Raw genomic sequence first — 115343 nt, forward strand, 5'->3', positions numbered from 1 at the left:
TTTTCCTAAGAAAATGAACCCGCCACCCCAGGCCGAACATGCGTTGTGCTAGTTTCCTTTTAGTTCCAGCATTGGTTTCAGATAGCGACCGGTATGGGACGCTGGGTTTTCTGCAACCTCCTCAGGCGTGCCTTCTGCAATGATTTGACCGCCCCCTGAGCCGCCTTCCGGGCCCAGGTCGATGACCCAGTCTGCCGTTTTTATTACGTCCAGATTGTGTTCGATGACGACAATCGTGTTGCCTTGGTCCCTCAGTCGTTGCAACACGTTCAGCAATTGCTGGATGTCGTAAAAATGCAGGCCTGTAGTGGGTTCATCGAGGATGTACAGTGTTTTGCCTGTATCGCGTTTTGAGAGCTCTTTGGCGAGCTTTACGCGCTGGGCCTCGCCGCCAGATAAGGTGACAGCGCTCTGCCCAAGGCGGATGTAGGAGAGGCCTACATCGATAAGCGTTTGGAGTTTTCTGGCGAGGAAGGGCACTGCATCGAAAAACTCGCGACCTTCTTCTACCGTCATGCTCAATACTTCGTTGATGTTTTTCCCTTTGTAACGGACTTCAAGCGTTTCCCGGTTATAGCGTTTGGCTTTGCATACATCGCAGGGAACATACACGTCCGGCAGAAAATGCATTTCCACCTTGATCATGCCATCTCCTTGGCAGGCTTCGCAGCGGCCGCCTTTGACGTTGAAGGAGAATCGTCCCGGTTTGTATCCCCTTGAGCGGGCTTCCTGAGTTCCGGCGAAGAGTTCGCGAATTGGAGTGAACAGGCCCGTGTACGTTGCAGGGTTAGAGCGGGGGGTGCGTCCAATGGGGCTTTGATCTATGTCGATTACCTTATCCAGCTTATCTAGGCCTATGAGCCCCTTGTAAGGTGCTGCGTTTAGAGTGGTCGCTTTGTTGAGTTTGGCCGCTGCGACTGGATAGAGTGTGCTGTTTATTAGGGTGGATTTACCAGAGCCGGACACGCCCGTTATGCAGGTCATTATGCCCAAAGGCAAGGATAGCGTTACATTGTGCAAGTTATTGCCAGTGGCGCCGGTCAGCGTCAGAATTTCCCCATTTCCTTTATGCCGGGTTGTCGGGATGGCGATTTCTTTCACGCCACTGAGATATTGGCCGGTGAGGGAGTTAGGGTTTGCAAGAATGTCAGCAGGTGTTCCTTGAGCGATTATATGGCCGCCGTGTACGCCAGCGCCGGGTCCGATATCAATCACATGGTCAGCCGCTCGGATGGCGTCTTCATCATGCTCGACCACTATGACAGTATTTCCTAAGTCCCTAAGGTGGGTAAGGGTACTGAGGAGGCGGTCGTTATCTCTTTGATGAAGTCCTATAGAAGGTTCATCCAGAATGTACATCACACCCACTAGGCCAGCGCCAATCTGGCTGGCTAGTCTTATACGTTGTGCTTCTCCCCCAGACAAAGTGTCGGCACTGCGTTCGAGTGTTAAATAATCTAGCCCAACGTTCACAAGGAATTGTAGGCGTTGACGGACTTCCTTGGTTATCTTCTCGGCAATTTCTCCTTTACGTCCGGGCAAGTCTAGTGCGTCAAAGTAGGAGTAAGCCTCACCGATTGGAAGGGATGTAATGTCAGAAATGTTGCGTTCTTCAATAAAAACGTGACGAGCGCTGCGCCGAAGTCTGGAGCCCTTACAGTCTTTGCAAGGCTGTGTGCTGAGATTTCGAGCCAACTCTTCGCGCATGCTTTGGGAGTCGGTTTCGCGGTAACGGCGTTCTAGGTTGGGAATGATACCTTCAAAGGAGTGCGCCCGCTCCATGATTTGGCCGCGAGAGTTCACGTACCGAAACGGAATTTCTTCAGAGCCAGATCCGTAGAGGAGCATTGTTCGGAAGTCTTCCGGTAGGTCTTCCCAGGGGGTTTCGAGATCGATGCCGTAGTGCTCGCCAATGCTACCCAGCATCTGGAAATAATAGACAGCTCGTCTATCCCAGCCTTTGATGGCTCCAGCGGCAATCGTTGACTCTGGATGCTGCACGATTTTCTCAGAATCAAAAAACTGCTTAACACCTAGCCCGTCGCAAGTAGGACAGGCGCCTGCGGGGTTGTTGAAGGAAAATAGCTTGGGTTCAAGTTCACTCAGAGCGTATCCACATTGAGTGCATGCGTATTTCGCGGAAAAGGTTTGGTCTTCGTCCCCGTTTCCTGTCTCTGAATCCATTGGCGCAACAAGCGCTATACCCTCGGCAAGCCCAAGAGCAGTCTCGAAACTTTCAGCCAGTCGTTGCTCCAGGCCGGGCTTTACCTTAAACCGGTCCACGACTACATCAATCTGGTGTTTGCGCTTTTTGTCGAGGGCTGGGGCGTCATCGATGTCATAGACGGTTCCGTCTATACGCAGCCGAATAAAACCTTGGCTGCGCATGGTCTCTACGACCTGAAGGTGTTCTCCTTTGCGGTCGCGAATCACCGGGGCAAGGATCATCAGTTTGCTGTCTTCCGGCAGCGCAAGCACCTGATCAACCATCTGGCTAACGGTTTGAGCCTCCAGTGGCTGGCCGTGTTCCGGACACCGCGGCTCTCCTGCGCGGGCAAACATTAGCCTTAAGTAATCGTATATTTCGGTGATAGTTCCGACTGTAGAGCGAGGGTTGTGAGACGTTGATTTTTGTTCAATAGAGATTGCCGGTGAAAGGCCTTCGATGTGATCGACATCCGGCTTTTCCATCATTGAGAGGAACTGGCGGGCATAGGTGGATAGCGACTCCACATAGCGTCTCTGACCTTCGGCATAAAGCGTATCAAATGCGAGAGACGACTTGCCAGAGCCGGACAACCCCGTGATCACGATCAGTTTGTCCCTAGGGATATCCAGGTCTATGTTCTTCAGGTTGTGGGTACGTGCCCCTTTGATCTGGATATGATCCATAACACCTCGCTTGGAGAAAAAACGGAAATTATACCGCGTTACGTCGGCTGCGGCGAAAATGCCGGTTATCTTGTGCCTGTCCCCCGTTGAAGAACCTTCTGTTACAATGCGCCGCCTGCGGAACATATGTTCTTTAGCAAGGTCACGTTTTCAACCCCGGGAGAGGAGCCAACTGCCATGAATGCGCTGGAAAAACGCTCCGTATTTGCGTTGGCATCGGTTTACGCTATTCGTATGCTCGGGTTGTTCATGATCATGCCTGTATTTATGCTCTTAGGTGATGACCTTCAAGACGCAACTCCGGCCCTGCTCGGCTTCGCTATTGGCGCCTATGGCTTAAGCCAGGCCTTGCTGCAGATCCCATTTGGCCTGCTTTCTGATCGAGTTGGCCGCAAGCGGATGATTTATATCGGCCTGATTCTGTTTGCTGCAGGTAGCATACTCGCAGGCTCTACGGACTCAATATACGTTGTTATAGCTGGCCGGATCCTTCAGGGCGCTGGTGCTATTGCCAGCGTGCTTATGGCGTTACTCAGCGATCTCACCCGCGAAGAAGAACGGACCAAGGCCATGGCCACAGTGGGCATATCGATTGGGCTATCCTTCTCTGTGTCACTTGTGTTGGGGCCGATACTGGGGGCGGCATGGGGGCTTTCGGGGATTTTCTACGTTACTGCGGCTTTGGCGATAGTTGCGCTGCTCATAGTTAACCGCGTGGTGCCTACACCACACCAGCACAAGGTAAGTGCCGATACTCATCCAGCGAAAGCGATGCTGGGGCGGGTATTGTCAGACAAACGCTTGTTGCGGCTGGATTTTGGTATATTCGCGCTGCACTTGGTGCTGACGTCGCTGTTTCTGGTGTTCCCATCGGTTTTACAGGATCAGCTTGGGCTTGCGAGTCAATCACACTGGTGGTTCTATCTCAGTGTGATGATTACTTCATTTTTCGCCATGGTGCCGTTTATCATCATTGGCGAGAAGAAGCGCATGATGAAGCCAGTGCTCTGTGGTGCAATTGCGCTGCTCACGCTCGCAACGGTTGGGCTTGCGGGGATATCCGCTAGTCTTATTTTTGCCTGGGCGGTGATGTTCTTCTTTTTTATGGCCTTCAACCTTCTGGAAGCTAGTTTGCCGTCTTTGATCAGTAAAGAGGCGCCTGCAGCCAGTAAGGGGACCGCTATGGGCGTGTATTCTACCTCCCAATTTATGGGGGCTTTCCTAGGCGGAGCCTTTGGTGGTTATCTGCTGCAACAAGTCGGAATTGAGGGTGTTGTTTGGTTTATGGTAGCTGTACTCGGTCTATGGTTGCTGGTCGCATTAACAATGCCGGCGCCGGGTCACACCTCCGGTTTCGTGGTACAGTTGCGAGATGTGGTCGGCGGCCAATATAACGACGTTGATGGCAGCCTGCGACGCTTGCCGGGTGTGCAAGATGTGGTCATTATTGAAAACGCTGCCACTGCCTATTTGAAGGTAGATCGACAGCACTTTGACGAAGCGTTGCTTGCGGACTTTCCATTTGTTCGACACGGCAGCAATTCTTGAAATCCGAAGGCCCGCAAGGAATGCGGGTATCGTTGAAAACAGAATCGGGAGCAGAACATGGCAAGAGGCGTAAACAAAGTTATTCTTATTGGGAACCTCGGGCAGGATCCGGATACCCGTTACACCCCGAACGGCAATGCCGTGGTGAACCTGACTCTTGCGACCGATGAGAGCTACAAGGATCGCCAAACCGGCCAAATGGTTCCGAAAACGGAATGGCACCGCATTGTTATGTTTGGGAAAATCGCCGAGATCGCTGGCCAGTACCTGCGCAAAGGCTCGAAAGTTTACATTGAAGGTAAGCTCCAGACTCGCAAGTGGACGAACAAAGAAGGCCAAGACGTGTACACCACTGAAGTGGTTGTCGATATCAACGGCCAGATGCAGATGTTAGATAGCCGTGGTGCTGATGGTGGCATGAATCAGGGCGCACCCGCTGGGCGCCCGCAGCAGCAATCGGCACCAGCACAGTCACAGAACAGTCCTCCGCCACAGTCCGGTGGTTACAACAATCAGAGCCAAAACCAAGGTCAGCCACAGCAGGGGAGCAGCATGCCCGAGCCAGTGGATGATTTTGATGACGATATTCCGTTTTAATGTTTGCGTAATCCAGATAAGTTATTGAAAACCAGTCGCCCCAAAACTAGGGTCGACTGGTTTTAGTTCTTGGCAAAAAATTAATGAGTTTAGTCGTCTCCATCCGGCTCACTGACTACAACCCTGTTTCTTCCTGCACGTTTGGCAGCATAAAGCGCCGTATCTGCAGCTGCGAACCAGTTCTCTTGCCGGTAACCTTTTTTGTAGCCAGCCACCCCCACACTAATAGTGATGGTGCTATCCGGACTGCCCGGGATTTTGATTCCCTCAGCCACGCGAATGCGTAACTTCTCCGCGATTTGATAACCCATTTTTTCATTTGCGCCGGGAATCAAAATGGCGAATTCCTCTCCGCCGTAGCGGCCAACTACATCATAGTTTCTGGCATGTTCCATCATTATGCTTCCTAACTTTGCAAGCACGCTGTCGCCAGTCTGATGACCCCAGTTATCATTGATCTGTTTAAAGTGGTCTGCATCCAGCATTAAAATAACAGCTGGATGTTCTCCTCTGGATGCTCGGTTTAGTTCTTGTTGCACGCGCTCCATCAAATAGCGGCGGCTATAAACTCCGGTAAGTGCATCTTTGTTGACCAAGTCTTCCAACTTGGAGTTCAGTGTTCTGATATCTCTGGTTCGAGATGTGATGGTGGCCTCCAACTTGCCCGTTGCCAGATGCATACCAAAATAGAGTGCAAGTTCGATCAGTATGAAGACAAAAATGGCATAAACAACATTGACCCATGTGTCGCGATAGAGCCCCTGTAGTGCGTAGTCAGCGGGTTGCCAAATCATGACTCGCCCTAGCGGCGGCTCATGTTTGTCGCGGATGCCGATATAATCACGAAGAGCAAATTCGGTTAATGAAATTGGGCCGCTTCGTGTTTTTAGTATGATGGTGCGGCCTCCGGATGTCGGGTAGTATTCCGGCTTGTTTTTCAGGGCTGCAAGCACATCTTCCAGATTGTCGGATGAGCTGGCTTCAACGAAACAGCCGCACTCTGAAGTGAGCGGTTCAGTTGGTGGTTTCCAGACCGCCGCATCCACGCGTTCCTTGCGGATCACGATCGCTATTTCGTAACCGATTGCAGAGCTCAACGACTCAATCAGAGGGCTGAACGACGTGCCTACCTCCAGTGCCCCAACTTGTTTTTGGGGGTCGCTGAAACTGAAAACGGGTACGACACCACGCAGGCCAGCGTATACCCGGCCCAATTCAAACCCCTGACGAGGCTGGCCGTCACGATTTACATCTACGACCAAGTGCCTCAAGTTATCCATGTTGTCGCCGAACTTTTCAGGCTTGTGAACGCGTAAAAAGCTGTTAGAGCCCGGCCCGAGATGAAAATGCAGCTGGCGCACCTGGTATTCCTTCGTCATTTTTTGCCAGCCCGGAGAAACTGTTTCGTACAGCAGTGCGCGAATGTCGTCAGGCTTGATGACATTGCCAGCGCTATTTTCTGTAGTGGCGCGCTCGGCTTCGTTCATCAACCTCTGGACATCGGGAGAGTTGGCAACAAAAGTCGCCAACTGAGACATGCTGTCTAGAGTTGTCGACAAAGCAACTTCAAAGGTTTTTTGTGACTGTTGTCCTTTCTGAGCGAGCGCGCTTTGCAGGGCTTCTTTGTCACTTATATAGTTGATCATGACGAAGATCGCTTCGCTCACGAGTATAGTGAGTGAAACGGCCAGAAAAATCTTGTGGTGCATTTTCGCCATGTTAATGAATTCGATAGCTCAAGTCTGAATGTGGTGTACCTTTTAACACAAATATGGTCAATTGCCAGTTGATCAGAATTGATTCGAACCGAGAGTGTGAGAGCGGAAGCTATTCCTCCTCTGCGCGATCCATGCCCAACTCATTGATTTTACGTGTTAGAGTATTTCTTCCCCAGCCTAGTAGAACCGAGGCATCGCGACGCTTGCCACCGGTGTATTCGAGGGCCGTTTCGATCATGATTTTTTCGAACTCGGGCATCGCGGATTCGAGAATGGCGGTTTCTCCTCGCCTTAACTCCTGGTTCGCCCAGTTTTTCAGGCCCTCCTGCCAAGTGATTCCGGTACCGAGGGGCTCGCTTTGATTGCGTAATTCGGGTGGTAGATCGTTTATGTGAACCTCTCTGCCACTGGCCATTACCGTGAGCCAGCGGCAGATGTTTTCAAGTTGCCTCACGTTGCCGGGCCAAGGCAGGGTGGTAAGAAAGCTCTGGGTTTCCGGGCGTAGGATCTTTGGCTCTACCGTGAGCTCGCTAGCTGCTCTTTGCAGGAAGTGCTGCATCAACCGGGGAATGTCTTCCCGGCGCTCGGCCAACTTCGGCAGGTGCACGCGAATGACGTTCAGGCGGTGGAAAAGGTCTTCTCTGAAGTCGCCAGCTTGAACGAGCTGTTCCAGATTCTGGTGCGTGGCGGCTATGATGCGCACATCAACCTTAACGGGCGTGGTGCCGCCAACACGATAAAACTCACCATCGGCCAGAACTCTTAGCAGGCGAGTTTGGGTATCGCCCGGCATGTCGCCGATTTCGTCAAGAAATAGGGTGCCACCATTAGCTTGCTCGAATCTTCCCTGACGTATTGCCGAGGCCCCTGTGAAAGCGCCTTTTTCATGGCCGAAGAGCTCGGATTCGATAAGGTCTCTGGGAATGGCTGCCATATTTAGGGCGATGAACGGATGGCTGCTGCGGGGACTATGATTATGCAGAGCTTGAGCGACCAGTTCTTTACCCGTTCCGCTTTCCCCGTTGATCAGTACTGTGATGTTTGAGTGGGATAGCCGGCCAATAGCGCGAAAAACTTCCTGCATGGCGGGGGCTTCGCCGATGATTTCGGTGCTGTGCTGGTGGGCTTCTTCCTTTGGCTGGGAACCCGCCCGCTTTTCATGGCTGTGGGCTACGGCCCGTTCAGCCAGAGCAACGGCATCGTCTACATCAAAGGGCTTCGGGAGATACTCGAAAGCCCCGGTTTGATAGCTGGTGACCGCACTTTCCAGATCGGAATGGGCTGTCATTATAATCACAGGAATGTCTGGGTGAGATGCCGAAATCCGTGATAACAGGGTGATGCCGTCAATACCGGGCATACGGATGTCGCTGATAATAGCGTCGGGCTGTTCTTGTTCCAGCCGCTTCATAATGCCCTCGCCACTCTCGAACGCGGTGGGCTGCAGGCCGGCCTGATCAAGGGCGCGCTCCAGTACCCAGCGTATACTGCGATCATCATCGATAATCCATACTTTGGCGGATGTTTGGCTCATGATGTGCCCTCCAGAGGCAGGAAGATAATGAAGTCCGTTTGGCCGGGTTCGCTCTCGCACTCAACCAGCCCATGGTGCTGGCCGATAATGCTCTGGGTGATGGATAGCCCTAGCCCTGTGCCGTTAGCGCGACCGCTGATCATCGGGTAGAAAATATTCTGACGCAGCTCTGGTGTAATGCCCGGGCCGTTATCGATGATATCTATTCGACACACAAGTCGGTGGCGGTTAGGGCCAATGGAGACTTGCCGCAGGGCGCGGGTGCGGAATGTAATACTTGGGGCTTGTTCAACACCAGAATGATTGGTTGGGCTTTCAAAGGCCGCTTCCATTGCGTTGCGGGCGATATTGAGGAAAGCCTGAATCAACAGTTCTTTGTCCCCCAGCAGTTCGGGCAGGCTGGGGTCGTAGTCCCTTTGGAGCAGCACTCTGCCTTTGCTTTCTGCGTCAAGAAGGGTGCGTACACGCTCGAGTACTTCATGGATATTGGTTCGTGCGAGTTTCAGTGCCTTATTGGGGCCAAGCATTCGGTCAACAAGACTGCGCAAGCGGTCTGCCTCTTCAATAATAACTCGCGTATATTCCCGTTGGTCTGCGCTAGCCAGTTCCCGGTCAAGCAACTGTGCGGCGCCGCGAATGCCTCCTAGCGGGTTCTTGATTTCATGAGCCATGCCTCTTACGAGAATGCGGGTGGTTTCCTGTTGGGCAATCAAGTCTTCTTCACGGCTTATCCTAAGTAGACGATCTCTGGGCTGTATCTCTACCAAAAGTACAGCCGGATCTTGGTCAAGGAGAGATACGGAGTAATCTACGGTGCGCTGTGAGCCACTGGCCAGCAGAAATTCAGTCTCCCGGCGTGTGTAAGAGTGGCCGGTCTCGGATGCTTTGCGCAAAGTTCTGAAAGCGTCATCCGAATCCAGCAGGATGTCGCTGAGCGCAAGCCCGGCGCTGCGTGTCATGCTGGTTTCAAATAGATTTTCCGCCGCAGGGTTTAGGTAGTGGATGACCAAATTGCGCTCTAGTACAACAACCGATGTGGTGAGATTGTCCAGCATGTTCTTGAAGTGGTTTTCGCTAGTTGATGACTGTGCCATGCGTGGATCCTGTTGGTTATGGCAAAAGGGGCGGGATGGTGCCTAAACGGAATCCCCCCAATCTGCCTTTGTCGCTGTAACAGGATTCAGCAAGAACCGAACCACTTTCGATATGCTAGTAAATGGATGTTTGGGACAGGCAGCAGAGGCGCCGAGAGGGGGCAGCGCAAGGCAGTCTGTGAACGCAAGGCGCAGGTAGGTTTGGTGCTCTATCTATCGGCGCTAGACTATTATTGCACCAAAATAGATCTGCCGCACCAGAATGGTGCGGCCTGAGGTTCAGTTTTGCACAGACGGGCGGTGAACGGTAAAACGTATGGGGTTGCCGGTTTTAATCTGAACGCCGTTTCGGTCAACAATGTGAATGCCCGCATCGTGGGTTCCACGGAAAACATTGTTAACGGTAACCGACCCTGATGCGCTTTGCCCGACAGGCTGGCCGTCTAGTGTTACTTCGTATTTATGCCCCGGCTTGAGTTCAGGGGTGCTATGCATTTCAAAGTGCACATCGCCACTACCGCTGTGGAATGCCTGTTCGTCCTCGGGGTATACGAACGATACCTGCTCATAAATCGATCCTTCCCGTTTCACTTCTTCTAGCAACTTTTCGGTTTCACTCACATTTTTTGGTTTGGGGAGTGTTATGGTTGTTACAGGTTTTACTTTCACTGTCTCCGCACCTTTGGATGGCTCGTCGGAGTAGGTTACGTTGCCTTGTGCGTCCACATTGCGGTAAACCTCTGCGGTTGCCGGTGTTGCGATCAGAAGCGCTAGCCCTGCAGTGATTCCAAGCTTAAGTCTCATAATTACAGCTCGCTGTATTGTTTGGTTTGATTATCAATGGCCGAGCGGACGTTTTCAATGCGGCAGGGAGAGATGATGGTTACATATCGTTAAGGGCGAAGGTGTCATGTCTAGAATTACGAAAAAGCCCCACTGTTTTAGAGTGAGGCTCTTGAGGCTGCTACTCAGTGCCAGTGCGACCTTTGCGGTCGCAGCTGGAAGGCGTTAGCAGGAATAGTACAGTTCAAACTCGACTGGGTGAGTGGTCATGTTGATGCGCTCAACTTCTCCACGCTTCAGGTCGATGTAGCCCTGAATCATATCCTCTGTAAATACGCCGCCACGGGTTAGAAACTCGTGGTCATCTTTCAAAGCGTCCAGTGCTTCCTGAAGCGTTTCCGCAACTTTTGGAATGCTAAGAGCCTCTTCTTTCGGCAGGTCGTACAGGTCTTTGTCCATGGCGTCGCCTGGGTGAATCTTGTTCTGGATGCCATCAAGGCCAGCCATCATCAGCGCAGAAAATGCGAGGTACGGATTGGCGGCCGGATCAGGGAAGCGCACTTCCACGCGGCGGGCTTTCGGGCTAGTGACATACGGAATGCGGATGGATGCAGAGCGGTTACGCGCAGAATACGCCAGCATAACCGGCGCTTCGTAGTGCGGCACCAGACGCTTATAGCTGTTTGTAGCTGGGTTGGTGAACGCGTTCAAGGCTTTGGCATGCTTGATGATGCCGCCCACGTAGAACAGTGCCATTTCACTCAGGCCAGCGTAGCTGTCACCAGCAAATAGGTTTTTGCCGTCTTTGTTCAGGCTCATGTGTACATGCATGCCAGAGCCGTTATCGCCGACGACTGGCTTGGGCATAAAGGTAGCGGTTTTGCCGTAGGCGTGGGCTACGTTGTGCACGCAGTATTTAAGAATCTGAACTTCATCGGCTTTTTTTGTCAGGGTGTTCGGGCCTACACCAATTTCACACTGGCCTGCCGTGCCTACCTCATGGTGATGCACTTCAATAACCAGTCCCATGGATTCCATAGCCGCGCACATGGCACCACGCAGGTCGTGCAGGCTGTCTACCGGTGGCACGGGGAAGTAGCCGCCTTTGACGCCGGGGCGGTGACCAATGTTATTGCTGTCGAAATCGTCGCCGGAAACCCATGCGGCTTCTTCGGAGTACAACGAATACATAGAGCCCTGCATGTCAGTTTTCCACTTCGCAGAATCGAAAACGAAAAACTCTGGTTCAGGGCCAAACAAGGCGCCGTCTGCGATGCCTGTGGATTTTAGGTACTCTTCGGCTCTACGGGCAACAGAGCGTGGGTCGCGCTCGTAGCCTTGCATGGTTGAAGGCTCAACAATGTCGCAAGTAATGTTGATGGTGCTTTCTTCGGTGAACGGGTCAAGAACGGAGCCACTGTCGTCCGGCATTAGGATCATGTCGGATTCGTTGATGCCTTTCCAGCCGGCGATAGATGAGCCGTCAAACATTTTGCCTTCGGTGAAGAAGTCCTCGTCGACCTCGGCCGCAGGTATAGTCACGTGCTGCTCTTTGCCGCGGCTGTCAGTGAACCGCATATCAACCCATTTCACTTCGTGCTCTTTGATCAAATCAGCTGTCTTGGACATGTATATGCTCCGTTAGTAATCCCGCACCGCGGGTGAATTCGTGATCAGTGTTCCGGATCGTTCTGCAGAGCTGAATTCCGGTCTGGTATACAGGTCTGCGCAGCTTAGCAAAAGCTATCAATACTTACCTTCACATTTCAGGTGCGCAGAAGGTTTTAAAACCTGTTAACAAGGTTAAAGCAAGGTGCTTGCCAGTTTTGGTTTGAATCTTATGGATTAGCGTGTTTTCAGTCAGCGGGCCGGATTAGCTGCCTCAATTATATAATGGGGTTGGTTGAGCTAGGCTAACCTCGGGCTGTCGAGGCGCACTAAGCTGGTGCGCCATGGTGCGGCCAACTGGTGCGCTGCGCCAAGTTGGTGCATCGAGCTTGGTTTGGCAAAGCTGATTAAGAAATAGGCGTTCTTCTGCATATAAACGATGCAGAGTTTTAGATATACTGCGCGCCGCTTCATTTTCTCCGTGTGTACCCGGGCCATCGATCTGGATGTCACATGTGAGGCGCCGGGCCTTCAGGTTCCGGTGGATGAGTTCATTTTACAGATTTGAGATGGCATGTGCGGGCCTTGCCCGTGAACGACCTTCTCAGGTCATTGAGTGCATGCCGCAGGATTAATTTTGTGATTGAAAAACTTCGTAATATCGCCATTATCGCCCACGTTGACCATGGTAAGACCACGCTAGTAGACAAGTTGCTACGCTTGTCCGGAACGCTGGACCGCAAAGAGCTCGAAAACGAGCGCGTTATGGATTCCAACGATCAGGAAAAAGAGCGGGGCATTACTATTCTTGCCAAAAACACCGCGCTGAAATGGAACGGCTACGACATCAACATCGTAGACACACCTGGCCACGCGGACTTTGGTGGCGAAGTGGAGCGAGTAATGAGCATGGTGGATTGTGTGCTGCTGGTGGTGGATTCCATCGATGGCCCCATGCCTCAGACGCGCTTTGTGACCCAAAAGGCCTTCGCAGCGGGTTTGCGCCCGATTGTAGTCGTGAATAAGGTTGACCGCCCAGGCGCCCGTCCTGACTGGGTTGTGGATCAAGTTTTCGATCTGTTTGATAGTCTTGGTGCTACAGATGAGCAGTTAGACTTTCCAATCGTTTATGCCAGCGCGCTCAACGGTGTTGCCGGTCTGGACCATGAAGATCTGGCAGATAACATGGATGCTGTATTCCAGTCCATTGTTGACCATGTACCTGCGCCCTCTGTTGATCCGGAAGGCCCCTTCCAGATGCAGATATCCCAGCTGGATTACAGCAGCTTTCTGGGTGTAATTGGCATAGGCCGAATTGCTCGCGGCAAGATCAAAACCAACTCGCCGGTCGTCGCTATTGGTGCTGATGGTAAAAAACGCCAAGGTCGTATCCTTAAAATTATGGGGCACTCCGGCTTGCAGCGCGTAGAAGTCGAAGAAGCTCAGGCGGGCGATATCGTGTGCATCAGTGGGTTGGACGCTTTATATATCTCCGACACTCTGTGCGACATGAACAATGTGGAGGCTCTGCCGCCGCTAACGGTTGATGAACCTACGGTTTCGATGACCTTTCAGGTTAACGATTCGCCTTTCTGTGGCAAGGAAGGCAAGTTTGTGACCAGCCGGAATATCAAAGATCGCCTTGAGAAAGAGCTGCTGCACAACGTTGCTTTGCGCGTTGAAGAGGGTGATTCGGCAGACAAGTTCAAGGTATCTGGCCGTGGTGAGTTACACCTGTCGGTTCTGATCGAGAACATGCGTCGTGAAAACTTCGAGCTGGCGGTAGGTCGCCCTGAAGTTGTTATCAAAGAAGTGGACGGCGAGAAGCAAGAGCCATACGAGAACGTGATTGTTGATATTGAAGAGCAGCATCAGGGCCCTTTGATGGAGCAAATGGGGCTGCGTAAAGGTGAACTCACCAATATGGTGCCGGATGGTAAGGGTCGTATGCGCCTTGAATACACCATTCCTGCGCGGGGCTTGATTGGTTTCCGTAACAGCTTCCTGACTATGACGTCCGGCACGGGTATTCTGACCTCAACGTTCAGCCACTACGGGCCCATCAAGATCGGTGATGTCACAAGCCGTCAAAATGGTGTTCTGGTGTCTATGGCTACAGGTACAGCTCTGACCTACTCGCTGGAAACCCTTCAGAGCCGAGGCAAGCTCTTCCTTGATCCCGGCCAGGAAGTATACGAAGGACAGCTTTGCGGTATCCATAGTCGTGAAAATGACTTGGTTATCAACCCAACCAAGGGTAAGAAGCTGGACAACATGCGAGCCTCTGGCAAGGATGAGGTTATTGGTTTGGTCCCACCGATCAAGTTCACCCTTGAGCAGGCGCTGGAGTTTATTGATGACGACGAACTGGTTGAAGTAACGCCTAAGTCCATTCGTCTGCGTAAAAAGCACCTTACCGAGAACGAGCGCAAGCGCGCGAACAAAAAGTAAGGTTTACGTTCTAAAAAAGGCCGGCGCTGGTAATACAGCCCCGGCCTTTTTTTTGGTCTTCGTTCTTTGCAAAGGCAGTTCTGTGTGAGCTTAACTCCGCTACACTATCAACGAAACCAATCCTCAATAACGGAGTGCCTCATGCTTACCCTTTACCCCGATATCAAGCCTTACGCAAAACACCGGCTGGCGGTGGAGGCGCCCCATGAGTTGTATGTTGAGGAAAGCGGCAACCCAGAGGGGATTCCCGTGCTTTTTGTGCATGGCGGCCCGGGTGGAGGCTGTGAAGATTATCACCGCCGCTTTTTTGATGCAGAGCGCTTCCGTATCATTTTATGGGATCAGCGCGGAGCAGGCCGCTCAACCCCCCTTGCGGAATTAAAGGGAAACAGTACTGAAAAGCTTGTTCAGGATATGGAAGCAATACGCACGTTTTTGGGTATTGAGCGCTGGTTGCTGTTCGGTGGCAGTTGGGGGTCGACTCTCAGTTTGGTATACGCCCAAACCCATACTGAGCGGGTTATGGGGTTGGTTCTTCGGGGTATTTTTCTTTGCCGCCCCAGAGATATCTCCTGGTTCTATCAGGACGGTGCAAGCCGCGTATTTCCCGATTACTGGCAGGACTTTGAGGCGCCGATACCTGTGGGTGAGCGTGATGATATGGTGAGCGCATTCTACCGCAGGCTCACCAGCAGCAACGAGTTGGAGCAGATTCAGGCTGCGAAAGCCTGGTCTATATGGGAAGGCCGCTGCGCAACTCTTAATCCGAGCCCGAGAGTTGTTGAGCATTTTGGCCACCCCCATGTTGCCATTGCTCTGGCGCGAATCGAATGCCACTACTTTATGAACGCGTCCTTTCTAGGAGAAAATCAGATTATAAGGGATGCTCACAAGCTCCGAGATATACCCGGCATTATTGTGCATGGTCGCTACGACATGGTTTGTCCTCTGGACAATGCCCTCACGCTCAGCAAGGCCTGGCCGGAAGCGGATTTGAGAATTATTCGCGAAGCTGGCCACTCTGCGTCTGAACCCGCGATTGTGGATGCGCTGATGAGAGGTGTGGACGAGGTGATCGCAAAAGCGGAGCAAATTGCAGGCTGAGGTTATCCGTTAATCGGGGTTGCGGGAAACTATGTGCATGGATACACTCTTTCTTGTTTGTAATATTCTTACATCTCAGGAGTTGGCAAAAGCTGCATGAAAGGGCTTGTTCAGCGAGTAGTGGAAGCAGGCGTCGAAGTGGGTGGGCATAAGGTTTCATCCATAGGTACAGGCGTTCTTTTGCTATTAGGTGTAGAGCGGGGAGATGGGCAAAATGAAGCTCAAGATTTGTGTCGGAAAGTTCTTGCATATCGAATTTTTCCGGATGAGTCAGGACGCATGAATCGTAGTCTGCTCGATATCGGTGGCGCTTTACTTGTGGTGCCTCAGTTTACACTCGCCGCTGATACTTCATCCGGTACCCGACCGGGTTTTTCGCACGCAGCTAGCCCGGATTTAGCTGAAAGTCTCTATGGCAGCTTTCTTGATTTTGCCCGAACGAGTCTAGGTTCAGAACGCGTCAAAGAGGGCTGTTTCGGCGCGGACATGAAGGTGAGCTTGGTAAATGATGGGCCGGTAACTTTCATGCTTTCAACCCGCTAAGATATGTCGCAGGCATGTGAGCGGCGGGCGAGGGAAGTCATTAAATATTTGCAAAATTGGCTTATTTGTATTATTGATGAGTCATCATGCAGTGCTTTAAGAGAGCGCTGTAAGTGACTGAACTATAAAGAGCCGCTTAGTCGCGAATCTTTTTTGTAGGAAAAGTTGCTGTGATGTCATGTATTTGACATGTAGCGATCATAAAGTAGGAGCTATCCAGTTTACTGGGGCACCTTACAAAAATCGGGATTAACCCGTTGTTAAAACCTGAAATAACTCGCAAAAGGACATATCAAGATGAAAAAAACGCTTATCGCATCTGCCATCGCTGCCGCCACGATTTCTGGCACTGCACTGGCGCAGGAAAGTAACTTGCCGTCCGTATACGGCAATATTCAGTATGCTTTGGTTCACAGCAACGTTGAGGGCGCTGGCTCTTCAATCGACCATTATGACAACGGAAGCACCTTGGGTGTAACTCACGACCACGAGATTGCCCCAGGCGTTACTGGTTTCTTCAAGTTGGAGCTTGACGGTTTCAATGCTGATGACAAGTCTTACGGTCGCGGCCAAGGTCGTGTGGATGAAGCTTACATCGGTGTTCAAGGCGATAGCTTTGGTAAAATTTGGGTTGGTTCCGACGATTCAACATACGAGCGTTCAATCGATAAGATCGCAAACACCTACGAAGCAGCAAACCTAAGCATCGGTGGTAGCTATAGCACCGGCGAAGGCGACCTGATTCAATATGAAACCCCGTCTTTCGGTGGTTTGAAGCTAGGTGCGGCAGTTCAGGTGAACGGCGACACCACTGCAGGTGGCAAGTCCTACCCTTACCAGTTGGCCGCTATTTACGCTGTTGATAGCCTAGAGCTGGCGTTTGCGATGGACTCTAACGATGGCACTACTGGTTACTCAGGAACCACAGCAACCGATCCTAACAACGAAAATACCTACGGCCTACGTGCTACCTACAAGCTAGATAGCTTGAGCCTTACAGGTCAGTACCAGACACGTAAAGAAGTGGCTGACGTGTTTGGCCTAATGGGTGTTTATACCCTTGGCGCAAACCAGTTCGCCCTTTCTTATGAAATGGCAGTTGCGGATGACGCGAACGATACTGAGCGCAACACAGTCACTCTTCAGGCTCTGCACAACTTGTCTGACCACATGTACGTTTACTTCGAAGGCTACCTAGGTGGTGGCGATGATGGAGTATATGGTGTGGCAAACGAGAGTGAAGCATCTGTTGCCGCAGTTGGTGCAGTTTACTACTTCTGATTAGCCAGCCAGCTAATCAGTTAGTTTAGTATTGAAAACCGGTGACCTTTGGGTCGCCGGTTTTTGCGTTTTTGGTTCGCAGAACTTAAAGGGGTATTAAGCATGGCTGAAGAGCTAGAGATAAAACTGAGTCTTGCGCCCGCTAATTTGATAAAAGCCCTTGGTTGGTTGCAGGCGCAGCCAGAGGCCGAAAATGGGAGCAGGAAATCTCTGGTGAACTGCTACTACGACACGCCGGATTCGGAGCTTAATCATCAGAAAGCCGCGCTGCGTGTGCGTCAGGCTGGCAGCCAGTATATCCAAACCCTTAAAACCCGTGGTGAGTTCGTCAATGGTGCTCACCGCCGTGAAGAGTGGGAGTGGCCAGTCTCGGGACCGAATTTATCGTTGGGGCTGCTGGCGGATACCTCATTGGGAGACAGGGTGAACTTAGCTCGGTTGGCGCCTGTTTTTGAAACTAACTTTACCCGTCAAGTGGTCATGCTAGACGATGGCGATGCGGTGATTGAATGCGCTTTGGATGAGGGGGTTATTGCAGGCGGTGGCCGGGAAAAGCCGCTACACGAAGTCGAGTTTGAGTTGGTATCCGGTGACCCGAGGCGCCTGCTTATCTGGGCCGAACGACTTGCCCAGCAATGCCCGGTGTTTTTAAACCTGATCAGTAAGGCTGAGCAAGGTTACTATCTTGCGGGCATACACATGGCCGGTTCCGCGGTTGGTGAACACACCGACGAGCAGGATGATCTTGATCGTTTTTTACAACGGCTCAGCAATGCTTGGCTGGAGCAGGAAAGGGTTCCGCTTGCAGGCTTGGACATTCAATCGCTGAGAGCTCAGGCTAAGGCTTGTGGGCTGGGGCAGACCTTTGCGTCCGTTATTGAGGCTCTGGAAGCGGGTAAGCCCTTGCAGGACCTACTGGCTAAGTCAGACATTGGTCGGTGTCAGTTGGCGCTATTGGCAAATCGCCTTGGGTCAGGTGCCTAAAATCGCTGTGGCGATGGTGAAATAAATCAGCACTCCGCTAACATCAGCAATGGTTGTGATTAGCGGGATGCTCGCCGCAGCCGGGTCAACGCCTAGTCGGTTAAGTAGCAGCGGCAGAAGGATGCCGATAAGCCCGCCCGCCAGTACGACGGCTATCATGGTTATGGCAACGATGGTAGCAATGACCATTTCCGTGCGGAACAAGCCGACCGCCCAAACTGTCAGGGCCATGGTCAGGCCCAGCGCAGTTGCTACACACAGTTCCTTGTTGAACAGGCGAAGCCAATCACGGTTTACTACGTCTCCCGTCGCAATCCCCCGCACCACCAGCGTCGCGGATTGTGCGCCTGCGTTTCCTGCACTGGCGACCAGCAGGGGCATAAAGAACAGTAGGGCAAGGTGGGCACCGATGATGTCTTCGAAATGGGCTATGCCAGCACCGGTAAAGATGTTGGCAAACACTAGAATAACTAGCCACTGAATCCGGGAACGATACAGGGAGAAAGGGGAGGCTGTCGTAATGCCGGTATCCAGATTACTGACCGACCCACCTTTATGGATATCTTCTGTGGCCTCGGCTTCGATAACATCCATGGCATCATCATAGGTGATAATACCTGCCAAGCGGTTGTGTTCATCCAACACGGGCAAAGCCAGTAAGTCGTACTTTGCGATCAATCTGGCAACATCATCCTGAGACGTGTCGGTTTGGGTTGTTACCAAACCGGTTGCGAGCAGGGAATCGATGACCGCGTCTGGCTTGGCAACAATCAAGCGGCGCAAAGAAACCACGCCGATTAGTACCTGTTGCTCATCAATCACATACGATTGGTAAATGGTCTCTTTATCTTCTGCTGTTTTACGCAAAATATCTATGGCTTCACTAGCCGTGATGCCAGACTCAAACACCGCGTAGTCTGTGCTCATCAGGGCGCCAGCCGTGCCTTCGGCGTGGGCTAAAAGGGCGGTGAGGTCATCCCTGTCTTCCTCATCGAGCTTTCGGATAAGCTGCTTCTGGCGAGGCTCTTCAAGCAGGTTAAAGAAATCAACCCGATCGTCTGATGGCATTTCAGCGGTCAGCAGCGCAAGCTCTGCTAGGGGTGTTGCTTGTGTCAGTACCAGTTGGATCTCGGGGTTTGTGTAGCCCAAAACCTTTGCTCGCTGGGCCAGCGGGAGCCTCTGAAATAGGGAGATACCTAGATCGCCCTCGCAGTTTTGTTCAATAAACTCGGCAAGGTCGGCCGCGTTAAATAGCTTGGCTGCGTCAATAACGGCCCGAGGTTGCCCGGATGCAAGCGCATCTATCAGCGGCTGGAAAAGTATGGATTCCATAGATAGCGCCTAGGGAAGTTGCTCAGTGGGTAGTAGAAGCGGGTTGATCAGTAATGGTCGCATCTTCCTGCATGTTTCTCCATTTCTCCATAAACTTACGGTAGCGCTCCAGTGCTTCCTTAATCACTTCAAGGTCCGGTGTATCATTGGATTTCACCAGCACAATAAGCCCTTTCCCCTCAATCTCTTCGCTAATCGGGGGATGGCAGATAACTTCGTCGTTGTGATCGATGTAGGCCAGAGCAGTCCCAATGCCATGACGGATCAACGCGCTGACAATGTCCGCCCAGTTTAGATCGTCCAGTTCCAAGTCGTAGCGGTGGGGGTGATCCTGCTCGTAATTGAACATGTCTTCCAGCACCTTTTCGGATCCGGGTGCTACCACCGAACGCACCATGATTTCAGGGTAGGTTCGCACGGGGCGTATAACCGCTCGCACTCCGAGCTCTTTGTAGCGGCTACGGTTTGCGTCCGTAACACACTCCACCGTTGTTTTCTGGCCAAGGTTGAGCTCTGCGAGGCGGTGGGAGATGTCGAAAGTCAGGCTGTCCGAATGGGGGTCAGATTCGTCCGCTGCTAACACAACAATGTGCTTTGCGCTTCCTGCGTGCACGGCCTTCAAGGCTTCTGGGTCGAAGCCGGAACCGTGGAAATGCACTATACCCAAGTCAGAGAGTTCTGCTGGCAGTCCACTGGGGAATTCTCGGGTAAGCAGCATGATAGGGATGGTTTCATAGCCCTGAACAGAGCGGATTTGCGTTGCAAAGCGCATGAAATAGGTTACGCCGCCGTGTTTTGGTGTGTTGATGATGACGATGTGGTTGTTCATTTTATAGATCCAGCGTCCGGTTAAAATGCGTTCCCGGCGGTAGAACCGGTACTCAATAAAATCACTGACAATTAGGGTTAGCAGGGTGATAGCACCCACGAACATGAGCAATATGGTGCTAATTCGCCCTATATAGGTCACAGGTGCGAAATCGCCATAGCCGACTGTGGCAATGGTGGTCATCGACATCCACAAAGACTCGAACAGGGTTAGATCTTCAACCGTCCAAATAATCATTATCTGGGTGGTCAGTAGTGCTACCAAAATCATGAATAGGCGTTTTACTCGCTTCCTGATGAGCCCGCCCATGGGTACATGACTCTTCTCATGCTCGGCGTTAAGGGGAAAGCGGTTTCTCAGCATCCGGTATCGGCCTGTTCAGTCTCGGGTAAGTTCGTTATACAGTAGCGGAAATATAACAGAGAGACAGGGGTTTGCATTATGTCCGAGCCATGGAATTGCCTTCCGTTACCTTTGGCAGACGATGTTGCTGCCAGTTGGGCTTCGGTTTTTCCTGAAGGTTTGCCCGATTGGCTGCTGGACGATGCCAGCGTATCGGAAGAGGTAATTGCTCAGGCTGTTGCCCGCAGCCTCTTTTTACGCCAAACCCTTGAGCGGCATCCGGAACAGGTCTGCGCGCTGTTGCAATCGCGGGTGCTGAGTGAGCCGACTACTCCCGACTACTTGCAGGCACGTTGGGGTGAGAGTCTTGCCGATGTCACCGATGAACCCAGCTTACACGCAGCTTTACGCCGCTTTCGTCGGGAAACGCAGTTCCGAATTATCTGGCGGGATTTGCTGCGCTGGGCCGACCTAGAGGAGACCATGGCCGCGACGAGTGCGTTTGCAGAGGTTTGCATTCAGGGAGCGCTGGACTGGCTGCATGAAGCCGCTTGTGAGCAATATGGCACGCCTTGGGGTAAAGACCCGGTATCGGGTGAGGAGGTGCCGCAATCCTTGGTCGTTATAGGTATGGGAAAGCTGGGTGGGCGCGAGCTAAACGTGTCTTCGGATATAGATCTGATTTTTGCGTTTCCCGGTAAGGGCGAAACCCGGGGCAGCGGTCGTTCGCTGGATAATCAGCAATTTTTTATCCGCCTTGGTCAGCGTCTGATTCAAGCTCTGGATCAGATTACTGCCGATGGTTTTGTATTCCGTGTGGATATGCGCTTACGTCCTTATGGACAAAGCGGGGCGCTTGCGTTGAGCTTTGCGGCACTGGAAACCTATTACCAAGATCAAGGGCGTGATTGGGAACGCTACGCCATGGTCAAGTCCCGGGTGGTGGCTGGGGATATGAAAGCCGGTCAGGTTCTTATGGAGAGCCTGCGACCATTTGTGTATCGAAGATATATTGATTTCAGTGCGTTCGAGTCTTTGCGCAGCATGAAAGCCATGATTGGTCGTGAAGTGCGTCGGCAGGGGTTGGAGAACAATATTAAGCTCGGCAGCGGTGGCATCCGGGAAATCGAGTTTGTGGTTCAGGCGTTCCAGCTCATCCGTGGTGGCCGGGATAGAGAGCTGCAGCAGCGGGAGTTGCTGATCATCCTAAAAGAGCTTGAAGTCTTGGAGTTGCTGCCGCCTCAGGTAATCAACGAGCTCCGCGAGGCCTATGTTTTTCTCCGTAATCTGGAGCATGTGCTGCAAGGCATGGAAGATAAGCAAACCCAGTTGTTGCCTGAAAATGATCTGGCAAGAGCACGAATTGCGCTGATCATGGGGTTTGATGACTGGCATAGCTGCCAGCAAGAGCTGGCCCGGCACCGGGAAAATGTTGCCACGCATTTTGCCAACATTATTGCCAGCGAAGAGGATGATAGCAGCGCTCAGTCATCACTAGACGAAGGCTGGTGCGAGCTATGGCTGGCGGAAGTTGATGAGGCTTCAGACACCCAGTGGCTGGAAAAACACGGTTATGAAGATCCGGCAGCCAGTCTCAGACTTCTCAGAAGTTTGCGTGATAGCCGCACTGTCCAAACTATGCAGACACAAGGGCGCAAGCGCTTGAATCAGTTTATGCCAGTGCTTTTGGAGGCGCTGACGGAAGTAGATAAGCCCTCCGAAACCCTTTCTCGGGTTTTGCAGCTAGTTGAAGCGATATTGCGTCGAACGGCTTACATGGTGTTGCTGCTGGAAAACCCGGGTGCCCGTGCACAACTGGTAAGTCTATGCAGTGAAAGCCCATGGATTGCAAGGCAACTGGCAGAAACGCCGCTGCTGCTGGATGAGCTGCTTAACGCCGAAAGCCTATACAGCCCGCCTGCCCGCGACGAGTTGCAGGATGACTTGCGACAGCAAATGCTGCGAATTTCTTACGATGATCTGGAGAACCAGATGGAATCGCTGCGTCACTTCAAGAAAGCCCACACTCTGCGGGTTGCTGCCTCTGAGCTCAAAGGCACCTTGCCTCTTATGAAGGTGAGTGACTACCTGACTTGGATTGCAGAGGTGGTGCTAGATCATGTTGTGGATGTCGCCTTTGCCAATTTGGTCGCTCGCCACGGCTATCCCGGGCAGGCTGAGGGTGTAAGCAGGGGCACGGATTTCGCGATTATCGGTTATGGCAAGCTTGGAGGTATCGAACTTGGTTATACGTCGGACCTTGATCTTGTGTTTATTCACACAGCCGATCCGGCGCTGGCAACAGACGGTGATAAGCCCATTGATAATGCGGTTTTCTATACGCGCCTTGGGCAGCGGATTGTTCACATACTTAATGCCCAAACACCGTCGGGCCAGCTGTATGAAGTCGACATGCGACTGCGACCCTCAGGCAATTCCGGGTTGCTCGTTAGTACGTTGCAAGCGTTTGAAAAGTATCAGCGCAATGACGCATGGACTTGGGAGCACCAAGCTTTGGCCCGAGCCCGGGGCGTTGCCGGAAGTACCGAAGCCATTTCAGCGTTTGAAACAGTTCGGCATAACATACTTTGCCAGAGTCGGGATAAAGACAAGCTGCGTCATGAAGTGGTGGAAATGCGAGAGAAGATGCGCAGCACCTTGGGCACGCCGGAGAGCAAACAAGAAGAGACTTTCCACATCAAGCACGATGCTGGCGGTATTGTGGATATGGAGTTTATGGTGCAGTACTTGATGCTCGCCTGGTGTGAGTTGCATCCTGAGTTGACCCAGTGGTCTGATAATATCCGGCAGATGGAGGAGTTGGGCAGGGCAGGTGTATTGCCTGTAAGCGATGCAGAGAAACTGCGGGAAGCCTACATTGCGCTGCGCTCCAGCATTCACAGACGGGCGCTGCAGAATCTCAACAGTCAGGTTGCAGGCGGTGCGTTTGTAGACGAGCGGGTTTACATTCGATCTGTCTGGCAGAAAGTCATGGCGGTATAGCTTGCCTGCTGTCGTTCCGTCAAAATTTCCTGCTAGAATGCAAGTTCCCCAAAACCGCTTTTTTAGGAGCAACGAAGCATGTCGATGGCTGATCGCGATGGCGTTATCTGGCTTGATGGAGAAATGGTCCCCTGGCGTGATGCCAAAACCCATGTCCTGACCCACACCTTGCATTACGGCATGGGCTGTTTTGAAGGCGTGCGCGCATACAACACTGCGAATGGCCCGGCTATTTTTCGCCTGAAAGAGCACACCGACCGCTTGTTCCGATCCGCTCATATTCTGAATATGAAAATGCCGTTCACCAAGGAAGAGTTGAACGATGCCCAGTGTGCTGCAGTTCGTGAGAACAATCTGGATGAAGCCTACCTGCGCCCAATGGCGTTTTTGGGCTCTGAAGGCATGGGGCTGCGAGCAGACAACCTGAAAGTGCACGTGATGATTGCAGCTTGGAGTTGGCCGTCTTACATGTCGCCGGAAGCCAAGGAAATCGGTATCAAGGTGCGGACCTCCTCCTATACCCGCCACCACGTTAATATCACTATGTGTAAAGCCAAAGCCAATGGTAACTATATCAATTCCATGTTGGCGTTGAACGAAGCTATCGCCAGTGGTTGCGAAGAAGCCCTGTTGTTGGATAACGAAGGCTATGTGGCTGAGGGCTCCGGCGAGAACATTTTCATTATGCGAAATGGGGTATTGCATACTCCAGAACTAACCTCGTGTTTGGAAGGTATTACTCGCCAAACTATTCTGGATTTCGCAGCGGAATTGAACATTCCGGTAAAAGAGCGCCGTATTACACGTGATGAGGTTTATATCGCAGACGAGGCATTCTTTACCGGTACAGCCGCTGAAGTGCTGCCTATTCGTGAGCTGGACGGCCGCGCCATTGGCGCAGGCAAGCGCGGGCCGGTAACCGAGAAATTGCAGGCTATGTATTTTGACGCAGTGAAAGGAAAGCTGCCGCAGCATAGTGACTGGCTGACACACGTGCGGTAATTGCCCAGTGGGGGCGGATTACATCGAGCATAAAGGGGACACCGGAGGTTATTTGGTGTCCCTCGCCGCCAAAGAGCATTTCCGGGAAGAATGGTTTGATCCGGAGTTTTGGGGTGAGCAAGCGGTTTTAATTACTCAGGGTGGCCGAGGCGCCGCGTGGTTTATTCACGCGCCTTGTGGCGAGCTTGTCTTGCGCCACTTTTGCCGTGGAGGGTTACCCGGGCGCTTTATACGGCGAGGTTATGTGTTTACTCGTGAGGAAGCCGTTCGGTCAGTTGCTGAATTCCGGTTATTAAATCATCTCTTCAAACGAGGCTTGCCTGTTCCTGAGCCTCTGGCAGCAGGCTATCGTTTGCGTGGGCGCCTGCTCTACACTGCTTCTATAATTGTCCGCCGGATTCCCGATGCAAAGCCTATTGCAGAATGTGTCAGCACTTCGAGCGGAGAAATCTGGCGCGCAGCCGGTAAATGTGTGCGCAACTTTCACAACGCAGGTGTGTTCCACGCCGACCTCAATTGCATGAATATTCTGGTTGCTGATCAGGTCTACCTGATTGATTTTGACCGTGGCCGCATAATGCCTGAACAAGCCGGAGAGCGCTGGAAGAAAGGCAATATTCGCCGTCTCGAACGTTCAGTGAAGAAGTGCTTAGGGCAACTGGACAGCAATATGCGTAATCAATTCTGGCAGGACTTTATGGCAGGTTACCGCGGGGCCTGATCAGTATACGGGTGTTTCGCCGGGGGCTGTTCTACGAAAACGCTTGTACTCCCACTGATATTGGGCCGGAGCCAATTCAATGCAGCGCTCTACAGAATGATTCAGTGCGAGAAGCGATTCAGACATGTCTTTAGAGGTCATGCCGTCATCCGCTCGCTTTATAACTATTTTGAATCCCTCGCCGTTGGGCAGCCGTTGGGCAAAAGTGATCAGAGGGTGCGCGTCCGTTTTGTGGATCAGCTTTGAGGCGAGAGTCATAGTGACCGCAGGAATGCCAAAAAATGGCGCAAACTCACCGCCTTCTTGTCTTGGGGTTTGGTCGGGCAGCACGCCTACCACGCCTCCGTCGCGTAAGATGGCAAGGAGGCGCATAATTCCCCGCCGATCCGTCGCAACAAGCTCGGAACCACTGCGGCTACGTACGTTTTTAATGTAGGCTTCAAATTCCGGACGATTTGGTGGGCTATAAAGTGCTGCCATTTTGTAGCGGGAAGCGAAGAATAACCCTGCCAGTTCCCAGTTACCCAAATGCGGTGCTAGAAGGAGCAAGCCTTTGCCGTCGGCCTTGTAGTCATCAAGCAGCTCTTCACCTTCAATTTCCTTGATCAAACCTAGACAACGTTCGACGGGCCACTCCCACATCAACGGAATTTCCATTGCTGTCGCTCCGGTTTCACGAAGGCTCTGTTTGCCCAGCTCTTCGCGCTCTGAGTCTGTAAAATGCGGATAGCAGGCACGAAGGTTCTTTCGCGTGGTTTCCACAGACCGCCCGCCAAGTTTCCACACTACGCCCCCGAGAAAACGGCCGATGTGTTGTGCCCAACGTAGGCTGAGAAGGGATAGTAAGCGGAAAGCCAGAGCAATGAGTTTGGCGGACACAGGAGAAATCCAATCAGCAGAGTGCGAAGCGGAAAAGTACCATTGTCATCTGGCCCGCACAAGACGATGGCCACTCAGTTAATCTAGGGTTTTCTGTTTTTGATGTGGCTCCATGATAGAATTTCTCGCTTTTCGAACTGTCGCCCAGTGAGAGGTCATCCCTGCTGCCGGGCGCAAGAACCAGACGTGGCCCGGGCAACAACTATGTGGAATCTAATCCAATTGGCTTTTTTCCGATTTGCGGCAGGTGGTTGGATACCTGCCAGATGGTTTGAGCCAAATCTGCCTCCAGAGAATGATCGAGCGGCCCGCAATGGCCATCTAACGCTGGAAGTCGTCAGTCATTGCTGGAACTACTCGCATTTTCTGGTGTACCAACTGAGTTCCGTTGTGCTTTTTCCGCCCCAAAAGCTTGATGTAACAATGACCGTTTTTTACAGCCCAGACGATGTAAAAACCAAGGCATTATTGGATTTTTTTGGCCAGCAGAGCGTCCCAGGCGTTACTTGGAACTGGCAGCCAGTGCCAAAACAACAGCTTTTCCGTCGCTCTATTGGCCGCAATCGGGCTGCACTCGCTACAAAGGCTGACTGGGTTTGGTTTACAGACTGTGATCTGATGTTTCGCGACGATTGCCTCGATGTTTTGGCTGAGGTGCTACAAGGCAGGAAAGAAGCACTATTATTCCCTGCAGTTGAGCGCACAACGGACCTGTTGGCTGAAAACAACCCTATGCTTCAGGTCGGCTCGACGGAGCCGCAGGTACTGGATATCGACACCACCTCCTTTACCTCGCGACAAATATCCAAAGCTACCGGGCCGCTTCAGATTGCCCATGGCGATGTGTGTAGGGCTGTGGGCTATTGCCAAAATATAGGCCTCTATCAGCAACCTGTAGAGAGTTTTGCAAAATGCCATGAAGACCGCGCATTTCGTTGGCTGCTTCGCAGCCAGGGCGAGCCCATTTCAATTCCCGGTGTTTTTCGAATTCGGCATGTTGCGAAAGGGCGTTACAGTGGTAACGACACACGAAGCAAGTTTAGAACATGGTTGCGAGTTTGGCAGTCGCAAAGACGAGATAGAAAGCAGGGAAGCGGCTCGGCGAATGACTAGCTTTGAAGGAGTGCCAGGGTGAACGCTTCGGGATCAACAGGCAAGGGAGGGGTAGTGTCAGCTTCTTTCTCTGCCCGAGTGGCCTCTAAATTCCCTGTTTTGATGGCTGTTTGGCTCTTTCTTGCTGTGTTGGGGCCGCATCAAGAACTCTACAAGGTCTTTTTCCACGGCATAATCGCGCCAGCTGTATTGGTGTTGCTGTTTTCGAAAAGACTTAGTTTTGCGAGAGTTGACTCCCTTTTAAAAGTGGCGCTGTGCTTTTTCGTGTACGCAGGGGTTACGACTTTTTTTGTTGGGCTCGGCCCGATTGATGGACACTTCCGAGCCCTGCGATGGTCTATCGAAGCAGCATTTGGTCTTCTTGCTCTTTGGGCATGGCTGCCAGATGTAATGCGCCGCCCCGTGTGGTGGGCCAAATATCTTTTGGTTATTACATGTTGCGCTGCATTAGCCGGAATTTTGAAGTTTGTGCTTTTGGATGGCATGCAAGGGCGACTGACCGGCTTTGGCGGCCTGCATAACCCTATCCATGCCGGCGCCGTGTTTATCGTGTTTTTGGCGATTGCGCATTTTGTTCTAGCTAAGCAAGTCGCTCCAACAGCAGTAAGAGACCGCCTTTTGCTGCTGTTTACCTTGGCTCTCGTCGCAGTGGCCGTTTTGCTCTCCGAGAGCCGTGGCCCCATCGTTGCGATGCTAGCTTATTTGCCATTTATCGCCATCGTTGAGCTGCACTCGGGCGTCAGGCTCAGGAGCTTCCTTATTTCGGTTGTCGCTATAGCCATGGTGGTTGGTGCGGTAGTAATCACCTATGGCCCCGAGTCGTTAATGGACCAGTTGATGGCTAGAGGAACCTCTTATCGGCTAGAAATTTGGAAGGGATATATAGACTATCCGCCGGACTCTTGGTTATTTGGCTTCGGGCTGGGAACAGAAAGTCGGTACGTCCCTGCAGTAGAGGCGTTTTGGAAACCCAATGGCATTCCCGTTTTTCATCCTCACAGTGTTTATGTGGGCACACTAGTAGAAACAGGGATCATTGGTGTGCTATTCCTCATTCTAATGGCCGGGCTGCTATTTAAGAGTGTATACAGTTCAGCGTTGGCGAGTCAGGAAAAGGTGCGCTTAGTAGGCATACTTGGGTTGGTGTTTATTCTCACGCTGACTGTTTCACAGGGCGTTATCTCGTCAATAAAAATGCTGTGGTTGTTTTTTTGGTTTCCAGTGGCCTTCGTTTGGTTCTGGAGCAAAGTTTCTCCCGAACGCACTGATTGATAGGTTATCTATGAATACTAGGCTTCTATTCTGTGTTTTTTCATTCAATCGCGGTCGGTTTTTGGAGCACTGCATAAGTACAATCGAGCAGTGCGTACCGGACGCGGATATTGCGATTTTTGATGACGAAAGCTACGACGACTATACCTGCGAGGTGCTAGCCCGATTCGCAGATAAGCATGAAGTGCTGCAGCCTGGAAACCAGTCCACGCACAAGCTGGGGGGGTTGTACGGCAATATGCAGTCGGCGCTGGAGTATGCTGCCGACCGCAGTCTTGTTTGTTTTTTGCAAGATGACATGCAAGTTGTCCGCCCTCTTGCTAGCGACGAAATAGCGGGATTCGATCGCACGTTTGATGAGAATCCAAACCTTGCATTTCTTCATCCATGTTTTTTAAAAGGGATAAATCGAGAGCGGGATGTCTCAACGTTGGATTTCAATCCCGATTTAGCGGCCTATCGTCGAAGCGATACAGGGCAGAGTGCAGGCCAGTACTTCTCAGCTATCCTGATTGTTCGCCCTTCTAGGTTGTTGGATAAAGGCTGGTTGTTTCGCAGAAATGAACCCGAGAACGACCAGCAGGCCAGACAGCATTTCGAGCGGATAGGCCACCTATTTTCGCCGTTCGCAATGTGGCTACCTGAAGTGCCCGCATACCGCGGAAAGCGTAAGACCCTAGCATTGAAGTTGGCAGAAAGGGCAAGGGGGTGCGACCTGTACCCCTATAAGATAATGAGCGATCAGGAGGTCCGCAGCTTAAATACCCGGTCGTCTGATGTGCTGCCTATTGCAGAAGATTTTCTGGAGTGTACGAATAGCAACCTGCCAACGCCTTGGGGATACTATCCCATGCAAGGGAGTCGCTGGCTCAAAAAACTGAATAGCTTAGAGTTGGCCCTTAGGCGTTTATTCAAGTTATAAGATGCTGGCGGCCCTCGGCCGAATTGGACGGGTTAGAACCTTATGAATCAAGTTGCGTTGGATGACAAAGTGAAGCCGGTCATTCATCTTGTTGTGGTCGAGCTGCACCACCACAGTGAGCTGATTCGGAATATTGTTGAGGTTCTGGGAAACGGCCTTTTCAAGATTTCGATTGTGACACTGCCGAAAATTTTTGAAGATGCAGGGTTGGACGCCAACAGCGGTTCCGTTTTCACTGCACACCTGAAAAAGCCTGATGAGTCAGTTGATGTATTTATCCGCCGAATGAAAGCCGTTTTTGAGTCTGCGGATATTCTATACTTCAACACGATTCGCCACTACTGGGATGAGCTGGCTCAAATCGAGTCCGCAGCGCCCTCAATGGTTAGAGTGCATAATGCGCATTGCGATTTTGCCCCCTGGGGACACTTCCATAAACCATTTGTGAATATCTTTGGCATCCTCTCTCACCTGATTCGAAAAGTGTTGGTTGGCGGGGAGTGGCGCGCAAAAGATAGGCTATTCCAAAAAATTGATTACTTCATGTTTCCCAATCAAGCCATTACCGATTATGTACTGAAAAACAAATGGCTACCCGCCTCCCGGGTTCTACCTCCGGTGTTGCCATTTGGGTTTCTTGGAACAAAACATCAGACCCTAGTGAAAAGTGATGAAGAGGTCCGAATCGCAATCACAGGAAAAGTGACGAATGCGAAGAAGGATTTTGAGTTGGTGTTCAGCGCTCTTAAAGCGTGTTTGGCGCAGCTCAATAAGCCGGTTCGGCTTGTTTTGCTTGGAAAGGCTGCCGATAAACAAGCGCAGTCAATTCTTGCGAAGTTCAAATCTCTGGAGGGCCAGATGTTCTCCTTGGACTATAGCGAAAGCTACGTGCCGGCCGAGGTGTTTGAAGAGAAAGTTAAGAGCATCGACTTTTTGCTTGCGCCTATACAAGTTCACACTCACTTTCGGAAGTATCACGAGGTATACGGAAAAAGTAAGGCGTCTGGGATTGATGTTGATGTGCTGCTCTACAGAAAACCGTCGTTGGTTGTTTCTGGCTATCAAATGAAGGGCGCTCTCAACGGGGTTGTCGAGTATTTTGAGCCAACTCAGGCGTCTTTATCTCAAATGCTGGTCCGCTGGGTGAATGATGGGACCTACGAGCAACTCGCAGGTAATTTTGAAGCGCTTCAAGGCTATCAGCGTGACGAGATTGCCGATAACTTTCACCAACTCTGCCAAAACTTGATGTCGTCCCGCCCGCGCTCTTAATTATGGGCGGGGCGAGAAAGCTGCTCTATTCCGTGAGTGGTGCGTGTGATTCCTTGTTTTTCTGAATCCACACGCAAGGCCTTGTTAGCTGCGACAAGCTCAGGGTCTTTGTACCCACGCTTATGGTCCAAATGGATAACAATAGCGTTGTAGCGGACGTGCTTGGGCTTGATGCCTATATTAGTAAGCCTCACGCCAAACTCACGATCAAGTCCGCCCCAGGGCATTCGTTCGTCAAAGCCGTTCACTGCCAAGATGTCCTTGAGCCAAGCTGAGCCATTCGACCCTTTGAAGTTGCAGGCTGTTGGCGTGAGGGCGTTAAAAATTTTCGCCTTGAGCGGGGTCGCGGTGAGCTTGCTGTTTTTATGGCTGGATTTAAGACCGTTAGCTTTTAACCATTTTAGATCAAAGCAGCGCCCACTGATGATGTCGTCTTTAGTAATGGCCTTGCTGGTGCTCATAGGGAGCTTGTGATAACCGCCAGAAAGGTATTTATTAGGCTCTGCTTCCCGGGCATGAACTTCTAGGAAGTCTTTGCGAGGTATGCAGTCGCCGTCAGTAAAAACGACATACTCTGACTCTACCTCTAAGATAGATTTATTCAGGATTCGACACTTCCGAAAGCCCTTGTCTTCCTGCCATACGTGTTTAATCTTCATGCCGGTTTCGTCACGAATGCGGTCGATAACCTCTTGGGTCTCTTTTGTAGATCCGTCGTCTCCAATGATCATCTCGAAGTCTTCATGGGACTGGACGCTGTATCCCCACAGAACTTTTTCAAGCCACTCTGGCGAATTGTAAGTGGTCATAATGACAGAAAGCTTCATGGTGTCAGTCCTGTAAGTAATCTTTGACTCCGAGGCCAGAGGCGGCCCTTGAATCAGGGGTAATACAACTTCGGGATTGCTCGTGGGATGCCTGAGTTACTTTAATAAACGACGAACGCTCACCTCAAGCTGATTTAAGGGTTTCAACCAGCCAGTATTCGCCAGCGGATTATAGGCCCATGGTTTTGGTGGTTCAAAACCTTCACAACGCAAAAAGTCTTCTGCAACAGGTAGCTTGTGACTGTCTCTATGTTTAAGAGACGTGCTTTCCTGTTCTGACATCAGTGCAAACGGATAGTAACCGCAGTTTCTCTTTTTTTCAGCAAGCTTTAAACCGATCGTCTTTTTCTTGCCGCGATATGCTGGGACCTCAGGCAGCCACATAGCAAATGGGGCATGAAGGTAGCCCATTAGTGTAAAAGCTTTGGCCGCTACTTTATTATTTTCCGGCTCTGAGTGAGAAAATGTCCATTTGGCGGATACCAAACGTTGGGGCTTCATTATGAGCAGTGCGGAAAAATAGGCGCCTGAACTGCGCGGTGTGGATTCCTTGAAATAGAGCCCAAGCCCAGAGTTATAGGAGTATTGGGCGTTCTTAGTAAAATTAATTCCGCGAATAAAGCATGGGCTTATAAAGGCGAGCGAAGGCTCTGCGGTAAAAGCGTGTTCAATTTTAGCAAAGTCGTCGTCACCCAATTGTCGCACCATTTGAGTGTCATCTTGCAGGTAACAGACTAAGTCAGCATGGCGAAATTTTTCGAAGGCCAGCTGCATGTTGCCATAGAGCCCACCAAGGTGATGGCGCGACTTTACATTTTGATCGGGTCGAATGATGTCGTGCGTCTTACTATAGTTTTCGAGTACTCGTATTGTTTCAGGGTCGTTGCTGTTGTCATCAAAAATCGTGATAGGGTGCCCTGGGGCGCAACTTTCAATGGAGCGGATGCAGTTTTCTAGGAACTGGCCCCTGTTGAAAGAAAAGATGCAGAAGATCATTGCGACCCCTTAGGTTGTTTGGTCTCTTTGTTAGGCAGACTCAAAGCCTCACTTTCTGCCGTATCGATCTTCATACCGGACAATATCATCCTCACCGAGATAGGAGCCGGACTGGACTTCAATTAGCTCTAAATCGATAACGCCCGGGTTTTCCAAAGAATGCACCTGTCCTATCGGGATATAAGTGGACTGATTTTCAGTGACCAGATAGGTTTTTTCGCCGTTCGTTACCTTTGCGGTGCCGCTGACGACGATCCAGTGTTCGGCGCGATGATGATGCATCTGCACGGAAAGCTTGGCGCCAGGCTTCACAGTGATTCGCTTGACTTGATAGCGATGGCCACTGTCTATGGAGTCATAAACGCCCCAGGGGCGATACACCTCACGGTGGTTCATATGTTCGTGCCGGCCATCATTGCGGATTTGCTCGACCACTGCTTTTACTTCCTGAACCTTGTCTTTGCGAGCAACGAGAACCGCGTCTTTGGTTTCAATGATTACAAGATCATCGACACCAATCGTGGCGACGAGCCTACTGTCTGCACGCACAAGGGTGTTGCTGGCTTGGAGAGCTATCACGTCTCCACTCAGGCTATTTCCCTCAGCGTCTTTATCGTTAACTTCCCAAAGAGCGGACCAGGAACCTATATCGCTCCACCCAGCGTCAAGAGAAACAACCGCAGCGTGATCGGTTTTTTCCATAACGGCGTAGTCAACGGATTCGGAGGGGCAACTGGCGAACAGCTCGGAGTTAACCCGGATAAAGTGAAGGTCTTCATGGGTGTCTGCCATAGCCGCACGGCAGGCTTTGAGAATATCCGGGCGGTGTAACTCAAGTTCGTTTAGGTACTGCTGGGCACCGAACATAAACATGCCGCTGTTCCAGAGGTACTCTCCTGATTCAAGATAGGCCTTAGCCGTTTGACTGTCGGGCTTTTCAACAAAGCCATCAACCGAGTAACAATCAGCAGAAAGTTCAGCTCCACGGTGTATATATCCGTAACCGGTTTCCGGTTGATGGGGAACAATTCCGAAGGTCACAAGCTTGCCTTCTTGGGCTAAAGGTACGGCTTTTGCTACGCCTTGTTGGAAAGCACTTACATCTTTGATGAGGTGGTCCGCGGCAAGAACTAGCATTAAAGGGTCTTCACTATCGCTGCTCTCACACAGGCGAAGCGCTGCCAGCGCGATGGCAGGCGCGGTGTTACGACCGCAAGGCTCCAGAATAATGCTGCTGTCCTCAAGTCCGGATTGTCGCATCTGCTCTGCCGCCAAAAAGCGGTGCTCCTCATTGCAAATTAGCAGCGGTTTGCGAATGTCCATTCCATCGAGCCTGGCCACTGTAGATTGCAGCATAGAGAGCGGACCGTCGGTCAGCTTAAGAAACTGTTTCGGGTTCAGCTGCCGAGACAGTGGCCAAAGGCGTGAGCCGGTGCCACCAGCCATAATGACGGGATAAATCATGCAATTGCTCCAAACGTTGCTTTAAGTCAGCATTGGCATCTTCGAAGGGCGGAATATTAACACAGGCTGCTCTGTCTGGCAGTTAAGGGGGGCGCCAAATCCCCTGACTAATACAAAGAGGTTGTGGATGAAAGTATGTCAGGTCATGGCCGGAGACGGAGACGGTGGGCTTGAGAGCCATTTCGTTGAGCTTAGTAACGGCTTGGCGAGTGCTGGCTGCAATCTGGTCGCCATAGGTCATAAAAAATACCGCAGTCGCTTTGAGCCATCTGTGAAGCATATCGCACTCGATTTAAGTGGAGGGCGCCGTAATCCGCTACTGTTAGGGCACCTTGCTTGGATTTTACGACAGGAAGCCCCTGATATCGTTCATGCCCAAGCTAACAAAGCGGTTGAAATGCTGGCACATATTAGGGTCGTAGTTCCCGGGTATCGCGTGGGGACTATTCATAATAGTAAGCGTTCGACTGGGATGTTTGCCCGAATGCAAACAGTTATAGGTGTCAGTAAGGGTGTAACTTCCAACCTTACACACCCTGATGTGCGTGTTGTTTACAACGGTATCAAACCTTGTTCCGAGCAAGCGGTTGATCGGTACGCATTTGCGCAAACCTTTGATTTGAGAGCACATCTTCCAATAACCCTGTCCGTCGGTCGGTTGGTACCCACTAAAGCCTTTGATAACCTGATTTCAGCGTGGCAGCCCCGCCATGGGCAATTAATTATTGTTGGAGAGGGGGCAGAGCGACCCACGCTGGAAAGCATGATTCGCAAAAGAGGCTTGGAGCAGTGCGTGAAGCTGGCGGGCTTTCGCTCTGATGTTCGGGCAATGATGCAGGTGGCGGACTTGCTCGTGTTCGCCTCTCATCGTGAGGGGTTTAGTTATGCGTTGGCCGAAGCGTTGCTGTGCGGTCTACCCGTACTATCTACAAGGGTGCCTGGTGCTGAGGAGGTGCTGCCACCTGAGTATCTAGTTGAGTGCGATAATGTTGAGGCGCTCAGCGATAGATTGAGCGGGCTGATGCAAAACCTTGAGATGGCTAAGCAGGATCAGGCATCACTGTTTGATTGGGCTCAGCAGGCGTTAACGGTCGATAATATGGTTGCCGAAACGCTCAATGTTTATCAGGAGGTAATGGGCCGTAAGTGACCAGATTGAAGGTGCTGATTTTATCGGATGGCGTTCCCGGTCATGTCCATCAGGCGCGGGGTTTGGTGCATTGGCTGTCGAAGCGATACGAGTTAGTTTGCTCGGAGCAAACGGTCAGTTTACGTGCGAGACCAGCGGCACGTGTTTTGTTGCCTTATGCGCTCAAAGTGCGTGGCATAGGCACCAATGTTGGCAAGGCTTTTTATCGTACAAGGGGTCTTGGTGACACACCGCCGGATCTGATCATCTCTGCGGGCGGGAATACCTCGTTTTTGAACATTGCCTTGGCACGAAAGTGGTCTGTGCCGAATGTATTTTTGGGTTCAAGTCGCAGGTTGAATTCGGATGACTTTGCGGCACACTTGACCCTTGAGCCGACCGGAGAGCCGCACAATATCGTTATGGATCTGGTTCCAACGGGAACTGATCTGAGCGAGCAAGGCCGTAAGGGCCGTATGCTGCGAGCCAGTTTGCAGTTGCAGGCACAGCAACCGCTCTACAGCCTTATTGTTGGTGGTGACGGTTCAGGCTTTATTTATGAAGAGGCTACGTGGCGGCACCTAGGGGAGCTTGTCGAGGGTTTATCTAATCGAGACGATTGCCGGTGGCTTGTTACGACCTCGCGGCGCACGGGTGATGCAGGTGAGCAGTTGTTAAGAAACGAGTTGCCGCAGGCAGTGTTGGCAGACTCCGTTTGGTGGAGCAATGAACCCAAAAAAGTCATGAGCAGCTATCTGGGCGCGGCGGATGTCGTTTTTGTCACGGGGGACAGCATGACGATGGTTAATGAAGCAATTGCGAGCCAAAAGCCAACCGTTGTTTTGGCGCCAGACAATGCACAGCCAAGTGAGCGTCACCGTAAAGCGCTTCTGCGCTTTCAGGAGGCGGGATACTGTAATCTGCACCCGTTAGGATCAGGTGTGCCTAGTCTGCCAAGTAACGCCAATAAAGACGATCGCGCTGGTGACCTGGTGCTCTCCCAGTTAGAAAAACTGATTCCCTCGCTGCAACGCTTTCGGTAACTGCAGGCTCGTTCTCTACCAGACTATTGTTGTACCAATTTCTGGTATATATCGAGCGTAGACTCAGTTTGCGCTTGAAGCCGAAAACGGTACGGAATTTCAATGGCTGGAGTTCTGCCCTGTAACAGTTTGAGGGCTACCTGTGCGAACTCATGGGTATCATCTGGTGTTACCAGCCCATCGCGAAAACAGGCTTGTAATGTTTCTGCCGCGCCGCCTCGGTTAAAGGCAACCACAGGTGTGCCTGAGGATAGCGCTTCAGTCACTGTGCGACCAAAAGGTTCTGGCTTGGTGGACATGTGGCACACCAGATCGGCAAAGAGGTATAGCTCTGCCATGTCGTCTCTCTGCCCCAGAAACGTCACCTTGTTGGCAAGCCCAAGCTTCTTCCTATATCGCTCAAGCTCGTGCATAAAGCGCTCTTTGCCCGATTCCGCTCCGCCCACAATAATACCGTGGCAATCTGGGTTTTTGCGGGTGATCTCCTGCATGACGTCAAGAAACTGTAATTGGCCTTTCCACCGCGAAATGCGCCCGGGCATCATCAGAATGCGTTTGTTTTGGAGCTCGGGAAACTTCGCTACTAGAGCATGACGCCATGCCTCGTTCAATTCTCTGCGCTGGAAATAATCCACATCCACGCCACGCTGAATGACCGTCAGTTTTTGCTCCGGAACTTGATAGTTTTGGATGATGTAGTTCCGCACGCAATTGGATACTGCAATCACCTGATCGGACTTTGCCATGATGGCGCTATACGGATTAACGGAGTACATGCCGTGAAAGGTTGAAACAATGGCTGGCCGCTGATGTATGGGTAACCCCTTCCATGCAAGGCGCACAATCCAAGCGGGCATGCGTGAGCGCACGTGAATAATGTCTGGTTGCAACTCCTGAATCAGGGATCGCATGGGGCGGATTTGCCCCAACGACGCCGGCGACTTACGATGAATGGGCATTTCAATGTGAGTCGAGCCTTGCTCCTCAAGGCGCTTCGCCAGAGGGCCACCATTAGAAACGACAAAGGACTCGTGGCCGCGCCGTACAAGGTCCGCAGCAAACTCGACGGTGCCTCTCTCTACTCCGCCACTGTGGAGCGCCGGCAGTGCCTGAAGGATTTTCAAGAGCTCCCCCTCTTTGGTTTTGATCGCTTTTGGGTATCTGGTGCAAGCCAGCGTTGTATCACCCAATCGGCAGCCCGGTCCGCTTCCCAGAGAGCCTTTTTCTGGCCGGTTTTGCCTACCATGACCGCTGCATGATCACTCCAACGTGCCACATAACCCGCTTTTACGAGTTCTAATATGCCGTTTGCAACACGGCTTCCGGAGTGTTCTGGTAGTTGGAATAGTCCGGTTGGTACCCCGGATGTTGCTGCCTCGCACACCATGGACATGCTGTCCGGTGTTACCCAAATGGCGCGGGATGCAGCGATTTGATGGTTGAGCCAATTTTCATGTGTCTGTTCAGGGGTAACCACGCTAATTTTGGCGCTTGAAAACTCATCAATTTTTGTTACGAGCGCTTCTGGTGTTCGCCTTGAACTCGTAATCGTCCAGCGCCATTCAGGATATTCGCCGATCAGGTGAGCCACCTGCCCGAGTATCACGTCGTCGTCCCAGTCAAAATGTGCCGATGGCCCCCCAAGTAATAACAGAGCCTCCGGTTTGTCAGTAACTCTGGCAAGGGGTGTGACGGTGTTTATGGCGCCTTCGGTGATTAGCGTTTTCTGGTCTTGTGCTACGCCATCATGGGCAGGAATTATGGCGCCATCGACCCATTGGCGTGGGAAGCTGGGCTTCATAATCACCAGCGTTTTGGCGTTTCTGCGCCTTCTTAGTGAGAGTAAAAGCCTGTGTGTGCCGGAGCCTGCAGCAATAACCAGATCGGGTTGGGGGAGCGACGGGTCCAGTGAAGGGGGGATTGCCAGTAACGCCCGCCAAAGCGGAACCTTGGTGTCTTGAGTTGAAATCCAGAACAGACTGGCGCCGGCTTTAACCCGCAATCGGTTACCCAGACCTTTTAGCTGATTCCGGTGCCCGGGCTTGTTGTCTGTAAGCAACCATATTACAGGCGTAACAGAAGGGTTATTTGTCGCCATAAAAGCCCGGGTCGTTTATGTCCGGCCGTGTTTTAAAACGACGGTGCATCCAGAGGTATTGGTCTGGAGCGCGGCGGATTTCTCGCTCAAGAATCTGGTTGATTTCGGTTGCGTCCTGCATGTCGTCGCCGCTGGGAAATGGGTCCAGAGGAGGGTGGAAGTAAATGTCATAGCCCGGTTTATCCTGCCTCCGGAAGTGGCTGAACGGGACTACTTTGCAGTGGCTGCGTGCAGCAATACGGGAGGTGGCCGTAATGGTGCCCGTTGGCACCCCAAAAAATGGGGCGAAAACAATATCTTTGCGGCCGTAGTCTTGATCTGCGGCATACCACACCGTGCGGTTGTTTCGCAGGCTGCGGAACAGGCCACGGAGATCTCGTGCGCCAAGAACCGTCTCATAGCGGCGCTCCCTTGCCCGGGTCATAACGGCGTTCATCAGAGGGTTATTGTGATCCCGCTGCATAACGTCAGCTTCTATGTACTCGGTAACCAAGCTGCCCCCTAAGTCTAGAGTGCTGTAATGGCCCCCGAGTAGCAACACGCCTTTGCCTTCGGCCAAGGCGTTATCAAGATGTTCCTTGCCATGAACTTCCGTTATGTCTGTTAACTTTGCAGGGTTTCGGAACCAGGCTGTTCCCAATTCCATTAAGCCAATGCCGTTTGCGATAAAGGTGTTGCGAACTAATGCATCTTGCTGTGCCTTAGGAAGCTCGGGGAAGCACAGGCGTATATTAACCTCGGCGATGTGACGCCGTTTTTTGGTTAGCCGCAACGCTAGAAGCCCTATGCACTTGCCTAACCACCACTGAAAGCGGATAGGGAGTTGTGCGGAACACCACATGACAAAAATCCCAACCCAAGTCGGCCACCAGCGGGGGTGGCGGTAGGCTGAGTAGTCTGTATTGCGCGCCTGATGGCGGTATGTCTTAGTCACTTGAAATCTGCCCTGCAAGCTCAGTGGGTTAGTGCTTGGCCTATGCTGCCCGGTAGAGTGAGTCGGAAGCAAATGATTAGGCTTTACGATATGATATCGCACTTGGTTTTCTGGGGGTCCTGCGTGCTTCAATTTATTTATTCACAGCTTATACGCTTGGCGCTACCGTTTATTCTACTGCGGTTGTGGTGGCAAGGCCGAGAGGCGCCGGAACTAAGGGTGAATTGGCAACAGCGTGTTGGCTTTGTGCCTCGGGCCAGCGGTACGGTTGTCTGGGTACATGCTGTGTCGGTGGGTGAGACGATTGCCGCGGCGCCCATGGTGCGGCGACTGCTCGCCCGCAATCCCGATATTACTGTCTTGATGACAGCCATGACGGACACAGGCCTCACGCAGGCGATGAAAATGTTTGGTGGTCAGGTTCAGTATGCCTACGCACCCTATGATACTCCCGGGTCGATACGCCGCTTTCTGAATCGGGTCAATCCTAGGATTCTGGTCATTATGGAAACGGAAATATGGCCAAACATGATTCGCCAAAGCCGCTCCAGAGGTGTGCCGGTATTCCTGATCAATGCACGACTCTCCGAACGTTCTGCACAGGGTTACGAACGTGTTAAGCGTCTGGTTGCGCCGATTATGCGCAGCATCAGTTGGGTGGCTGCTCAGGCTGAAAAGGATGCAGAGCGCTTTCGCAGAATAGGGGTGGCTGCCTCTAAAGTTGCCGTTACTGGCAGCGTCAAGTTTGATGTGGATATACCTGAGGCGGTGCGTCAAGAATCACTGCAGTTAAAACAGTCCCTATCTAACCGTCCTGTATGGGTTGCTGGCAGCACCCATGATGGCGAAGATGCCCAGTTATTGGCAGCGCATAAGCAACTTTTGCGCGATCAACCTGAAGCACTTTTGATTATCGTGCCACGCCACCCCGAGCGGTTTGAATCCGTGGCGGATTTGGCTCTCCAAAATGAGTTTTCTCTGGCGAGGCGCTCGTTGGGCGATGATTTTTCAGGTGCCCAAGTATACCTTGCCGACACCATGGGTGAGTTGATGATGCTCTATGGCGCCAGTGATGTAGCTTTTGTTGGCGGTTCGCTGATTCGGCGCGGCGGTCACAACCCTTTAGAGCCCGCAGGCTGGGGCATCCCTGTGGTTTCCGGGCACCACGTGTTCAACTTTGAAACGATCTATCAAAGTCTCCTTGACGGTGGTGGTGTGACCATGGTCGGTAACAGCGATGAACTCTTTCATCACTTATCAACTTTGTTCAGCAATGCTGATGAGCGTCAGGCGAGTGGTCAGCGGGCGCTCTCGGTGGTTAACAAGAATAAGGGTGCACTGGATAGGGTTGTTGATGGAATCATTGCGAGGGTGTGATGAGAGGCAGGGTGCGGAAGCTGGGTTCCACACCCTGTTTCAGTCATTGTCCGAGTATTAAAGGTTAACCTAAAGGGTCGGGTCCTTCAGGGTTTCTTTATCGTTGGCGAGAGCCTCAATGCCCGGTGCGTTGGCGCTAAGCCAGTTGTTCAGTTCAATCAAATCTCTCGGGCTGAGTGTGCCTGCAGCCTGTTTTAGCTGAAGCATGTTGATGACGTAGTCGTAGCGTGCGTTGGCGTAATCTCTCAGGGCCACGTAGTAAGCTCGTTCCGCATCCAGTACTTCAACGATATTCCGAGTGCCTACGTCATAACCCGCGCGAGTGGCATCGAGTGCGCTGCGGCGGGAGATGATGGTGCGCTCCAGAGCTGAAGCTGTTTCAATATTATTGTTGATCGTCAGGAACAGGCTGCGGGTATTGACACGCACGTCGCGGCGAACGGTATTCAACGACTGTTCTGCCACGGTCACCAAAGACCTCTGCTGACGCACCCCCGCTTGAGTGCCGCCGCCCGAGTACAAAGGCACCGTGAGGTTCAGCGCGATAACACCCTGAGTTGTTTCGCCGTCACGCTGCAGGGCGGGCGGATTTTGCTCGATACCGTGAACATCGGATTTACCGTAAGACGCACTTAGATCCAAGGTGGGGTAGTGGCCCGCCTTGGCTTGTTTTAATCCGGATTCACTGGCGTTCAAATCATACATGGCAGACTGAATAGACCAGTTCTGCTCCAGCGCGGTCATTTCCCACGCAGCTGGGTCCATGGGCTCCGGGCGGCCAAGAGGGAAATTCTGGCGCAGGTTTTCCAGTTCGTTCGTGTATTCGCCAGTCAAACGGGCCAGCTGTTCCTTGGCAATGTTTGCTTGGTTCTCTGCAGCGATGCGTAAGCTCCTGCTGTCGTCGTAGCTGGCGCGGGCTTCGTACACTTCTGTGATGGCAATAAGGCCCACATCAAAACGCTCTTGAGCTTGCTCGTATTGGCGCTGGATTGCTGCCTCGGTGGCCTGAGAGGTCATTACCGTATCTTGCGCTCGCAACACGTTAAAGTAAGCAGTTGCGACGTCAAGAATCAGTTGCTGTTGGGCCAGATTGTACTGAGCACGTGCTGAGTCTGTTTGAAACTGGCTGGCGTCATAGCGAAACCATGCGTCAGCGCGAAACAGAGGCTGTGTCAGTTGAAGGCCGTATTTTAGCTCGCGATAGCTGTTGTCTTGGTTGGGGCCGTCAATATCAATATGTTGGGCATCGCCATAGGCGCCAATTTGAGGCAATAAAGCGCTCTGGCTGATATCACTCGAGGCCTGCTGCGATTCGAATCTGGCCTGAGCTGTTGCAATACCAGAGTCGTAGGAGAGTGCTTTCTCGTAGGTCTCTACCAGATCCAAGGAAAGGGCGGGCTGTGCCGCCAAGAGGCCAACAAGTCCGGAAAGCAATCGTTTTTTCATTGTTACTCCTGAGTACATGTGCGCGTCTGCGCCCTTTCGAGGCGCTCAACAGGGATGCCGGATATCTAAAGATATTACGGATCTGGCATCAGTAATGGCATGGAAAGTCGTACCGGCCTAAACAGACCGGTCATTATGGACAATAATTGCGCTCAGCTCTACACTTGCAAACAGCACTCACTTTGCGTGCTATGTATTACAGACTCGCGTCTTGACGGGGTGCTGGCGGCCAGACGTATTTAGGCCACCGGCTGAGATTGCAACGCAGAACCCGCGACCTGATCCGGATAATACCGGCGTAGGGATTGAGACCAGACTATCGAAGAGCCAGCACTGCCTAATAAACAAAGGCAAAGCTACTATCTCCGTCATGCGCGACCCGAATACCAAAACAATTTTCCGGGAGCGAATGATGACAGATTTACCAACTTACCTCAGTGATTCCGCCCGCGTAGATTCCGCCGCGATACAACCGTTGCCAGGATCGCGGAAAATATACGTACAGGGTAGTCGCTCCGACCTACGGGTGCCTATGCGGGAAATTACCGTACAGGACACACCCACAGAACTGGGTGGTGAGAAAAATGCGTCAGTGATGGTGTACGACACCTCGGGCATCTACAGTGACCCCGGCGCGACCATTGATCTACGCAAAGGGCTTCCCGCTATTCGTGCTGCATGGATAGCCGAGCGTGAAGACACCGCACCCTTGTCAGGTTACACCTCTGAATACACCCGCCGTCGCATGAAAGACCCACAGCTTGATCCGCTTCGTTTCATGGATGAGCGCAAACCACTGCGAGCGCTTGAAGGTAAGAACGTTACCCAGATGCATTACGCCCGCAAAGGCGTTATTACACCAGAGATGGAATACATCGCGATTCGCGAAAACATGAAACTACAGGAAGCTCGGGAGCAGGGCTTGGCAGATGATCAACATCCCGGCCAATCCTTCGGCGCCAGCATTCCAAAGGAAATCACCCCCGAGTTTGTGCGCAGTGAAGTTGCTCGAGGTCGGGCGATTATCCCGGCCAACATCAACCATCCCGAATCCGAGCCCATGATCATCGGTCGCAATTTTCTGGTGAAAATCAACGGCAACATCGGCAACTCAGCGGTCACCTCGTCAATCGAGGAAGAAGTGGAAAAGCTCACCTGGGGCATACGCTGGGGCTCCGACACCATCATGGACCTGTCGACCGGCAAGAACATTCACGAAACCCGTGAATGGCTGATTCGAAACTCGCCGGTTCCCATTGGCACAGTACCCATCTATCAGGCTCTGGAAAAAGTAGGCGGCGTTGCCGAAGACCTCACTTGGGAAATCTTTAGGGACACCTTAATCGAGCAAGCGGAGCAGGGCGTTGACTACTTCACCATCCACGCCGGCGTGCGCTTGCACCACGTACCCATGACCGCCAAGCGCACCACAGGTATTGTCTCTCGTGGCGGCTCCATCATGGCGAAGTGGTGTTTGGCCCATCACAAAGAAAGCTTCTTGTACGAGCACTTCGAAGACATCTGCGAAATCATGAAGGCTTACGACGTTTCCTTCAGCCTCGGCGACGGCCTACGCCCGGGCTCCATAGCCGACGCCAACGATGCTGCCCAGTTTGGCGAACTGGAAACCCTAGGTGAACTCACCAAAATTGCTTGGAAGCATGATGTTCAATGCATGATCGAAGGCCCCGGCCACGTACCCATGCACCTAGTAAAAGAGAATATGGATAAACAGCTGGAATGTTGTGACGAGGCTCCCTTCTACACCTTAGGCCCCTTGGTTACCGACATAGCCCCGGGCTACGACCACATTACATCCGGCATCGGCGCTGCCATGATCGGTTGGTTCGGTTGTGCCATGCTTTGCTACGTCACTCCCAAAGAACATTTGGGCCTGCCCAACAAAGACGATGTAAAAACCGGCATCATTACCTACAAAATCGCCGCTCACGCCGCTGACTTGGCCAAAGGGCACCCCGGCGCCCAAATACGCGATAATGCTCTTTCCAAAGCCCGATTCGAATTCCGTTGGGAAGACCAATTCAACCTTGGCCTCGACCCAGACACCGCCCGAGCCTTCCATGATGAAACCCTACCGAAGGACTCCGCCAAAGTGGCACACTTCTGCTCCATGTGCGGCCCGAAATTCTGCTCCATGAAAATCTCCCAAGAAGTTCGCGACTACGCGGCAGAGAACGGCATAGACGAGATTTCGGCAGTGGGTGCTGGCATGAAAGAGAAGTCTCGGGAGTTCGTGGAATCTGGAAGTAAGCTTTACGACAAAGTGTAAGTTCTTAGCCTGATTAGCTGGCTGGGTGCTATCCAGCCAGCTAATGACTGTAAGTGTATTACTATGATGCACGGGGCAGCTGTGGGCGAGCGCTTCCCAAAACTGTGCGAAGCCATGGATGGCGTAGCCAAGCGTACAGGGATGTATCCACAGCGTGTTTTGGGAAGCGCTCGCCCGCAGCTGTCTTGCACCCAAAGCAGGCTTGCAATAAACAACACCAACCGGCTATCGTGCAAAACCCAAGTCAAACAGAGCAAAGCATGACAAAGCCGTTCCAGTTTAAAGCCAGCGACGTCAAAGTCGAAAAGCGCGAAACCGTCTTTCAAGGCTTCTTCCGCATGGACAAGCTATGGCTGACACACCCGCGCTTTGACGGTCGAAGCATGCCACAGTTTACCCGCGAACTCTTCATTCGTGGCGACGCCACCTGCGTACTCCCCTACGACCCTGAAAGGGACGAAGTTGTACTGCTTGAACAGTTCCGCCTCGGTGCACTCGGACGCGAACAATCGCCTTGGTTGCTGGAGCTGGTCGCCGGAATGAACGAAGACGGCGAAACAAGCGAAGAGGTCGCCCAAAGGGAAGCTGAGGAAGAAGCGGGCCTAAGCTTTAGCAAATTGGAAAAAATTTGCGATTACTTGGTCTCCCCGGGCGGCACTACCGAAATGGTCTACCTGTATTGCGGGAAAGTAAGTACCGAATCCGCGGGCGGTTTGTTTGGTTTGGAAGAGGAAAGCGAAGATATACGAGCTCACGTCGTTTCTGCAAACGAAGCTATAGCCATGATATCTGATGGTCGCATCAACAACGCCGCTGCAATTATTGCCCTTCAATGGCTGGAGCTAAACCGTACAAGGTTGCGGGCAGGGTGGTAGTTATGAACGAATGGGCAATGAAACCCAAGCGCTACGTGCCAGACCTGCGTCAACTGGGCGCTTTGTGCGAGGGCAACTACCATCGCCTAGGCCGACTGCGCCAGCTGAGGGTCGACGATGAACCCGTATGTGAAATCGAGTTGCATCGAGAAAGTGAATACTTAGGGCGCGTTCGAATTCAAGTGCTGCAAACCGCGCGCTACACCGAAACCCTCCTGCTTGAGCAGATCCATAACAAGGGCCGTTGGCTCAATAATCCACAGATGACTGTTCGGGTATACCACGATGCCATGATGGCAGAGGTTATTAGCTGCTATCGCGATACACAAATCGCACCGGTTAACGACTATCCCAATCGCTTTATGCATCACCCGGATGAAAAAACTCAGGTGAACGGATTTCTTGCCGATTGGTTGGAGTACTGCCTACGATTCGGCCACTTGCCTCTTGAGCATGCGGCCTGGCCCGGCGCAGGAAATACTGGAGAGACCTCCGGAGAGAAAGCTGAGAAGAGTGCGGGAAAGAGCGCTGATTGATCTGGCAGACCAGCACTGAGGTAAAACCAGATACTTGGAAAGGCGCATTGAGTTGGCAAAAACGGCAATAAATTACTCGCGTTGAGCCAGAATGTGACGCCGGTTCCAGTCGCAAGTGATAAATCCGGAAGCTGACAACGTACACTTGCATGCGAACCATGGGAGCCTGAGTTAGGCTGTAGCCCATGAATCTGTTCCTCATTGGATGACAGCAAGCAGATCGATAAGAATCATGACTTCAAAGCTAACCACCCGACCGCTTCGGGTACTGCAGTTAACCGATCCACACCTGATGGCGAACGCTGATGGCGCATTGCTCGGTGTAAACACTCGTGACAGTCTGGACGCTGTTATAGCCGAGGTGCTCAAATCCCACGGGCAACCGGATCTTATCCTTGCCACGGGCGACCTCGCTCAGGATGGTTCGGAAGAAGCTTATCGGGTTTTGGCTGATCGTCTTGGTGCTTTTAGCTGCGAGTCAGCATGGATTGCCGGAAATCATGATGAGATTGCGAGCCTGAAGACCATTGCAGCGCGCTTCGGCTCAGATCGTCGTCACATTATTAAAGGTGGTTGGCAGTTTATTCTTCTGGACTCATCGGTTCCAGGGAAAGTACACGGAGAGCTGGCGGAATCCGAGCTGGATTTTTTGGCTGGGATGCTTGCGCAGTATCCAGAGATGCCAGCGCTTATTACGCTACACCATCACCCAGTCGATATTGGTACCGATTGGATGGCCAATATTGGCCTTAAAAATCGTGAGGACTTCTGGCAGTTAGTGGACCGCTTCCCGCAAGTAAAGATTGTGCTGTGGGGGCACATCCACCAGACCCACGAACAGCAGAGAAACGGTGTGAAGCTTCTGGCTAGCCCTTCCACCTGTATTCAATTTACTTCCGGCTCGAGCAAGTTTTCCGTAGAAGACTTGGCGCCCGGATATCGCTGGTTTGAGCTCCAAAGCTCCGGCAACTTCTCAACAGAAGTCTGCCGGGCTCTGGATTTCGCGTTCGAGCTTGATCAGACCAGTTCCGGTTACTGAACGGCTTCTACAGTCTCTTGTTTCACAGTACTGCTCACTTGGCTTTGCGTCCGCAGTTGCTGTGCTGCAGCGACCATAGCCCTGAGCGCCGGTATAACTTCTTCCCAGCGCCTCGTTTTCAAGCCGCAATCCGGGTTGACCCACAACCGCGCCGCAGGAATCCGCTCGGCAGCCTTTTTCATCAAGTCTGTCACTTGCTCCACTTGCGGAATGTTCGGCGAGTGGATGTCGTAAACGCCCGGGCCAATATCGTTGGGATATTCGAAGCCTTTGAACGCGTCCAGAAGCTCCATGGCCGACCGTGATGTTTCAATGGTAATCACGTCCGCATCCATGCGAGCAATGGCGTCAATAATATCGTTGAACTCGGAATAGCACATATGGGTGTGAATCTGAGTATTATCCTGCACGCCGTTGGCGCTGATACGGAAGGATTCTATGGCCCATTCCAGATAGCTATTCCAATCTGACTGTCGCAGCGGCAGCCCTTCCCGCAGGGCGGCTTCGTCAATCTGAATAATTCCTACTCCGGCTTTTTCTAGATCTTGCACCTCTTCACGTACGGCCAAAGCCAGCTGTAGGCAGGTGTCTTTACGCGGCTGGTCGTCACGCACAAAGGACCAGTTCAGGATCGTCACCGGGCCGGTTAGCATGCCCTTCATAGGCTTGTTCGTCAGAGATTGGGCGTATGTGGTCCAATCTACAGTCATGGCCGCGGGGCGGCTTATGTCACCGAAAAGAATCGGTGGCTTGACGCATCTAGAGCCATAAGACTGCACCCAACCAAAGCGGCTGAACACATAGCCTTCCAACTGCTCACCAAAGTACTCCACCATGTCGTTACGTTCGGCTTCGCCATGCACCAGTACATCCAGACCAAGCGCTTCCTGTTGCTCAACGCAATAGGCAATTTCTTCGCGAATTCGCGCAGTGTAGTCCTGTTGGCTCAAGTTTCTCTGGCGGAATTCCTTACGAACCTCCCGTATCTCGGGTGTCTGCGGGAATGAGCCAATGGTTGTGGTTGGATACGCTGGGAGCTGGAATCGCTCTTGCTGCAACGTAGTCCGAGCGCTGAATGGACTCTTGCGCTGACCATGCTCGGGCGTAATGGCTGCCAATGCCTTTGAAACCGCAGAGTTGTGAACCCGCGAAGATTGGCGGCGGCTCGCGATGGACTTTTGGTTTGCGCTCAGCTCTTTCGCGACCGATTCACGGCCTTCATCCAGCGCTTGGGCCAGAGTGTTCAGTTCCTGCAGCTTCTGCCGTGCAAAGGCCAACCAGTTACGGACCTCCGAATTCAGCGTGGTTTCGCTTTCCAGATCAACGGGAACATGAAGCAGGGAGCAGGAAGGTGCAAGCCAGAGCCGCTCTCCCAGCTTTTCTTTCAAGGGTTCCAGCAAGTCTAGTGTTGCGCTTAGGTCGGTTTTCCAAATGTTACGGCCGTTGATGACACCAAGAGACAGTACCTTGTGGGCTGGCAGCCAGTCCGCTAAGCGTGCAACTTCATTTTGTGCGCTAATAGCATCCAGATGAACGCCCGCTACCGGCAGTTCGCAGGCAAGCTGCAGGTTTTCTCTTAGCTCCCCGAAATAGGTTGTCAGTAGCAGTTTTACCGGCGCTGTTTTCAGCTCGTGGTAGGCGAGAATGAATGCATGACGCCAGTCAGCGTCCAACTCAGTAACCAGTGCGGGTTCATCAATTTGAACCCATTCGGCGCCGGCATCAGCAAGCTTAGTTAGCAGCTCAGTGTAGACCGGTAGCAGCTTGTCGAGCAGCTTCAGGCGATCAGAGTCGTCCTTGGCCTTGCCCAGCCAAAGGTAAGTAACGGGACCAATGATGACCGGTTTGGCGTTAATGCCTTGTGCTCGGGCTTCGGCAAGTTGCTCCAGAATGCGATCAGCGTTCAGGCTAAAGCTCGTGTCGGTGCTAAACTCCGGCACTATGTAGTGATAGTTGGTGTCGAACCATTTGGTCATTTCCCCTGCATGTACGCTGCAGCATGCGCTATCGTTGGGCGAGCGACCCCGCGCGACACGAAAATACGCGTCCAGCGCAGAGCCATTCTGGGTGCTGGCCCGCTCAGGCAAGTTGCCGAGAGTGGCACTCATGTCAAGAACCTGATCGTACAACGAAAAATCACCTACAGGCGCCAGCGATAGGCTTGCCTGCTCTTGCCAGTTTTGTGCCCGCAATCCTGCGGTCGTTTCTTGCAGGGCTTGCTCACTAGACTTGCCATGCCAGAGTGCTTCCAAAGCAAATTTAAGTTCCCGGCGGGCGCCGATGCGCGGGTAGCCGAGGTTGTGTGTTGTGGTCATTCCGAACTCCTGATTCAGTGTTTAGTAGGCTGTAGATAGGAGTTGTTAGGTTAGCTTTAAGGTTTGATGAAAAATAATGGTATTATTTCAGGATCCAATTAATTCTACTCATGGATCAGGAAATGATTGAGCGTAATCACTTGGAAGTTCTTCGAGCTGTGGAAGCGGAGGGCTCCCTGACAGCGGCAGCGAATCGCCTCCACCTCACTCAGTCCGCACTGAGCCACTCTGTTCGTAAACTGGAGCAACAGCTGGGAACCCCAGTTTGGCTTAGAGAAGGGCGGCAGCTACGTCTGACTCAGGCTGGCAACCACCTGTTGGCTCTAGCCAACCGCCTGATACCACAGTTTGAGCATGCGGAAATGCTGATCGGCCAGTTTGCCAAAGGGCAGGCGGGTACCCTTCGTATCGGCATGGAGTGCCACCCTTGTTATCAATGGTTGTTGAAAGTTGTAGGCCCCTACCTTAAACAGTGGCCATCGGTGGATGTGGACGTAAAACAGAAATTTCAGTTCGGCGGAATTGGCGCGTTGTTTGGTCACGATATCGATATGCTGGTTACCCCGGATCCATTACACAGACCGGGCTTGGTGTTCGAACCAGTGTTTGATTACGAACAGGTGTTGGTGGTTTCGGCCAACCATGCTCTTGCTGGCAAGCCTTGGGCAGAGGCTGCCGATCTCGAACCAGAAACACTGATTACCTATCCCGTAGCCATTGAGCGGTTGGACGTGTTCAATTATCTACTGGTGCCCGCAAACATGCGCCCAGCGCGCCACAAAACCATTGAAACTACCGACATTATGCTGCAAATGGTCGCTGCAGGGCGTGGGGTGGCAGCCTTGCCCCGCTGGCTGGTATCTGAATACAGCGACCGACTGGGCATAGTTCCGGTAAAACTGGGTAAGGAAGGCATCGCCAAACAAATATTTCTGGGCCGCCGTGAGCGCGATGTGGGGGTGCAATACATGGATTCCTTCATGAAGCTGGCGAGAGAGGTTCGCTGGCGCTAAGGTTTCGGTTACACTGCCCAAAAAATTTGTCAGGAATTACCCTTATGAGCGAAACACCTCCCGATCTGAAATACATTGAAACCCATCAGTGGGTGCGCGTAGACGCCGACGGCACTGCCACAATAGGCATTACCGACTTTGCTCAGGAACAGTTGGGCGATGTGGTGTACATCGGTGTTCCGGAAGTCGGCGATACCGTTACTGGTGGTGAAGAAGCCGGCGTTGCCGAATCCGTAAAATCCGCCTCCGATGTGTTCAGCCCGGTAACCGGTGAGGTTGTTGAGATCAACGAGTCTCTTGAGGATGAGCCGGAGAAGGTTAACGAAGATCCTTACGGCGATGGCTGGATGTTCAAGGTCAAGCTTGCCGATAAAGGAGAGCTTGATGGGCTGATGGATGCGGATACTTATTCGGAGCATTTAGCGGCTGTTGAATAAATCTGAGGGAAACGGCGGGCAAGGCTTTATATATAATCCCGCCCTGTTATTCTTCCCTCCTTAGGTAGTCGCCGCTGACCACTTCTCCCCTTTTCAGGCCTAAGTCTTAGGTTGTGTCAACTTTAGGACGGAGCCTTGTAGTTCCGTGGCGTGGAAATTGAACCCATGCTATTCGGTTGCGTTGCAATCATTTGAAATGAGCTGAAAGAACTTACCGTCATGTTTGTTGAGGCGACGCTCACCATTTCAGCGTCTACCAATCAATGTGGCGGTGATTTCTTCGGGCTTAGCCAAGCTTTTACAGAGCTGCTGAGCTTGCTTTTGATGGCGGTCACCGGCGTTGATTGTTTGAGCAGTTGATTAAGCCTTCCCACGAATGCTTTCGGTGGTATAACCAAACCATTTCTTGAAGGCTCGATAAAAATTTGGTGGGTACTCATAGCCCAACAGGTAGCTAATTTCCTGTAATGGAATCGCGGTGCTTTCTAGATATTTTTTGGCTAGCTCCATACGTACTTCCGAAACAATATGTCGATAATTAGTCCCAGCTTTTTTCAAACGTCGATGAAACGTATAGGTAGGGATTTTAAATCGCGCCGCCATTTCCTCCTGGCTTAGAAATCTTCTTTGGGGGCTTAACAGAAGGGTTTGGCGTACCTCGTTAACCAAATTTGATTGCTCATCTAGTTGCGCCATGATCAGCAAGCATTGCTCGTGACAAAGTCTTGATGTTGCTGGGTTTGCCGCTGGGAACGGCAGGTCATACCAGGACTCTGGGAAAGATAGTTCCGTTTCAGGTTGATCAAAAGATATTATGCCGGGAAATATATCTTCATAAACTGACCTGTATCCCAAGTCAGGGTAGGCTAATTTTAGCTGAAGTTCAGTGCTTTCTGAAACCTCTGGTATGCGTTGGCATATCCAACTCCACGTTGCAGCCAGCCATTCTTCCTGAAGAGCTCTGGGATCGATTAGGGAACGAGCAGGCCACTCCAGCACCACAGAAACTCGACCGTCTCGGACACTGCGTTTTCCTGTAATCGGATGGGGTAGTAGCACGGTGCCATTAAAGGTTAAATCCCAAGATTTTCTAAGGCTTTCCGCACTCAGAGATGCATAACCGAGAACGCCAATGTCGGTGATGTTATAGCGGCTGCCAAGGCGAAGAAAGAAACCACCTTGTGGTATCTGTGATGCCACTATTTCCAGCAACTGATAGTACTGTTGAAAGCTGAGCGAGCTTTCACCGGAGTTCAGACTGTTGAGATCTAATCCAAGTTGTTCGAGCTGAGTGGATAGGTCTACTTGCAGATTCATATCTGTCAGGCACTGGCGAAAGTGTTTGAAGAAGTTCAGCGCAATCTGGCTTGTTTCATCTCTTATTTCACGGCGTTGCATAACAGTCCAGCCTTAAATGGCAAATGTCCCTTGTCATATAGTGATATTAGTGTGTCATGTAATGATATCGTTGGCAAGATTTCATGCTGCTATGATTCGTTCATCCAATAACCAAAATAACAGCAGAAGGTTCAGTGACGGACATGAGCAACGCCGAAAATTATCGATCTAGCCATACTGGAAAAAGTGCAGGCAAAGCTGATCTGGTTTTCCTAAATGGAAAAATTTATACGGTAAATAACAGTCAGCCCTGGGTTGAGGCTGTTGCCATCAAAGATGGTTCCTTTATTGCCGTTGGTGATAATAGTCTGGTGCAAGGGCACATCGACGATCACACCCATGTGGTTGATCTTGACGGCTCATTTACTATGCCTGGCATCTACGATATGCATACCCATCCAGATCTTGCTTTGGCTCCAGGTTATGCCGGTTACTTGGATGTTGGGTTAGATAGTCCGACGCCAGAGGATATTAAAAAAAGCATCTTAAACTATGCCGAATTGAATCCGGGCGATGGCTGGATATACGGGCAATACTTCGTCCACTTTGAATTCAAAAGAGCAGGTGTTGAAGCTGGTCGGGAGTGGTTGGATAGCATTATTTCGAATAGGCCGGTGGCGATTTTAGATCGCTCCTGGGGATCGATGATGGCCAACTCCAAAGCGCTTGAGCTCTCCGGTATTACTGAGCAAACCCCTGACCCGGGCAACGGCTATATTTCGCGTGATTCGATCACCGGTGAGCCTACAGGAATATTGGTTGATGGCGGTTATGCAATGATTCATGCGGCTATGCCTCCAACTCCGATGCATGCTCTCAAGCGAGCGTATCGTGAAGGAATTCAATATCAAAGCGGGCGCGGAGTAGTCGGCACGAAATATATGCATGTCTGCGAGCACCGTCTGAACGCCCTGAAAGCAATCGATGATGTTGGCGAGATGTCGCTGCGGGTTGAAGCCGCTATCAGTTGGCAAGATGATATTTTTCCGGTTAAACGGCGCTGGGAGTTGATTGCTGGCGAACGTCATTTTTACCGCAGCGCCCGATTGAATGCCAATGCGGTAAAGTTTCACTTTGATGGGACTCACGAAACTCAATCATCATATTTTGCGACGCCTTATGAAGGAAGGAGCGATTGGCGCGGAAGTCTGAACCTGACTCCGGAACATATTGCCGATATGGTAGCCGACCTAGACCGTAAAGGGATTCGAGTCGTGGCGCACTGCACCGGGGACGCCGCATCAGACATATTTCTCGACGCTGTTGCTGAGGCCCGCCGCCGTAATGGTGATCAGGGTATTCGTCATCAATGCGCGCATTCATCAGTGTTACTGGACGAAAACCTGCCACGTTTTAAAGCGCTTAATGTCACTGCCGAATTTTCACCTGTGGCTTGGTATCCCTACCCATTTTCAAGAGCTCGTGCGCAGGCCAATGGCGAAGAGCGCTCTCAGAGGCTGTTCAATTTTAAGGGTGTCCTTGACGCAGGAGGTGTGGCTGTAATGGGCACGGACTGGCCTGTATCCAATATCAATCCATGGGTTGGTTTCGAAGCGATGGTGACCCGACAAAACCCGTGGCAAGAAGATGAAGGGCAATTCTATGGACAGCCGATTGCCTTAGAGCAGGCGATAAAGGTTATGACCATAAATGGCGCTTGGTGCATGGGGATCGACCATAAGGCAGGCAGTATTGAAGTAGGAAAATCGGCTGACCTGATTGTGCTGGATCGAAATCTGTTTGAGATACCTGCCAAGGGAAATATTCATAGCACTCAAGTTGATCTGACGTTGATTGAAGGTCAGTTTGTCTGGGATCGTCACGGACGCTTTAATGATACTGAGTTGGCAGCTACCTGGCGGGAAGAACTGCCTGAATTTTGCGATAAAATGTGAGCGTCAATTAATTAAACGTAGATGAATTTAATAATTTTATGAAAATAATAAATAAAGAAGTTCCCGTTACTATCGTCTCAGGTTTTCTAGGTTCAGGCAAGACAACGTTACTCAATCGAATACTGAATGGTAAGCACGGCCTCAAAATTGCGGTAATGGTGAATGATTTCGGCGAAATCAATATCGATAGCCAGCTTATTGTCAGTGCAGAGCAAAATGTAATGAGTCTGGCCAATGGTTGTATTTGCTGCACGGTAGAATCCGACTTAATTGAGCAGCTCGACGTTTTACTCAATCTTCGAGAGGGGCGGCCAGATTATATTCTCATCGAAACAAGTGGTGTGTCTGACCCTGGAAGGGTGGTCCACACCCTTCGGTATCCGCGTTTCAGGGAAAAGCTGCGCATTGATAGCGTGATTTGTATGCTAGATGCAGAACAGTTCTCCAGTTTGCCTGCTGAAGTGGAGCAATTAGCAATGAGGCAGCTAGAAGTAGCCGATATTGTGGTCATTAATAAAGCCGACCTTTCCAGTGAAGAAAAAATAAATGATATTAAAGCGAACTGGTTATTCCCTAGTGCGCGAGTCTATGAAACGAGCTTTGCTGAGATTCCATTTGACCTGTTGATAGGAGTTGATGAGTTCAGTGAAAAAGATGGCTATCAGTCTGTCAATCACGGAAAATTGTTTTCAAGTTTTAAATGGGAGACTAACAAACCGCTGTCACTGAAGAAGCTTAGGGTGTGCCTCAGTAATCTTCCCAGTAATGTATACCGGGTAAAAGGTATTGTTAGTCTGGATGCTGTTCCTGATCAGTACTGCACGGTTCATATGGTAGGGACGCGGATTTCAATAGAGAAGCTGTCAGGGTTAAAGCCTTCGGGTGATGCCTCTAGGTTAATCATTATTGGGTTCGGGTTTGCTGAAATAGATGATATAAAGGAGGATTTATCGGAGTGTGTTGTTTGTATTTGATTTAATTTTAAAGTCTGTAGTGAATGATAATGATTTGAGTCCGGTGGGATGATTTTTAATCAACTAAAATAAACAAAAAATGGTGAAGTTATGACCGGTGTAGAAAGAGATAGTAATGGGTTTCTTGGGGATTATGATAAACCTTTGTTTTTCTCTGTCGCCCTAGTGACCATGGTAGTGGTACTTTTTGGCGTTATCAGTCCTGATGTGTTGAAGGCGTATGCAGGAAAAATGCATCATTATTTAAGTTCGACGTTTGGTTGGTCATATATACTTGCCATCAGTACTTATGTTGCTCTGGGGCTTTGGGTTGGGTTTAGTAAATATGGCAACCTTAAGCTCGGAAAAGCTGAAGATAAGCCTGAATTTACCCGATTTTCTTGGGTTGCCATGTTGTTCAGTTGTGGCATCGGTTCTGGTTTTGTACTTTGGGGGGTAGCTGAGCCTCTGTATCATTACATGCAGACGCCTTATATGGCAGAGCCTGGTACCCCTAAGGCAATGGAAGTCTCACTGCAGATCGCGTCGATGCACTGGGGCCTTCATAGCTGGATGGGTTATTGTGTGGTTGGCTTATGCATTGCCTTCCCGGCATTTCGCTACGGTAAACCCATGAACATTGGTACGTCTCTACATGGGCTATTAGGTGATAAAACTCAATCAAGTATTTGGGCGCGATTGCTGGACCTTATTGGCGCGGTAGCCACCATCGGTGGTATCGCAACGGTTGTCGGCCTGGGTGTTATTTCTCTTGAGTATGGTGTGCAACATTTGTTTGGTATTCAAACGGGTACCGGAAGTAAGATTGGCATCATGGTCACCCTTATCGTGCTGTATTGTATTTCTGTATGTACAGGCTTGAAACGAGGGATTAATTTTCTTAGTACATTGAATGTTGTGGTTATGATTGGAATTTGCCTGTTCGTTTTTATGAGCGGCGACACTAACACTATTTTGCGGCTATTCGTTACCGGTATTGGTAACTATCTGGGTAATATTCTGCCAATGGCATTTTGGGCCGATCCGGGTAACTCCAGTGAGTGGATTAACCATTGGACGTTGTTTTTCTGGCTGATCGTGATTTCTTGGGCCCCCTTCGTAGGTGGTTTTGTCGCGCGCATTTCACGTGGCCGTACTTTACGTGAATTCGTACTGTTTGCGGTTCTGACTCCGACCGTTTGTAGCATGTTCTGGTTTGCCACTATCGGAACTACTGCAATGCAAATCGAAGTTGCCGGTCATGTTCAGCTTTTTGAAGCTGTAAAGCAAAATTTGGGGTCTGGTATTTATCTACTATTGGAGACGCTTCCTGCAGCGGATTTGATGGCTCCAGTCGTATTCTTTTCTATGGTTGTGTTTCTGATTACTTCTGCTGATTCAGCCTCATTCTTCGTTGCGATGCAGATGTCTAAAGGTGCTCTGGATCCAACCCTTTCAATGAAGTTAGTTTGGGGTGTGTTTACCGGAGTACTTGCTGTCGTATTGTTAGTAAGTGGTGGGTTGCAAGCGGTTCAAACGGCTTCAATAGTTGCGGGTAGTCCATTCGCTATAGGTATTGGATTTATGATCTGGTCTCTGCTTAAGTCATTGAGGCATGAGTATGATCTTGAATTTGGAGCAAAATCAATGAGGAAGCTAGTTGTTCAGCCTTGATGTTATAGGAACGGTTTGATCAACATCCGATTTTCCGCCAAATCTCTTTTTAACTCGATTGAAATAGATTCGAAGACGATTCGGGCGCACCTCGTTCTACCATTTGTTCTTTTTGTGCCCAAATTCCGCCAAAATGGCGGGGTATGGGCGCACTGACGCGAGGCCGACAGGTGTTTTTCACTGCTTGGCAAGTTGGTGAACGCGGCCAGAACGTGTAACCGGGTACTGGTTTTGGCCGAGCCGCGTAACGGGTGTTTCCGTAACCAAAGGTCTGATTCTTACGGCGATGGCTGAATGTTTAAAGTAAGGCTTTCCGATAAAGGTGAGCTTGATGGGTTGATGGGTGCGCCCGCTTAGGCTTCGTGTATAATTCTCGCCCGGTTTTATTCCCTTCTCCCCCTTAGGTGGTTGTCATGAATTTCCCTGTTTTATATCTACGCAAAGGCGCTGAGCGCAGGCTTCGGGCTGGCCACCTTTGGGTTTACAGCAACGAAGTGGATATTCAGCGCTCACCGCTAACGCAGTTTGAGGCGGGCACACAGGCCGAGCTGCGGGCTTCCAATGATAAGCCATTGGGTGTGATTTTCGTGAATCCACACGCCTTGATCTGTGGACGCCTGATCAGTCGTGATGCTGCACAGGGCATGACACCGAACCGGCTGACCCAGCGCATGGAAATGGCGCTGGTGCTGCGGGAGAGGCTGTTCGATAAACCCTTCTACCGTTGGGTGTTCGGCGATAGCGATGGACTTTCCGGGCTGGTTATAGACCGCTTTGGTGATACGGTCGTCGTCCAGATATCCACTGCAGGGATGGAACAGATGAAAGAGTCTATCGTTCGTGCGGTTCAACGGTTGGCGCACGCGAAAGCCATCATTCTTAAAAACGACGGCAAGATGCGCAGCGTTGAAGGGCTGAGCTCATACGTTGAGCAGGTCCATGGCCCAGAGGCGACGCTGCTAGAAGTGGAAGAAAATGGCGTTCGGTTTGAGGTACCTCTTGAAGGCGGCCAGAAGACAGGCTGGTTTTACGATCACCGCATGAATCGCCAGCGCCTTCAGGCTTACGCACCGGGCAAACGGGTGCTGGACGTGTTCAGCTACGTGGGTGGCTGGGGTATTCAAGCCGCCTGTGCAGGCGCCACTCAGGTTACCTGTGTGGATAGCTCTTCTGCTGCAGTTGATTCTGTGCACCACAATGCAAAACTCAATGGTTTGGATAACGTGGAAACCATTGAGGGCGATGCTTTTGATGCCTTGAAAGCGCTGGCGGAAGAAAAGGAAAAGTACGATATCGTCGTGCTGGATCCGCCCGCCTTTATTCCCCGTCGTCGCGACCAAAAAGCCGGAGAGCAGGCTTATGCACGCTTAAACCAGCTTGGCTTACGGCTGCTGGACAGGGATGGAATTCTCGTGTCTGCCTCTTGCTCTATGCATCTCTCTCAGGAAAAGCTGGTGGATATCATTCGGGGCAGCGGGCGCAAGATCGACCGTTTCGTGCAACTGCTCGAGCAGGGGCATCAGGCGCCAGATCATCCGATTATTCCGGGAATTCCTGAGACGGACTACATTAAATCCTGCTTTATACGGTCCCTCACCGGTTTTATGTAATATCAACACTGAGCCCGCCTTCCGAGAGAAGGCGGGCTCAGTCTCTCTGCAGCGGGAATCAATCGCGAAGTGTCATAATATCCCAGCCTTTGTCTCTGGCGAACGCCTCCAGCTTCGGATCCGGATCAACCGCTACCGGATTATCCACCCGCTCAAGCAATGGCAGGTCATTGTGTGAATCGCTGTAGAACCAAGCTCCATTCAGGTTTTCACCGGTAGCCGCCAGCCAGTCATTCAAACGGGTTACTTTGCCTTCCTGAAAACTGGGAGTTCCAGCAACCTCTCCGGTGTAGCGGCCGTTGACCATCTCGGGGTCGGTGGCAATCAGGTGTTCAATGCCTAGTGCGTCTGCGATAGGCCCGGTTACAAACTGGTTGGTGGCCGTGATAATCATCAGGGTGTGGCCGCGCTCCCGGTGGCTGTCTAATAGTTTACGGGCCTTTTGCTGTAGCATGGGGCGAACTTTCTTTTCCATAAACTTACCCCGCAAGACCAAAAGCTCATCCATGCTATGAATTGCTAGAGGCTGAAGGGCGAACCCTAGGTAGTTAAGTATATCGAGCTCGCCATTCAAGTACTCCTCATAGAACCGATCATTAGCCTTTCGATAGGCTTCGGCATCAACAATACCTTCCTCTACCAAAAACTCACCCCAGGCATGATCACTGTCACCAGCCAGTAGGGTGTTGTCGAGATCAAAAATTGCGAGCGTCAAGCGATTACCTCCAAGGAAACAGGGCGTGCAAAAAACGGTATCTTAACACGGCCGCTTGAGTACAGCTGCGTTTGCCGAAGTGTTGGGATTCTGTAAGAATGAGCGCAACTTGGAAAAATCCGACCGGCAAATATCTGACCGGTCTGCCGACTTTATTAAGAGGACTGTGCCGTGATCGATTCAGACGGTTTCAGACCCAACGTCGGAATCATTCTGGCCAACCATCAGGGGGAAGTTCTCTGGGCAAGGCGTATAGGGCAGGACTCCTGGCAGTTTCCCCAAGGCGGTATCCATTTTGAAGAAACGCCGGAAGAAGCACTGTACAGGGAGCTTGGAGAGGAAATTGGCTTAAGCGCCAATGATGTCGAAATCATCAGTTGTACCCGGGGCTGGTTAAGGTATCGCCTTCCCCGAAGAATGGTACGGCACAACTCGCACCCCGTTTGCGTGGGCCAAAAACAGAAATGGTTCCTGCTGAGGATGTTATCACCCGATGCGCGAGTGCGCGTTGACGGTACGGATTCACCCGAGTTCGACGGCTGGCAGTGGGTAAGCTACTGGTATCCGTTGGGACAGGTGGTTTCCTTCAAGCGTGAAGTATATCGACGTGCGCTGAGAGAGCTCGCACCAAGGCTGTTCTACAACATGGAACAGCGGCACAGGAGCGAGCACAACCGGCGTTTAAAGGATCAAGCGAAATGACGGACTAATACACCCATGCTGAGCATTCTGCGAAGTCTTGTACAAGAGGTAAACAGTGCCCGAGATCTCTCGGAAGCGCTGGGTATTATTGTGTCGCGGGTGCAAAAAGCCATGAACACGGAGGTTTGTTCTGTTTACTTGCTGGACCCAGCTTCCAATCGCTATATTTTGATGGCAACGGAAGGCCTGTATCTGAAAGCCGTGGGTACGGTAAGCCTCGCCCACTCAGAAGGGCTTGTGGGTCTAGTGGGCTCCAGAGAAGAGCCGATCAATCTGGAAGACGCCCCGTCTCACCCACGCTACCGTTATTTTCCCGAAACCGGCGAAGAACGTTTCCGCTCGTTTCTCGGGGTTCCCATCATTCACCATCGCCGAGTGCTTGGCGTGTTGGTTGTGCAGCAGCGGGAGAGTTCCCGGTGCTTCGATGAAGGTGAAGAGGCATTTCTGGTTACGGTCTCGGCCCAGCTGGCGGGCGTTATTGCCCACAGTGAAGCAACGGGTGCTATTAGCGGACTCTCCCTGACCGGTGAAGAAGCCCGCGATGTGAGCTTTAATGGTGTTCCTGGCGCGCCTGGTGTGGCAATAGGTCATGGTGTTGTGGTTTATCCAGCGGCTGATCTAGACGTGGTTCCAGACAAGCCAGCGGAGGACATTGATCAGGAATTGGAGTTATTCCGGTCGGCGGTACAAGCGGTTTGTGCAGACATTGAACAGGTTGCTCAGCGGCTGACTTCAACCTTGCGCCCGGAAGAGTTGGCGTTGTTTGACGTATACCTGCGCATGCTAGGTGACGAGGCCTTGCCCGGTGAGGTTAATAGCCGAATTCGCGAAGGTATCTGGGCTCAAGGTGCGCTCAAGCAGGTGGTTCAGCATTATGTTCGTCATTTTGAAATGATGGACGACCACTATCTCCGTGAAAGGGCCGTTGATATCCGTGATCTTGGTCGTCGCCTGCTTGCGTATTTGCAGGAAGGTGAGCAGGAGGATTTGACCTACCCTGAACGTACGGTGTTGGTCAGTGAAGAACTGACCCCGGCCATGCTTGGAGAAGTGCCCCGGGGGCAGTTGGTCGGCTTGGTCTCGGTCAAAGGCTCCAGTAATTCCCATGTCGCCATACTGGCCCGCGCTATGGGGGTGCCAACGGTTATGGGGCTGGTGGATATTCCGGTCAATCAGCTCGATGGTAAGGAGCTGATTGTTGATGGCTTTGAGGGGCAGATTTTCGCTTCGCCCTCTTCAGATCTCAGGGCGTTTTTTCAGGCTATTTGTGAAGAAGAGGACGAGCTGGATCGCGGTCTGGAAGCGCTTCGAGACAAGCCATGCATTACAACGGACGGCCACCGTGTGCCCTTACTGGTGAACACTGGCTTGATGACTGACGTGGTGCGCTCCCTGTCTCACGGCGCTGAAGGCATAGGCCTATACCGCACTGAAGTGCCCTTTATGATTAAAGATCGCTTCCCGTCGGAGCAGGAGCAGCGGCAGTATTACCGAGAGCAGTTGGAAGCCTTTGCGCCCAACCCTGTAACCATGCGCACCCTCGATATCGGTGGCGACAAAGCGCTGACCTATTTCCCTATCGAAGAAGAGAACCCGTTTCTTGGGTGGCGCGGTATCCGGGTAACCTTAGATCATCCGGAAATTTTTCTTGTTCAGGTACGGGCTATGCTCAAGGCTAGTGAGGGCCTGAACAATCTTCAAGTTATGTTGCCCATGGTCAGCAACATCTCCGAGGTTGAGGAATCCCTGCACCTGATTTACCGGGTTTACCACGAGGTTCGGGAAGAAGGTTATGATATCCATATGCCCAAAGTGGGTGTAATGGTGGAAATACCGGCTGCCGTATATCAGGTACGCGAAATCGCCGATCGTGTTGATTTTCTTTCGGTCGGCTCTAACGATCTGACCCAATACCTGCTTGCAGTAGATCGCAACAACCCTAGGGTGGCACAGCTTTATCACTCGTACCATCCCGCCGTTTTACAGGCACTTGTGCGCATTGCTCAGGACGCCCATGCGGTGGGCAAGCCGGTGGGCATTTGTGGCGAACTGGCAGGGGACCCCGGCGGTGCATTGTTGCTGATGGCCATGGGCTACGACTCACTCTCCATGAATGCGGCCAGCCTGCCAAAAGTAAAATCTGTAATTCGCAGTGTAAGCCGGGAGTGGGCGGTGGAGTTATTGAAAGACGTGTTATTACTGGACTCCCCTCATGTTATCAAGAGTTGTGTGGACCTTGCGTTGCGAAATGCGGGCTTTGGACGTTACCTCCGGCCCAGTATGTCCACAACAGCCGCCCTTGCTGGGCAGGCGGCCTCATAGGGGTAGAGAGGCTGTGTCATATGGTGCCGCCCTTCAAATATAGGGTGCGTGCTCTAAACCGGATTGCTACTTTGTGAGTAAGACAGTCCAGAATATCTGATCTGGCTATTTATCCGGAAAAGGAAAGGCTATGAGAAAGCCAACCGAAATGAAACCCGCGTCACGTATCGGGCTGGCGCTTGGCGGTGGTGGTCCATTAGGCGGTATTTATGAAATTGGCGCGCTCCGGGCGCTAGATGAGGCTCTGGATGGGCTAGATTTTAACAACCTGAATGTATATGTAGGTGTTAACTCCGGCTCTTTTGTCGCTGCAAATCTTGCAAACCAGATGACCACAGCGCAGTTGTGCCGGATTTTTGTACGCAATGAGGCAGAAGTTCACCCTTTCCATCCGGATGTATTCTATCGTCCGGCGCTCAGGGAAGTGGCTGGGCGACTGCTGGCGGTTCCCGGCTTGCTCACGACAGCCGTTCGTCGCTTTGTTACCAACCCCTATGACCAGAGCTTGCTGGAAGCCTTCACCATACTGGCTCAGGCGGCACCTGCAGGGCTATTTGATAACCAAGGCTTGCACGATTATCTTAAGCGGGCTTTTTCTATGCTGGGGCGCTCAAACGACTTCCGGCAGCTAAAGCGTAGCCTGTATATCGTGGCAGCCGACGTTGAGAGCAGCGAGGCTGTGTGCTTTGGTGCTCCCGGATTTGATCATGTTCCCATATCCAAAGCCATTCAGGCGAGCACGGCGTCTCCGGGCTTGTATGTGCCGGTGGACATAGATGGCCGGTATTATGTCGACGGAACCCTGCGCAAAGGTTTGCACGCATCGGTTGCGTTTGAAGATGGCGCCGACTTGGTTTTTGCCGTGAACCCTCAGGTGCCCATCGATGCCAGCGCGGCTGTGCGAGCAGGCACCATGGCCCCCGGTGATCTAACCCGTTCGGGTATGCCAAACCTGCTGTCGCAGATGTTCCGCACTATGGTTTACTCCCGTATGCAGTCGGGCATTGCTCATTACGCCACGGATTATCCGAACAAGGATATCCTCCTTTTTGAGCCAACCCGGGACGACGCCAAGCTGTTCTTCTCTAACGTATTCAGTTTTCAGTCACGCAGAATGGTGTGTGAGCACGCTTACCAAATGACCCGCAGCGATTTGCGCAACCGAGCTGATGAGCTAGAGCCGAAGTTGGCGAAGTATGGAATAAAGCTACGGCGGGATCGTTTGGAGGATGAGCAGCGAACCATCAGTACCAGCCTTTATGGTGAAATGCTTCCACTGTATGTGGCAAAGAGCAGAAAGAAAAAAGCAACTGGGAAAGGCAAGTTGGCGACTGGCTTGGAAAACGTCACCCACTTGTTTTCGAAAGCAGAATAAATCCCTGGCTCAGACGCACGAAGCATGTCTAAGCCAGAAACTTTCAAACTAAATTACAGGGTCAAAGAATATAGCGGCTTAGATCCTCGTCTTCCGATAGATCTCCAAGCTTTTCATTCACGTATTCGGCAGTGACTTCAAACGCCTCGGTTACGCCGTCTCCCGCATCAAATGACAGGCTTTCCAGCAGTCGCTCTAATACCGTATGGAGACGCCGAGCACCGATATTCTCTGTGGTCTCGTTAACCTTCCAGGCGATCTCTGCGATGCGAGCGATGGCTTCTTGGCTAAAGGTTAGTTTAACCCCTTCCGTATTCATCAGTGCCTCATACTGCTGAACCAGAGATGCATCTGGCTCGGTGAGAATGCGCTTGAAATCATCCGGGCTCAACGCCTGCAGCTCGACACGGATGGGTAAGCGGCCCTGCAGCTCTGGAATCAGATCCGATGGTTTGGACAGATGAAAAGCGCCAGAGGCAATAAACAGAATGTGATCGGTGCGAACAGAGCCGTATTTTGTGCTCACCGTGCTGCCTTCGATCAGTGGCAGCAGGTCTCTCTGAACACCTTCCCGGGACACATCGGATGAGGTGTTTTCCGAACGCTTCGCCACTTTGTCAATCTCGTCAAGAAACACAATGCCATTTTGCTCTACGGCAAGAATAGCTTTATGCTTGATCGATTCTTCATTCACCAGCTTGGCGGCTTCTTCTTCCTTTACCCGCTTCAGGGCGTCTGCCACCTTCATCTTGCGGGGCTTCGACTTATCGGTGGCCATGTTAGAGAACATGCTTTGCAGTTGGTTGGTCATTTCCTCCATGCCCGGAGGAGCCATTATCTCAACACCCGCGCTCTGATTGCGGAGGTTGATCTCGATTTCCTTGTCATCCAGCTCACCTTCCCGCAGCTTCTTCCGGAACATTTGCCGGGTGGATGAGTCCTCAGAAGGAGCTTGGCTGTCTTCATCGAAACTTCTCGGAGGGGGAAGCAGGGCATCTAGAATGCGCTCTTCAGCAGCATCTAAGGCTCGTTCTTCGTGTAGTTTCATTTCCTTAACGCGAAGCATTTTGACGGCCATATCCGCTAGATCGCGAATAATTGATTCAACATCACGTCCAACGTAGCCCACCTCGGTAAACTTGGTGGCTTCTACTTTTAGGAAAGGCGCATCGGCCAGTTTTGCTAGACGGCGGGCAATTTCAGTTTTACCTACGCCAGTGGGGCCAATCATCAGGATGTTTTTGGGTGTGACCTCATCACGCAGAGTGCTATCCAGTTGCATTCGGCGCCAGCGGTTCCTCAGAGCGATCGCCACGGCTCGCTTGGCCTCTTGCTGACCCACGATGTGTTTGTTGAGTTCGTGAACAATTTCACGGGGAGTCATTGCAGACATGGTTACTCCGGATCAGTCGGTTTGGAGGGTTCTACTTTAGGGAGCAGCTCGATAGTGCGGTTGTGATTTGTGTAAATACAAATGTCCGCCGCTATCTCAAGCCCTTTCTCCACAATGTCGTGGGCGGAAAGCTCAGTGTTTTCGAGCAATGCTCGAGCGGAGGCCTGTGCGAACGGACCGCCCGAGCCAATAGCGATCAGCCCCTGCTCAGGCTCGATCACATCACCGTTCCCTGTGATGATAAGGGATGCGGTTTTGTCTGCCACTGCCAAAAGCGCTTCGAGCTTGCGCAGTGCTCTGTCAGTACGCCAATCTTTGGCGAGCTCTACGGCTGCTCTTGTGAGGTTACCGTTGTGCTTCTCAAGCTGGGCCTCAAATCGCTCAAATAGAGTAAATGCATCCGCAGTGCCACCTGCAAAACCCGCGATAACTTGACCGTTGTAGAGGCGGCGGACCTTGCGGGCGTTGCCTTTCATCATGGTGTTCCCCAGAGAAACCTGGCCGTCGCCACCCATGGCAACTTCGTCATCGCGTCTGACGGAAAGTATGGTAGTCATTAGGGCTCCAATTGCCTGATAGAAATCGGTATTGGGCAGTTATGGAGGCAGTAATGGAGAATTCAAGAGGGAGGTTTGTTCAGGCTCGCATACGGGTACGAGCCGAGCGTGCATGGATGTATTAACAGCGTGTTTCAGAAGCCTTCGCCTGAAACACGCTTGCTCCAATATACGTAGGCCCAAAGTTAACCCTGTTTAGGAACCTTCCGAATAAGCGGCTGAATGTTAATCGAAACAAGCTTGTCGATAGCCGAGCTCATTTGGCTTCGGGATGTGAATGGCCCCACATTTACCCGGTACCAAACCGAGCCGCTCTCGAGCTCTATGCGCTGCACCCCGGCTCTCAGACCTTGGAAAGCAATTTGTGCGCGCTGGCGCTCTGCGTCTTCTTTGCTGCGGAAGGAGCCGGACTGCACCAAATAGTCAAAGTCCTGTTTTGTCGGGCCAGGCGTGTACTCCTCGACTTTCGGCGGGACAACTTCCGTTTCTGGAAGCATTTCATAGAATCGGAAGCTAGGTTTCTTCTCTTCCTGTTTAACGGTTTTGCTCGCCGGAGACTTAGCTGGCCTCTCCACAGCCGCTGGCTGCTTTGGCCCGTCGCTCGGCGGCACTGAGTTCAGGTAGACAATAAATCCAATAAAACCACCAACTGTTGCCAGTGAAAAAATCCACTTCAAGGACAAACCTCCCCGCTGAGAGCGCACCGGAGCTGCTGGCTTTGTTTTCTTTTTAGGGGCGCGAGCAGACTTCGCAGGCTTTTTCTTGGTGGCGACTGAGGACGCGCCTGACCGGTTTTTACGAGCATAGTCTCGGGACATGGTTGTTGCTTACATCTCTTCCGGTGCGCTTACGCCCAGAAGGTCTAGGCCATTTACTATAACTTGACGCACGGCGAGGTACAGACTGATACGGGCGTCGCGCAATGCAGCGTCTTCAATCAACACTTTGTGGGCGTTGTAATAAGTATGGAATTGGCCTGCCAGATCCCTCAGGTAGTGTGTGAGGTGATGGGGCTCACGCTGGGTGGCGGAGTTTGCTATCAATTCAGGGTATTTGGCCAGCTGGTTTGCTAACTCTTTTTCCTCATCCAGCGCCAATAAAGACAAGTCACCTATGCATTCATTGAGTCCGCGCTCAACGCCTTCCGCCGCCAGCTTCCGTAACACGCTGCATATACGAGCATGGGCATACTGGATGTAGTAGACCGGGTTTTCATTAGTCTGTGAGCGGGCTAGGTCAATATCGAAGGTCAACTGGGAGTCAACGCGCCGAGCCGCAAGGAAGAAGCGGGTAGCATCCCGGCCAACTTCATCGATTAAGTCGCGAATTGTGACATAGCTGCCAGCGCGCTTGGAAATTTTTACTTCCTGTCCGGAACGCGTAACCATTACCATCTGGTGCAGAACGTAATCCGGCCAACCCTTTGGAATGTCAGCGTTAAGGGCCTGCAACCCGGCGCGAACCCGGGTAACCGTTGAATGGTGATCTGCTCCCTGTTCATTGATGACGGTAGTAAAGCCGCGCTGCCACTTGTCTAGATGGTAGGCTACATCGGGCAAAAAGTAGGTGTAGCCACCGTCTTTTTTGCGCATGACCCGATCTTTGTCATCGCCGAATTCTGTGGTTTTCAGCCACATGGCGCCACCGTCTTCATAGGTGTAGCCGTTGTCCTGAAGGCGCTTGACCGTAGCCTCTACCTTGCCGTCCTGATAAAGGGACGATTCCAGAAAATATACATCAAATTCGACCCCAAATGCCTTTAGGTCTAAATCCTGTTCCCGGCGCAAATACGCCACTGCGAATTCCTGAATGGCGGTCTGGTCGTCCGGGTTGGTGCTGGCGGTGACTTCTCTGTCGTCAGCGGTAACGGTATCGCCTGCCAGATATGCCTTGGCGACATCAGTGATGTAGTCGCCACGATAGCCATCCTCCGGCCAGCTCTCGTCTTCGGGGGATAGTCCTTTAACGCGAGCTTGCACAGAGAGCGCCAGATTGTTGATCTGGGCACCCGCGTCGTTGTAGTAGAACTCACGGGTAACCTCATAGCCATTTGCTTCCAATAAGCGGCTAAGGCAATCACCAATGGCAGCGCCTCGACCGTGGCCGACATGTAGCGGGCCGGTGGGGTTGGCGGACACAAACTCCACCTGAACTTTTTCACCCTTGCCGCTATTGTTGCGGCCAAATTCGCGAGCCTCCTCCAAAATTGTGTTCACTATCTCGAAGGCGCTAGCAGTACTCATGAAAAAATTGATAAAGCCCGGGCCTGCTATTTCTACCTTCGCGACAGCGCTGCTTTCTGGCAGTTTCTCAATGAGCATCTCAGCCAGTTTACGGGGCGCGCACCCCGCCGTTTTTGCAGCAACCAATGCAATGTTGCAGGCGTAGTCACCGTGGGATTTGTCTTTGGTGTTGCCTACTTGCGGCGAATAGGTCTGGTCGGCGGGCAGACTGCCCTCGGATTGAAGAGCGGCCAGTGCGGACTGGAGCAGATCGGAAACTGTCTCTTTCATACTTTCAGGTAACTCGATGATTCGGAGTGTTTGGAGACGACGGGCGCCCCGGCTGGGATCTTGAGAGGGGTATTATCGGGGAAAGAGGGGGTATTCTCAATGGAGTCGGAAAGCTAGGAAAACAATGCGAGCCGATTTGGCTCGCATTGTGTGGTACTTGCTACTCAGTGTCGAAGCAGCTTGAACCTGTGCCGTACAGGCTGGTTTGGCCACCTGGGGGGTCGCCGTCAGCAATGATCAAGTCATCAGCTAAACAACCCAGCGCGAAGTCATATTGTTCGACGCTTTCGGTGCCACCGACTCTTACGGTTGCTGTGATTTGTGTCTCAACCCAGCCGCAAACGCTTTGGGGGTACTTTATTGAAAAGTTGCCAGATCCGTCTGATTGCGTGATTAGGCTAGATACGCTTGTTGTTGCCGGGTTAGTGGGAGTAAGTATTCCATCCTGATTCAAGTCTTCACCCGCGTCTAGTATTCCGTTTTTATTGAGATCCTCGTTTGGGCAATAGGTATGTACGTTAGGTGTTAGTTCGCTAGTAATAACTCTGGACCAAAATTTTGAGAGGTTGTTGTCTTCCCAAAACCCCTTAGCGTAGCCCACTGGCAGTACGCTAAGCTCAACGACGGCGCCTTCTACAGGCGCTCCATTTGCATCCGTCACTATGGCAACAAACTCTTTAAGGTAGCTGGCTTCATCTGGCTCTTGAGTCGAGTTACCTGTTCCGATAACGACTCGTAGGGCTCTTCGGGCTACAGTCATCGAGAGTGTTCCAAAGACGCTGCTGTTGTCAGCTGCTGCGGCTCGGATCACAACCCCGTCCCGCGCACTGATAGATTGCCCTGCTGTATAGGTGGTAGAAACGCGGCCTAGGCTATCGGTCAACCCGGTGCTCGACGATAAGTTACCGCTACTGCCATCGGCAATAATCTGAAAGTTGACTAACTGGTTTTTCACCAGATTATTGTTTTGATCCCGAACTACCGCCAGAACTTCGGTGGTCTCACCAAGATCGAGCTGGGTTTTTGTTGCTTGTACGTCAATCGCATTGGCAGTGACGGCCACAAATTCAAAGGTACGCTCAGTGGATAGCCCAGAGTCAAGCGTTGTTGCGGTTAGTGTTGTAGGGCCTGAAATGTTTGAGCTAATGCGGACGGAAGCCTGACCGTTTGACAAGGTCACTAAGCCATCAGCTGGCTGCAGAGTACCTCGAGTGCTGCTAAAACGAACGGTGCGACCGTCAACAGGTACGTTGTCAGACTCCCAATTCAGCGTAATTGTTTGTGGTGTGTTCAGGTTGATTTCAGTTGCAGCCGCTGGTGATGCGAAGACGAAGGACTCAGGAGAGATGGAGATAGTTTTGGTAGCCTCGACTCTACTTTCGCCAGAGAATGCCGATACGGTTATAACGTCTTCTCCACTAGTCTCAGCACTCAGTTGAATATCTACAACGCCATCATTTGTTGTGAGATTAGATGATGTGACCGTGCTGGTGTTAGTCGTGACGGTCACACTCTGGTTGCTTATGCCATCTCCATTGCCGTCACTAAGAGTGATTCTGTAGTTGACAGAATCCCCCAGCGACACGGCGCTGGGGCCTGCGATAGATATGGAAGATCCCAAAATGGTGATCTCCACTGAATCGCTTTTGCCACCTGCGCTAACGCTGACAGTGTTCGTTCTGTTCCTTGCGTCGTCCGAGGTGCTCAGAATCGCTGTCGCTGTGCCGGATTCGTCTGTTGTGGGGTTGTCCACGCGCAGAGTGCCATTGTTGTTGACCGAAAACTGGACCGGCACACCGGGAAGCAAAATTCCATTGGGATCTTTAACCAAAGCGGTTAAGGTCGATGTGGCTCCTGAGGACGTGCCAATCTGAACCGGGCTTGCCAGAAGCTGCACTGATCCTACGTTGGCTACCTCATCAGGTGTGCCCCCACCATTTCCTGAACCATCACCTCCGGCTAAAGGCGTAGAGCTATCGTCGCTACCGCCGCAGGCCACCAAAAAAAGTGCAAGCGACAAAGCGAGCACACGCGCAAGGAATTTCCCTGACATTTTATAATCTCCAGTTCTCGTTTACAGCACGTTCCTTTGGCAGTTCGTTTCTCTCTAAAAGAACGGATAAAGAGAGAATCGCAACCTCAGGTTGTTGCTGGCATTTTAAGCGTATCGTAAAAATAATAGCACAGTATCCGCAACGGCAATCCTTTGCAGTACAGTTTTATGCAAAGGAATGTAACAGTTTGAACGCCGAGGACTAGGTCACACTATTTATTAGCCTGTTTCCTGAGGGTCCACATCAATCATCCATTTTGCGCCTTTGGGAATTCTTTGTTGCTCGAGAGTTTGGCAAATTCTGCTCAATAAACTGTTGAGATGCTTCCGCCTATCTGTGTTCAGTATAAGTTGCGCTCGGTGCCTGTCGGCTCGTCGTGCGATGAGCGCAGGCAGAGGCCCCCATACTTCAATACCGGGTGCATTTGCGAGGCGCTTTATGCTATCCAGTATTTGTAGGCTTTGCTCCATGGTATCCGCTTCTGCCCGGAAGATTGCCATAGCGCGAAAGGGTGGAAACAGACCCGCTTCGCGTTCGGCCAGAAGCTGGTCAGCCATGCTGAGATAGCGGCCATGGCAGAGCGCCTTGAGGAGAGGGTGGTCGCTATGGCAGGTTTGTACAAGCACCTTTCCAGTCTTCGTTCCGCGCCCAGCTCGACCGCTTACCTGTAGCAGCGTTTGTATCAGTTGCTCTGGTGCCCGGAAATCTACGCTGAAAAGCCCGCCATCCGCATTGATTACAACCACTAGAGTTACATTCGGAAAGTCGTGCCCTTTAGCGAGCATCTGGGTGCCGACGAGGATGCAAGGCTCTCCGGTATTCACCTGTTGCAGGATAGTTTGAATGCTGCCCTTTCGTTGGGTGCTGTCACGATCAACTCGAACGATAGGAGTGGTGGGGAAGTTGGCTGCAAGGATATCTTCAGTTTGCTCTGTGCCTTGGCCGACGGGCTTGAACGCCTGGCTTTTGCACTTCGGACAAGTCTCCGTTGCTGCTGTTTGATAGTCGCAGTGGTGGCAGCGCATTGCTCTGTCGCGGCGATGGTAGGTGAGCCGTGTATCACAGCGCGGGCACTCAACCATGTGGCCGCAGTCGAAACACATCATCACTGGAGCGAAGCCGCGGCGATTGACGAACACCAGTGCTTGGTTGCCTTTGTCTAAAGTTTGTTGGAGTGCCTGCAGGGCAGGGCGGGAGAGTCCGCCCTCCAAGGGGCGGCTACGTATATCCAGCAAGCTGATTGATGGAGGTAGCGCTGCGCCTGCGCGTTCTTCGAGACGGATAAGCCGGTATTTGCCATTCAAGGCGTTATGGTAGGATTCCAGCGAGGGTGTGGCGGAGCCAAGAATGATCGGGCATTGGTTTAAGTGGGCCCGATAAACTGCAACATCCCTACCAGAGTATCGAAAACCCTCACCTTGTTTGTATGAGCTATCGTGTTCTTCGTCGACGATTAGTGTTTTTAATGCCTTGAACGGGAGCAGAACGGCTGATCGGGTGCCGATGAGTATAATGGGTTCGCCGTTGCGAACTTTAAGCCACACGTTCAGGCGTTCGCTGTCGTTGAGGGCGGAGTGCCACACCAGAATGCGTTCGCCAAAATAGCGTTTGAAGCGGGCAACGGTTTGCGGAGTTAGATTGATTTCGGGAACCAATACCAGTGCTTGGCCATCTGCGGTTAGGTTCTTTTTAAGATAGTGCAGGTAAATCTCGGTTTTGCCGCTACCGGTAATTCCATATAAGAGGGAGGCGTTGAAGCCGTCATCTGGCGATGGAAGTTGGCAGGCGGCTTCCGTTTGTGCCGGAGATAACGTTGGTGCCGTAACCTCTGCTCTATAGAGCTGACTTTGGGAACTTATACCTGGGGTTGTTGCAGGCTTAAGCAGGTCTTTATCGTGCAAAGCCTTTAACTGTGCGCGGGTGAAGCCAGCTTTGACGATCTCGCTGCCTTTTATTCCCTGATCATACTGGCTAACCCAGTCCCACAGTTTTTTTTGCTTGTGAGCGGTTGCGGGCAGTATCGCGCCGTTGCCGCAGGCTTGCCACCAATCCTCACTTTTCTCGAGAGCTGGCCTGCCCCGACGTAGCGCGGGTGGCAGTGCTGTGAACAAACATTCTCCGAGCGGGTGTTGGTAATAGTCGCTCGCCCAGCTCAGGAGTTGGAAGGTTTCGCTCGGCAGGGCCGACCATTTTTCCAAAACGCTTTGCACGGGTTTGAGACTAATTCCTTCTGGTGGTGCAACCTCTGTTTCCACCACCAAACCCACGGCCTGCTGGCGCCCAAAAGGAATTTTTACACGCTGTCCGGGTGTCAGAGTGACGCCCTCTGGCACAATATAGTCAAAGAGCCTTCTTAGTGGCCGATTCAGCGCAATGCGGGCGGTTGATGGCACCGGGTCGTCCTTTAATGGTTTATGCGTATTGGGCAGGATTCATGCACCTGCAAAGCTTGCCTGCCAAGATAATTGCAAGTAAGATTCGCGGTCTGTTTGCGGCAGGGCATGGATTGTGCCCCGTCTTCTCCATTGATTCAAACATGCGGTGCCTGACGCCAGAGCTTAAATAAGAGCCCCGTGATCAGGTAGCGGCATGACCCACAGAGGTTCGCCATGAAAGAAGGTATTCACCCTAAGTACGAAGAAATCACCGCAACCTGCTCCTGCGGTAATGTGATCAAAACCCGTTCTACTATCGGCCATGATCTGCAGCTAGATGTTTGCTCCCAGTGTCACCCGTTTTACACGGGCAAGCAAAAAGTCATGGATACCGGTGGTCGTATCGATAAGTTCCAGAAGCGGTTTGGCGGTCGTATTGCTGGTGGCAAGAAAGACTAATCTTGCTGCAAAGTTGAAAAAAGCGCCTGAAGGCGCTTTTTTCGTTTGTGCTGGTGAAAAATAAGCCCTTAATTTTGATTATACGCAATTCGCCGTATTGACTGATCACAGTTTGTTCGAATCGCCCTTGTCGTTTGAGGTCGAGCGCGCCATAATGTCGCGCTCCTTCAGGCAGGCATTTGCCGTCTGAAGGCTTATTACCTTTAAACGTGACAAACGGAACAGTGGCAATGTCTCAAGATCTGAAAGAAGCAGCCCTTGAATATCACGCCAAGCCGCGGCCTGGAAAGATTAGTGTAGAAATCTCCAAGCCGACTGCGACCGCCCGCGACCTCGCTTTGGCATACAGCCCGGGTGTTGCCGAGCCGGTTCGTGAGATCGCGAAGGACCCGGAGAACGCATACAAGTACACTGCCAAGGGCAACCTTGTGGCGGTTATCTCCGACGGTACTGCGATCCTTGGTCTGGGTAATCTAGGTCCGCTGGCAAGCAAGCCGGTAATGGAAGGCAAGGGCGTGCTGTTCAAGCGCTTTGCTGGGATTGACGTGTTTGATATCGAGGTCAATTCCGAAAGCCCGCAGGCGTTCATTGAAACTGTTGAGCGCATAGCTGACACCTTTGGCGGTATCAACCTTGAAGATATCAAGGCGCCTGAGTGTTTCGAAATCGAGCGCGCGCTGATTGAAAAGTGCAATGTGCCGATTTTCCACGATGACCAGCACGGCACAGCGATTGTTACAGCCGCTGGGATGATCAATGCGCTTGAGCTTCAGAACAAAAAGATTGAAGACGCGAAAGTGGTTTGTCTCGGAGCGGGGGCTGCTGCAATCGCATGTATGAAATTGTTGATCAGTTGCGGCATCAGCTCTGAAAACATCTTCATGCTTGACCGTAAGGGTGTGATCCACTCTGGTCGCGATGATCTTAATCAGTACAAGGCGATGTTTGCCAATGATACTGACAAGCGCACTTTGGACGAAGCAATTGATGGCGCTGATGTATTCCTCGGTCTGTCTGGTCCGGATCTGCTGAGCGCTGATCAGCTAAAGAAGATGGCACCAAACCCGGTTGTGTTTGCATGCTCCAACCCGGATCCGGAAATTGACCCAGCTGTTGCGCATTCGGTTCGCGATGATTTGATCATGGCTACTGGCCGCTCAGACTATCCGAATCAGGTTAACAACGTGCTTGGCTTTCCGTTCATCTTCCGTGGTGCGCTCGACGTTCGCGCGACTTGCATTAACGAAGAGATGAAAGTGGCCGCAGTAAATGCAATTCGCGAGTTGGCTAAAGAGCCTGTGCCTCAGGAAATCTGTGAAGCTTACGGTGCCGACAGCTTTGAGTTTGGTAAAGAGTACATTATTCCCAAGCCCATGGATGTTCGTTTGCTGGAAGTTGTTCCGGCGGCTGTTGCCCGTGCTGCAGTGGATTCTGGTGTTGCGAGTAAAGGCTACCCAGGGCACTACCCGTTGAAGAGCATGGATGACATCATCTAACTGATGGCGTTATGAGTTCACAAAAAAACCGGCGGTGATCCCGCCGGTTTTTTGTTTTTGTTTGGTGGTCAGAAGATTTGGCGTGAGAGGTCATCTCCGTTACCGTGAGTGCCGTTTGACCTCTCATCCTCTTCTGCCAAAGGTGCGGGTGCATCTTCCTCTTTGAATATCTCGAAACTGCCGTCCTCACCGGGCCTCGCACGCCTTCCGGTTTCCGGGTTGATTCGAATATTAACGATACCGTTCGGGCGTGGCATGAAAGCAGATGGCGCACCCTCTAGAGCTACTTTCATATAGTCTATCCAGATAGGTAGTGCTGTGCTTGCGCCGAACTCTCTACGGCCCAGTGGGGCTGGTTGATCAAAACCTACCCATGCCGTCGTCGCAATGTTGTGGTTGAATCCGGCAAACCAGGTGTCTCTCTGCTCGTTCGTTGTGCCTGTCTTGCCTGCGATATCATCCCGCCCCAGTGCCAGAGCGCGGCGGCCGGTGCCCCGTTTCACAACGTCCCTAAGCATTGAATGCAGGATATAAACCGAACGCTCGTCCGCCAGGCGCCGCATAATCCGTGTTTTAGGTGTGTTCTCTGCTGTTAGTGCGGGTGTGTCATCGTCTGGAATTGCATCTTCGTTGGCGGTTTTGGGCTCGGTCTCAGTTTCGTTGGTATCGCAGTTGCGATCACAAAGAACAATATTTGGAGCCCGATATATTTCCTTGCCATTTACATCTGCAATGCTCTCGATCAAATAGGGTTCTACATCGTATCCGCCATTTGCAATGACAGCCAGCCCTCTCGCCAGCTCCATGGGTGAGAGTTGTCCGCTGCCCAGAGACAGGGAAAGATCTTTGGGCATATTCTCTGTTGGAACCTTGAGTTGTTTAAGGTAGTTCAGAGTGTTGGAGATGCCGAGATCCCTCAAGAGTCGGATGGAAACAAGGTTGCGTGAGCGATACAGAGCCTCGCGAAGCGGCGTAGGGCCGTAAAATTGGCCCGAGGAATTTTGTGGGCGCCAGGCGGTTTCGAGCTCTGAATCGTCAAAAACGATCGGGGCGTCGTTGTAGATGGTTGCCGGTGTCATGCCGCTTTCCAGTGCGGTCAAATACAGAAACGGCTTAAAGGTAGAGCCGGGTTGCCGTTTGGCTTGTATGGCTCGGTTGTATTTGCTCTGGCCAAAGCTGTAACCGCCAGCAAGAGCTTGAATGGCACCGGTTTTTGCTTCTAGAGAAATCAGTGCGCCCTCGGCTTTGGGGGCTTGCATGAGAGACACTTTCACCGGTTGGTCAATGTCGTTCGCTGGTGGGGTCTCTGAAGCTTCGCCGTCCTCGGCCAAGGTTGGGGTTTTTGGCAGTTGTTCGACCTGAACGTAAACAATATCGCCAATGTTGACAACGTCTGAAGGTTTTTCAGGTTTCGGGCCTGTCCAATTTTCCGTTTTATAAGGCTGTGCCCACTGCATTGATTCAAATGGCATTACGGCCGCTCCAAAGCGGCGGACATAGGCGCGCGCTTCGTTATCCTTATCATTCACTGCCGTAATAACGGCAGGCATCAAGGACTCTATTCGTGGATAGTTCAGCATTACGCCTGACAGATCTCCATCAGCCAGGGTTGCGTTGTCAATTTTGCCTATAGCTCCTCTGAAGCCATGTCTACGATCGTAGGCTTCCAAGCCGGCTCTAAGGGCGTCAGTTGCTGTTTGCTGCTGTTTGCTGTCTACCGTCAGGATAACGGTGTAGCCATCGGTGTAAGCTTCTTCTCCGAAGCGTCTGACCATTTCTGCTCTGGCCATTTCCGCAACGTAGTCCGCATCTACCTCCGCTTCCGTGGCATTGTATGTGGCGGTAAGTGGTGCTTGAATGGCAAGGTCATAGGCGTCCGGAGTAATGTACTGGAGCTCCTTCATTCGGCCCAGAATCCAGTCCCTGCGCTGCATTGCACGCTGAGGGTTGGCGAGAGGGTTGTAGGCAGATGGAGCTTTGGGTAGGCCTGCCAGCATGGCCATTTGGGCGAGGGAGAGTTCGTTAACCGGTTTGTTGTAATAAACCCGAGCTGCAGCAGCAATGCCGTAAGCCCGATTGCCTAAATAGATCTTGTTTAGGTACAGCTCAAGAATTCGGTTTTTCTCTAGTTCACGCTCTATCTGAACTGCAAGAAGTATCTCGTTGAACTTGCGAATAAAGGTCCGATCACGTGACAAAAAGTAATTTTTTGCAACTTGCATTGTGATGGTGCTGCCGCCAGATTGGATCGAACCGGTAGAGACCAGTTCGATTGCAGCCCGCACCAGGCCTTTGATGTCGACTCCGAAGTGCTCGTAAAATCGCGAGTCTTCCGCCGCCAAAAAGGCTTGTAACTGAACTGTTGGGATCTGTTCGATTGTGATCGGTGCCCTTCTCTTTTCACCGAATTCTGCTATTAATCTGTTGTCTTTGCTGTACACCCGCAGCGGCGTCTGGAGTTTTATCTCCAAAAGTTGCTCGACTGGGGGGAGGCCAGGGCGAAGGTAAAGATAGAAGCCTGAGCCTAGGATAACGGCGACACTCATTCCGGTGAGAAATAACCAGGCAAAAAGGCGAGATGTACGCAACAAATGGGACATTTTTTCTGACAACTGTTGGATATAGGTCTATCATTTGAGAAATTGCTTTAGGAAGGATGAGTCGCTTCACCGTTGCAATTGTTCCCAACTGAATGAGAGCAAGCATTGTAAACGGAATAATGAAGAAATTCTCTTAAATAAAAAACACATAACACATGTAACCGGGTGCATCTAACCAGGTATAGGGTGAGCGCGTGTTCGGATTGTTCGGAAAGAAATCCAGTGCAGTATTAGGTGTCGACGTGAGCTCCAGCTCCGTCAAACTCCTTGAGTTGTCGAAGCAGGGCGATCGTTACAAGGTCGAGAGCTATGCCGTTGAGCCATTGCCGGCTAACGCAGTCGTGGAAAAAAATATCACGGATGTCGAGGCTGTCGGTGAGGTTTTAAAACGGGTGGCTTCCAAGTCCCGGACCAGCGTTAAGCAGGTGGCGGTGGCGGTCTCTGGCTCAGCGGTGATAACGAAACTCATCCAAATGGATGGGGGGCTCAACGAATTCGAGATGGAAGACCAGATCGCCTTGGAGGCAGATCAGTACATTCCTTATCCGCTTGATGAAGTCGCAATTGATTTCGAGGTGCAAGGCCCCTCGGAAACGAACCCGGATCAAGTGGATGTTCTTTTGGCAGCTTGCCGTAAAGAAAATGTAGACATCCGTGAAGATGCCCTTGAGATAGCATCGCTCAACACGAAGATCGTGGATGTCGAAGCCTACGCACTTGAGCGTGCCTACGCTTTGATTGAATCCCAGCTAGATCATCAGGGTGAAGACTTGGTCGTCGCCATCGTTGACATTGGCGCCACCATGACCACGTTGAGCGTTTTGGCTGAGGGCAAGACCGTTTACACGCGTGAGCAAATTTTTGGAGGCAAGCAGCTTACCGAAGAAATTCAGCGCCGCTACGGGCTTTCGGTTGAGGAAGCTGGGCTTGCTAAGAAGCAGGGCGGCTTGCCGGACGACTACGATTCCGAAGTGCTTACACCCTTTCGGGAGGCGGTCGTTCAGCAGGTAGCGCGCGCCCTTCAGTTCTTCTTCGGAGCTAGTCAGTACAATTCGGTGGATTATGTGGTGCTTGCCGGCGGCACGGCTTCGATTCAAGGGCTGACAGAAATGGTGGAAGAAAAAACAGGCACGCCAACACTGGTCGCGAATCCCTTTGCAGAAATGGCAGTTGGCTCGCGGGTCAATGCATCGGCGCTGAGCAATGATGCTCCTTCGCTGATGATTGCCTGTGGCCTGGCAATGAGGAGCTTCGACTAATGGCAAGAATTAACCTCAGGCCTTGGCGCGAAGAGCTCCGGGCAGAGAAGCAAAAGCAGTTTGTTGTAATGGTGGTGGGGACCGCTATTATCGCCGCCGGTCTCACATTTTTGTGGAGTTCGGATCTTGATAACAGTATTGCGTACCAGCAGTCTCGGAATGCCTATATCGAATCCGCTACCAAGAAGCTAGATGAGCAGATTCGCGAGATTGATAGCCTCAAGCGCAAGCGTGACGAGTTGCTGGCCCGCATGAAAGTTATTCAGGATTTGCAGGGTAAGCGTCCGGTTATCGTCCGTGCCTTTGATGAATTGGTTCGTACCTTGCCTGATGGCCTCTATTACACGGATTTGAAGAGATCGGGAGATCAGGTGAGCATTGCGGGTATGGCTGAATCCAATAGTCGCGTTTCAACTCTAATGCGTCAGTTTGATGAGTCCGATTGGTTCACAAGCCCAAACCTGTCTAACGTGTCTTCAGCGGATGGCCAACGCGCGGGCTACAGCGAGTTCACAATGACTGTGAAGCAACAAACACCTGAGCCTGAAGGGGAGGAGAAACAATGAGCCTCTCGGATTCCCTAAAAAGTCTTAATGATTTTGATATCAATGATCTTGATATCAATAACGCTGGCATTTGGCCTGCACCGATCAAGGCGATTGTTGTTCTGATTGTTTTTGGCCTGATAATGGGTGGTGGGTACTGGTTCTTTATCAAGGACCAATACGTCCAGCTCGATAGGGTTGAAAAAACGGAGCAGGATTTACGCAAAAAGTATGAAGAGAAAGCTTACCAGGTAGCCAATCTGGAGGTCTTCAAAACGCAAATGGTTGAAATGGAAGAAACCTTTGGAGCGCTTGTGCGGCAGTTGCCAAGTGAAACTGAAGTGCCTGGCCTTCTGGAGGATATTACTAATACCGCTTTAGGTAGTGGCCTTGCTCTTCAGGAAGTAAAGCTTCAGCCGGAGCAGAAACGCGACTTTTATTCCGAGTTGCCGATCAATATCCGAGTTACAGGTTCATACCATGAGCTCGCATCGTTTGTTAGCAGTGTAGCGAGCTTGCCGAGGATTGTGACCTTGCATGACTTAACTATTAAACCAACTGGCGGAGACAATGAGCGACTTGATATGCAAGTTGTCGCTCGTACCTACCGCTACCGGGCTGGAGAATGAGCATGGCAGCAAAGCATGCGGGAAAAGCCTGGCTGGGTGTGTGTCTGGTATCACTGTTGACAGCCTGCTCTCAGGGCAGCGGTTTTTCCGATCTGGACAAGTTTATGGCGGACACCCGAGCCAAGCCTCGGGGACACGTAGAACCACTGCCGGAGTTCAGTGCGTACGAGGCGTTTAGTTACTCTGCGGCTGATAGGCGGGCTCCGTTTGAACCGCCGATGGACGTTCAGCTTACGATGATTGATGAAAAACCAATCAGCGACATTGAGCCCAACCTAGATCGGCCTAAAGAAGTGCTCGAAAACTTTGATCTCAAGGATCTGGGCATGGTGGGTACGCTTCAGGGCGAAAAAGGCAACCTGTTTGCACTGATTCGGGATAACGCGGGTGGCATACACAGGGTCCGTACCGGGAATTTCATGGGGCAGAACTACGGCCGTATTATAGGCGTCAGTGAAACCCGTATAGAACTTATCGAAATCGTTCCCAATGGCCGGGGTGGCTGGGTAGAGCGTCCTCGCTCTCTGACACTGGACGAAGAAGCAGGTTAAGGAGCGATCGGATGAAAATTGAAAGAAAAATGCATGTACAAAAAAGTTCGGGGTCGAGGCTAGCGATGTTCAGAAAACTCAATGTATACGTCAGCGTAATTGCTTTTGGGTTGTTATCCGGCCTGGCCAGTGCGGTCACGCTGGAAGACGTGTCGTTTTCGTCGCTACCGGGAGAGCGCCTGGAAGTGACACTTAAATTTGATGGTCAGCCGCCCGAACCGTCGGGTTACACTATTGAACGTCCAGCGCGGATAGCGGTGGATTTGGCTGATACCACCAGCGGGTTGGACACTCGGAGCGTTCCGCTTGGCTCAGGCAATGCACAGAGCATGACAGTCGTCGAAACCAAGGATCGGACTCGCTTGATTTTCAACCTGATTGAGCTCGCTCCGTACGAGACCGTTCGAAACAACAACTCCTTAGTGATGACAATCGGCGGTGGAGCGGGCTCGGACTCGGCCTCGGCTGCTGCCAGTTCTTCCGGAACTGCGACTGCATCGAAGCCAGCGTCTGCACCAGACACGCTGGCTGGCGTTGACTTCCGCCGCGGCAATAAAGGTGAAGGTCGAGTCATTGTAGACCTTGGAAGCCCGCGAACACAGGTAGATTTGTCAGAATTGGGCGGCAAAATCCGCCTTACAATGAATGGCATTGCAGTGCCGGCAGATCTGCGTCGTCGTTTGGATGTGACCGACTTTGCAACACCTGTCAGTCGCATTGATACGTTCGTGCAGGATGGAAATGCCGTGGTTGAGATTCGGCCTGAAGGCAATTATGACTACATTGCGTACCAGTCCGGTAACCAGTTCACTGTGAGCGTGGAAAAGCTCAGTGAAGAGGAGGCAGAATCCCGCCGCGAGGAGAAGTTCCCATATTCCGGAGAGAAGCTTTCCCTGAACTTCCAAGATATTGAAGTACGCTCTGTACTGCAGTTGATCGCGGATTTTACAGGCTTGAATCTGGTGGCCAGTGATACTGTCGGCGGCAGCATCACTTTGCGCCTACAGAACGTTCCTTGGGATCAAGCGCTTGAGCTTATCCTGAAGACCAAAGGTTTGGATAAGCGCCAGATTGGTAACGTGCTGTTGGTCGCTCCGGCAGATGAAATTGCAGCGCGTGAGAAACTTGAGCTTGAGACTACTAAGCAAATCGCTGAGTTGGCTCCCGTTCGCCTAGATATAGTTCAAGTAAACTACGCCAAGGCTGCTGATATCGTGGCGCTGATTGAGGCCGACGAAGAGCTGATTTCCGATCGCGGTTTCGTTTCCTCCGATTTGCGTACCAATACGATTAGTGTGCGCGAAACAACGGGAAAGCTGGAAGAAATTCGCCGTCTCGTATCCACGTGGGACGTTCCTGTGCGGCAGGTTTCAATCGAAGCTCGTATCGTGCGCGCTCAGAACAACGTATCTGAAAGCCTTGGTGTTCGCTGGGGTGGTGCGGCATACAACGTGAGTGGAAATAACATCGTTTCTGTAGGCGGTTCTATTGGAACGGTCGGTGAAGCTAGAGAGGCCGCTGCTGGCGGGTCTGCGGGCATTTCTTTCCCGGGAGCGCTAGCAGTGGATCTTGGTGTTAGTGAGGACGGTGCATCCTCATTTGCCATTGGCTTTGGTAGCGATGACTTCTTGGTAGATCTTGAACTGTCTGCGCTTGAGAGTGACGGTAAGGCAGAGATCGTGTCTCAGCCTCGCGTGGTAACTGCTGATCGCCAGACTGCCTCAATCAAATCGGGTCAGGAAATTCCTTATCAGGAAGCTGCAAGCAGTGGCGCGACTAGCGTATCTTTTAAGGAGGCTGTGCTGTCGCTTGAAGTGACTCCGCAGATAACGCCAGATGACAAGATTATTATGGATCTTTTGGTAAATCAGGACTCTCGTGGTGAGGAGACGGCTGCTGGGCCTGCAATCAATACCAATTCTGTAACGACACAGGTGCTGGTGGCGAATGGTGAAACCGTTGTGCTGGGCGGTATTTTTGAGTCTACCAATATAACCCAAACTACTAAGACCCCGTTTCTTGGCGATATCCCCTATCTGGGTCGCCTGTTTAAGCGCTCTGAGGTAGTGGAGCTTCGTAGTGAGCTCCTGATCTTCATCACACCGAAGATCATCAAGAACGACCTGATCCAGTAGTAAGAGTCAGGAAAAAAGCCGCCGCGATGAACCGGCGGCTTTTTTGTGTCTGTACCGTTTGTTGTATCAACGCTGAAGCTTATGCAATCTTCGGCCCTGTGATATTCTCACCCGCCTGAACACTATTGAGCGGAAGTTATGTCTTTGCCCAAACGCGTAGTGCTGGTTGGCCCCATGGGCGCAGGTAAAAGTACGATTGGTCGGATGCTTGCCCGGGAGTTGGGGTATAAGTTTCTGGATTCTGATCGAATCATTGAAGAGCGTTGTGGGGCAAACATTCCCTGGATATTCGACGTGGAGGGCGAGGAAGGGTTTCGGCAGCGCGAAACAGCGATGTTAGACGAGTTGTCCACTGAGCATGAAACTGTTTTGGCAACCGGCGGGGGCGCGGTCATGCGCTCTGAAAACCACGCGCTTCTAAAGAAGCATTCGGTGGTCGTTTATCTGAGGACATCCATAGATCAACAGGTAGAGCGCACGCGGAAAGACCGGAACCGCCCCTTGCTTCAGAACGATGACCCAGAGGGCGTCTTACGGCGGCTGTTCGCCGTTCGAGACCCCCTGTATACCGAGCTTGCCGATATTATCATGCATACAGACCGCAAGAGCCCACGACTTGTCGTGCGCCAACTGGTTAATCGAATAAACCCCAAAACACCGAGACATCAAAGGCAAGTACGTAAGGAGGGGCGCAACCATGTATAAACTGCTTCACACACTTCAGGTTGAGTTGGGCGAGCGCAGTTATCCCATTGTGATTGGGGAGGGTATGCTCGGTGAATATGATCTTTCAAATTACGTTCGCGGTTCACAGGTAATGATTGTGACCAACGATGTGGTTGCCCCATTATATCTGGAGCAAGCAAAAGCCTGCTTTTCGGACAAGAACGTTGATGTAGTCGTGCTCCCCGACGGCGAAAAGCACAAGAATTGGCAAACACTGAACCTGATTTTTGATGCTTTGCTGGAGAAGCAGCATACCCGAAGAACTACTCTCGTTGCTTTGGGCGGGGGCGTTGTTGGCGATATGACGGGGTTTGCCGCGGCCTCCTATCAGCGTGGCGTGCCGTTCATACAAATTCCGACGACGCTGTTGTCACAGGTTGACTCGTCTGTGGGTGGAAAAACCGGCATTAACCACCCGCTCGGAAAAAACATGGTTGGTGCTTTCCATCAGCCAGAAGCCGTTTTGATTGATACGAATACGCTTCACAGCTTGCCACCGAGAGAGGTATCTGCAGGGCTCGCAGAGGTGATCAAGTACGGCTTGATTCGCGATACAGCTTTTCTTGATTGGCTGGAACAGGCAATGGATCAACTTGTGGACTTTGATAGCAAGGCGTTGGCTGAAGCCATATTTCGTTCATGCGCATGCAAGGCCGATGTTGTAGCTCAAGATGAGAAAGAGAATGGGCTCAGGGCTACGCTGAACCTGGGCCATACTTTTGGTCACGCTATCGAAACTTTTGCCGGTTATGGCAACTGGCTGCATGGAGAGGCCGTTGGTACCGGGATGATGATGGCGGCCGATGTATCCGCCCGGGAAGGCTGGATAAGTTCGGCCGATTACGACCGTATTCTGCGCATTATTCGTAAGGCCAACTTGCCTGAATTGCCTCCGGCTAACATGACACCTGCTGACTTTATGAGCCTGATGGCTGTCGACAAGAAGAATGTCGATGGCATGCTAAGGCTTGTGCTACTTCGGGCCGTGGGTGAAGCAGAAGTAACATCCCGGGCATCTGCGGCAAACCTCTCCGCAACGCTCAGCGCATTTTGCCGCCAGAAAACCTGAGTAGGGCGTGCAACATTGAACGGCAAGGATCTTTTGTGACTGACGATAGCTTCAATAGTCTGGACGGGGGAGGTTTGTTCCCCCGGTTACAGCAGCGATACGGTCTGAGAGATAACCCGCTGGAAATGGAGACGCCATTCTTTCCGGATGGTATGCGCCATCACGCGTTAGAGGCGCTTCGTCATCTATGTGGGTTTGGCGATATGGCGCTGTTGCTCACAGGTGGGCCGGGGTCTGGCAAGAGTCGATTGCTAACAGAGTTGATGCGTAGCGAGTCATCGCGGCTGGGCTTCCATCGGCTTTCGGCTGCGGCCATGACCAGCTCCAATGCGCTGGCAAGGGACCTTCGGCAAGTTACCCGTTCCGGCTCCAACTCTGATGACAATCCGCGCGACGCTGTGTATCGATTTTTCCGTTGGTCTGAAAGCCGGGTTGCTAAAGGTCAGCGCATGGTGCTGCTGATTGATGATGCTGACCGGGTGCCTCCTGAGCTTCTTCGGCTGATCCTTGAAGGCTTTTTAGCCGCTGACCGTGCCAAGGCGGCAGTTCCGGTGTTTGTCGGGGAGGACCGTCTCGTAACGCTTCTTGGGCTTAATGAGTCTACCGTTTCCGTTCATCAGATTCACTTACGACCGCTAACCAAGGAAGAGGTTTTTTCTTACCTTGAGCCTCGTGTTCATAAGGCGGGGGGTAAGGTGAACGAACTTCTGAGTACCGCTCGCCTTTCGACAATATACGACCTCAGTCAGGGCAGCTTTTCCCGCCTGAAAAGGGTGACGCCCGGCATCTGGCTGGATATTGTTTCTGACGCATCAAAACAACGCCCGTCCCGGCGTGTCGACTTAAAACAGCTCCGCTTGCCAGCGCTTGCACTGCTGCTTTTGGGCGGTTCTTGGTGGTTCGTTTCCCAGCAATACGATGAATCGGTGGCTTTGGAAAGTGAAACGATTCCGGAGCCGGATAGGGTGCGCAAGAGCATTACCATTGGCCCCGAAACACCGGAAGATGAGGTTCCCGCTGAGACTCTTCCGCCATTGACAGAGTCAGCAACCCCAGCGGACCCTATTCCTGAGCCTGAGCCTGAGCCTGACTTTGTTCCAAAAAATGCTAGCCGGTACGTGGCGGTTGAAGAGCTGCGCAGTCGTAGCAAGGGCTGGACTATTCAGCTTGTTGCTGGAAACCTTGAGCAAACGGCACTCAATGTTATCGCCCGCTACGCATCTCTTGATGAAATGGTTTATACCAAGACCGAACGCAAGAATGAGCCCTGGTTTATGGTACTTCATGGCAACTATGCCACCAAGGAAGAAGCGCAGCAGGCGGCCTCCCAATTGCCCGATGCACTGATTTCGCGCACTCCTTGGGTGCGTTCAACCGACGGTCTTTAGCTCGGTAAAAACCTAACCCAACCCCCTGTTTCGGCAAAGGAAATGACCTGAAGTTGCGGAACCCTTCCAAACAACAGATATAAAATTTTGTTGAGTACGTATTTGTACGTGTGTAGAATCACCGCCCCATTTTTTTAACGTCGGTTGATTTCTTGCACTATTTTGGTGCGCAAGTCGCTGATTAAGACGCATTTCTATGCAAGAGGGCGCTTATGAGAGAAGGTCTGTATCACCCCGACGAATTCAAGGATAACTGCGGTTTTGGGCTGATTGCCCACATGAAAGGCGAAGTTAGCCACAAGCTGTTGCAAACGGCCATCGAATCACTCACTTGCATGACTCACCGAGGTGGTATCGCGGCAGATGGCAAGACCGGTGATGGTTGCGGTCTACTTATCCAAAGCCCTATTGCGTTCCTTAAAAAAGCGGCCAAATCCGCGTTCGGTAAGGAGCCAGAAAGCTTGTTTGCCGTGGGTCAGGTATTCCTGAACCCGGATTCGGCTAAGGCTGCTAACGGACGGGCCGCAGTTGAAAAGCGGTTGGTAGAGCAAGGGTTAGAGGTCATGGGCTGGCGTGAAGTGCCAGTTGACGACAGTTGCCTTGGACCAATGGCTTTGGATTGCATACCTCGTATCGAGCAGGTGTTTGTAACGCCGGCCGGTAAGTCTGAGCAAGAGTTTGCCATCAGCCTATTTGTTGGGCGTCGCCATGCCGAACGGGATATGGCGGACGATTCAGAGTTCTACATCTGCAGCCTTTCCCATCGAACACTTGCGTACAAAGGCCTAATGATGCCAGCGGATCTGGCTAACTTTTATCAGGATTTGGGCGATCCTGATTTTGCCACCGCGATTTGCGTGTTTCACCAGCGTTTCTCCACTAACACTATGCCTCGCTGGCCTCTGGCCCAACCATTTCGCTATCTGGCTCATAACGGCGAAATCAATACCATCGATGGCAATCGCAATTGGGCTATAGCTCGAGCCGCAAAATTTAGTTCTCCAAACTTGCCGGATTTGCAAACTCTGCAGCCGCTCGTGAATCTGGCCGGATCTGACTCCTCAAGCATGGACAATATGCTTGAAATCCTTCTGGCGGGTGGCGTGGATCTATTCCGTGCGGCGCGCATGATGATTCCGCCAGCCTGGCAAAATGTCGACACAATGGATTCTGAACTCCGGGCGTTTTACGAATACAACTCCATGCATATGGAACCCTGGGACGGTCCAGCAGGCCTCGTTATGTCGGATGGCCGCTACGCTGTCTGTATGCTTGATCGTAACGGGTTGCGGCCAGCGCGTTGGGTGGTTACCAAAGATGACTTCATTACCTTGGCGTCGGAGATTGGTACCTACGGTTACCAGCCAGCGGATGTTGTCGCTAAAGGCCGCGTTGGTCCCGGGCAAATGTTGGCTATTGATACAGAAACGGGCGAGGTGTTGCATACCCGTGATATCGACCAGCGTCTCAAGACCGCAAAGCCTTATCGGCAGTGGCTGCGTGAAAATGCGCTGAGAATGGAAACCACGTTTAATCAAGAGACGCCGGAATTCCGGCTGATGGATGCCGATGAACTGCTAGTGCACCAGAAAATGTTTATGGTGTCCTATGAGGAGCGTGACCAGATCCTACGCCCTCTCGCTGAAAATGCTCAGGAAGCTGTCGGGTCCATGGGCGACGACACGCCAATGGCCGTCTTGTCGAGCAAGGTTCGCCATGTGGCTGACTATTTCCGGCAAAAGTTTGCTCAGGTAACCAACCCGCCGATTGATCCGCTGCGCGAAGCCATAGTGATGTCGCTGGAAACCTGTCTGGGTGCTGAGCGGAATGTATTTGATGAAACCGCTGAGCATGCTGATCGGATTATTCTGACAACGCCCGTACTGTCGCCCGCAAAGTTTCTCCGGTTAGAGGGTACCAAGCGACCGGGATTTGCCGAGGTAATCATCTCTTTGGGTTATTCGCCGGAGTTCGGGCTTGAACAAGCTATTCGGCGAGTGTGTGAGGAGGCAGCCCAAGCCGTTCGTGACGGCAAGGTTCTCCTGATTCTCTCGGACAAGAATCTAAAGCAGGGTGAGCTGCCGGTTAGCTCGCTAATGGCAACCGGGGCGGTTCATCATCATTTGGTGGCTCAGGGTTTGCGTTGCGACTCCAATATTATTGTCGAAACCGGGTGGGCCCGCGATCCTCACCACTTTGCTGTGCTGTTTGGCTTTGGCGCAACGGCGGTTTATCCGTATCTGGCGTATCAGGTGATGAACGACCTGATACGAACCGGCGAACTGCTGATGGATCCAATCGAAGCGAAGAACAACTATCGCAAGGGCATAAACAAAGGCCTGTTAAAGATTATGTCCAAGATGGGCATTTCTACCATCACTTCATATCGAGGAGCCCAGCTTTTCGAAGCCATAGGCATGGCGGATGATGTTGTTGATCTCTGCTTTAAAGGTGTGCCCAGTCGAGTTCAGGGCGCGGGCTTTATTGATTTTCAGCAGGACCAAGAGCAACTAGCGGCTACGGCGTGGAAACCGCGTAAGTCAATTACCCCGGGTGGCCTCTTGAAGTACATCCATGGTCAGGAATATCACGCGTTTAACCCGGACGTGGTCGGTAAACTGCAGGATGCAGTCAGCACCGGAGATTACGGGCACTACAAAGAATACGCGGCGCTGGTTAATGAGCGGCCTGTTGCGACTATCAGGGATTTGCTTGGGTTCCGTGAGGGTATTGAAGCCATTGGGCTTTCCGACGTTGAGCCGGTTGAGAGCATCTTTCCCCGGTTTGACTCTGCGGCGATGTCCCTAGGCGCCCTATCGCCGGAAGCTCACGAGGCACTGGCGGTGGCCATGAATACTCTTGGCGGGCGCTCCAATTCTGGTGAGGGTGGTGAAGACCCTGTTCGCTATGGCACGGAAAAACGATCAAAAATCAAACAGGTCGCTTCTGGCCGCTTTGGTGTAACTGCAGAGTACCTGCGTAGCGCCGATGTTATGCAGATTAAGGTGGCACAAGGAGCCAAGCCTGGCGAAGGCGGGCAGTTGCCCGGTGGCAAGGTGAACCAGCTGATCGCGCGTCTGCGCTACTCGGTGCCAGGCGTTACCTTAATATCGCCACCGCCGCACCACGATATCTACTCGATAGAAGATTTGGCTCAGCTGATATTTGATCTCAAGCAGGTGAATCCGCAGGCATTGGTTTCGGTCAAGCTGGTCTCTGAGCCCGGTGTCGGCACCATTGCGGCAGGTGTAGCCAAGGCTTATGCCGATCTGATTACTGTTTCCGGCTACGACGGAGGTACGGCGGCAAGCCCGCTAGCTTCAATACGCTACGCAGGCTCGCCTTGGGAGTTGGGGTTAACAGAAACCCAGCAAGCGCTGAGAGCTAACGACTTGCGAGGGAAAGTCCGTTTGCAAACGGATGGTGGGATTAAAACTGGCTTAGATGTGGTGAAAGCGGCCATTCTTGGTGCTGAAAGTTTCGGGTTTGGCACCACCCCCATGGTGGCGCTGGGTTGCAAGTACCTTCGCATCTGCCACCTGAACAATTGCGCAACCGGCGTTGCCACCCAAAATGAGCACCTTCGTGAAGAGCACTTCAAAGGCACGGTAGAAATGGCTATGAACTTCTTCCGTTTTGTGGCGGAAGAAACTCGCGAGTGGATGGCCAAGCTGGGCGTGCGCACGCTAGAAGAGTTGGTCGGGCGTGTTGACCTACTTGAGCGCCTGCCGGGCGATACCGAGCGACAGAAAAAGTTGGATTTAACACGGCTGGTGTCCAACGATCATATTCCCGAAGAAAAACCTCAAACGTGTCAAGTTGAGCGCAACCTGCCTTTCGATCAAGGCTTGTTGGCGGAAGAAATGCTCAAGGCTATAGTGCCTGCTATTGAAGACAAAACCGGAGGTGCGTGGAGTTACCGCGTCACCAACTGTGATCGCTCAATTGGTGCTCGTATTTCAGGTGAGATTGCAGCGAAGCATGGAAACCAAGGCATGGCCGATGCACCCATAACGCTGGATCTCGTGGGTACTGCTGGTCAGAGCTTTGGTGTTTGGAACGTTGGCGGGCTTAACCTCATTCTTGAAGGCGACGCCAACGACTATGTTGGCAAAGGCATGACCGGCGGCAAGCTTGTGGTAAAGCCGCCCCGTGGTAGCGCTTTCGAATCTCAGAACACTGCCATTGTTGGTAACACCTGCTTATACGGTGCTACGGGAGGCAAGCTGTTTGCCGCAGGCACAGCCGGAGAGCGTTTCGCTGTTCGTAACTCTGGCGCCCATGCCGTGGTTGAAGGCGCAGGCGATCACTGCTGTGAATATATGACTGGCGGGTTGGTGACGGTACTAGGCTCAACTGGTGCCAATTTCGGTGCTGGTATGACCGGCGGGTTCGCCTATGTGCTCGATATGGACAACACGTTTTTCGATAAATACAACCACGAACTGGTGGAGATTCAGCGTATTTCCCGCGAGGACATGGAGGCTTACCGCAATCATCTGCGTAGCGTGATTCGTGAGCATATCTCGGAAACCGGCAGCGTTTGGGCTGAGCACATTCTTGAAAATTTCGACGACTACATCGGCCGCTTTTGGTTGGTGAAACCCAAAGCTGCGAATTTGCGCAGCCTTCTGGCAAGTACCCGTGCGCGTCCTGAGTAAGGTCAGTGCATTGAGTCTGTTTACTTGTAAGGGTTTAGGGCTGTACAGATCAGCAGCCCTTGTCGATATTGAGCTGATGAGAGCGCCAACATGAAAGAACGACTTAACAACGATTTCCAATTTGTGGAAGTAGGGCGGATAGACCCGAAGAAGGTTCCTGCGAAGAAGCGCAAAAAAGAGTTCGGTGAAATCTACCAACCGCTTGCGCCAGATCATGCGGCATCCCAGTCCCATCGCTGTCTGGAGTGCGGTAACCCTTATTGTGAGTGGAAGTGTCCGGTACACAACTATATCCCGAACTGGCTGAAGTTGGTGTCGGAAGGCAATATCATGAAAGCCGTGGAGTTGTGCCATCAGACCAACTCACTGCCAGAAGTCTGTGGTCGGGTTTGCCCTCAGGATCGCTTGTGTGAAGGTGCTTGCACTCTGAATGACGGTTTTGGCGCGGTTACTATCGGCTCTGTTGAAAAGTACATTACCGATACGGCCTTCGCCTTAGGGTGGAAGCCGGACATGTCTGCGGTTAAGTGGACGGACAAAAAAGTAGCCGTGATAGGCGCGGGCCCTGCAGGTTTGGGTTGTGCCGATGTGCTGGTACGCAACGGTGTGAAGCCGGTGGTGTTTGATATGTATCCAGAGATCGGCGGCTTGCTGACCTTCGGTATCCCGGAATTCAAACTGGAAAAATCCGTGATGACGCGGCGGCGTCAAGTGTTTGAGGAAATGGGTGTTGAGTTCCGTTTGTCCACGGAAGTGGGTAAGGATGTTCAGATGCAGGACATTCTTGACGAATACGATGCTGTGTTTATGGGCATGGGAACCTATACCTATATGAAGGGTGGCTTCCCGGGTGAGGACCTGCCGGGGGTCTACGATGCCTTGCCGTTCCTCGTATCCAACGTTAATCGCCGGCTTGGCTTTGAAAAAGACCCGGCGGATTTCATTGATATGAAAGGTAAGCGCGTGGTGGTGCTCGGTGGTGGCGATACCGCCATGGATTGCAACCGCACCTCCATTCGCCAGCAGGCAGAAAGTGTGATCTGCGCTTATCGTCGCGATCAGGCCAACATGCCAGGCTCGCGCCGCGAAGTTTCAAATGCCAAGGAAGAGGGTGTGAAGTTTCTATTCAATCGCCAGCCCATCGCCATTATTGGTGAGGATCAAGTGGAAGGTGTAAAAGTGGTGTCGACGCAGCTTGGTGAGCCGGATGAAAACGGTCGCCGCCGCCCGGAGGTAGTACCCGGTAGTGAAGAGGTTATCCCGGCAGACACAGTGCTGGTTGCCTTCGGTTTTCGTCCAAGCCCGGCGGACTGGTTTGATGACCTAACCATCAACACCGACGAGTCGGGCCGGGTAGCCGCCCCGGAAAAAGCGGAGTACGGCTTCCAGACCAGTAACCCGAAAATTTTTGCCGGTGGCGATATGGTTCGAGGTTCAGACCTTGTTGTGACCGCAATCTGGGAGGGCCGTCAGGCTGCCGAGGGCATCATGGACTATTTGGATATCTGACAAACGCTTTGATTCGGATCAGAAGGCCAGCTTAGTAAGGGTAAGCTGGCCTTTTTTATTATGGCAAACGGGGTATCATTGCTCTCGTTCCGTTTAGACCACTTGATAGAGACAACGTTAGGATCCTTATGACCGAGTTGAAGAATGACCGCTTCCTACGCGCCCTGATGCGCCAGCCTGTTGATCGTACCCCGGTGTGGATGATGCGTCAGGCCGGCCGTTATTTGCCCGAGTATCGCGCTACTCGAGAAAAAGCGGGTGACTTCCTCAGCTTATGCAAGAACACGCCGTTGGCGTGTGAGGTGACTCTCCAGCCTCTTGAGCGTTTCCCGCTGGATGCGGCTATTCTGTTCTCTGATATTCTCACCATTCCCGATGCTCTGGGCTTAGGGTTGTATTTTGAAACTGGCGAAGGCCCTAAGTTCAAACACACCATACGCTCCCAATCGGATGTGGATGCAATGCCGAAGATCAAGGCAGAAACCGACCTTGATTACGTGATGAATGCTGTTTCCACCATCCGGGGTGCCCTCAACGGCCGTGTTCCCTTGATCGGCTTCTCGGGTAGCCCCTGGACGTTGGCGACCTATATGGTTGAAGGCGGCTCGTCCAAGGATTTCCGCGAAGCCAAAAAACTCATGTACGGCCAACCAGAAGTCATGCATCAACTGCTGGACCTTCTTGCGGACGCAGTTGTCGATTACCTCAACGGCCAGATTAAAGCCGGTGCTCAAGCCGTTCAGATTTTTGATACTTGGGGCGGCATGCTTAGTGGCTGGGCGTACGAGGAGTTCTCTCTGCGCTACATGAAGAAGATTGTCGATAACCTGATTCGCGAAAACGATGGGCGCTATGTGCCGGTCATCCTGTTCACCAAAAACGGTGGTCAGTGGCTTGAGTCCATTGCCGATTCCGGCGCTGATGCTGTAGGCCTAGATTGGACCACGGATATCGGCGAGGCCCGTTCCCGCATCGGCGATCGCGTGGCACTGCAGGGCAACATGGATCCCACCATGCTCTACGCACCCAAGGCGCGGATTCGTGAAGAAGTGGCTGATATATTGCGTCGCTACGGTGCGGGTTCTGGCCATATATTCAATCTGGGCCACGGCATTACCCCGGATGTTGATCCTGAGCACGCCAAAGCCTTCATCGAGGCAGTTGTTGAATTGAGTCCGGAGTATCATCGCTAGTATTTACTATCCCCGTTCACGGGCCGGCGGGCTCAGTGGGCGGGAGTTGAGCCACCGGTCCCAAAAACCGCTCCAAGCACATCCATGTGGCTTGTCTCCGGCCGTCCTTGGCCTACGACATTTTTGGAACCGGTGGCTCAACTCTCGCATTGATCCTCTCAGCGCGCCTTCTGACAGTTTTCCTTGAGTAGAACTCTTCTGGATTGGTATCTCCCCGCGGTCTATAGTCATGGCAGATGACAGTGAAAACAAAGGAGCAGTGCCTTGCCCGCCTCGAAATCTGCAGAAAAACGAAAGTTCCATCGCATAAACTTTGATGCTCCTTGCGAACTGCATGCCCTTGAAAGCGTTTGGACAACAGAGGTTCTGGATATTTCCCTAAAAGGCGTCCTTGTCAAACGACCAGACGGGTGGGATGTGCCGTTGAACCAGCCCTGTGAGGTGATTGTCCACCTTGATGGACAGGAGGCGGCGATTGTTATGGCGGTTGAGCTAAAACACGTTGAGTTACAAAGGCTTGGTTTTAAATGCCAGTACATTGATCTTGAAAGTGCTATTCACCTGAAGCGTCTTGTTGAGCTGAACCTAAGGGATCAGGTTCTTCTTGAGAGGGAGTTTGTTCGGCTTATTGAATAGTCAGCTTCCGGCTAACCACCAAAGCCGGCACAGTTCGGGGGCAGGTTTTAAAGCTCTTCCAATGCTGTAATAGCTTCACTAAGCTTGGTTACAGGAATTACCTTCATCCCCGCAATAGCCTTGCGTGGCGCGTTGGCTTTCGGCACCAGAGCGCGGGTAAAGCCATGCTTGGCAGCCTCGTTAATCCGCTCCTGCCCACTGGGCACCGGCCGAATCTCCCCCGACAACCCAACTTCCCCAAAAATCACCAAGTCCTGCGGCAACGCCCGATCCCGAAACGAAGAAACAATGGCAGCCAGCAACGCCAAATCCGCACTGGTCTCATTAACCTTAACGCCGCCCACCACATTCACAAACACATCCTGATCCGCCACATGCAAACCACCATGGCGGTGCAGCACAGCCAACAGCATGGCCAAACGATTCTGATCCAGCCCCACTGCAACACGCCGAGGGTAACCACCCTGAGCCATGTCTACCAGCGCCTGAATTTCCACCAGCATTGGTCGTGTGCCTTCCCACACCACCATAACCACACTACCGGGCGCAGCTTCCTCACCACGGTTCAGGAAAATAGCACTGGGGTTCTTAACCTCCTTCAGACCCTGCTCCAACATAGCGAACACGCCAAGCTCGTTCACAGCGCCAAAGCGGTTCTTGATCCCGCGCAAGGTACGGTAACGGCTGTCACTAGAGCCTTCCAGCAGAATAGAGCAGTCAATCATGTGCTCCAAAACCTTCGGCCCAGCAAGACTGCCATCCTTGGTGACATGGCCTACCAAAAACAGAATTGTGCCCGTCTGTTTGGCAAAGCGAGTCAAAAACGCAGCACTTTCTCGAACCTGAGAAACCGAACCCGGAGCTGATTCAATGTCCGCAACGTGCATCACCTGAATACTGTCCACCACCAAAATCCGTGGTTTCTCCGCTTCAGCCACCTGCATAACCCGCTCGACACTGGTCTCTGAGAGCATTTTCAAATCTTTGGTGGGCAAACCAAGCCGCTTCGCGCGCATGGCCACCTGCTGCAGGGATTCTTCGCCCGTTACATAAAGCGCGGGAACGCTAGCAGCCAAGTGACATACAGCCTGAAGCAGAAGCGTACTTTTCCCCGCACCGGGGTGCCCGCCCATCAGTACCGCAGAGCCTTCCACCAACCCGCCACCCAGAACCCGGTCGAACTCCTGCATGCCAGTGCTGATGCGTTCTTGCTCGGCGAGGCTTACATCATCAAGGCTTTGTACCGCTGACAAACTGCCAGCGAAACCCTCAAAGCGCACTCCGCGAGCGCCTTTTGCATTGTTGCTGACGCCGCGGACTTCACTGATGGTATTCCATGCCTGACAGGCCGTGCACTGGCCCTGCCATTTGGAGTAATCAGCACCGCACTCGGTACAGACGTAGGCGGTTTTGGCTTTGGCCATTAAGCCAACTTCTTATACTTCATGCGCTGGGGCACCATGGCGGAATCCCCTTTGCGCTTCTTGTGGTCTTCGTCGTATTCAGCGAAGTTACCTTCGAAGTACACCACCTCGCCATCATCCTCAAACGCCAGAATGTGCGTCGCTACTCGGTCAAGGAACCAGCGGTCGTGCGAGATAACCATAGCGGAACCCGGGAAGTTAAGCAGAGCTTCCTCTAGTGCGCGCAGGGTCTCAACATCCAAGTCGTTTGTGGGTTCGTCCAGCAGCAGCACGTTGCCGCCTTCTTTCAGCAGCTTTGCTAAGTGCAGGCGGTTACGCTCGCCACCAGACAAATCGCCTACGCGCTTCTGCTGGTCAGAGCCTTTAAAGTTGAAGCGGCCAGCATAGGCCCTTGAAGGTGTTTCGTAGTTGCCGACCTTAATGATGTCCTGGCCTTCACTAAGCAGTTCCCACACAGTTTTTGAACCGTCCAGATCCCTACTTTGATCCACATAGGCCAGTTGAACGGTTTCACCCACGGTGATGTTGCCGGAATTAGGTTGATCATGACCGGCTATCATGCGGAACAGCGTGGATTTACCTGCACCGTTACCACCGATAATGCCGACGATCGCACCTGGCGGCACGGTGAAGGAAACATTTTCGTAAAGCAGGCGATCACCAAAAGCTTTGCTTATGCCCTCCGCTTCGATGACCTTGTCACCCAAACGTGGCCCGGGTGGAATATAGATCTCGTTGGTTTCATTGCGCTTCTGGAAATCCTGAGAGCTCATTTCTTCAAAGCGGGCAAGGCGGGCTTTGCTCTTCGACTGACGGCCTTTGGCGTTGCTGCGTACCCACTCCAGTTCCTGCTTGATGGCCTTCTGCCGCGAAGCTTCCTGTTTCGCTTCAGTGCTCAGGCGCTGTTCTTTATTCTCCAGCCACTGGCTGTAATTACCTTCAAACGGGATGCCCTGACCACGGTCCAGCTCCAAAATCCAGCCAGCCACATTATCTAGGAAGTAACGATCGTGGGTAATAGCAACCACGGTGCCTTCGTAATCGTGTAGGAAGCGCTCCAACCAAGCCACGGACTCGGCATCCAGATGGTTGGTGGGCTCGTCCAGCAGTAGCATGTCCGGGCCGGAGAGGAGCAGGCGGCAGAGAGCCACACGACGACGCTCACCACCGGAGAGGTTTTTTACCGGCTGATCCCAAGCTGGCAGGCGCAGGGCATCAGCCGCTACTTCCATTTTGCGTTCTATATCATGGCCGTCGGTGGCCTGAATCAACGCTTCCAGCTCGCCTTGCTTCTTCGCGAGCGCATCGAAATCAGCATCTGGTTCAGCGTAGGCAGCATAAACCTGATCCAGTTCTGCCAGTGCGTCATGAACTTCAGAAACGGCCTCGTCGACAATCTCTTTAACCGTTTTGCTGTCGTCCAGCTCCGGCTCCTGCGGCAGGTAGCCTACTTTGATGCCAGACTGGGGGCGGGCCTCACCGATGTAATCCTGATCCACACCCGCCATAATGCGTAAAAGGGTGGACTTACCGGAACCGTTGAGACCGAGTACGCCAATTTTGGCGCCCGGGAAGAAGCTCAGCGAAATATCCTTGAGGATTTCACGCTTGGGCGGAACCACCTTACCCACGCGGTTCATGCTATATACGTATTGGGCCATAAAGGCATTACCCTCTTTAAAACGAGATGTGAGAAGGTTCCGGAAGGGGTTTTTGCTATCGCCCTGCGCAACCTTGCAATTAGGAATGTCAGTTGGGTCTGTAAGGTATCGAAACAAGGGAGCTATAGCAATTTCAGGAAATCAGGCGATATCGGCATGACGGTATCTGCGAACTGTATAAAGGATGATTTCTAACCCGGTAATGGGCTAGAATAGCGGCCCGAATTTTAAGGGATTCCGGGAGCTATTCCCAAGACTCTCCGGGCCAGTCAAGCACACAGGGGCAGCACATCGATGTTTAATCGTGATATGAAGATCGCCGGTTTCGACGACGAACTCTGGAACGCCATGCAGGCGGAAAGCAAGCGTCAGGAGGCTCATATTGAGCTGATTGCATCAGAGAATTACACCAGCCCGAGAGTAATGGAAGCTCAAGGCAGTGACCTTACCAACAAGTACGCTGAGGGTTATCCCGGCAAACGTTACTACGGTGGCTGTGAATTTGTTGATATTGCTGAGCAGCTTGCTATCGATCGCGCCAAGGAGCTGTTTGGTGCCGCTTACGCTAACGTGCAGCCGCACTCCGGCTCGCAGGCCAACTCAGCCGTCTTTATGGCGTTGGTTAATCCGGGCGATACGGTTTTAGGCATGAGCTTGGCCCACGGTGGCCACCTAACCCACGGTGCTGGCGTGAATTTCTCCGGCAAGATCTACAATGCCGTGCAATATGGTATCGATACGGATACCGGCCTGATCGACTACGATGAGCTAGAAACGCTGGCGGTTGAGCACAAGCCGAAGATGATTATTGCCGGTTTCTCTGCCTATTCTCAGGAACTGGATTTTGCCCGTTTTCGCGCCATTGCCGACAAGGTTGGTGCCTATCTGTTTGTAGATATGGCTCACGTGGCTGGTCTGGTAGCTGCGGGCGTTTATCCCGACCCCATGCCTCACGCACATGTGGTCACCACAACAACTCATAAAACCCTGCGCGGACCCCGTGGCGGCCTGATTCTGGCGTGCGACGATGAAGCTCTGCATAAGAAGCTGAACTCCGCTGTTTTCCCCGGTGGTCAGGGTGGCCCCTTGATGCATGTGATTGCTGCCAAAGCAATTTGCTTCAAAGAGGCTATGAGCGACGAGTTCAAGACCTATCAGCAGCAGGTGGTCAAGAACGCTTCCGCTATGGCGAACGTATTTGTTGACCGCGGCTACGATGTGGTTTCCGGTGGCACCAAGAACCACCTGTTCTTGGTAAGTCTTATCAAGCAGGACATCACAGGTAAAGATGCAGACGCGGCACTGGGTCGTGCGCACATTACCGTGAACAAGAATGCAGTGCCTAACGACCCGCGCTCGCCGTTTGTGACCTCTGGCCTGCGTCTTGGTACGCCAGCGATTACAACCCGTGGCTTTGGTGAAGCTGAATGTCGTGAGCTGGCAGGTTGGATCTGCGATATCCTTGATAATCTGGAAGACGAAACCGTGAATAGCCGTGTTCGCGAGCAGGTTGAAGCCCTGTGCGCGCGCTTCCCGGTATACGCGTAAGCGTCTAGCAATGCTTGCCGGGCAGGGTGCGCGATAGCTGCACCACCCGGCGTCCTCCCGGAGTACCTGATATGCACTGTCCTTTCTGTGGTGAAGCGGATACCAAAGTGATTGACTCGCGGCTCGTTACCGAGGGCGATCAGGTGCGCCGTCGCAGAGAGTGCCTTTCCTGCCGTGAGCGCTTTACTACGTTTGAGTCCGCAGAACTGATAATGCCAAGGGTCGTCAAGCAAGACGGCGTTCGGCAGCCTTTTGACGAAGACAAGTTGCGTTCCGGTATTATGAAGGCGCTGGAAAAGCGCCCGGTTAGTATTGAACAAATTGATGCTGCATTGAATCGTATACGCTACCGCCTAAGGGCAACGGGTGAGCGTGAGGTGAAGTCCATGCAGCTGGGCGAAGAGGTAATGACCGAGCTTCGGCAGCTCGACAAGGTAGCCTATGTGCGCTTTGCCTCTGTTTACCGCAGCTTTCAAGACATTAATGAATTCAAGGAAGAAATCGAGCGGCTCTCAGCGAGCAACGGCGAGACCGCGGTGGATGTTGCAAAAGCATTGGCAGGCAAGCAATCTCCTGAAGGAAAGAAATGACCGATCTCCGGGCGCGATCCATGATGGCCAGAGCTGTGCAGCTTGCATGGCGTGGCCGCTATTCAACGCATCCCAACCCACGAGTTGGCTGTGTGATAGCCCGTGGTGACAAGATTTTGGGTGAAGGCTGGCATGAGCGAGCCGGAGAAGCACATGCAGAAGCCCGCGCCTTAAGCGAAGCCGGTACCGCTGCCCGTGGCGCTACTGCTTATGTCACGCTTGAACCATGCAGTCATTTTGGGCGTACACCGCCCTGCGCCCGGGCCTTGGTGGACGCGGGCATATCGCGTGTGTTCGCAGCTACACAGGACCCCAATCCGTCGGTCTCGGGCAGGGGGCTCGATATGCTCCGTGAAGCCGGGATCAGAGTTGATGTCGGACTGCTTGCAGATGAAGCCGCACGTCTGAACCCCGGGTTTATGAAGCGCATGAATACCGGCCGCCCATGGGTGCGCTTGAAAATGGCGGCGAGCTTGGATGGCCGCACGGCCATGGCCTCTGGTGAGAGCCAATGGATTACCGGTGAAGAAGCCCGTCGAGATGTGCAACGGCTCCGTGCGGAGAGTGACGCAATTCTCACCGGTGTAGGTACTGTGCTCGCGGACGATCCCTCGTTAACCGTCCGTCGTGAGGAGCTCGGGGATATTGGTGACGCCACCGAGCCTTCGCGGCAACCGCTCCGTGTGATCGCCGATAGAGATGCGAGAACGCCACCGTCTGCAACCATTTTGCGAGGCGGTAAGGTGCAGGTTTTTTGCGCATCGTCCACGCTGGCGACAGCGCCCGCTCAAGATCTTGCGGCATTGGGAATTCGCCTCAAGGGTGTTTCATGGAAGGATAATGGTATCGACGTTGCCGAGCTCTTGGATTCGCTGGGCGAGTTGGGCATTAATGAACTTCTGGTTGAGGCTGGCCCAACGCTGGCGGGTACGTTCATCAACGAGCAGTTGGTAGACGAACTCTGGCTTTATCAGGCTCCGGTTTTTCTGGGCAGCAACGGTCGGCCGACAGCGCATCTTCCGCTGGAAACCATGGCCGACAAAATCGAATGGACGGTACAAGACCGGCGACAGGTAGGAGAAGACCAGCGTCTGATCCTGATTCGCCGCTAAGCGTTTAAATTCACGGTGCACACTGTCACTGTTTTTAATAAGCGGTAATGGGTGCATTGAAAGGGTGCAAAACAGCATGGCACTGAACAGCGTTGAAGAAATCATTGAGGACGTCCGCCAGGGCAAGATGGTTATCCTGATGGATGATGAAGATCGTGAAAATGAAGGTGACCTGGTTATGGCGGCCGAACACTGCACCGCCGAGGACATCAACTTCATGGCCCGCTTTGGTCGTGGTCTTATTTGTATGCCTATGACACGCGATCGTTGCGAGCAGCTGGGGTTGCCCTTGATGGTTCAGCAGAACGCTTCGGGCTTCGGTACCAAGTTTACCCTGTCCATTGAAGCGGCAACGGGCGTAACCACGGGTATTTCAGCTGCTGATCGTGCGCGTACCGTGCAGGCAGCCGTTGCCCGCAATGCGAAAGCGTCAGACTTGGTGCAGCCGGGACATATTTTCCCACTAATGTCTGATCCCGGCGGTGTGCTCAGTCGCGCGGGTCATACGGAAGCCTCTTGTGATCTGGCAGCTCTAGCTGGAAGCGAGCCGGCGGGTGTTATTTGTGAAATCATGAATGATGATGGGTCAATGGCCCGGCGTGAGGATCTTGAGCGTTTTGCTGAGGAGCACGAGCTCAAAATCGGCACTATTGCGGACTTGATCCACTATCGCACTACCCACGAACGCACCGTTGAGCGTGTTGAAGAGAACCTGCTCGATACGGAATACGGCGTTTTCAAACTGCGCACCTACCGGGATGTTATTCAGGGTTCCACGCATCTCGCCATGGTTTACGGTGAGATTCCGGCAGATGAGCCGGTGCATGTGCGTGTCCATATTACCGATACTCTTAGGGACTTGCTTGGCGCGCGCCGCAAGGATTCCCGAAGCTGGCCGCTAAACCACGCGCTTGAAAAGGTGGCCACTGAAGGCTGTGGGGTTGTCGTTCTGCTTAACAGTGCAGAGGACAGCTGCAATCTGGAAGATCGTATTCACGAATTTTTTGACCAAGGACACGGGCCCTCTGGCAAGGGCAGCTCTGGTGTGTATTTCACCGTGGGCACCGGTTCCCAAATTCTGCGGGACATTGGCGTAAGCAAGATGCGGCTGCTTAGCCCGCCCGTAAAATATTCAGCTATTTCCGGATTCGATCTGGAAGTTGTTGAGTACATTCCCTACACCCCAGACTGATAAACCCGGTTGCAGCCTTGCGGTTGCAGCCCGAGAAGGAGCCACCGATGGCTGATATCAAAGTAATTGAAGGTGATTTTACCCAGTGCACCGGGCGCTATGCGCTGGTGGTTGGTCGTTTTAACGGTTTTGTTGTGGAAAGCCTGGTAGATGGTGCCATCGACACGCTGCGTCGCCATGGAATTGCAGACAGCGATATAATCATCGTCCGTGTGCCCGGTGCCTATGAAATGCCTCTGGCTGTGAAGCGCGTTGCCGAAACCGGTGGGTACAATGCCATTATTGCTCTGGGAGCTGTGATTCGCGGTGGTACCCCTCATTTTGAGTATGTGGCGGGTGAGGCTTCGAGCGGCATCGGCGCCGTAAGTCTGGAAACAGACGTGCCAGTAACCTTTGGTGTACTGACTGTGGATTCTATCGAACAAGCCATTGAGCGCTCTGGCACCAAGGCCGGTAACAAAGGTGCCGAGGCAGCAATTACAGCGCTTGAAATGGTTAGTCTGTTCAACAAACTGGGTGAGTAATGAACGACACTGAAGATACGACGCCCCGCCCGGCGCCGACAGGCCAGCCAAAAGCTGGCGATCGCCGCCGTGCCCGGATCCTGGCAATGCAGGGGCTGTACCAGCGCCACTTTACCAAGAGCCCGATTTCGGATATTGAAGCTGAGTTCATGGTCGATAATGACATGGCCAAAGTGGATTCTCTTTATTTTCGCGATGTTCTGCGCGGTGTTCATCGCGAACAGGCGGAGCTGGACAAACTGATCGAGCCATTTCTTGATCGCCCGCTACTTGAAGTAGACCCTGTGGAGTTGGCCATTGTTCGCGTGGGTGCCTATGAACTGCGCCACAGAATGGATGTGCCCTACAAAGTGGTTATCAATGAGGGCATAGAGCTGGCGAAGCGGTTTGGCGGCACAGAAGGACATAAGTTCGTTAACAGTGTGCTGGATAAGTTAGGCCGCCGCCTGCGCCTTGCTGAGACGCGCCCGCGCTGACTGATGGGAGAATTTGAACTGATACGGCAGTACTTTATGCCGTTAGCACGTCTGCACGGTTCCAGCTCCGTTATAGTGGGGCCGGGCGACGATTGCGCAGTTCAGAGAGTCCCACCCGGTTCTGATCTGGTTTTTTCTATTGATACGCTGGTCGAAGGCGTGCACTTTCCCGTTGGTTATCGCCCCGATTATCTAGGCTGGAGAACCCTCGCAGTGGCGGCGAGTGATCTCGCGGCTATGGGCGCTGAGCCTAGCTGCTTTACGCTTGCGCTAACCCTCCCCGAAGCAGACGAGCTCTGGTTGCGAGATTTTTCGCTTGGGCTTGGCAATGCGGCTGAGTCTTTCGGCCTGACACTGGCTGGTGGCGATACAACCCGCGGCCCTCTCACACTGAGCGTGCAAGTACACGGGGTTGTGGAGCAGGGAGGTGCTATTCGCCGCTCCGGAGCCAGAGCTGGTGATTTGGTTGTGGTATCTGGCTCCTTGGGGGATGCTGGTGCCGCACTAGACTACCTCCCAGCCCAAGAGGATCTTGACGCTGACGATTCCGCGGCGGCGGATAAACAGTTCGTGCTGGAACGTTACCATCATCCGCAGCCAAGACTAGATTTGGGTAAAGCCCTCAGGCAATTTGCGACAGCCGCCATTGATGTATCCGACGGATTGCTGGCGGATCTTAATCATATTCTTGAGGCTTCCAACGTTGGTGCCAGTATCGAACTTGCCCGCATACCTGTATCTCCGGCGCTCGTGCGCTTGAAGGGTAGCGCCGCCACAGATTATGCGCTGCATTCCGGGGATGACTATGAGTTGTGTGCGACTATTTCAGAAGCAAGCTGGGTAGGGGCGCCGGCGTGGCTTAAGCAACAGCTCACGGTTGTCGGTGAGATTGAGCCAGTATCCGGTTTGCGCCTTGACGGTAGTGCTGTAGTCTCAGGTTCTGAAGCGACAGGTTTTGATCATTTCAGGAGAAAGGCATGAGCCAAGAAGAACAATGGCCAGAACCGGATCTACCACAAGCCATTTTGCCCCCCGGATTCCTGAAGAACCCGGTACACCTTTTGGCCTTCGGCTTTGGTAGTGGCGCAGCACCCCGGGCGCCTGGAACATGGGGTAGTTTGGCCGCCATTCCACTTTGGTACGGTTTCGCATGGCTGCCGCCCATAGCTTACTGGGCTGTTGTTGCACTGGCGTTCGTGCTGGGTGTTTGGCTATGTGGAAAGACCGCAGCCGATTTAAAAGTGCACGACCACGGCGGCATAGTTTGGGACGAGTTCGTGGGCATGTGGATTGCTCTCGGGCTGTTTCCAGACCAAATCTACGGAGTTTTGTCAGCGTTTCTGGTTTTTAGGTTTTTTGATGTGCTCAAGCCTTGGCCTATTGATTGGCTGGATGAGCGGCTGCCCGGTGGGTTGGGAATAATGGTTGATGACGTAGTAGCAGGCGTAATGGCTCTACCGTGCCTGTTCGCGATTGATATCTGGCTAATGCCTTACGTACTCTAAATTAAGTGTTCGGGCGGTCTGTTAGATATGCATATCGCCAGTGTTAGTGCATTTGGTGTTCTTCAGGAAGTAGCTTTACCACGTGTAGAAAACGCTTTAGGCCGATTTCGGCGCGCTCTCGCGACGCGAAGGGGCCGCTATCGAAGCCCTCTCGGGTTGTGAAGTACCATTTGTTTCCGACACAAAAAAAACGACTGCTACGAAAGGGGATGCGCCTATCTTCTCCTAATCTGCCCTGAGTGTTCATGGCCAGCTCCGGTGCCCGGCCTGTGTCTATGGCATGTTGGGCTATATGTGTTTTAAAAGGGTCTGCTTAAAATTAATACATTTTTTGACAAATTCAATGTTTTTTTAACATTAATATGTTGACCTGCTATTTAAATGTGGCCGCCCGCAGTTTGTGGAACGGGTTGCCCTCAGTGGTCACGGTGTTCAAAATGCGTATCAACAGGCTGTCGTCCCGGCCCGAACAAGCTTCCCCTTACCATAAGGAAATAGCATGAATGTTTTTAGCGTTTCGCGTGTTACAAGGTTCGAGATGAGCGGCCACCGTTGGTGGCTGCAGACATGCCGAATTTTTCTTCCGGCTTTACTTCTGACAGCTTTGTCCGGTTGTTCATCCGCACTTACAAAGATTGAGACTTGGGACGGTGAGCCCGCCATTGCGTTGAGCGCAGCAACCTTGAAAGCACCGAGTGTTATTCATGTCAGCCGGGTTAACGGGCGCTCAATGACCAATTACCTCATGGACGACTTAGCGCTGGATTATGCGCTGCTGCCCGGTGAAAACGAGGTGGTGTTCACCTACAAAACGATCTGGGCCAAATCCGGGGTTGTGAACAATGGCGAGTCGAAGGTTCATGTGATCGAAAGTAAGCCGCAAGTTGTGCGTTTTGAGGCGAGCCCCAATGCGATCTACCGTTTCGAATTTGCCAAGCCTAAAACCCGCCGACAGGCAGAAGATGCGCTTCCCGAGTTTTCAGCAGCGATCGTGGGGTCCGATGGACAGGCTCTGGCCCGCTCAAGTAATTGGTCGGGTATCGACAAAACTCAGGTGGCAGGCACACCCTTGACCCTCGACAAGGGTAGCGACGATGGTGAGGCTTTATCCAATAGCGAAGATGTTAGCCCGCTGAACCGCCTGAAATCAGTCTGGGAGACTGCGTCAGAAGAAGAGAAGAAAGCGTTTCTGCGCTGGGCGTTTGAGTAGGGTTAACGCCTGAGGCGGCTCGTCAGTTTTTTTAGTGAACCTTCAAGTAAGTTCATCGCGCTGTCTGCCATTGACTGGCTCCGGGTTTCTTCAAGTGGAGTATGCATGTCCTCCGGATCCAGCATACTGGCGGCTTGCTCAATGGCATCTAGGCTCGCGTAGGCATGATTTCGCAGAGAGTTTCCTTTGGCTACCACGTCTGGGCACATAGTGAAGTTGAGGGTAAGGCTACCCTGATAGCTTACAGCTACAATAACCAACCCCATGCTGTCGAAGAGTGGGGCGGCGTTATACTGTTGCACCAACCTTGCGCCTTGCAGGTATAGAGGTACTTGGGGGCCCGGAATGTTGGTGATGGGCAAGTTGAATACGGGTTGATAGCGCTGGGCGATCTGTAGTTCCGAATACAGTCGCGCTGATAGGGCTAGCATAGCGGAAGGTAGCAGCTCGGTAAGGCGATCTGCTGCAATGGCTTCACGATATGGCTCAGACGCTACTGCGTTCCAGTGAATTCGGCGAATGCGTTTGGCTGGATTCTGCTCGTTGGTAGCAAGATCCAGGAGCATGGCAGACATTTGGTTGCCGGTGGTTCTGTTTAGTGTACTTGAGCGTACAGATAAGGGGGTCATGGCAACCAGCGATTCGTCATTGCTGGCGTTCTGGTCGCCAAGGTACCGGCGCAGGGTTTCCGCACAAAGTCCCAGCACTACATCATTGAGAGTGACATCCCCCAGCGTTGCTTTGATTGCCTTGAGGCGAGATAGGTCCAGCTTGGCAGAGACTATCTGGCGATTGGCTGTAATCTGGCGGTTAAAAGGGCTGTGGGGCGCTGTAAATAGAGGGAACGACAAGGGTATTCTGCGCAGTTGCTTCTGGATTAGACCGCGCGCAGTTGCCTCCACAGCGCCAGCAGCTATAGAGGTAACTCGCCACGGGGTGCGCAATATGTTGGCCCCTGCCTGCAGCATAACGCGCTCTTCTGAGGGTTTTGGGCGTGGTTGCCATGGCCTCGGTGCACTAATGGGTTGTGGTTTCGGCGTGTATTCCAGCAGCTTTCCCATTATCTCGGCACCGCTAAACGCATCAATTGCTGCATGGTGCAGCTTTACAATGAGTGCGAAGCCGGGGTTGCCCTCTTTGTCGCCGCCGAGTTGGAATCCATCTACAAAGGTGATATGCCAGAGCGGGCGGTCTCGCTTCAAGGGTTCTTCCAGAATTTTGGAAGCAAGTGTCATTAAGCTCGCCTCCCGGCTGTTTTCGCCGAGGCTAACATAAGCTAGATGCCGCTCTATGCTGAAATCAGGGTCGTCAATCCAGTAGGGGTGGCCCATGCGCAGCGGGATTTCTTTCAGGCGCTGGCGAAATACCGGCACCACATGCAGGCGGCTACGTAGGTAGGAAACAAAGGTGCTGAACGCTAGGGGCGTTTCTCTCTCGCTGGCATCAAATAGATAGATGCTGCCAATATGCATCGGCGCGTTAGCTGACTCCAAGTACAGGAAAGAGGCATCCAGTTCCGATAGCTGCCGCATCAAGGGGCTCCATTGTTTACAAGGTTGTGTGCAGTATAAATGAACCTGCTAGTCATGCCGTTGACTCATTTGCCTGTTTGGGCTCAGCTTTGCAGTCATGATGACCTTGTTTTGCAGGGATGTTTAGCTCTCAAGCCAATCTGTTATAGCTGGATCGTTTATGAGTCGTTGCCAGAACCAGATTAGTGCTTTGCCTTTGTCGTCGGCGTGCCGTGCAGTCTGAAGGGTGATGGGCTGTCTTGGCTCGCACACCTGTTTTTCGATGAGTTGACCTGATTCCAGCAACTCTTTAACTCGGGCTCGTGGCAGCCAGCCTATCCCCAGACCTGCCTTTTGAATGGCAATTTTGTGGTCGACGTTGGTGCCGCTTAACGTTCGCTGTCGGTGAAATATACCGGCGTGGCCCGCAGGCAGCGAGCGGGATGAATCTGCGGCAACAGCAGCTGGAAAGCGGCAGATGTCGTCTTCGGTCAGTGGGTTCTGGGCTTGCGCCAATGGGTGGTCAAAAGAAACAGCAAAAACGAAGTCCATAATGCCCAGTACATGGCTGGTGAAGTTTCCTGCAGGTTTGCTGATGTCGTCGGCACCGATAACGAGATCCACTCTGCGGCTTTGCAGAGCATCCCAAGTGCCAGCAAAAACTTCTTCGGTTATTTGGACGTCGACCGGAACCCCTAGGGCATAGAAGTCCTTAATCGCCGGGAACAGGCACTCTGCTGGGAGTAGTGAGTTAAACCCAATACGTAAACGCGTTTCCCAGCCTTGGGCGACTTGCCGGGTTGAGTGTGCAAGGTTCTCGGCGGCCTCCAGCAGTGTTCTGCCTTCTTCGAGCAGGTAACGGCCAGCGGGGGTGAGCACGGCTCGGTGCCCGCTCCGGTCAAACAGCATTACGTTAAGATCTTCTTCGAGCTTTTGCACTGTGTAGCTTATGGCCGACGGCACTCGGAATAGCTGGCCTGCTGCTCCGGCAAAACTGCCTTTTCGGTCGATGGCGTCTAGGACTCTTAGGGCATCTATGGTGATGGCTGTGGGCATGTTCGAATTATCTGAGGTTGTTGGCCAGAATTGGTTGCTTGAGAGTGTAGCAGTTGGGCCGCTATCCTTCTTTACATGTGGCGTTCGCGTCTGTCGGGCAAGCCTCTCACAAACACGCCGTGAACCCGTCCTTGGGGGCTCGGCATTGCCATCCTTGGCAATGCACGGTTTGTGAGAGGCTTGCCCGACAGACGCCCGGTATCTGGTGCTGGCCTTCATTGAGGTTGGTGCGTTAAGTCAGAGCTTTTAAGGAGTATTCAGTATGGGTCTTCTTGTTGATGGAAAATGGCAGGACAAGTGGTACGACACCAGCAAAACCGGCGGTAAATTCGAGCGTGAAGCAGCGCGTTTTCGGAATTGGGTAACGGCAGATGGTTCGCCGGGGCCTGAAGGTGAGGGTGGTTTCAAGGCTGAGTCCGGGCGTTATCACTTGTATGTATCTTTGGCTTGCCCATGGGCCCATCGCACGCTAATTTTCCGGAAGCTGAAGGGCCTTGAAAAGCATATTTCCGTATCGGTAGTGTATCCGGATATGGTTGAGAACGGCTGGGAGTTCCAGCCGGATGACAGTGCCCATAAAGACGATCTTCATGATTTCCGCTTTATGCACCAGGTGTATACCAAAGCTGCGCCGGATTACACCGGTCGAGTGACGGTTCCTGCCTTGTGGGACAAGCACCAGAGCACCGTAGCCAGCAACGAGTCGGCGGAGATTATCCGGATGTTCAACTCGGCATTTGATGGTCTTGAGGGTGTAAATAAAGAGTTGGATTTCTACCCGGAAGCACTGCGGCCAGACATTGACGCGGTGAACGAGCGGGTTTACAACACGGTTAACAACGGTGTTTATAAGGCAGGCTTTGCCACGGCTCAGGATCAGTATGAGAAAGCCTATGTCGAGCTGTTCGAATCGCTGGACTGGCTGGAGGCCAGGTTGGCGAAGCAGCGTTATCTGACCGGGAGTACAATAACAGAGGCGGATTGGCGCTTGTTCACAACGCTGGCTCGGTTCGACGCTGTTTACTACAGCCACTTCAAGTGTAATCGCCAGCGCATTAGCGAGTTCCCAGCGCTTTCAGGGTATCTGAGGGAGCTGTATCAGGTGCCTGGTGTGGCTGATACTGTGGATATTCGCCAGATTAAACAGCACTACTATGTGAGCCAACGCACCATTAACCCTACACAGGTGATACCGGTGGGGCCGCAGTTGGATTTCACGGCCCCCCACGGGCGCGATGGCCTTTAACTCGTTTTGCTCTGGAAGGTTTTTTAGCTGACTCGCGCGACAGCGACCTGAGTCAGCAGTTCCAGAGCCTCTTTATGGGGCGAGGCCGGGAGTGCGTTTAGGGCATCCGAGGCTTTTGCCGCTTCGGCTCTGGCGCGCTCCATGGTGTATTCCAGCGCTCCGGAAGCATTAACAAGATCGAGTACCTTTGGTAAATCATCCAGCCCGCCTTTGCGAATGGCTTGACGTATGAGTTGGCGGCCTTCGTCGCTGCTGGTTGCCATGGCGTGGATTAAGGGCAGGGTGGTTTTGCCTTCAGCCAAGTCGTCGCCCACGTTCTTGCCCATGGCTTCGGCGTCGCCGCGATAGTCCAGAACATCATCCACTAGCTGGAAAGCCAGCCCCAGATGTTTACCGTAGTTTTTCAATGCCTGTTTCCGCGTGTCGCTTGCGTTAGCGAGGATAGCACCGGAGTGGGATGCCGCTTCGAACAGCATGGCCGTTTTATTATGGATCACGGTCATGTATTGATCTTCTGTAAGATCCGGGTTTTTTACGTTCATCAGCTGCATAACTTCGCCCTGAGCGATCACGGCTGTCGCGTGGGACAAAATCTCCATAATGGGAAGGCTTTTAAGCTCTACCATCATCTCGAACGCGCGAGCGTAGAGGAAATCACCTACGAGCACGCTAGGCGCATTGCCCCAATTGGCGTTCGCTGTGCTTCGGCCCCGGCGCATATCTGATGTGTCCACCACATCGTCGTGAAGCAGGGTGGCGGTATGGAGAAATTCAATGACTGCAGCCAGCTTCAGGTGTTCATGTTTGCTATAACCTGATGCCCGGCTGGAAAGCAAAACCAGCAATGGTCTCAGGCGCTTACCGCCACTTTCGATAATGTGCTGGGCTATTTTCTCTACCAGAGGGACGTCCGAAGAAAGCCGTTGGATAATCAGGTCATTAACGCGGCTGAAATCATCCGCCACGGAGTCGTAAATGCGCTGGGCTGTCATGCGGCTTATGGATCCCTTGCTGGTGTTGAGGTTTTGTGGCTGTCTGACGCCCTGATAATACAGGCAGGACGCGGCAATGCTAGGTATTGCTGCGGTTAGTGTCAACTTGGCTTGTATTGCTGGGCGCCTTTTCGTACAATCACGCGCCCAACTCATCCCAACCTGCGCTCCCTGTTATAGGGTTGCCAAAGCGCTTCCCTTAGAATCAGGCGGATAAGAGCAGGGATGGGTCAATCGCGGAGAAAGTGAATGTACGCAGTTATTGTTAGCGGTGGTAAACAGCACCGAGTTAAAGAAGGCGAAACTCTGAAGCTTGAAAAGCTAGAAGTGGAAACTGGCGGCAACGTCGAGTTTGACCGCGTTCTGCTGATCGCCGATGGCGACAATTTCAAAGTTGGCGCGCCGGTAGTTGATGGTGCCAAAGTGACTGCAGAAGTGGTAAGCCACGGTCGTCACGACAAGATCAATATCATCAAGTTCCGTCGTCGTAAGCACTCAATGAAGCGTCAGGGCCACCGTCAGTGGTTTACTGAAGTCAAGATCACGGGTATTCAGGGCTAAGCCCTCGAAAAAAAACCCCTAATTAGGAGGCTTGTCATGGCTCACAAAAAAGCAGCAGGTAGTACCCGTAACGGTCGCGATTCCGAGTCGAAACGACTTGGTGTTAAGCGCTACGGCGGCGAAGCAGTTTCTGCAGGCAGTATTATCGTCCGTCAGCGCGGAACCCGTTTCCACGCAGGCACCAATGTTGGCCTGGGCAAAGACCACACCTTGTTTGCGAAAGCAGACGGTCAGGTCGTGTTCGAAGTAAAAGGTCCACAGAACCGCAAGTTCGTAAGCATCGTTCCAGCTGCTGCCTGAGCAGCGGCGAGCCGGTTCTGTCGAACCTTGGGTAGCCCTGACATTCTCCTGTTATAGTGGGAGTTAGAGCCACCCGGAGCCCCGCAAAGCTTCTTAGAGGCTGCGGGGCTTTTTAGTTTATGCGCCATGCGCAAAGGGTAGATTCATGAAATTCGTAGACGAAGCCACAATCATTGTTGAAGCCGGCAACGGCGGCCACGGCTGCCTTAGTTTTCGGCGTGAAAAATACGTTCCCAGAGGTGGTCCCGATGGTGGCGATGGCGGTGATGGTGGCTCCGTTTATCTTGAAGCGAGCGATTCGCTGAACACGCTGGTGGATTACCAGTTTCAGCGTAAGCACAAGGCTCAAGGTGGTGAGCAGGGTTCTGGGCGGAATTGTACGGGCACCAAGGGTGAGGATTTGGTTCTACCGGTGCCTGTGGGTACCACGGTTGTTGATGTGGATACCCACGAAGTGCTTGGCGACCTGACTCGCATTGGCCAGCGCCTGAAAGTGGCTCAGGGCGGTTTTCATGGTCTCGGTAACACCCGGTTCAAGTCGTCGATAAATCGTGCGCCCCGTCAGACATCGAAAGGTTCTGAGGGGGAGCTTAGGAACCTGCGTTTAGAGCTGAAAGTTCTAGCAGATGTTGGGCTGCTTGGCCTGCCCAATGCGGGTAAGTCTACCTTTATACGCTCAGTCTCAGCGGCGACGCCCAAGGTTGCTGATTATCCGTTTACCACTCTGGTGCCAAATCTGGGTGTGGTGAGCGTGCAGGCGCACCAGAGCTTTGTTATCGCAGACATACCCGGCTTGATTGAGGGTGCTGCGGAGGGCGCGGGCCTTGGTGTGCGTTTCCTAAAGCATTTGGTGCGCACCCGCTTGTTGTTACATTTGGTTGATGTGGCTCCATACGATGGCTCATCTCCAGCCCACGCCGTCAAGGTGATCGCAAACGAACTGGAAAAGTTTAGCGAAACTCTGGCCAGTAGGGACCGTTGGTTGGTGTTGAACAAGGTTGATATGGTGCCGGAAGCAGACCGTGAAGCCCACTGTCAGGCGATTGTTGATGAGCTTGGTTGGAAGGGGCCGGTGTTTCGTATTTCTGCGCTAAGCGGTGAAGGTGCCAAGCCGCTGACTCAGGCGGTTATGCGCTGGATTGAGGAGCGCGCAGAAGAAGAGGCAGAAAATCCAGAGGTTGCCGAGCAGGAAATCGCAAGACGCAGACGTATGGATGAAGAGGCTCGTGCCGGTGTAGAGGAGGAGCGGCGGGCTCGCAGAGCCGCTCGCGAAGCGGCGGGTGAAGATGATGATGATTTTGACGATGATGATTACGACGTTGAAGTGGTATATGTGAAGGATTAGGTTTCGGTACTTCTAGCAGTAGCGCCTGAGTTATCCCGTTAGTTCGAAAGAGACAAAGCCCAAATCATGATGCAACGCACCCAGCTGAATCGGGCCCGCCGTCTGGTGGTGAAAATTGGAAGTGCCCTCTTAACCAACGATGGCCGTGGTCTGGATGCGGATGCGTTAGCGCTTTGGGTGGATCAGATGGCGGCGCTGGTCAAAGAAGGTGTTGAATTGGTTTTGGTTTCGTCCGGTTCGGTGGCAGAAGGCATGAGCCGGCTGGGCTGGAAAAGCCGCCCGGAGCAACTGCATGAGTTGCAAGCCGCCGCCGCCGTAGGCCAGATGGGTTTGGTTCAAACTTGGGAGGCGCAGTTCAAACGTCACGGTATCCATACGGCCCAAATTCTTCTCACCCACGATGATCTTTCTGATCGAAAGCGGTACTTGAACGGCCGCAGCACACTCCGAGCTTTGTTGGATTTTGGAGTGGTACCTATCGTAAACGAGAATGATACGGTGGTTACCGACGAGATTCGATTTGGCGATAACGATACTTTGGGTGCTCTGGTTACCAATCTGGTTGAGGCGGATGGTTTGATTATCCTCACCGATCAGTTGGGTTTGTTTGATAAAGATCCTCGCAAAAATCCGGACGCCAATCTAATAACGGAGCGCTTTGCTGGCGATCGTGAGCTAGATGCTATGGCGGGAGGCAGTGCTGGTGTGCTTGGCCGGGGTGGTATGCAAACCAAACTTCGGGCTGCGCGCTTGGCGGCAAGGTCCGGTGCCTTTACCATAATTGTCGGTGGGCGTATCGAAAGCGTACTTACCCGGCTGCGTCAGGGTGATGTCGTGGGCACCTTATTGCTTCCGGAGCAGGGCCGTATTGCTGCGCGCAAGCAGTGGCTTGCTAGCCACCTGCAAACCCGAGGTAGGCTGACACTGGATGATGGTGCAGTTAAAGTTCTTCGGCAGGGTGGGCGCAGCCTTTTGCCGGTTGGCATCAAAGGTGTAATCGGCCAGTTCCGGCGTGGCGAGATGGTGTCTTGTGTTGGGCAAGATGGTGCAGAGGTTGCGCGAGGCTTGGTGAATTACGATGCGGATGAGGCTAGAGCGATAGCGGGGCGTTCGAGTAACAGTATCTCCGATGTTCTTGGTTATATCTCGGATGAAGAGATGATTCACCGGGATAATATGGTCATCATCTAAAACAAAAAAACCGGCGAATGTGCCGGTTTTTTGTTTCTAAATAAGCGACTTCAAGTACAAAGACTGTTATTCGCCCTTCAGTGCCTTGATCTTGCTGACCATGCGGCTCTTCTGACGGGCTACCTTGTTCTTGGTAAAAATGCCCTTGTTAACCATGCTGTCCATAATCGGCTGAGCAGCCTTGAAAGCAGCCTGAGCTTCTTCGTAGTTGCCGGAATCGATCTTGGCTTGAACTTTTTTCATGTAAGTGCGGGTCATGGAACGCAGGCTAGCGTTGTGCTTGCGGTTCTTCTCGTTCTGACGTGCGCGCTTTTTGGCTTGCGGGGTATTTGCCACCGTAAAACTCCTGAAAGTACTTAAATTCGTTACTGAATGATTCGTACGGAAACTCTGGACAAGCTATCAGTCAGAGGCTTCCTGAAATCGCGGGCGCGCCCATAACCAGCGCGTCGAAATAAATGACGCGGAACTATGCCGCTCAATCCCCAAAAAGTCAATACCAAACCCTGTCCAGCACACAGATAGTCACCGGGGACAAAGCCCTGTGTTAAACTCGCGGCTCGCCGGACGCGGGTATAGCAGGGAAGCAAGTAATTCCCGAGATGCCCGGCCGAAAGAGCGTGCAACACGGATACGAGCCCGCATGTCATCGCAACCTGAAATACCACCTGAGAATAAACTGCCCATCAAAGCGTCAGGACTGCTTCGTTCGTCTGGTCTCGTGGGTAGTATGACCATGCTCTCCCGAGTGTTGGGGTTGATTCGGGATATGGTTATTGCGCGCTACTTCGGTGCAGGCGCCGGAGCAGATGCGTTCTTTGTTGCCTTCAAAATCCCAAACTTTTTGCGTCGACTCTTTGCTGAAGGTGCCTTTTCTCAAGCTTTTGTGCCGGTCTTGTCATCCTATCGCCAGAATCATCCAGTCTCTGATGTCAAGCGTCTGGTGGACGCCGTTGCTGGCTCTTTGGGGTTGGTGTTGTTGGGTATTACGTTGGTCGCTATGCTGGGCGCGCCCTTGCTAACGGCGGTTTTTGCGCCTGGTTTTTTGGATGACGACGTAAAGTTCAGGCTGACGAGCGACATGCTGCGGATAACCTTCCCGTATTTGCTGATGATCTCGTTGACGGCGTTCGCTGGCGGCATCCTCAACAGTTACGACCGCTTTGCAGTACCCGCGTTTACCCCGGTATTGCTCAATCTGGCCATGATAGCTGCTGCTATCTATCTCACGCCCTTGATGAGCGAGCCGGTTATGGCTCTGGCTTGGGGGGTGTTTATTGCGGGTGCGCTGCAGCTATTTTTCCAATTGCCTTTTCTAATGCGTCTGGGCCTGATGCCTCGGCCCCGGGTTGATTATAGGCATGAAGGCGTGAGCCGTATTCTTAAGCTGATGATGCCAGCCCTCTTTGGTGTGTCGGTGAGTCAAATCAACCTCTTGCTGGATACCGTGTTGGCGTCCTTCCTCCAAACCGGCAGCGTATCCTGGTTATATTATTCCGACCGGCTTTCTGAGTTACCTTTGGGGGTGTTTGGAATTGCCATCGCAACGGTTATTTTGCCTAGCCTATCCCGCAAGCATGCGGCGGACTCTCGTGAGCAGTTTGCGGCCACGCTGGATTGGGCTGTTCGAGCGGTATTGATTATCGGGGTGCCTGCTGCACTTGCGTTGGCGCTCTTGGCAGAACCCTTGATTGCAACGCTGTTCCATTATGGTGAGGTCACCGATAGGGATGTGGCCATGTCGGCCCAAAGCCTGCGGGCCTACTCCGCGGGGTTGCTGGCGTTTATGGTGATCAAGGTGTTGGCGCCTGGTTTTTTTGCCCGTCAGGATACTCGCACACCGGTAAAAATCGGGATCATCGCCATGGTGGCGAACATGATCTTCAATTTGGCGCTTATTGTGCCGCTGGCCCACGCCGGTCTGGCGTTGGCTACATCGCTGTCGGCTTGGCTTAACGCGATGTTGCTCTGGCGCGGGCTCAAGCGGCAGGGCGCTTGGAAAAGCCAGCCCGGCTGGGGGAAATACCTGTTGCAGATTGGTTTGGCTAACGCCGCCATGGTGGCGGTTATTATCTGGCTGAACTATCCCGTTGTGCGTTGGCTGTCGGCGGATGGGATCGAGCGCTCTCTGTGTATGGGGGTGATGGTTGTGGCGAGCGCTAGTGCCTACTTCATTGTTCTTGCGCTGACCGGGGTGCGGGTAAGACATTTCCGCCAGAGGTAAGGTATAATCGCGCGTTTTCTCACCAGCGTCTTGCATACTCAATCAAGCGTTGAAAGCCAACTGGCAAATGAAGGTTCGCATTGCATGCGTCTGATCCGGGGCCTGACCAACCTGAAAATGCTCTCCAGGCAGGTGGATTCACCGTTGGCCAATGGCTGTGTGGCCACCATAGGCAACTTTGATGGCGTTCATGTGGGCCATCAAACCATTATCGACCAGGTAAAAAACAAGGCCAGTGCTTTGGGATTGCCGTCAGTGGTCATGTTGTTCGAGCCCCAGCCCAGAGAGTTTTTTCAGGGCATGGAGGCGCCGCCAAGGTTGACGGGGTTTCGGCAAAAGTTTGAAGCCCTCGTGGCGGCCGGTATTGATATCGTGCTTTGTATAAAGTTTGACGGAACCTTCCGAAGTTATTCTGGAATGGGTTTTATCGATGACGTCCTTATTGACGGGCTAGCGGTACGTCATCTCGTCGTTGGTGACGACTTCCGTTTCGGCTGCGATAGAGCAGGTGACTTTGCGTTACTTGAAAAGGTAGGTAAGAGTGCTGGCTTTTCAGTTGAGAACACTCGCACAGTCACTGTTGCGGGTGAGCGCATTAGTAGCACCAGAATCCGTAATCTGCTGTTGGATAATAAGCTGG

At 52.4% G+C, this 115343-nt stretch carries 93 protein-coding genes and 1 riboswitch (1 of these 94 only partly in view); of the genes, 60 read left to right on the forward strand and 33 right to left on the reverse strand.

The features are described 5' to 3' along the window. Positions 1-48: 48 nt before the first annotated feature. Positions 49-2892: an excinuclease ABC subunit UvrA gene (uvrA, locus tag KO508_RS08480; protein WP_216007894.1), complete on the reverse strand. Its 2844-nt coding sequence runs from the start codon at positions 2890-2892 to the stop codon at positions 49-51. 177 nt (positions 2893-3069) lie between these two features. Here uvrA and KO508_RS08485 point away from each other — a divergent pair, with 177 nt between their 5' ends. Then, positions 3070-4440, forward strand: coding sequence for an MFS transporter (locus KO508_RS08485; protein ID WP_216007895.1), 1371 nt, complete (start codon positions 3070-3072; stop codon positions 4438-4440). Between the two features lie 57 nt (positions 4441-4497). Then, positions 4498-5037, forward strand: coding sequence for a single-stranded DNA-binding protein (ssb, locus tag KO508_RS08490; RefSeq protein WP_216007896.1), 540 nt, complete (start codon positions 4498-4500; stop codon positions 5035-5037). An 89-nt stretch (positions 5038-5126) separates the two neighbouring features. Here the strand turns inward: ssb and KO508_RS08495 are convergent, their stop codons facing one another. From KO508_RS08495 to glnA, 5 genes are all read right to left on the reverse strand, one after another. After that, positions 5127-6683 (reverse strand): sensor domain-containing diguanylate cyclase, encoded by a 1557-nt coding sequence (locus tag KO508_RS08495; RefSeq protein WP_216007897.1) that lies wholly within the window; start codon positions 6681-6683, stop codon positions 5127-5129. A 181-nt stretch (positions 6684-6864) separates the two neighbouring features. Further along, the gene (gene glnG, locus KO508_RS08500; RefSeq protein ID WP_216007898.1) at positions 6865-8289 is read right to left on the reverse strand and encodes a nitrogen regulation protein NR(I); all 1425 of its coding nucleotides are present in this window, start codon (positions 8287-8289) and stop codon (positions 6865-6867) included. Further along, positions 8286-9383, reverse strand: a complete 1098-nt coding sequence (gene glnL, locus KO508_RS08505) for a nitrogen regulation protein NR(II) (protein ID WP_216007899.1) — start codon at positions 9381-9383, stop codon at positions 8286-8288. The genes glnG and glnL overlap by 4 nt, the downstream gene beginning before the upstream one ends. Positions 9384-9662: 279 nt before the next feature. Further along, entirely contained in the window at positions 9663-10187 is a 525-nt protein-coding gene (locus KO508_RS08510) for a DUF4124 domain-containing protein (RefSeq protein WP_216007900.1), read from the reverse strand. A gap of 204 nt (positions 10188-10391) precedes the next feature. Further along, entirely contained in the window at positions 10392-11795 is a 1404-nt protein-coding gene (gene glnA / locus KO508_RS08515; protein ID WP_216007901.1) for a glutamate--ammonia ligase, read from the reverse strand. Between the two features lie 618 nt (positions 11796-12413). Here glnA and typA point away from each other — a divergent pair. The 5 genes from typA (at position 12414) to KO508_RS08540 (ending at position 18137) form a co-directional block, all read left to right on the forward strand. Further along, positions 12414-14225, forward strand: a complete 1812-nt coding sequence (typA, locus tag KO508_RS08520) for a translational GTPase TypA (RefSeq protein WP_216007902.1) — start codon at positions 12414-12416, stop codon at positions 14223-14225. A 141-nt stretch (positions 14226-14366) separates the two neighbouring features. Further along, positions 14367-15329, forward strand: coding sequence for a prolyl aminopeptidase (gene pip / locus KO508_RS08525; RefSeq protein ID WP_216007903.1), 963 nt, complete (start codon positions 14367-14369; stop codon positions 15327-15329). A 96-nt stretch (positions 15330-15425) separates the two neighbouring features. Further along, complete coding sequence (gene dtd / locus KO508_RS08530; RefSeq protein WP_216007904.1) at positions 15426-15872, forward strand: D-aminoacyl-tRNA deacylase; 447 nt, start codon at positions 15426-15428, stop codon at positions 15870-15872. A gap of 297 nt (positions 15873-16169) precedes the next feature. Beyond that, positions 16170-17153, forward strand: coding sequence for a porin (locus KO508_RS08535; RefSeq protein WP_216007905.1), 984 nt, complete (start codon positions 16170-16172; stop codon positions 17151-17153). A gap of 102 nt (positions 17154-17255) precedes the next feature. Next, the gene (locus KO508_RS08540) at positions 17256-18137 is read left to right on the forward strand and encodes a CYTH domain-containing protein (RefSeq protein ID WP_216007906.1); all 882 of its coding nucleotides are present in this window, start codon (positions 17256-17258) and stop codon (positions 18135-18137) included. Here the strand turns inward: KO508_RS08540 and mgtE are convergent. Further along, positions 18126-19469 (reverse strand): magnesium transporter, encoded by a 1344-nt coding sequence (gene mgtE, locus KO508_RS08545; protein ID WP_216007907.1) that lies wholly within the window; start codon positions 19467-19469, stop codon positions 18126-18128. The genes KO508_RS08540 and mgtE overlap by 12 nt on opposite strands. Positions 19470-19491: 22 nt before the next feature. Then, the gene (locus tag KO508_RS08550) at positions 19492-20661 is read right to left on the reverse strand and encodes a potassium channel family protein (RefSeq protein WP_216007908.1); all 1170 of its coding nucleotides are present in this window, start codon (positions 20659-20661) and stop codon (positions 19492-19494) included. A gap of 78 nt (positions 20662-20739) precedes the next feature. Between KO508_RS08550 and glnE the strand changes: the two genes are divergently transcribed. The 3 genes from glnE (at position 20740) to KO508_RS08565 (ending at position 25366) form a co-directional block, all read left to right on the forward strand. Then, entirely contained in the window at positions 20740-23643 is a 2904-nt protein-coding gene (gene glnE, locus KO508_RS08555; protein WP_216007909.1) for a bifunctional [glutamate--ammonia ligase]-adenylyl-L-tyrosine phosphorylase/[glutamate--ammonia-ligase] adenylyltransferase, read from the forward strand. A gap of 78 nt (positions 23644-23721) precedes the next feature. Next, positions 23722-24645: a branched-chain amino acid transaminase gene (locus tag KO508_RS08560; RefSeq protein WP_200366607.1), complete on the forward strand. Its 924-nt coding sequence runs from the start codon at positions 23722-23724 to the stop codon at positions 24643-24645. A gap of 55 nt (positions 24646-24700) precedes the next feature. Continuing rightward, entirely contained in the window at positions 24701-25366 is a 666-nt protein-coding gene (locus tag KO508_RS08565; RefSeq protein WP_216007910.1) for a 3-deoxy-D-manno-octulosonic acid kinase, read from the forward strand. Here the strand turns inward: KO508_RS08565 and KO508_RS08570 are convergent, their stop codons facing one another. Continuing rightward, the gene (locus KO508_RS08570; protein ID WP_216007911.1) at positions 25367-26245 is read right to left on the reverse strand and encodes a lysophospholipid acyltransferase family protein; all 879 of its coding nucleotides are present in this window, start codon (positions 26243-26245) and stop codon (positions 25367-25369) included. 204 nt (positions 26246-26449) lie between these two features. On the opposite strand from KO508_RS08570, the gene KO508_RS08575 reads away from it, so the two are divergent. The 4 genes from KO508_RS08575 to KO508_RS08590 are packed head-to-tail and all read left to right on the forward strand — an operon-like array spanning position 26450 to position 30824. Then, positions 26450-27358 (forward strand): glycosyltransferase family A protein, encoded by a 909-nt coding sequence (locus tag KO508_RS08575; RefSeq protein WP_216007912.1) that lies wholly within the window; start codon positions 26450-26452, stop codon positions 27356-27358. A 54-nt stretch (positions 27359-27412) separates the two neighbouring features. Further along, positions 27413-28630: an O-antigen ligase family protein gene (locus KO508_RS19045; protein WP_216007913.1), complete on the forward strand. Its 1218-nt coding sequence runs from the start codon at positions 27413-27415 to the stop codon at positions 28628-28630. 10 nt (positions 28631-28640) lie between these two features. Next, entirely contained in the window at positions 28641-29552 is a 912-nt protein-coding gene (locus KO508_RS08585) for a glycosyltransferase family A protein (protein WP_216007914.1), read from the forward strand. A gap of 42 nt (positions 29553-29594) precedes the next feature. After that, positions 29595-30824: a hypothetical protein gene (locus KO508_RS08590; protein WP_216007915.1), complete on the forward strand. Its 1230-nt coding sequence runs from the start codon at positions 29595-29597 to the stop codon at positions 30822-30824. Here the strand turns inward: KO508_RS08590 and KO508_RS08595 are convergent. The 3 genes from KO508_RS08595 to KO508_RS08605 form a co-directional block, all read right to left on the reverse strand. Beyond that, positions 30821-31651, reverse strand: a complete 831-nt coding sequence (locus KO508_RS08595; RefSeq protein WP_216007916.1) for a glycosyltransferase family 2 protein — start codon at positions 31649-31651, stop codon at positions 30821-30823. The genes KO508_RS08590 and KO508_RS08595 overlap by 4 nt on opposite strands. Before the next feature lie 96 nt (positions 31652-31747). Continuing rightward, positions 31748-32647: a glycosyltransferase family A protein gene (locus KO508_RS08600; RefSeq protein WP_216007917.1), complete on the reverse strand. Its 900-nt coding sequence runs from the start codon at positions 32645-32647 to the stop codon at positions 31748-31750. A 48-nt stretch (positions 32648-32695) separates the two neighbouring features. After that, positions 32696-34111, reverse strand: coding sequence for a mannose-1-phosphate guanylyltransferase/mannose-6-phosphate isomerase (locus KO508_RS08605; RefSeq protein WP_216007918.1), 1416 nt, complete (start codon positions 34109-34111; stop codon positions 32696-32698). Positions 34112-34238: 127 nt separating this feature from the next. On the opposite strand from KO508_RS08605, the gene KO508_RS08610 reads away from it, so the two are divergent. Together KO508_RS08610 and KO508_RS08615 are read left to right on the forward strand one after the other, a co-directional pair. Then, positions 34239-35261 (forward strand): glycosyltransferase, encoded by a 1023-nt coding sequence (locus KO508_RS08610; protein WP_216007919.1) that lies wholly within the window; start codon positions 34239-34241, stop codon positions 35259-35261. Beyond that, positions 35258-36283, forward strand: a complete 1026-nt coding sequence (locus tag KO508_RS08615; RefSeq protein WP_216007920.1) for an ELM1/GtrOC1 family putative glycosyltransferase — start codon at positions 35258-35260, stop codon at positions 36281-36283. Before KO508_RS08610 ends, KO508_RS08615 begins: the two co-directional genes overlap by 4 nt. Positions 36284-36306: 23 nt before the next feature. Here the strand turns inward: KO508_RS08615 and KO508_RS08620 are convergent, their stop codons facing one another. From KO508_RS08620 to lpxL, 3 genes are read right to left on the reverse strand one after another with little or no spacing between them, the layout of a single operon-like run. Beyond that, positions 36307-37407 carry a glycosyltransferase family 4 protein gene (locus KO508_RS08620; protein WP_216007921.1) on the reverse strand — a complete coding sequence of 367 codons (1101 nt, stop codon included), beginning with the start codon at positions 37405-37407 and terminating at the stop codon, positions 36307-36309. Further along, positions 37404-38381, reverse strand: a complete 978-nt coding sequence (locus KO508_RS08625) for a mitochondrial fission ELM1 family protein (RefSeq protein WP_216007922.1) — start codon at positions 38379-38381, stop codon at positions 37404-37406. Before KO508_RS08625 ends, KO508_RS08620 begins: the two co-directional genes overlap by 4 nt. Beyond that, a complete protein-coding gene (gene lpxL, locus KO508_RS08630) occupies positions 38368-39315 on the reverse strand; it encodes an LpxL/LpxP family Kdo(2)-lipid IV(A) lauroyl/palmitoleoyl acyltransferase (protein ID WP_216007923.1) in 948 nt (315 codons plus the stop codon). Before lpxL ends, KO508_RS08625 begins: the two co-directional genes overlap by 14 nt. Before the next feature lie 123 nt (positions 39316-39438). Between lpxL and waaA the strand changes: the two genes are divergently transcribed. Beyond that, the gene (gene waaA, locus KO508_RS08635) at positions 39439-40692 is read left to right on the forward strand and encodes a lipid IV(A) 3-deoxy-D-manno-octulosonic acid transferase (protein WP_216007924.1); all 1254 of its coding nucleotides are present in this window, start codon (positions 39439-39441) and stop codon (positions 40690-40692) included. A 69-nt stretch (positions 40693-40761) separates the two neighbouring features. Here the strand turns inward: waaA and KO508_RS08640 are convergent, their stop codons facing one another. Continuing rightward, positions 40762-42138, reverse strand: coding sequence for a TolC family outer membrane protein (locus tag KO508_RS08640; protein WP_216007925.1), 1377 nt, complete (start codon positions 42136-42138; stop codon positions 40762-40764). 205 nt (positions 42139-42343) lie between these two features. Further along, positions 42344-42460: riboswitch (TPP riboswitch) on the forward strand. Positions 42461-42550: 90 nt separating this feature from the next. On the opposite strand from KO508_RS08640, the gene thiC reads away from it, so the two are divergent. The 4 genes from thiC (at position 42551) to cpdA (ending at position 46878) form a co-directional block, all read left to right on the forward strand. After that, on the forward strand, positions 42551-44428 hold the full coding sequence (gene thiC / locus KO508_RS08645; protein ID WP_216007926.1) for a phosphomethylpyrimidine synthase ThiC: 1878 nt from the start codon (positions 42551-42553) through the stop codon (positions 44426-44428). Positions 44429-44688: 260 nt separating this feature from the next. Next, on the forward strand, positions 44689-45303 hold the full coding sequence (locus KO508_RS08650; RefSeq protein WP_216007927.1) for an NUDIX domain-containing protein: 615 nt from the start codon (positions 44689-44691) through the stop codon (positions 45301-45303). Positions 45304-45305: 2 nt separating this feature from the next. Next, positions 45306-45839: a DUF1249 domain-containing protein gene (locus tag KO508_RS08655; protein ID WP_216007928.1), complete on the forward strand. Its 534-nt coding sequence runs from the start codon at positions 45306-45308 to the stop codon at positions 45837-45839. 232 nt (positions 45840-46071) lie between these two features. Beyond that, entirely contained in the window at positions 46072-46878 is an 807-nt protein-coding gene (gene cpdA, locus KO508_RS08660) for a 3',5'-cyclic-AMP phosphodiesterase (protein WP_216007929.1), read from the forward strand. On the opposite strand, the gene metE is transcribed toward cpdA, so the two are convergent. After that, positions 46872-49193: a 5-methyltetrahydropteroyltriglutamate--homocysteine S-methyltransferase gene (gene metE, locus KO508_RS08665; RefSeq protein ID WP_216007930.1), complete on the reverse strand. Its 2322-nt coding sequence runs from the start codon at positions 49191-49193 to the stop codon at positions 46872-46874. The genes cpdA and metE overlap by 7 nt on opposite strands. Before the next feature lie 122 nt (positions 49194-49315). Here metE and KO508_RS08670 point away from each other — a divergent pair, with 122 nt between their 5' ends. Both KO508_RS08670 and gcvH read left to right on the forward strand, forming a co-directional pair. Beyond that, positions 49316-50206 carry a LysR family transcriptional regulator gene (locus KO508_RS08670; RefSeq protein WP_216007931.1) on the forward strand — a complete coding sequence of 297 codons (891 nt, stop codon included), beginning with the start codon at positions 49316-49318 and terminating at the stop codon, positions 50204-50206. A 44-nt stretch (positions 50207-50250) separates the two neighbouring features. Further along, the gene (gene gcvH / locus KO508_RS08675; RefSeq protein ID WP_216007932.1) at positions 50251-50643 is read left to right on the forward strand and encodes a glycine cleavage system protein GcvH; all 393 of its coding nucleotides are present in this window, start codon (positions 50251-50253) and stop codon (positions 50641-50643) included. Between the two features lie 360 nt (positions 50644-51003). On the opposite strand, the gene KO508_RS08680 is transcribed toward gcvH, so the two are convergent. Beyond that, positions 51004-52041 (reverse strand): AraC family transcriptional regulator, encoded by a 1038-nt coding sequence (locus tag KO508_RS08680; protein WP_216007933.1) that lies wholly within the window; start codon positions 52039-52041, stop codon positions 51004-51006. Between the two features lie 143 nt (positions 52042-52184). On the opposite strand from KO508_RS08680, the gene KO508_RS08685 reads away from it, so the two are divergent. The 4 genes from KO508_RS08685 to KO508_RS08700 all read left to right on the forward strand — a co-directional run bounded on the left by KO508_RS08685 (position 52185) and on the right by KO508_RS08700 (position 58173). Then, on the forward strand, positions 52185-53936 hold the full coding sequence (locus KO508_RS08685) for an amidohydrolase (protein WP_216007934.1): 1752 nt from the start codon (positions 52185-52187) through the stop codon (positions 53934-53936). Between the two features lie 38 nt (positions 53937-53974). Continuing rightward, on the forward strand, positions 53975-54910 hold the full coding sequence (locus KO508_RS08690; RefSeq protein ID WP_216007935.1) for a CobW family GTP-binding protein: 936 nt from the start codon (positions 53975-53977) through the stop codon (positions 54908-54910). 90 nt (positions 54911-55000) lie between these two features. After that, positions 55001-56563 carry a BCCT family transporter gene (locus tag KO508_RS08695; protein WP_216007936.1) on the forward strand — a complete coding sequence of 521 codons (1563 nt, stop codon included), beginning with the start codon at positions 55001-55003 and terminating at the stop codon, positions 56561-56563. A 413-nt stretch (positions 56564-56976) separates the two neighbouring features. Further along, positions 56977-58173 carry a class I SAM-dependent rRNA methyltransferase gene (locus tag KO508_RS08700; RefSeq protein WP_216007937.1) on the forward strand — a complete coding sequence of 399 codons (1197 nt, stop codon included), beginning with the start codon at positions 56977-56979 and terminating at the stop codon, positions 58171-58173. 58 nt (positions 58174-58231) lie between these two features. On the opposite strand, the gene KO508_RS08705 is transcribed toward KO508_RS08700, so the two are convergent. Continuing rightward, positions 58232-58888, reverse strand: coding sequence for an HAD family hydrolase (locus tag KO508_RS08705; RefSeq protein ID WP_216007938.1), 657 nt, complete (start codon positions 58886-58888; stop codon positions 58232-58234). Between the two features lie 171 nt (positions 58889-59059). Between KO508_RS08705 and KO508_RS08710 the strand changes: the two genes are divergently transcribed. The 3 genes from KO508_RS08710 (at position 59060) to KO508_RS08720 (ending at position 63287) form a co-directional block, all read left to right on the forward strand. Continuing rightward, the gene (locus tag KO508_RS08710; protein WP_216007939.1) at positions 59060-59590 is read left to right on the forward strand and encodes an RNA pyrophosphohydrolase; all 531 of its coding nucleotides are present in this window, start codon (positions 59060-59062) and stop codon (positions 59588-59590) included. 15 nt (positions 59591-59605) lie between these two features. Next, positions 59606-61912, forward strand: a complete 2307-nt coding sequence (ptsP, locus tag KO508_RS08715; RefSeq protein ID WP_216007940.1) for a phosphoenolpyruvate--protein phosphotransferase — start codon at positions 59606-59608, stop codon at positions 61910-61912. 130 nt (positions 61913-62042) lie between these two features. After that, positions 62043-63287 carry a patatin-like phospholipase family protein gene (locus tag KO508_RS08720; protein ID WP_216007941.1) on the forward strand — a complete coding sequence of 415 codons (1245 nt, stop codon included), beginning with the start codon at positions 62043-62045 and terminating at the stop codon, positions 63285-63287. Positions 63288-63348: 61 nt separating this feature from the next. Here KO508_RS08720 and hslU read toward each other — a convergent pair whose 3' ends face one another. The 6 genes from hslU to KO508_RS08750 all read right to left on the reverse strand — a co-directional run bounded on the left by hslU (position 63349) and on the right by KO508_RS08750 (position 72197). Further along, the gene (gene hslU, locus KO508_RS08725; RefSeq protein WP_216007942.1) at positions 63349-64680 is read right to left on the reverse strand and encodes an ATP-dependent protease ATPase subunit HslU; all 1332 of its coding nucleotides are present in this window, start codon (positions 64678-64680) and stop codon (positions 63349-63351) included. 2 nt (positions 64681-64682) lie between these two features. Then, positions 64683-65237, reverse strand: coding sequence for an ATP-dependent protease subunit HslV (gene hslV, locus KO508_RS08730; RefSeq protein ID WP_216007943.1), 555 nt, complete (start codon positions 65235-65237; stop codon positions 64683-64685). 185 nt (positions 65238-65422) lie between these two features. Beyond that, positions 65423-65914, reverse strand: a complete 492-nt coding sequence (locus tag KO508_RS08735) for an SPOR domain-containing protein (protein WP_354668018.1) — start codon at positions 65912-65914, stop codon at positions 65423-65425. A gap of 150 nt (positions 65915-66064) precedes the next feature. Further along, complete coding sequence (gene argS, locus KO508_RS08740) at positions 66065-67750, reverse strand: arginine--tRNA ligase (RefSeq protein WP_216007945.1); 1686 nt, start codon at positions 67748-67750, stop codon at positions 66065-66067. Positions 67751-67910: 160 nt separating this feature from the next. Then, the gene (locus KO508_RS08745; protein ID WP_216007946.1) at positions 67911-69803 is read right to left on the reverse strand and encodes an Ig-like domain-containing protein; all 1893 of its coding nucleotides are present in this window, start codon (positions 69801-69803) and stop codon (positions 67911-67913) included. Positions 69804-70022: 219 nt separating this feature from the next. Continuing rightward, the gene (locus KO508_RS08750) at positions 70023-72197 is read right to left on the reverse strand and encodes a primosomal protein N' (protein ID WP_216007947.1); all 2175 of its coding nucleotides are present in this window, start codon (positions 72195-72197) and stop codon (positions 70023-70025) included. 216 nt (positions 72198-72413) lie between these two features. Here KO508_RS08750 and rpmE point away from each other — a divergent pair, with 216 nt between their 5' ends. Both rpmE and KO508_RS08760 read left to right on the forward strand, forming a co-directional pair. Further along, the gene (gene rpmE / locus KO508_RS08755) at positions 72414-72638 is read left to right on the forward strand and encodes a 50S ribosomal protein L31 (protein ID WP_216007948.1); all 225 of its coding nucleotides are present in this window, start codon (positions 72414-72416) and stop codon (positions 72636-72638) included. 230 nt (positions 72639-72868) lie between these two features. Continuing rightward, the gene (locus tag KO508_RS08760) at positions 72869-74134 is read left to right on the forward strand and encodes a malic enzyme-like NAD(P)-binding protein (protein WP_216007949.1); all 1266 of its coding nucleotides are present in this window, start codon (positions 72869-72871) and stop codon (positions 74132-74134) included. A 68-nt stretch (positions 74135-74202) separates the two neighbouring features. Here the strand turns inward: KO508_RS08760 and KO508_RS08765 are convergent, their stop codons facing one another. Further along, positions 74203-76734, reverse strand: coding sequence for a penicillin-binding protein 1A (locus KO508_RS08765; RefSeq protein WP_216007950.1), 2532 nt, complete (start codon positions 76732-76734; stop codon positions 74203-74205). Between the two features lie 194 nt (positions 76735-76928). On the opposite strand from KO508_RS08765, the gene KO508_RS08770 reads away from it, so the two are divergent. The 12 genes from KO508_RS08770 to KO508_RS08825 all read left to right on the forward strand — a co-directional run bounded on the left by KO508_RS08770 (position 76929) and on the right by KO508_RS08825 (position 93035). Beyond that, positions 76929-77993: a pilus assembly protein PilM gene (locus KO508_RS08770; RefSeq protein ID WP_216007951.1), complete on the forward strand. Its 1065-nt coding sequence runs from the start codon at positions 76929-76931 to the stop codon at positions 77991-77993. Continuing rightward, entirely contained in the window at positions 77993-78559 is a 567-nt protein-coding gene (locus tag KO508_RS08775; RefSeq protein ID WP_216007952.1) for a PilN domain-containing protein, read from the forward strand. The genes KO508_RS08770 and KO508_RS08775 overlap by 1 nt, the downstream gene beginning before the upstream one ends. Next, complete coding sequence (locus KO508_RS08780) at positions 78556-79167, forward strand: type 4a pilus biogenesis protein PilO (RefSeq protein WP_216007953.1); 612 nt, start codon at positions 78556-78558, stop codon at positions 79165-79167. The genes KO508_RS08775 and KO508_RS08780 overlap by 4 nt, the downstream gene beginning before the upstream one ends. Before the next feature lie 2 nt (positions 79168-79169). Continuing rightward, a complete protein-coding gene (locus KO508_RS08785; RefSeq protein WP_216007954.1) occupies positions 79170-79718 on the forward strand; it encodes a pilus assembly protein PilP in 549 nt (182 codons plus the stop codon). A 65-nt stretch (positions 79719-79783) separates the two neighbouring features. Continuing rightward, a complete protein-coding gene (gene pilQ / locus KO508_RS08790) occupies positions 79784-81853 on the forward strand; it encodes a type IV pilus secretin PilQ family protein (RefSeq protein ID WP_216008001.1) in 2070 nt (689 codons plus the stop codon). A gap of 138 nt (positions 81854-81991) precedes the next feature. Continuing rightward, entirely contained in the window at positions 81992-82558 is a 567-nt protein-coding gene (gene aroK / locus KO508_RS08795; protein ID WP_216007955.1) for a shikimate kinase AroK, read from the forward strand. Next, a complete protein-coding gene (gene aroB, locus KO508_RS08800) occupies positions 82551-83648 on the forward strand; it encodes a 3-dehydroquinate synthase (RefSeq protein ID WP_216007956.1) in 1098 nt (365 codons plus the stop codon). The genes aroK and aroB overlap by 8 nt, the downstream gene beginning before the upstream one ends. A 35-nt stretch (positions 83649-83683) precedes the next feature. Beyond that, positions 83684-85036 (forward strand): SPOR domain-containing protein, encoded by a 1353-nt coding sequence (locus tag KO508_RS08805; protein ID WP_216007957.1) that lies wholly within the window; start codon positions 83684-83686, stop codon positions 85034-85036. Between the two features lie 212 nt (positions 85037-85248). Then, positions 85249-89697, forward strand: coding sequence for a glutamate synthase large subunit (gene gltB, locus KO508_RS08810; protein ID WP_216007958.1), 4449 nt, complete (start codon positions 85249-85251; stop codon positions 89695-89697). 90 nt (positions 89698-89787) lie between these two features. Beyond that, a complete protein-coding gene (locus tag KO508_RS08815; RefSeq protein ID WP_216007959.1) occupies positions 89788-91206 on the forward strand; it encodes a glutamate synthase subunit beta in 1419 nt (472 codons plus the stop codon). 128 nt (positions 91207-91334) lie between these two features. After that, positions 91335-92399 carry a uroporphyrinogen decarboxylase gene (hemE, locus tag KO508_RS08820; RefSeq protein WP_216007960.1) on the forward strand — a complete coding sequence of 355 codons (1065 nt, stop codon included), beginning with the start codon at positions 91335-91337 and terminating at the stop codon, positions 92397-92399. A gap of 264 nt (positions 92400-92663) precedes the next feature. After that, positions 92664-93035, forward strand: a complete 372-nt coding sequence (locus tag KO508_RS08825) for a PilZ domain-containing protein (RefSeq protein ID WP_216007961.1) — start codon at positions 92664-92666, stop codon at positions 93033-93035. Between the two features lie 47 nt (positions 93036-93082). On the opposite strand, the gene radA is transcribed toward KO508_RS08825, so the two are convergent. After that, positions 93083-94459 (reverse strand): DNA repair protein RadA, encoded by a 1377-nt coding sequence (radA, locus tag KO508_RS08830; RefSeq protein ID WP_216007962.1) that lies wholly within the window; start codon positions 94457-94459, stop codon positions 93083-93085. After that, complete coding sequence (gene ettA / locus KO508_RS08835) at positions 94459-96120, reverse strand: energy-dependent translational throttle protein EttA (RefSeq protein WP_216007963.1); 1662 nt, start codon at positions 96118-96120, stop codon at positions 94459-94461. Before ettA ends, radA begins: the two co-directional genes overlap by 1 nt. 294 nt (positions 96121-96414) lie before the next feature. Between ettA and glyA the strand changes: the two genes are divergently transcribed. The 8 genes from glyA (at position 96415) to KO508_RS08875 (ending at position 103067) form a co-directional block, all read left to right on the forward strand. Beyond that, positions 96415-97668, forward strand: a complete 1254-nt coding sequence (gene glyA, locus KO508_RS08840; protein WP_216007964.1) for a serine hydroxymethyltransferase — start codon at positions 96415-96417, stop codon at positions 97666-97668. Positions 97669-97739: 71 nt separating this feature from the next. After that, positions 97740-98258, forward strand: coding sequence for a transcriptional regulator NrdR (gene nrdR / locus KO508_RS08845; protein ID WP_216007965.1), 519 nt, complete (start codon positions 97740-97742; stop codon positions 98256-98258). Next, the gene (ribD, locus tag KO508_RS08850; RefSeq protein WP_216007966.1) at positions 98255-99370 is read left to right on the forward strand and encodes a bifunctional diaminohydroxyphosphoribosylaminopyrimidine deaminase/5-amino-6-(5-phosphoribosylamino)uracil reductase RibD; all 1116 of its coding nucleotides are present in this window, start codon (positions 98255-98257) and stop codon (positions 99368-99370) included. Before nrdR ends, ribD begins: the two co-directional genes overlap by 4 nt. A gap of 76 nt (positions 99371-99446) precedes the next feature. Then, the gene (gene ribBA / locus KO508_RS08855; protein WP_216007967.1) at positions 99447-100562 is read left to right on the forward strand and encodes a bifunctional 3,4-dihydroxy-2-butanone-4-phosphate synthase/GTP cyclohydrolase II; all 1116 of its coding nucleotides are present in this window, start codon (positions 99447-99449) and stop codon (positions 100560-100562) included. Positions 100563-100609: 47 nt separating this feature from the next. Continuing rightward, the gene (gene ribH, locus KO508_RS08860) at positions 100610-101086 is read left to right on the forward strand and encodes a 6,7-dimethyl-8-ribityllumazine synthase (protein WP_216007968.1); all 477 of its coding nucleotides are present in this window, start codon (positions 100610-100612) and stop codon (positions 101084-101086) included. After that, the gene (gene nusB, locus KO508_RS08865) at positions 101086-101562 is read left to right on the forward strand and encodes a transcription antitermination factor NusB (RefSeq protein WP_216007969.1); all 477 of its coding nucleotides are present in this window, start codon (positions 101086-101088) and stop codon (positions 101560-101562) included. The genes ribH and nusB overlap by 1 nt, the downstream gene beginning before the upstream one ends. 3 nt (positions 101563-101565) lie before the next feature. Next, on the forward strand, positions 101566-102543 hold the full coding sequence (thiL, locus tag KO508_RS08870) for a thiamine-phosphate kinase (protein ID WP_216007970.1): 978 nt from the start codon (positions 101566-101568) through the stop codon (positions 102541-102543). Beyond that, positions 102540-103067 (forward strand): phosphatidylglycerophosphatase A family protein, encoded by a 528-nt coding sequence (locus tag KO508_RS08875; protein WP_216007971.1) that lies wholly within the window; start codon positions 102540-102542, stop codon positions 103065-103067. Before thiL ends, KO508_RS08875 begins: the two co-directional genes overlap by 4 nt. Before the next feature lie 43 nt (positions 103068-103110). On the opposite strand, the gene KO508_RS18825 is transcribed toward KO508_RS08875, so the two are convergent. Further along, on the reverse strand, positions 103111-103314 hold the full coding sequence (locus tag KO508_RS18825) for a DUF6316 family protein (RefSeq protein ID WP_252738013.1): 204 nt from the start codon (positions 103312-103314) through the stop codon (positions 103111-103113). 252 nt (positions 103315-103566) lie between these two features. Between KO508_RS18825 and KO508_RS08880 the strand changes: the two genes are divergently transcribed. Then, positions 103567-104277, forward strand: a complete 711-nt coding sequence (locus KO508_RS08880) for a DUF2057 family protein (protein ID WP_252738014.1) — start codon at positions 103567-103569, stop codon at positions 104275-104277. A gap of 2 nt (positions 104278-104279) precedes the next feature. Here KO508_RS08880 and KO508_RS08885 read toward each other — a convergent pair whose 3' ends face one another. Beyond that, entirely contained in the window at positions 104280-105809 is a 1530-nt protein-coding gene (locus KO508_RS08885; RefSeq protein WP_216007972.1) for a WS/DGAT/MGAT family O-acyltransferase, read from the reverse strand. Positions 105810-105932: 123 nt separating this feature from the next. Then, positions 105933-106844, reverse strand: coding sequence for a LysR substrate-binding domain-containing protein (locus KO508_RS08890; RefSeq protein ID WP_216007973.1), 912 nt, complete (start codon positions 106842-106844; stop codon positions 105933-105935). 262 nt (positions 106845-107106) lie between these two features. On the opposite strand from KO508_RS08890, the gene KO508_RS08895 reads away from it, so the two are divergent. Then, positions 107107-108090: a glutathione S-transferase family protein gene (locus KO508_RS08895; protein ID WP_216007974.1), complete on the forward strand. Its 984-nt coding sequence runs from the start codon at positions 107107-107109 to the stop codon at positions 108088-108090. Between the two features lie 23 nt (positions 108091-108113). Here KO508_RS08895 and ispB read toward each other — a convergent pair whose 3' ends face one another. After that, positions 108114-109082, reverse strand: a complete 969-nt coding sequence (gene ispB, locus KO508_RS08900) for an octaprenyl diphosphate synthase (RefSeq protein WP_216007975.1) — start codon at positions 109080-109082, stop codon at positions 108114-108116. Positions 109083-109331: 249 nt separating this feature from the next. On the opposite strand from ispB, the gene rplU reads away from it, so the two are divergent. From rplU to proB, 4 genes are all read left to right on the forward strand, one after another. Then, on the forward strand, positions 109332-109643 hold the full coding sequence (gene rplU, locus KO508_RS08905; RefSeq protein ID WP_096784044.1) for a 50S ribosomal protein L21: 312 nt from the start codon (positions 109332-109334) through the stop codon (positions 109641-109643). A 36-nt stretch (positions 109644-109679) separates the two neighbouring features. After that, positions 109680-109943 (forward strand): 50S ribosomal protein L27, encoded by a 264-nt coding sequence (gene rpmA, locus KO508_RS08910; RefSeq protein WP_216007976.1) that lies wholly within the window; start codon positions 109680-109682, stop codon positions 109941-109943. 145 nt (positions 109944-110088) lie between these two features. Next, positions 110089-111288, forward strand: coding sequence for an Obg family GTPase CgtA (cgtA, locus tag KO508_RS08915; protein WP_216007977.1), 1200 nt, complete (start codon positions 110089-110091; stop codon positions 111286-111288). 66 nt (positions 111289-111354) lie between these two features. Then, on the forward strand, positions 111355-112479 hold the full coding sequence (gene proB / locus KO508_RS08920) for a glutamate 5-kinase (RefSeq protein WP_216007978.1): 1125 nt from the start codon (positions 111355-111357) through the stop codon (positions 112477-112479). A 66-nt stretch (positions 112480-112545) separates the two neighbouring features. Here the strand turns inward: proB and rpsT are convergent, their stop codons facing one another. Continuing rightward, the gene (gene rpsT / locus KO508_RS08925) at positions 112546-112815 is read right to left on the reverse strand and encodes a 30S ribosomal protein S20 (protein ID WP_216007979.1); all 270 of its coding nucleotides are present in this window, start codon (positions 112813-112815) and stop codon (positions 112546-112548) included. Between the two features lie 307 nt (positions 112816-113122). Between rpsT and murJ the strand changes: the two genes are divergently transcribed. Beyond that, positions 113123-114703 (forward strand): murein biosynthesis integral membrane protein MurJ, encoded by a 1581-nt coding sequence (gene murJ, locus KO508_RS08930; protein ID WP_216007980.1) that lies wholly within the window; start codon positions 113123-113125, stop codon positions 114701-114703. Positions 114704-114787: 84 nt separating this feature from the next. Next, positions 114788-115343 carry the 5' portion of a bifunctional riboflavin kinase/FAD synthetase gene (gene ribF, locus KO508_RS08935; RefSeq protein WP_216007981.1) on the forward strand. It continues 422 nt past the right edge of the window, so only the first 556 of its 978 coding nucleotides appear in the window; it begins with the start codon at positions 114788-114790; the stop codon falls past the right edge of the window.

It is taken from the genome of Marinobacter salexigens (assembly GCF_018860765.1).
GTDB classification, from domain to species: domain Bacteria; phylum Pseudomonadota; class Gammaproteobacteria; order Pseudomonadales; family Oleiphilaceae; genus Marinobacter; species Marinobacter salexigens_A.

Coding starts and splice junctions, on each gene's coding strand:
- KO508_RS08625 (WP_216007922.1), bottom strand. CDS start 38,381: ATGGCGACAAATAACCCTTCTGTTACGCCTGTAATATGGTTGCTTACA.
- glnG (WP_216007898.1), bottom strand. CDS start 8,289: ATGAGCCAAACATCCGCCAAAGTATGGATTATCGATGATGATCGCAGT.
- ptsP (WP_216007940.1), top strand. CDS start 59,606: ATGCTGAGCATTCTGCGAAGTCTTGTACAAGAGGTAAACAGTGCCCGA.
- KO508_RS08780 (WP_216007953.1), top strand. CDS start 78,556: ATGAGCCTCTCGGATTCCCTAAAAAGTCTTAATGATTTTGATATCAAT.
- ribBA (WP_216007967.1), top strand. CDS start 99,447: ATGGCACTGAACAGCGTTGAAGAAATCATTGAGGACGTCCGCCAGGGC.
- KO508_RS08495 (WP_216007897.1), bottom strand. CDS start 6,683: ATGATCAACTATATAAGTGACAAAGAAGCCCTGCAAAGCGCGCTCGCT.
- KO508_RS08600 (WP_216007917.1), bottom strand. CDS start 32,647: ATGATCTTCTGCATCTTTTCTTTCAACAGGGGCCAGTTCCTAGAAAAC.
- ribH (WP_216007968.1), top strand. CDS start 100,610: ATGGCTGATATCAAAGTAATTGAAGGTGATTTTACCCAGTGCACCGGG.
- KO508_RS08655 (WP_216007928.1), top strand. CDS start 45,306: ATGAACGAATGGGCAATGAAACCCAAGCGCTACGTGCCAGACCTGCGT.
- thiC (WP_216007926.1), top strand. CDS start 42,551: ATGACAGATTTACCAACTTACCTCAGTGATTCCGCCCGCGTAGATTCC.
- hemE (WP_216007960.1), top strand. CDS start 91,335: ATGACCGAGTTGAAGAATGACCGCTTCCTACGCGCCCTGATGCGCCAG.
- KO508_RS08895 (WP_216007974.1), top strand. CDS start 107,107: ATGGGTCTTCTTGTTGATGGAAAATGGCAGGACAAGTGGTACGACACC.
- KO508_RS08885 (WP_216007972.1), bottom strand. CDS start 105,809: ATGCGGCAGCTATCGGAACTGGATGCCTCTTTCCTGTACTTGGAGTCA.
- rpmA (WP_216007976.1), top strand. CDS start 109,680: ATGGCTCACAAAAAAGCAGCAGGTAGTACCCGTAACGGTCGCGATTCC.
- KO508_RS08610 (WP_216007919.1), top strand. CDS start 34,239: ATGAAAGTATGTCAGGTCATGGCCGGAGACGGAGACGGTGGGCTTGAG.
- murJ (WP_216007980.1), top strand. CDS start 113,123: ATGTCATCGCAACCTGAAATACCACCTGAGAATAAACTGCCCATCAAA.
- KO508_RS08540 (WP_216007906.1), top strand. CDS start 17,256: ATGGCTGAAGAGCTAGAGATAAAACTGAGTCTTGCGCCCGCTAATTTG.
- nrdR (WP_216007965.1), top strand. CDS start 97,740: ATGCACTGTCCTTTCTGTGGTGAAGCGGATACCAAAGTGATTGACTCG.
- gltB (WP_216007958.1), top strand. CDS start 85,249: ATGAGAGAAGGTCTGTATCACCCCGACGAATTCAAGGATAACTGCGGT.
- hslU (WP_216007942.1), bottom strand. CDS start 64,680: ATGTCTGCAATGACTCCCCGTGAAATTGTTCACGAACTCAACAAACAC.
- mgtE (WP_216007907.1), bottom strand. CDS start 19,469: ATGGAATCCATACTTTTCCAGCCGCTGATAGATGCGCTTGCATCCGGG.
- KO508_RS08760 (WP_216007949.1), top strand. CDS start 72,869: ATGTCTCAAGATCTGAAAGAAGCAGCCCTTGAATATCACGCCAAGCCG.
- KO508_RS08585 (WP_216007914.1), top strand. CDS start 28,641: ATGAATACTAGGCTTCTATTCTGTGTTTTTTCATTCAATCGCGGTCGG.
- cgtA (WP_216007977.1), top strand. CDS start 110,089: ATGAAATTCGTAGACGAAGCCACAATCATTGTTGAAGCCGGCAACGGC.
- proB (WP_216007978.1), top strand. CDS start 111,355: ATGATGCAACGCACCCAGCTGAATCGGGCCCGCCGTCTGGTGGTGAAA.
- rpmE (WP_216007948.1), top strand. CDS start 72,414: ATGAAAGAAGGTATTCACCCTAAGTACGAAGAAATCACCGCAACCTGC.
- KO508_RS08880 (WP_252738014.1), top strand. CDS start 103,567: ATGAATGTTTTTAGCGTTTCGCGTGTTACAAGGTTCGAGATGAGCGGC.
- hslV (WP_216007943.1), bottom strand. CDS start 65,237: ATGACTACCATACTTTCCGTCAGACGCGATGACGAAGTTGCCATGGGT.
- rplU (WP_096784044.1), top strand. CDS start 109,332: ATGTACGCAGTTATTGTTAGCGGTGGTAAACAGCACCGAGTTAAAGAA.
- aroK (WP_216007955.1), top strand. CDS start 81,992: ATGTCTTTGCCCAAACGCGTAGTGCTGGTTGGCCCCATGGGCGCAGGT.
- KO508_RS08595 (WP_216007916.1), bottom strand. CDS start 31,651: ATGAAGCTTTCTGTCATTATGACCACTTACAATTCGCCAGAGTGGCTT.
- KO508_RS08700 (WP_216007937.1), top strand. CDS start 56,977: ATGAATTTCCCTGTTTTATATCTACGCAAAGGCGCTGAGCGCAGGCTT.
- KO508_RS08590 (WP_216007915.1), top strand. CDS start 29,595: ATGAATCAAGTTGCGTTGGATGACAAAGTGAAGCCGGTCATTCATCTT.
- radA (WP_216007962.1), bottom strand. CDS start 94,459: ATGGCCAAAGCCAAAACCGCCTACGTCTGTACCGAGTGCGGTGCTGAT.
- KO508_RS08765 (WP_216007950.1), bottom strand. CDS start 76,734: ATGTCCCATTTGTTGCGTACATCTCGCCTTTTTGCCTGGTTATTTCTC.
- pilQ (WP_216008001.1), top strand. CDS start 79,784: ATGTTCAGAAAACTCAATGTATACGTCAGCGTAATTGCTTTTGGGTTG.
- pip (WP_216007903.1), top strand. CDS start 14,367: ATGCTTACCCTTTACCCCGATATCAAGCCTTACGCAAAACACCGGCTG.
- metE (WP_216007930.1), bottom strand. CDS start 49,193: ATGACCACAACACACAACCTCGGCTACCCGCGCATCGGCGCCCGCCGG.
- KO508_RS08775 (WP_216007952.1), top strand. CDS start 77,993: ATGGCAAGAATTAACCTCAGGCCTTGGCGCGAAGAGCTCCGGGCAGAG.
- KO508_RS08815 (WP_216007959.1), top strand. CDS start 89,788: ATGAAAGAACGACTTAACAACGATTTCCAATTTGTGGAAGTAGGGCGG.
- KO508_RS08720 (WP_216007941.1), top strand. CDS start 62,043: ATGAGAAAGCCAACCGAAATGAAACCCGCGTCACGTATCGGGCTGGCG.
- KO508_RS08875 (WP_216007971.1), top strand. CDS start 102,540: ATGAGCCAAGAAGAACAATGGCCAGAACCGGATCTACCACAAGCCATT.
- ssb (WP_216007896.1), top strand. CDS start 4,498: ATGGCAAGAGGCGTAAACAAAGTTATTCTTATTGGGAACCTCGGGCAG.
- glnA (WP_216007901.1), bottom strand. CDS start 11,795: ATGTCCAAGACAGCTGATTTGATCAAAGAGCACGAAGTGAAATGGGTT.
- uvrA (WP_216007894.1), bottom strand. CDS start 2,892: ATGGATCATATCCAGATCAAAGGGGCACGTACCCACAACCTGAAGAAC.
- KO508_RS08550 (WP_216007908.1), bottom strand. CDS start 20,661: ATGCTGAGAAACCGCTTTCCCCTTAACGCCGAGCATGAGAAGAGTCAT.
- KO508_RS08605 (WP_216007918.1), bottom strand. CDS start 34,111: ATGATTTATCCCGTCATTATGGCTGGTGGCACCGGCTCACGCCTTTGG.
- glnE (WP_216007909.1), top strand. CDS start 20,740: ATGTCCGAGCCATGGAATTGCCTTCCGTTACCTTTGGCAGACGATGTT.
- ribD (WP_216007966.1), top strand. CDS start 98,255: ATGACCGATCTCCGGGCGCGATCCATGATGGCCAGAGCTGTGCAGCTT.
- aroB (WP_216007956.1), top strand. CDS start 82,551: ATGTATAAACTGCTTCACACACTTCAGGTTGAGTTGGGCGAGCGCAGT.
- ispB (WP_216007975.1), bottom strand. CDS start 109,082: ATGACAGCCCAGCGCATTTACGACTCCGTGGCGGATGATTTCAGCCGC.
- dtd (WP_216007904.1), top strand. CDS start 15,426: ATGAAAGGGCTTGTTCAGCGAGTAGTGGAAGCAGGCGTCGAAGTGGGT.
- thiL (WP_216007970.1), top strand. CDS start 101,566: ATGGGAGAATTTGAACTGATACGGCAGTACTTTATGCCGTTAGCACGT.
- KO508_RS08890 (WP_216007973.1), bottom strand. CDS start 106,844: ATGCCCACAGCCATCACCATAGATGCCCTAAGAGTCCTAGACGCCATC.
- KO508_RS08695 (WP_216007936.1), top strand. CDS start 55,001: ATGACCGGTGTAGAAAGAGATAGTAATGGGTTTCTTGGGGATTATGAT.
- KO508_RS18825 (WP_252738013.1), bottom strand. CDS start 103,314: ATGAACACTCAGGGCAGATTAGGAGAAGATAGGCGCATCCCCTTTCGT.
- ettA (WP_216007963.1), bottom strand. CDS start 96,120: ATGGCCCAATACGTATATAGCATGAACCGCGTGGGTAAGGTGGTTCCG.
- KO508_RS08680 (WP_216007933.1), bottom strand. CDS start 52,041: ATGCAACGCCGTGAAATAAGAGATGAAACAAGCCAGATTGCGCTGAAC.
- cpdA (WP_216007929.1), top strand. CDS start 46,072: ATGACTTCAAAGCTAACCACCCGACCGCTTCGGGTACTGCAGTTAACC.
- nusB (WP_216007969.1), top strand. CDS start 101,086: ATGAACGACACTGAAGATACGACGCCCCGCCCGGCGCCGACAGGCCAG.
- KO508_RS08535 (WP_216007905.1), top strand. CDS start 16,170: ATGAAAAAAACGCTTATCGCATCTGCCATCGCTGCCGCCACGATTTCT.
- KO508_RS08670 (WP_216007931.1), top strand. CDS start 49,316: ATGATTGAGCGTAATCACTTGGAAGTTCTTCGAGCTGTGGAAGCGGAG.
- gcvH (WP_216007932.1), top strand. CDS start 50,251: ATGAGCGAAACACCTCCCGATCTGAAATACATTGAAACCCATCAGTGG.
- KO508_RS08650 (WP_216007927.1), top strand. CDS start 44,689: ATGACAAAGCCGTTCCAGTTTAAAGCCAGCGACGTCAAAGTCGAAAAG.
- argS (WP_216007945.1), bottom strand. CDS start 67,750: ATGAAAGAGACAGTTTCCGATCTGCTCCAGTCCGCACTGGCCGCTCTT.
- glyA (WP_216007964.1), top strand. CDS start 96,415: ATGTTTAATCGTGATATGAAGATCGCCGGTTTCGACGACGAACTCTGG.
- KO508_RS08745 (WP_216007946.1), bottom strand. CDS start 69,803: ATGTCAGGGAAATTCCTTGCGCGTGTGCTCGCTTTGTCGCTTGCACTT.
- KO508_RS08690 (WP_216007935.1), top strand. CDS start 53,975: ATGAAAATAATAAATAAAGAAGTTCCCGTTACTATCGTCTCAGGTTTT.
- KO508_RS08485 (WP_216007895.1), top strand. CDS start 3,070: ATGAATGCGCTGGAAAAACGCTCCGTATTTGCGTTGGCATCGGTTTAC.
- KO508_RS08560 (WP_200366607.1), top strand. CDS start 23,722: ATGTCGATGGCTGATCGCGATGGCGTTATCTGGCTTGATGGAGAAATG.
- KO508_RS08575 (WP_216007912.1), top strand. CDS start 26,450: ATGTGGAATCTAATCCAATTGGCTTTTTTCCGATTTGCGGCAGGTGGT.
- glnL (WP_216007899.1), bottom strand. CDS start 9,383: ATGGCACAGTCATCAACTAGCGAAAACCACTTCAAGAACATGCTGGAC.
- KO508_RS08510 (WP_216007900.1), bottom strand. CDS start 10,187: ATGAGACTTAAGCTTGGAATCACTGCAGGGCTAGCGCTTCTGATCGCA.
- KO508_RS08640 (WP_216007925.1), bottom strand. CDS start 42,138: ATGAAAAAACGATTGCTTTCCGGACTTGTTGGCCTCTTGGCGGCACAG.
- KO508_RS08785 (WP_216007954.1), top strand. CDS start 79,170: ATGGCAGCAAAGCATGCGGGAAAAGCCTGGCTGGGTGTGTGTCTGGTA.
- KO508_RS08685 (WP_216007934.1), top strand. CDS start 52,185: ATGAGCAACGCCGAAAATTATCGATCTAGCCATACTGGAAAAAGTGCA.